The 115,343-nt window shown below is 59.0% G+C and carries 101 protein-coding genes (1 of these 101 running past the window's edge); 28 read left to right on the top strand and 73 right to left on the bottom strand.

Annotation, left to right across the window (positions count from 1 at the left end; genetic code table 11):
• From cysB to ACXR0M_RS17550, 5 genes are all read right to left on the bottom strand, one after another.
• A protein-coding gene (gene cysB / locus ACXR0M_RS17570; protein WP_007908591.1) for an HTH-type transcriptional regulator CysB crosses the window boundary here: on the bottom strand, positions 1-311 show its start. It extends 664 nt beyond the left edge of the window; 311 of the gene's 975 nt are visible here — the first part of the coding sequence; its start codon is at positions 309-311; the stop codon falls past the left edge of the window.
• Between the two features lie 113 nt (positions 312-424).
• The gene (locus tag ACXR0M_RS17565; protein ID WP_458833058.1) at positions 425-928 is read right to left on the bottom strand and encodes a universal stress protein; all 504 of its coding nucleotides are present in this window, start codon (positions 926-928) and stop codon (positions 425-427) included.
• A gap of 97 nt (positions 929-1,025) precedes the next feature.
• Positions 1,026-1,931, bottom strand: a complete 906-nt coding sequence (locus ACXR0M_RS17560) for a 5'-nucleotidase (RefSeq protein ID WP_458833057.1) — start codon at positions 1,929-1,931, stop codon at positions 1,026-1,028.
• A 30-nt stretch (positions 1,932-1,961) separates the two neighbouring features.
• The gene (locus ACXR0M_RS17555; RefSeq protein ID WP_458833056.1) at positions 1,962-2,918 is read right to left on the bottom strand and encodes a putative 2-dehydropantoate 2-reductase; all 957 of its coding nucleotides are present in this window, start codon (positions 2,916-2,918) and stop codon (positions 1,962-1,964) included.
• Positions 2,919-3,305, bottom strand: a complete 387-nt coding sequence (locus tag ACXR0M_RS17550) for a thioredoxin family protein (RefSeq protein ID WP_458833055.1) — start codon at positions 3,303-3,305, stop codon at positions 2,919-2,921.
• Between ACXR0M_RS17550 and ACXR0M_RS17545 the strand changes: the two genes are divergently transcribed.
• Positions 3,304-3,747 carry a PilZ domain-containing protein gene (locus tag ACXR0M_RS17545; protein ID WP_458833054.1) on the top strand — a complete coding sequence of 148 codons (444 nt, stop codon included), beginning with the start codon at positions 3,304-3,306 and terminating at the stop codon, positions 3,745-3,747. The genes ACXR0M_RS17550 and ACXR0M_RS17545 overlap by 2 nt on opposite strands.
• 129 nt (positions 3,748-3,876) lie before the next feature.
• Positions 3,877-4,953 (top strand): 3-deoxy-7-phosphoheptulonate synthase, encoded by a 1,077-nt coding sequence (locus ACXR0M_RS17540; RefSeq protein ID WP_458833053.1) that lies wholly within the window; start codon positions 3,877-3,879, stop codon positions 4,951-4,953.
• Between the two features lie 64 nt (positions 4,954-5,017).
• Here ACXR0M_RS17540 and ACXR0M_RS17535 read toward each other — a convergent pair whose 3' ends face one another.
• Entirely contained in the window at positions 5,018-5,299 is a 282-nt protein-coding gene (locus tag ACXR0M_RS17535; RefSeq protein ID WP_025113131.1) for a GNAT family N-acetyltransferase, read from the bottom strand.
• A 634-nt stretch (positions 5,300-5,933) separates the two neighbouring features.
• Between ACXR0M_RS17535 and oprI the strand changes: the two genes are divergently transcribed.
• Positions 5,934-6,185 carry an outer membrane lipoprotei OprI gene (gene oprI, locus ACXR0M_RS17530; RefSeq protein ID WP_003199355.1) on the top strand — a complete coding sequence of 84 codons (252 nt, stop codon included), beginning with the start codon at positions 5,934-5,936 and terminating at the stop codon, positions 6,183-6,185.
• Between the two features lie 123 nt (positions 6,186-6,308).
• Here the strand turns inward: oprI and ACXR0M_RS17525 are convergent, their stop codons facing one another.
• The 3 genes from ACXR0M_RS17525 to ACXR0M_RS17515 all read right to left on the bottom strand — a co-directional run bounded on the left by ACXR0M_RS17525 (position 6,309) and on the right by ACXR0M_RS17515 (position 8,372).
• On the bottom strand, positions 6,309-7,280 hold the full coding sequence (locus tag ACXR0M_RS17525; RefSeq protein ID WP_041069516.1) for a L,D-transpeptidase family protein: 972 nt from the start codon (positions 7,278-7,280) through the stop codon (positions 6,309-6,311).
• Positions 7,281-7,415: 135 nt separating this feature from the next.
• The gene (locus tag ACXR0M_RS17520; protein ID WP_003226812.1) at positions 7,416-7,709 is read right to left on the bottom strand and encodes a hypothetical protein; all 294 of its coding nucleotides are present in this window, start codon (positions 7,707-7,709) and stop codon (positions 7,416-7,418) included.
• A 57-nt stretch (positions 7,710-7,766) separates the two neighbouring features.
• On the bottom strand, positions 7,767-8,372 hold the full coding sequence (locus ACXR0M_RS17515; RefSeq protein ID WP_458833052.1) for an arylesterase: 606 nt from the start codon (positions 8,370-8,372) through the stop codon (positions 7,767-7,769).
• A gap of 10 nt (positions 8,373-8,382) precedes the next feature.
• Here ACXR0M_RS17515 and ACXR0M_RS17510 point away from each other — a divergent pair, with 10 nt between their 5' ends.
• From ACXR0M_RS17510 to greB, 3 genes are read left to right on the top strand one after another with little or no spacing between them, the layout of a single operon-like run.
• Positions 8,383-9,066 carry an ABC transporter ATP-binding protein gene (locus ACXR0M_RS17510; protein ID WP_007908572.1) on the top strand — a complete coding sequence of 228 codons (684 nt, stop codon included), beginning with the start codon at positions 8,383-8,385 and terminating at the stop codon, positions 9,064-9,066.
• On the top strand, positions 9,066-11,570 hold the full coding sequence (locus tag ACXR0M_RS17505) for an ABC transporter permease (RefSeq protein ID WP_458833051.1): 2,505 nt from the start codon (positions 9,066-9,068) through the stop codon (positions 11,568-11,570). Before ACXR0M_RS17510 ends, ACXR0M_RS17505 begins: the two co-directional genes overlap by 1 nt.
• 34 nt (positions 11,571-11,604) lie before the next feature.
• Positions 11,605-12,102 (top strand): transcription elongation factor GreB, encoded by a 498-nt coding sequence (greB, locus tag ACXR0M_RS17500; protein WP_016770885.1) that lies wholly within the window; start codon positions 11,605-11,607, stop codon positions 12,100-12,102.
• A 3-nt stretch (positions 12,103-12,105) separates the two neighbouring features.
• Here the strand turns inward: greB and ACXR0M_RS17495 are convergent, their stop codons facing one another.
• From ACXR0M_RS17495 to ACXR0M_RS17485, 3 genes are all read right to left on the bottom strand, one after another.
• Positions 12,106-12,414, bottom strand: a complete 309-nt coding sequence (locus ACXR0M_RS17495; protein ID WP_458833050.1) for a class I SAM-dependent methyltransferase — start codon at positions 12,412-12,414, stop codon at positions 12,106-12,108.
• 249 nt (positions 12,415-12,663) lie between these two features.
• Complete coding sequence (locus ACXR0M_RS17490) at positions 12,664-13,098, bottom strand: DoxX family protein (protein ID WP_458833049.1); 435 nt, start codon at positions 13,096-13,098, stop codon at positions 12,664-12,666.
• 108 nt (positions 13,099-13,206) lie between these two features.
• Entirely contained in the window at positions 13,207-14,628 is a 1,422-nt protein-coding gene (locus ACXR0M_RS17485; protein ID WP_458833048.1) for an MltF family protein, read from the bottom strand.
• A gap of 237 nt (positions 14,629-14,865) precedes the next feature.
• On the opposite strand from ACXR0M_RS17485, the gene ACXR0M_RS17480 reads away from it, so the two are divergent.
• From ACXR0M_RS17480 to ACXR0M_RS17470, 3 genes are all read left to right on the top strand, one after another.
• Positions 14,866-15,672 carry a TatD family hydrolase gene (locus ACXR0M_RS17480; protein ID WP_458833047.1) on the top strand — a complete coding sequence of 269 codons (807 nt, stop codon included), beginning with the start codon at positions 14,866-14,868 and terminating at the stop codon, positions 15,670-15,672.
• A gap of 176 nt (positions 15,673-15,848) precedes the next feature.
• Entirely contained in the window at positions 15,849-17,330 is a 1,482-nt protein-coding gene (locus tag ACXR0M_RS17475) for a methyl-accepting chemotaxis protein (protein WP_458833046.1), read from the top strand.
• A 213-nt stretch (positions 17,331-17,543) separates the two neighbouring features.
• Positions 17,544-17,909, top strand: a complete 366-nt coding sequence (locus ACXR0M_RS17470) for an Mpo1-like protein (RefSeq protein ID WP_458833045.1) — start codon at positions 17,544-17,546, stop codon at positions 17,907-17,909.
• 1 nt (position 17,910) lies between these two features.
• On the opposite strand, the gene ACXR0M_RS17465 is transcribed toward ACXR0M_RS17470, so the two are convergent.
• The 3 genes from ACXR0M_RS17465 to ACXR0M_RS17455 form a co-directional block, all read right to left on the bottom strand.
• Positions 17,911-18,705, bottom strand: a complete 795-nt coding sequence (locus tag ACXR0M_RS17465) for an acyl-CoA thioesterase (RefSeq protein WP_458833044.1) — start codon at positions 18,703-18,705, stop codon at positions 17,911-17,913.
• Positions 18,706-18,923: 218 nt separating this feature from the next.
• Complete coding sequence (locus tag ACXR0M_RS17460; protein ID WP_458833043.1) at positions 18,924-19,679, bottom strand: CHAD domain-containing protein; 756 nt, start codon at positions 19,677-19,679, stop codon at positions 18,924-18,926.
• A gap of 99 nt (positions 19,680-19,778) precedes the next feature.
• Positions 19,779-20,057, bottom strand: a complete 279-nt coding sequence (locus ACXR0M_RS17455; protein WP_007963692.1) for a hypothetical protein — start codon at positions 20,055-20,057, stop codon at positions 19,779-19,781.
• 216 nt (positions 20,058-20,273) lie between these two features.
• On the opposite strand from ACXR0M_RS17455, the gene ACXR0M_RS17450 reads away from it, so the two are divergent.
• Positions 20,274-21,311 (top strand): patatin-like phospholipase family protein, encoded by a 1,038-nt coding sequence (locus tag ACXR0M_RS17450; protein WP_458833042.1) that lies wholly within the window; start codon positions 20,274-20,276, stop codon positions 21,309-21,311.
• 140 nt (positions 21,312-21,451) lie between these two features.
• On the opposite strand, the gene ACXR0M_RS17445 is transcribed toward ACXR0M_RS17450, so the two are convergent.
• The 6 genes from ACXR0M_RS17445 to kdpF all read right to left on the bottom strand — a co-directional run bounded on the left by ACXR0M_RS17445 (position 21,452) and on the right by kdpF (position 29,736).
• A complete protein-coding gene (locus ACXR0M_RS17445) occupies positions 21,452-22,150 on the bottom strand; it encodes a response regulator (RefSeq protein ID WP_458833041.1) in 699 nt (232 codons plus the stop codon).
• 48 nt (positions 22,151-22,198) lie between these two features.
• Positions 22,199-24,850 carry a DUF4118 domain-containing protein gene (locus ACXR0M_RS17440; RefSeq protein ID WP_458833040.1) on the bottom strand — a complete coding sequence of 884 codons (2,652 nt, stop codon included), beginning with the start codon at positions 24,848-24,850 and terminating at the stop codon, positions 22,199-22,201.
• Positions 24,851-24,977: 127 nt separating this feature from the next.
• A complete protein-coding gene (gene kdpC / locus ACXR0M_RS17435) occupies positions 24,978-25,523 on the bottom strand; it encodes a potassium-transporting ATPase subunit KdpC (protein ID WP_458833039.1) in 546 nt (181 codons plus the stop codon).
• Between the two features lie 346 nt (positions 25,524-25,869).
• Positions 25,870-27,933 (bottom strand): potassium-transporting ATPase subunit KdpB, encoded by a 2,064-nt coding sequence (kdpB, locus tag ACXR0M_RS17430; protein WP_458833038.1) that lies wholly within the window; start codon positions 27,931-27,933, stop codon positions 25,870-25,872.
• Between the two features lie 10 nt (positions 27,934-27,943).
• A complete protein-coding gene (gene kdpA, locus ACXR0M_RS17425; protein ID WP_458833037.1) occupies positions 27,944-29,638 on the bottom strand; it encodes a potassium-transporting ATPase subunit KdpA in 1,695 nt (564 codons plus the stop codon).
• A gap of 8 nt (positions 29,639-29,646) precedes the next feature.
• Complete coding sequence (kdpF, locus tag ACXR0M_RS17420; protein ID WP_007963673.1) at positions 29,647-29,736, bottom strand: K(+)-transporting ATPase subunit F; 90 nt, start codon at positions 29,734-29,736, stop codon at positions 29,647-29,649.
• A 415-nt stretch (positions 29,737-30,151) separates the two neighbouring features.
• On the opposite strand from kdpF, the gene eat reads away from it, so the two are divergent.
• The 3 genes from eat (at position 30,152) to ACXR0M_RS17405 (ending at position 32,575) form a co-directional block, all read left to right on the top strand.
• Positions 30,152-31,516: an ethanolamine permease gene (gene eat, locus ACXR0M_RS17415; RefSeq protein ID WP_458833036.1), complete on the top strand. Its 1,365-nt coding sequence runs from the start codon at positions 30,152-30,154 to the stop codon at positions 31,514-31,516.
• Positions 31,517-31,678: 162 nt separating this feature from the next.
• Complete coding sequence (locus tag ACXR0M_RS17410; protein WP_003226857.1) at positions 31,679-31,846, top strand: DUF2897 family protein; 168 nt, start codon at positions 31,679-31,681, stop codon at positions 31,844-31,846.
• Between the two features lie 171 nt (positions 31,847-32,017).
• On the top strand, positions 32,018-32,575 hold the full coding sequence (locus tag ACXR0M_RS17405) for a TetR/AcrR family transcriptional regulator (RefSeq protein ID WP_458833035.1): 558 nt from the start codon (positions 32,018-32,020) through the stop codon (positions 32,573-32,575).
• On the opposite strand, the gene fabF is transcribed toward ACXR0M_RS17405, so the two are convergent.
• The 28 genes from fabF to mtnA form a co-directional block, all read right to left on the bottom strand.
• On the bottom strand, positions 32,572-33,846 hold the full coding sequence (gene fabF / locus ACXR0M_RS17400; RefSeq protein ID WP_458833034.1) for a beta-ketoacyl-ACP synthase II: 1,275 nt from the start codon (positions 33,844-33,846) through the stop codon (positions 32,572-32,574). The genes ACXR0M_RS17405 and fabF overlap by 4 nt on opposite strands.
• Before the next feature lie 17 nt (positions 33,847-33,863).
• Positions 33,864-34,661, bottom strand: coding sequence for an SDR family NAD(P)-dependent oxidoreductase (locus ACXR0M_RS17395; RefSeq protein WP_458833033.1), 798 nt, complete (start codon positions 34,659-34,661; stop codon positions 33,864-33,866).
• Between the two features lie 211 nt (positions 34,662-34,872).
• The gene (locus tag ACXR0M_RS17390; RefSeq protein ID WP_458833032.1) at positions 34,873-35,208 is read right to left on the bottom strand and encodes a ComEA family DNA-binding protein; all 336 of its coding nucleotides are present in this window, start codon (positions 35,206-35,208) and stop codon (positions 34,873-34,875) included.
• Positions 35,209-35,318: 110 nt separating this feature from the next.
• Positions 35,319-37,307, bottom strand: a complete 1,989-nt coding sequence (locus ACXR0M_RS17385) for a polysaccharide biosynthesis protein (RefSeq protein WP_458833031.1) — start codon at positions 37,305-37,307, stop codon at positions 35,319-35,321.
• Between the two features lie 117 nt (positions 37,308-37,424).
• Positions 37,425-38,438 carry an MraY family glycosyltransferase gene (locus ACXR0M_RS17380; protein ID WP_458833141.1) on the bottom strand — a complete coding sequence of 338 codons (1,014 nt, stop codon included), beginning with the start codon at positions 38,436-38,438 and terminating at the stop codon, positions 37,425-37,427.
• Entirely contained in the window at positions 38,438-39,421 is a 984-nt protein-coding gene (locus ACXR0M_RS17375; protein WP_458833030.1) for a UDP-glucose 4-epimerase family protein, read from the bottom strand. Before ACXR0M_RS17375 ends, ACXR0M_RS17380 begins: the two co-directional genes overlap by 1 nt.
• Complete coding sequence (locus tag ACXR0M_RS17370) at positions 39,421-40,584, bottom strand: glycosyltransferase family 4 protein (RefSeq protein WP_458833029.1); 1,164 nt, start codon at positions 40,582-40,584, stop codon at positions 39,421-39,423. Before ACXR0M_RS17370 ends, ACXR0M_RS17375 begins: the two co-directional genes overlap by 1 nt.
• A 141-nt stretch (positions 40,585-40,725) precedes the next feature.
• Positions 40,726-41,688, bottom strand: a complete 963-nt coding sequence (locus tag ACXR0M_RS17365; RefSeq protein WP_458833028.1) for an NAD-dependent epimerase/dehydratase family protein — start codon at positions 41,686-41,688, stop codon at positions 40,726-40,728.
• Between the two features lie 10 nt (positions 41,689-41,698).
• Positions 41,699-42,775 (bottom strand): EpsG family protein, encoded by a 1,077-nt coding sequence (locus ACXR0M_RS17360; protein WP_458833027.1) that lies wholly within the window; start codon positions 42,773-42,775, stop codon positions 41,699-41,701.
• A 33-nt stretch (positions 42,776-42,808) separates the two neighbouring features.
• Positions 42,809-43,717 carry a glycosyltransferase gene (locus tag ACXR0M_RS17355; protein WP_458833026.1) on the bottom strand — a complete coding sequence of 303 codons (909 nt, stop codon included), beginning with the start codon at positions 43,715-43,717 and terminating at the stop codon, positions 42,809-42,811.
• Complete coding sequence (locus ACXR0M_RS17350; protein WP_458833025.1) at positions 43,717-45,012, bottom strand: O-antigen translocase; 1,296 nt, start codon at positions 45,010-45,012, stop codon at positions 43,717-43,719. The genes ACXR0M_RS17355 and ACXR0M_RS17350 overlap by 1 nt, the downstream gene beginning before the upstream one ends.
• Positions 44,996-46,141 (bottom strand): dTDP-4-amino-4,6-dideoxygalactose transaminase, encoded by a 1,146-nt coding sequence (rffA, locus tag ACXR0M_RS17345; protein ID WP_458833024.1) that lies wholly within the window; start codon positions 46,139-46,141, stop codon positions 44,996-44,998. Before rffA ends, ACXR0M_RS17350 begins: the two co-directional genes overlap by 17 nt.
• Positions 46,138-46,698, bottom strand: a complete 561-nt coding sequence (locus ACXR0M_RS17340) for an acyltransferase (protein WP_458833023.1) — start codon at positions 46,696-46,698, stop codon at positions 46,138-46,140. Before ACXR0M_RS17340 ends, rffA begins: the two co-directional genes overlap by 4 nt.
• A gap of 37 nt (positions 46,699-46,735) precedes the next feature.
• Positions 46,736-47,614 carry a glucose-1-phosphate thymidylyltransferase RfbA gene (gene rfbA / locus ACXR0M_RS17335; protein ID WP_458833022.1) on the bottom strand — a complete coding sequence of 293 codons (879 nt, stop codon included), beginning with the start codon at positions 47,612-47,614 and terminating at the stop codon, positions 46,736-46,738.
• A 234-nt stretch (positions 47,615-47,848) separates the two neighbouring features.
• Entirely contained in the window at positions 47,849-48,901 is a 1,053-nt protein-coding gene (locus ACXR0M_RS17330; RefSeq protein ID WP_458833021.1) for an LPS O-antigen chain length determinant protein WzzB, read from the bottom strand.
• Between the two features lie 171 nt (positions 48,902-49,072).
• Positions 49,073-49,966 carry a dTDP-4-dehydrorhamnose reductase gene (gene rfbD, locus ACXR0M_RS17325; RefSeq protein WP_458833020.1) on the bottom strand — a complete coding sequence of 298 codons (894 nt, stop codon included), beginning with the start codon at positions 49,964-49,966 and terminating at the stop codon, positions 49,073-49,075.
• Positions 49,963-51,039: a dTDP-glucose 4,6-dehydratase gene (gene rfbB / locus ACXR0M_RS17320; protein WP_458833019.1), complete on the bottom strand. Its 1,077-nt coding sequence runs from the start codon at positions 51,037-51,039 to the stop codon at positions 49,963-49,965. Before rfbB ends, rfbD begins: the two co-directional genes overlap by 4 nt.
• A 225-nt stretch (positions 51,040-51,264) precedes the next feature.
• Positions 51,265-51,504, bottom strand: a complete 240-nt coding sequence (locus tag ACXR0M_RS17315) for a LapA family protein (RefSeq protein WP_458833018.1) — start codon at positions 51,502-51,504, stop codon at positions 51,265-51,267.
• 30 nt (positions 51,505-51,534) lie between these two features.
• Positions 51,535-51,831 carry an integration host factor subunit beta gene (ihfB, locus tag ACXR0M_RS17310; protein WP_003189779.1) on the bottom strand — a complete coding sequence of 99 codons (297 nt, stop codon included), beginning with the start codon at positions 51,829-51,831 and terminating at the stop codon, positions 51,535-51,537.
• A gap of 153 nt (positions 51,832-51,984) precedes the next feature.
• Positions 51,985-52,263: a hypothetical protein gene (locus tag ACXR0M_RS17305; protein WP_458833017.1), complete on the bottom strand. Its 279-nt coding sequence runs from the start codon at positions 52,261-52,263 to the stop codon at positions 51,985-51,987.
• 206 nt (positions 52,264-52,469) lie between these two features.
• Positions 52,470-54,152, bottom strand: coding sequence for a 30S ribosomal protein S1 (gene rpsA, locus ACXR0M_RS17300; RefSeq protein WP_095668626.1), 1,683 nt, complete (start codon positions 54,150-54,152; stop codon positions 52,470-52,472).
• A gap of 119 nt (positions 54,153-54,271) precedes the next feature.
• On the bottom strand, positions 54,272-54,961 hold the full coding sequence (gene cmk, locus ACXR0M_RS17295) for a (d)CMP kinase (RefSeq protein ID WP_015093983.1): 690 nt from the start codon (positions 54,959-54,961) through the stop codon (positions 54,272-54,274).
• Entirely contained in the window at positions 54,958-57,165 is a 2,208-nt protein-coding gene (locus ACXR0M_RS17290) for a bifunctional prephenate dehydrogenase/3-phosphoshikimate 1-carboxyvinyltransferase (protein WP_458833140.1), read from the bottom strand. Before ACXR0M_RS17290 ends, cmk begins: the two co-directional genes overlap by 4 nt.
• A 28-nt stretch (positions 57,166-57,193) precedes the next feature.
• Positions 57,194-58,306, bottom strand: coding sequence for a histidinol-phosphate transaminase (gene hisC / locus ACXR0M_RS17285; RefSeq protein ID WP_458833016.1), 1,113 nt, complete (start codon positions 58,304-58,306; stop codon positions 57,194-57,196).
• Positions 58,307-58,318: 12 nt separating this feature from the next.
• Entirely contained in the window at positions 58,319-59,413 is a 1,095-nt protein-coding gene (pheA, locus tag ACXR0M_RS17280) for a prephenate dehydratase (RefSeq protein ID WP_003226907.1), read from the bottom strand.
• Positions 59,413-60,498, bottom strand: coding sequence for a 3-phosphoserine/phosphohydroxythreonine transaminase (serC, locus tag ACXR0M_RS17275; protein WP_458833015.1), 1,086 nt, complete (start codon positions 60,496-60,498; stop codon positions 59,413-59,415). Before serC ends, pheA begins: the two co-directional genes overlap by 1 nt.
• A 223-nt stretch (positions 60,499-60,721) precedes the next feature.
• Entirely contained in the window at positions 60,722-63,496 is a 2,775-nt protein-coding gene (gene gyrA, locus ACXR0M_RS17270) for a DNA gyrase subunit A (protein WP_458833014.1), read from the bottom strand.
• 435 nt (positions 63,497-63,931) lie between these two features.
• Positions 63,932-65,008 (bottom strand): S-methyl-5-thioribose-1-phosphate isomerase, encoded by a 1,077-nt coding sequence (gene mtnA, locus ACXR0M_RS17265; RefSeq protein WP_458833013.1) that lies wholly within the window; start codon positions 65,006-65,008, stop codon positions 63,932-63,934.
• 108 nt (positions 65,009-65,116) lie between these two features.
• Here mtnA and ACXR0M_RS17260 point away from each other — a divergent pair, with 108 nt between their 5' ends.
• The 5 genes from ACXR0M_RS17260 (at position 65,117) to ACXR0M_RS17240 (ending at position 70,080) form a co-directional block, all read left to right on the top strand.
• Complete coding sequence (locus ACXR0M_RS17260) at positions 65,117-66,451, top strand: TRZ/ATZ family hydrolase (protein WP_458833012.1); 1,335 nt, start codon at positions 65,117-65,119, stop codon at positions 66,449-66,451.
• A 58-nt stretch (positions 66,452-66,509) separates the two neighbouring features.
• On the top strand, positions 66,510-67,208 hold the full coding sequence (gene ubiG, locus ACXR0M_RS17255; protein WP_047598712.1) for a bifunctional 2-polyprenyl-6-hydroxyphenol methylase/3-demethylubiquinol 3-O-methyltransferase UbiG: 699 nt from the start codon (positions 66,510-66,512) through the stop codon (positions 67,206-67,208).
• A gap of 4 nt (positions 67,209-67,212) precedes the next feature.
• The gene (gene mupP / locus ACXR0M_RS17250) at positions 67,213-67,884 is read left to right on the top strand and encodes an N-acetylmuramic acid 6-phosphate phosphatase MupP (protein ID WP_458833011.1); all 672 of its coding nucleotides are present in this window, start codon (positions 67,213-67,215) and stop codon (positions 67,882-67,884) included.
• A 167-nt stretch (positions 67,885-68,051) separates the two neighbouring features.
• Positions 68,052-68,792, top strand: coding sequence for a YciK family oxidoreductase (locus ACXR0M_RS17245; protein ID WP_027612414.1), 741 nt, complete (start codon positions 68,052-68,054; stop codon positions 68,790-68,792).
• A gap of 361 nt (positions 68,793-69,153) precedes the next feature.
• Complete coding sequence (locus ACXR0M_RS17240) at positions 69,154-70,080, top strand: GGDEF domain-containing protein (RefSeq protein ID WP_458833010.1); 927 nt, start codon at positions 69,154-69,156, stop codon at positions 70,078-70,080.
• Positions 70,081-70,204: 124 nt separating this feature from the next.
• Here ACXR0M_RS17240 and ACXR0M_RS17235 read toward each other — a convergent pair whose 3' ends face one another.
• A complete protein-coding gene (locus tag ACXR0M_RS17235) occupies positions 70,205-70,966 on the bottom strand; it encodes a TenA family transcriptional regulator (RefSeq protein ID WP_458833009.1) in 762 nt (253 codons plus the stop codon).
• A gap of 79 nt (positions 70,967-71,045) precedes the next feature.
• Entirely contained in the window at positions 71,046-73,502 is a 2,457-nt protein-coding gene (locus ACXR0M_RS17230; protein ID WP_458833008.1) for an EAL domain-containing protein, read from the bottom strand.
• A gap of 208 nt (positions 73,503-73,710) precedes the next feature.
• Between ACXR0M_RS17230 and ACXR0M_RS17225 the strand changes: the two genes are divergently transcribed.
• Complete coding sequence (locus ACXR0M_RS17225) at positions 73,711-78,369, top strand: hypothetical protein (RefSeq protein WP_458833007.1); 4,659 nt, start codon at positions 73,711-73,713, stop codon at positions 78,367-78,369.
• 25 nt (positions 78,370-78,394) lie between these two features.
• Here the strand turns inward: ACXR0M_RS17225 and ACXR0M_RS17220 are convergent, their stop codons facing one another.
• The 5 genes from ACXR0M_RS17220 to ACXR0M_RS17200 all read right to left on the bottom strand — a co-directional run bounded on the left by ACXR0M_RS17220 (position 78,395) and on the right by ACXR0M_RS17200 (position 82,788).
• Positions 78,395-80,212 (bottom strand): ABC transporter ATP-binding protein, encoded by a 1,818-nt coding sequence (locus ACXR0M_RS17220; RefSeq protein WP_458833006.1) that lies wholly within the window; start codon positions 80,210-80,212, stop codon positions 78,395-78,397.
• A complete protein-coding gene (locus ACXR0M_RS17215) occupies positions 80,205-80,807 on the bottom strand; it encodes a DsbA family protein (protein ID WP_458833139.1) in 603 nt (200 codons plus the stop codon). The genes ACXR0M_RS17220 and ACXR0M_RS17215 overlap by 8 nt, the downstream gene beginning before the upstream one ends.
• A 35-nt stretch (positions 80,808-80,842) precedes the next feature.
• Positions 80,843-81,784 carry an oxygen-dependent tRNA uridine(34) hydroxylase TrhO gene (gene trhO / locus ACXR0M_RS17210; RefSeq protein ID WP_458833005.1) on the bottom strand — a complete coding sequence of 314 codons (942 nt, stop codon included), beginning with the start codon at positions 81,782-81,784 and terminating at the stop codon, positions 80,843-80,845.
• Between the two features lie 173 nt (positions 81,785-81,957).
• A complete protein-coding gene (locus ACXR0M_RS17205) occupies positions 81,958-82,257 on the bottom strand; it encodes a BolA family protein (protein ID WP_458556389.1) in 300 nt (99 codons plus the stop codon).
• 12 nt (positions 82,258-82,269) lie between these two features.
• Positions 82,270-82,788, bottom strand: coding sequence for a DUF2059 domain-containing protein (locus ACXR0M_RS17200; protein ID WP_003226938.1), 519 nt, complete (start codon positions 82,786-82,788; stop codon positions 82,270-82,272).
• 193 nt (positions 82,789-82,981) lie between these two features.
• Here ACXR0M_RS17200 and ACXR0M_RS17195 point away from each other — a divergent pair, with 193 nt between their 5' ends.
• On the top strand, positions 82,982-84,376 hold the full coding sequence (locus tag ACXR0M_RS17195; RefSeq protein WP_458833004.1) for a class II fumarate hydratase: 1,395 nt from the start codon (positions 82,982-82,984) through the stop codon (positions 84,374-84,376).
• 88 nt (positions 84,377-84,464) lie between these two features.
• Here the strand turns inward: ACXR0M_RS17195 and ACXR0M_RS17190 are convergent, their stop codons facing one another.
• On the bottom strand, positions 84,465-85,418 hold the full coding sequence (locus ACXR0M_RS17190) for a DMT family transporter (RefSeq protein WP_458833003.1): 954 nt from the start codon (positions 85,416-85,418) through the stop codon (positions 84,465-84,467).
• Between the two features lie 210 nt (positions 85,419-85,628).
• Between ACXR0M_RS17190 and ACXR0M_RS17185 the strand changes: the two genes are divergently transcribed.
• Positions 85,629-85,832: a DUF6316 family protein gene (locus ACXR0M_RS17185; RefSeq protein ID WP_458833002.1), complete on the top strand. Its 204-nt coding sequence runs from the start codon at positions 85,629-85,631 to the stop codon at positions 85,830-85,832.
• A gap of 127 nt (positions 85,833-85,959) precedes the next feature.
• On the opposite strand, the gene ACXR0M_RS17180 is transcribed toward ACXR0M_RS17185, so the two are convergent.
• Both ACXR0M_RS17180 and pap read right to left on the bottom strand, forming a co-directional pair.
• Positions 85,960-87,144, bottom strand: coding sequence for a thiolase family protein (locus tag ACXR0M_RS17180; RefSeq protein WP_458833001.1), 1,185 nt, complete (start codon positions 87,142-87,144; stop codon positions 85,960-85,962).
• Between the two features lie 102 nt (positions 87,145-87,246).
• Entirely contained in the window at positions 87,247-88,761 is a 1,515-nt protein-coding gene (gene pap, locus ACXR0M_RS17175) for a polyphosphate:AMP phosphotransferase (protein WP_458833000.1), read from the bottom strand.
• Between the two features lie 331 nt (positions 88,762-89,092).
• On the opposite strand from pap, the gene mnmC reads away from it, so the two are divergent.
• Positions 89,093-91,072, top strand: a complete 1,980-nt coding sequence (gene mnmC / locus ACXR0M_RS17170; RefSeq protein WP_458832999.1) for a bifunctional tRNA (5-methylaminomethyl-2-thiouridine)(34)-methyltransferase MnmD/FAD-dependent 5-carboxymethylaminomethyl-2-thiouridine(34) oxidoreductase MnmC — start codon at positions 89,093-89,095, stop codon at positions 91,070-91,072.
• Positions 91,073-91,093: 21 nt separating this feature from the next.
• Here the strand turns inward: mnmC and ACXR0M_RS17165 are convergent, their stop codons facing one another.
• Entirely contained in the window at positions 91,094-95,920 is a 4,827-nt protein-coding gene (locus ACXR0M_RS17165) for an NEL-type E3 ubiquitin ligase domain-containing protein (RefSeq protein ID WP_458832998.1), read from the bottom strand.
• Between the two features lie 296 nt (positions 95,921-96,216).
• On the opposite strand from ACXR0M_RS17165, the gene ACXR0M_RS17160 reads away from it, so the two are divergent.
• The 4 genes from ACXR0M_RS17160 (at position 96,217) to ACXR0M_RS17145 (ending at position 101,497) form a co-directional block, all read left to right on the top strand.
• Positions 96,217-97,989: an N-acetylglutaminylglutamine amidotransferase gene (locus tag ACXR0M_RS17160; protein ID WP_458832997.1), complete on the top strand. Its 1,773-nt coding sequence runs from the start codon at positions 96,217-96,219 to the stop codon at positions 97,987-97,989.
• A 3-nt stretch (positions 97,990-97,992) separates the two neighbouring features.
• The gene (gene ngg, locus ACXR0M_RS17155; RefSeq protein ID WP_458832996.1) at positions 97,993-99,741 is read left to right on the top strand and encodes an N-acetylglutaminylglutamine synthetase; all 1,749 of its coding nucleotides are present in this window, start codon (positions 97,993-97,995) and stop codon (positions 99,739-99,741) included.
• A 166-nt stretch (positions 99,742-99,907) separates the two neighbouring features.
• Positions 99,908-101,098, top strand: a complete 1,191-nt coding sequence (locus tag ACXR0M_RS17150; protein WP_458832995.1) for an osmoprotectant NAGGN system M42 family peptidase — start codon at positions 99,908-99,910, stop codon at positions 101,096-101,098.
• A 171-nt stretch (positions 101,099-101,269) separates the two neighbouring features.
• Entirely contained in the window at positions 101,270-101,497 is a 228-nt protein-coding gene (locus tag ACXR0M_RS17145) for a YheU family protein (protein WP_003192759.1), read from the top strand.
• On the opposite strand, the gene csrA is transcribed toward ACXR0M_RS17145, so the two are convergent.
• The 3 genes from csrA to ACXR0M_RS17130 form a co-directional block, all read right to left on the bottom strand.
• Positions 101,494-101,679, bottom strand: a complete 186-nt coding sequence (gene csrA / locus ACXR0M_RS17140) for a carbon storage regulator CsrA (protein ID WP_458832994.1) — start codon at positions 101,677-101,679, stop codon at positions 101,494-101,496. The two genes, ACXR0M_RS17145 and csrA, sit on opposite strands and share 4 nt — an antisense overlap.
• Positions 101,680-101,825: 146 nt before the next feature.
• Positions 101,826-102,158 carry a YnfA family protein gene (locus ACXR0M_RS17135; protein WP_458832993.1) on the bottom strand — a complete coding sequence of 111 codons (333 nt, stop codon included), beginning with the start codon at positions 102,156-102,158 and terminating at the stop codon, positions 101,826-101,828.
• Positions 102,159-102,221: 63 nt separating this feature from the next.
• Positions 102,222-103,037, bottom strand: a complete 816-nt coding sequence (locus ACXR0M_RS17130; RefSeq protein WP_458832992.1) for an SDR family oxidoreductase — start codon at positions 103,035-103,037, stop codon at positions 102,222-102,224.
• Between the two features lie 314 nt (positions 103,038-103,351).
• Here ACXR0M_RS17130 and ACXR0M_RS17125 point away from each other — a divergent pair, with 314 nt between their 5' ends.
• On the top strand, positions 103,352-103,510 hold the full coding sequence (locus ACXR0M_RS17125) for a DUF3309 family protein (protein WP_169432680.1): 159 nt from the start codon (positions 103,352-103,354) through the stop codon (positions 103,508-103,510).
• A 41-nt stretch (positions 103,511-103,551) separates the two neighbouring features.
• On the opposite strand, the gene ACXR0M_RS17120 is transcribed toward ACXR0M_RS17125, so the two are convergent.
• The 10 genes from ACXR0M_RS17120 to ACXR0M_RS17075 form a co-directional block, all read right to left on the bottom strand.
• Positions 103,552-105,660 carry an LTA synthase family protein gene (locus tag ACXR0M_RS17120; RefSeq protein ID WP_458832991.1) on the bottom strand — a complete coding sequence of 703 codons (2,109 nt, stop codon included), beginning with the start codon at positions 105,658-105,660 and terminating at the stop codon, positions 103,552-103,554.
• Positions 105,661-105,970: 310 nt separating this feature from the next.
• A complete protein-coding gene (locus ACXR0M_RS17115; RefSeq protein ID WP_458832990.1) occupies positions 105,971-106,576 on the bottom strand; it encodes an START domain-containing protein in 606 nt (201 codons plus the stop codon).
• A 41-nt stretch (positions 106,577-106,617) separates the two neighbouring features.
• Positions 106,618-106,872, bottom strand: coding sequence for a YkgJ family cysteine cluster protein (locus ACXR0M_RS17110; protein WP_458832989.1), 255 nt, complete (start codon positions 106,870-106,872; stop codon positions 106,618-106,620).
• 164 nt (positions 106,873-107,036) lie between these two features.
• Positions 107,037-107,531, bottom strand: a complete 495-nt coding sequence (locus ACXR0M_RS17105) for a translation initiation factor 2 (protein ID WP_458832988.1) — start codon at positions 107,529-107,531, stop codon at positions 107,037-107,039.
• Between the two features lie 78 nt (positions 107,532-107,609).
• Positions 107,610-109,049 carry an aminotransferase-like domain-containing protein gene (locus ACXR0M_RS17100; RefSeq protein ID WP_458832987.1) on the bottom strand — a complete coding sequence of 480 codons (1,440 nt, stop codon included), beginning with the start codon at positions 109,047-109,049 and terminating at the stop codon, positions 107,610-107,612.
• Positions 109,050-109,338: 289 nt separating this feature from the next.
• Positions 109,339-110,151 carry an OmpA family protein gene (locus tag ACXR0M_RS17095; RefSeq protein ID WP_458832986.1) on the bottom strand — a complete coding sequence of 271 codons (813 nt, stop codon included), beginning with the start codon at positions 110,149-110,151 and terminating at the stop codon, positions 109,339-109,341.
• Entirely contained in the window at positions 110,148-110,504 is a 357-nt protein-coding gene (locus ACXR0M_RS17090; protein ID WP_458832985.1) for a DUF4398 domain-containing protein, read from the bottom strand. Before ACXR0M_RS17090 ends, ACXR0M_RS17095 begins: the two co-directional genes overlap by 4 nt.
• Positions 110,505-110,513: 9 nt before the next feature.
• Positions 110,514-111,335: a substrate-binding periplasmic protein gene (locus ACXR0M_RS17085; protein WP_458832984.1), complete on the bottom strand. Its 822-nt coding sequence runs from the start codon at positions 111,333-111,335 to the stop codon at positions 110,514-110,516.
• Positions 111,336-111,415: 80 nt separating this feature from the next.
• On the bottom strand, positions 111,416-112,345 hold the full coding sequence (locus tag ACXR0M_RS17080; protein ID WP_458832983.1) for an electron transfer flavoprotein subunit alpha/FixB family protein: 930 nt from the start codon (positions 112,343-112,345) through the stop codon (positions 111,416-111,418).
• Positions 112,346-113,095: an electron transfer flavoprotein subunit beta/FixA family protein gene (locus ACXR0M_RS17075; RefSeq protein WP_003226982.1), complete on the bottom strand. Its 750-nt coding sequence runs from the start codon at positions 113,093-113,095 to the stop codon at positions 112,346-112,348. It lies immediately after the preceding gene.
• Between the two features lie 525 nt (positions 113,096-113,620).
• Between ACXR0M_RS17075 and ACXR0M_RS17070 the strand changes: the two genes are divergently transcribed.
• Positions 113,621-115,285, top strand: a complete 1,665-nt coding sequence (locus ACXR0M_RS17070) for an electron transfer flavoprotein-ubiquinone oxidoreductase (RefSeq protein WP_458832982.1) — start codon at positions 113,621-113,623, stop codon at positions 115,283-115,285.
• Positions 115,286-115,343: the final 58 nt, after the last annotated feature.

The raw sequence follows: 115,343 nt of genomic DNA, 5'->3' as shown, positions 1-115,343 counted from the left end.
GCCTGGGTGTGGGTAGTGGCGATCGACAGGGTGCCTTTCTTCTCGTTGGAGAACTCCTGAGCGATCTGCTTGATGCTTTCGACCTTGCGCAGGATTTCGCCCGCGGTGGTGATGATGCGCTCGCCGGCCGGGGTGACGCGGGTCAGGTGCTTGCCGCTGCGGGCGAACACTTCAACACCGAGTTCGTCTTCCAGCAGGCGGATCTGTTTACTGATGCCCGGTTGCGAGGTGTACAGGCTTTGGGCCGTAGCGGAAACGTTGAGGTCGTGGTGCGCCACTTCCCAGATGTAGCGCAGTTGTTGAAGCTTCATATGTATCCCTCAAAGCAGGTAGACGCCACGGGCATCAGCGACGGTATATAACTATATTAATGGTTTGATGAATAAATCTAGAACTTTTTTATCAGAACGCCATTATTCCCGCTTCAGCGATCTCCCCGCCGCCGACGCTCCACCAACGGCACCAGATAGACCGGCACCTTGGCCAACTGCAGGACCCGCGCCGCCGTGCGCCCCAAAGGGGTTTCCGCCCCTACGCCGTGGCTATGCGTGCCGACGATCAGCAAGTCCACCGAGAGTTTCTGCACTTGCTCGAGAATCACCTGCGCCGGGTCGCCCTGCACCACCCGCACCGCGCGAATCCGCTGCAGGTCCTGCTCGCCCTCGGCGCCCAGCTCCTCGCGAAAACTGTCCTGCACCCGCTGCTCGATATTGGCGATGACAGTTTTCAGACCCTGACTGTGAAATTCGTTCAATGCCTGCTCGTCGAGATAGCTCTGCAGCACCGATTCGGCAAACAGCCCCATCGGCTCCACCGCATGCACCACATACAAGTCGGCATTGAAGGTTCGCGCCAACGCCAGGGCATGCTGCATCACTAAAGGTGCGTACAGACCGAGGTCAGTGGCATACAGCATCGAACGAATCATATGACCTCCTCGCGTGCCAACAGGGCGGAGATTTGATTCAGCTTAGCAGTGCCTTGGCGAGTCAGGCGTGCGGCGCAACGTCTTGCAGCACAGGGCTTCAGATCGATGGTTCGTTGCTGATGCCGTGCGGCACGTGGCCAGTGGCGACCACTTCTCGGGCGAGCTCGCAGTGACCGGCCTGATCGTCGAAAAACACATCGGCGGCAAACGCTTCGAGGAATGCCGACTTGGTCAGCCCGCCAAGAAACAGCGACTCGTCGAGACGGATATCCCATTCCCGCAAGGTGCGGATCACCCGTTCGTGGGCTGGTGCCGAGCGAGCGGTGACCAGCGCCGTGCGGATCGGGCAATCGTCCTCGGGGAATTCACGTTGCAGCGCATTCAGCGCTGCGAGGAAGCCTTTGAACGGCCCGCCGCGCAATGGCTCGCGTGCCGCTTCACGCTCCTTGGCCTGAAACGCCGCCAGCCCGCCGGACTGATAAATGCGCTCGGACTCATCGGAAAACAGCACCGCGTCACCGTCGAACGCGATGCGTAACTCATCACTGGCGGCTCGACTGGCGCCGCCGGAAAGAATCGTTGCCGCGGCAAAACCGGCGTCCAGCGCGGCGCGCACGTCTTCGGCGTGCGTCGACAGAAACAGATCACAGCCAAAGGCCTTGAGGTACGGATACGGACTACGCCCACCGACGAATGCCGCTCGGGAGATGTCCAGTCCATAGTGGTGAATCGAGTTGAACGCGCGCAGGCCGGTGTCGGCGCTGTTGCGCGAAACCAGAATCACCTCGACCCGGGCACGGTCGAGGCGGCTGTTGAGGTTGAGGAGTTTTTCCACCAGCGGGAAGGCGTCGCCGGGGGCGAGAATTTCGTCTTCGTGGTCGATCTGATATTGCCGGTAGGCTTCGACGCCGCTCGACAGGTAGACCTTGTGGCTCTCGCTCAGGTCGAACAGTGCGCGAGAGGAAATCGCCAGCACCAGTTTGTCATCGATGTTCTTCGCCATGCCTTGCCCCCACTCCTGCAAAAATCCGACTCAGCGGTTGCGCCGGTCGATGAAACCCAACGTGCGATACAGCGCTTCGATACGCGGCAGTTCACAACCTGCCGCTTTGGCCGCAGCCAACGGCCGGGCGTAAATCGCCTGCAGTTCCAGCGGCCGCTTGTGCAGAAAATCGTGGTACATGCTCGGCCAGTAGTCAGGCATCTTTTCGGTCATGGTGAACAGGTACTCGGCGTAACCGGGCGGCATGTCGTGACCACAGGCCTTGGCGCCCTGCACCACTTCGGCCATCAACGCCTGGATCAGCGCGCGACTGTCAGCGTCGGCCATCAGCGGCGCGGTGCCGGCGCCGAGCACCACCGAGAGACCGTTGTAGGGAATATTCCAGACCAGTTTCTGCCAGCGCGCCTGCTGCAGATTGGCCATCGCCTGCGAATCGATGCCGGCGACGCGGAACAATCCGGCGCCCTCCTCGACAATCGCCATGCGCGCGGCGTCATCCGCTGCCGGACCGCTGTGATAACCAACGTTCACCGCGCCCAGCGCCTGATGAGTGATGTGCCCCGGCCCTTCGCGATGCACGCAGATCAGACACAACCCGCCAAGCAGATGCAGGGACTCGGGCAACAACTCACGCAGGCTGTCTTCGACATCCAGACCGTTTTGCAGCACCAGCACTTTCGCATCGGGTTTGCCCGCGGCGATGATCGCCGGCGCCAGCCCGGCGCCGCTGGTGGTCTTGGCGCCGACCAGCAGCCAGTCGCAGGCCGGCATGTCTTCGGCTTTCGCATAGGCCTGCACCGGGTTGAGCGTCAGGCTGCCATGGACCGCGCTGTCGACCAGCAACCCGCGCTCGGCCACCGCGGCATATTCGCTGCGCAGTAAAAAGTGCACATCGAAACCTGCCCGCGCCAGCATCAGACCGTAGAACCCGCCGATTGCCCCGGTGCCGATAATCCCGATCACCGGCTTGTTGTCTGCTCCCGCCATCTATGGCAACTCCTCTGCGATTCGACCCAACGCCTGCGCCACCGCCGCGTTCAGCGCATCGGCGCTCAGGCGTGTGTGCAAGGCCCCCAAGAACTCGCCGTCGCGCACTAAAAACAGCGCTGGCAAATGAAACACCTGATAACGCTCCACCAATCCACCGTTGTTGCCGGCGTCGATCCAGCACAGGCGATCCACCGCCAGCTCGAAGCCGGGCAACACCTGCCGTGCATAACGGCAGCTGGAACAGCCGATACTGGTGAAAATCACCAGCGAAACGCCGGGTAGCGCCAGCAGCCGCTGGTCGGCGTCGAAATCGGTCAGCTCCGATTCGGCCACTATACTGGGGGAAACCATGTCAAATGGCCGACACAGGGAGTCTGTGCTCATGGGACGGTTCATTCCTCATCCGGACGAAGTGCCTGTCGAATTAACGTTACTCAAGCCTGAGTGCATGTCCAGGCAACAGCTGCACACTATCAGCCTCGGCGGCATCGCTTGCAATTACCACCGCGCCTGGCGCCATGGCACCGCGCTGCAAGTGCGCATGCCGACGCTCAACGCCGACATCTGTTACCCAGGCTATGTAGCGTGGTGCCTGCGGCGCAAAAAGGGCTATCTGCTGGGAATCGCGTTTACCGATGAGCAGACCCTGTTCAGCGCGCGGATGGGCGAACAGGTGTGCCAGATCGAACGTTTTTGCCGCATCAACGAAGCCCACGACGACTTGCAGGATATTCAGGCGCTTGCCCTGCAATGGGTCGAACAACACGCCGACGAGTTCTCCCAGGAGAGTGTGCACAAGGCTTTTGCCCCGCCAGCGCGGGATTAAAGCAGCGTTTGCCCATTGTCGAGCCGCGTCTGACGCGCTAAGGTTCGGCTCCCCGACGCGCTTAAATCTGCTGTGCTCCGCCGCGCGGGGATCGCTGGCGGCCGGCACCCGTGACCTGACGAGTAAACGATGGCTGATTTACCGATCAACGACCTAAACGTCGCCTCTAACGAGACCCTGATCACTCCCGATCAGCTCAAGCGTGATATCCCTCTGAGCGATGCTGCGCTGCGCACCGTCACCAAGGGCCGCGAAGTCATTCGCAACATTCTTGATGGCACTGACCACCGTCTGTTCGTCGTGATCGGCCCGTGCTCGATCCACGACATCAAGGCTGCCCACGAATACGCTGACCGCCTCAAGGAACTGGCGGCGGAAGTCTCCGATACCCTGTATCTGGTGATGCGCGTGTATTTCGAGAAGCCGCGGACCACCGTCGGCTGGAAAGGTCTGATCAACGATCCGTACCTGGACGACTCGTTCAAGATCCAGGACGGCCTGCACATCGGTCGCCAGTTGCTGCTGGATCTGGCCGAGAAAGGCCTGCCGACCGCAACCGAAGCGCTCGACCCGATCTCCCCGCAGTATCTGCAGGACTTGATCAGCTGGTCGGCCATCGGCGCGCGCACCACCGAATCGCAGACCCACCGGGAAATGGCGTCCGGCCTGTCCTCGGCGGTCGGCTTCAAGAACGGTACCGACGGCGGCCTGACCGTGGCGATCAACGCCCTGCAGTCGGTTTCCAGCCCGCACCGTTTCCTCGGCATCAACCAGGAAGGTGGCGTGTCGATCGTCACCACCAAAGGCAACGCCTACGGTCACGTGGTGCTGCGCGGTGGCAACGGCAAGCCGAACTACGATTCGGTCAGTGTCGCCCTGTGCGAGCAGGCGCTGAACAAGGCGAAGATCAAGCCGAACATCATGGTCGACTGCAGCCACGCCAATTCCAACAAGGACCCGGCCCTGCAACCGCTGGTGATGGAAAACGTCGCCAACCAGATCCTCGAAGGCAACCAGTCGATCATCGGCCTGATGGTCGAGAGTCATCTGAACTGGGGTTGCCAGGCCATCCCGAAAGACCTCGCCGACCTGCAATACGGCGTGTCGATCACCGATGCCTGCATCGACTGGGCCGCTACCGAGAACACCCTGCGCAGCATGCACGCCAAGCTCAAGGATGTTCTGCCCAAGCGCCAGCGCCGCTGATCGGCGTTTCGCGGGCATAAAAAAACGCCGGGCATTACCCGGCGTTTTTGTGTGTGCGCTGTTATCAGATCTTCGCGGCGCGCTTCTGATGGCGTTCCATGTAGCGCTCGACGTAGGAGCACGAGGGGATCACTGTGTAGCCCATTTCCTCGGCGTATTGCAGCGCGCTTTCGGTCAGTGCCGCCGCGATGCCTCGGCCACGCAGGGCGTTGGGCACGAACGTGCGGTAGATATCCAGGGTCTGTTTCCCCAGATCCATATAGGTCAGGTAGGCACGATGACCGTCCACATTGGTCTCGAACTGATGACCAGCCTGGTCATGGTGGATGGACAACGCCTCGCTCATCACTACTCCTCGCGGGTCTTGGATTCTGACCCCTACCTTACCGATGTTTTTCCGGCGAAGGAACATCTACGCCACCCCGTGCCTGATGGACACCGAGAAGAGCCACACCGATCTCGCGCAACCGAGCACCTGACAAATAGTAGGCACCATTGGCGAAAATGCTCAAGGTGCGCTGATCAGGCTCGTTGACCGGGTGACACCGGGTGGCGTAGCGGCAGGCGCGGGGAAGCTTTTCCCGGTGCGCTCACCTGAACATTGCCGGATGTCGAGACTTGAGACGCAGCGACTTGTTTAAAGTCACCTCAAGAGCGACAAAGAGCGGACGAGGCGTCATGCACAACCGGGACGAAAGTGTAGACAAATTCATCTAGACAGACTTGGTGCAAGACCGCAAAAAACTGTACGAACAATGGGAACTTTTTCTCATCAATCGGCTCAGGCCGTGGCTTGCAGCTGGATATTTTTTATACAGCTGCGTTAAAAGTTGCTCGAAAAAGAATCAACGCCTACAATTTTTTTTGCTTCTTGCGCTACGTCAGTTTACTTACTACAAGTAATGGGTAGTATGTACGCCGGCTATTTCCTCAATCGGAGGAGAAAGCCACTTAATTGAAAGTCCTTGAAGGGGAACACGATGAACAACGTTCTGAAATTCTCTGCTCTGGCTCTGGCCGCAGTTCTGGCTACCGGTTGCAGCAGCGCATCGAAAGAAACCGAAGCACGTCTGACCGCTACTGAAGACGCAGCTGCTCGCTCCCAGGCTCGTGCAGACGAAGCTTACCGTAAAGCTGATGAAGCTCTGGCTGCTGCTCAAAAAGCACAACAGACTGCTGACGAAGCTAACGAGCGTGCTCTGCGCATGCTGGACAAAGCTAGCCGCAAGTAATAATCCCTCGGGATTGTTATACAGCCGACCCAGTTTCTGGGTCGGCTTTTTTGTGCCTGGTGCTTTTGTCCCAGGCACAAAAAACCCGCCGACGCTTCACGCGTCGGCGGGTCCGGATCGAGTTTATTGCTGCAAGTCGATCGGGGCACTCGAGACAATAGGTGCCGAGGTGTTCGGCGTGCCGATTTCGGTGGGCAAGCCATCTTCGGCCGCCACGACATCGCGCACCACGTCCCAGTTGACGCGCAGGTTGTTGGTCACGTCTTCACGCTTGAGCATCGCGTTGATCACCGCCGTGTGCTTGTCGACTACCGACGGGTTGCCCTTGTCGTCGATCGGCGTGTGCGCTTCCAGGTAGACCTTGCCGCCACTGCTGCCAAACTTGTACGCGTCGTTGAGGATGCGTACCGAGGTGCCGACCGGCACCATCGCCGCCATCTCCAGCACGTTGTTGTTGAACATGCGGAAGCAACCGTGGCTGGTGCGCATGCCGATGCCGAACTTCTTGTTCGAACCGTGGATCAGGTAGCCGGGCGTGCCCAAGGTGAACTTGAACGGCCCCAGCGGGTTATCCGGACCGGCCGGCACCACGTTCGGCAACGGATCACCATCGGCGGCGTGTTCAGCCTTGATCGACGCCGGAGGCGTCCAGGTCGGGTTCGGCGTCTTGGCGGTGATCGAGGTGTGAGCGATTGGCGAGCCCCAGCCTTCACGACCGATACCCAGTGGGAAGGTGTACACCACGTTCCGGCCTTTCGGGTAGTAGTAGAGGCGGTATTCGGCGAGGTTGATCACGATGCCTTCGCGCGGACCCGGCGGCAGAATGAAACGCGTCGGCAGCACGATCTCGGTACCGGCGCCCGGCAGCCAGGCATCGACGCCCGGGTTGGCCGCAACCATTTCCGAATAGCCCAGATCGTATTTGGTGCCCAGGTCAGCGAAGGTGTCTTCGTACTTGGCCTTGATCACCTGCACCTGGCCGATGATGTCCTCACCGGGTGGTGGCAAGGGAAACTCCAATGCAGCAACGGGACCGGCCACACACAGGGCGGCAAGTGACAGGCAGCGGGTGACGGCAGGAAAGCGCGGCAACATCCGGAAAATCCTTCGCATGATCAACAAGGGTTTAGGAGCGCGATTGTACACCGCGCCCCGGGAATTCGGGGAGACAGCCCGATAGGCAGACCAAACTCTTCATGTAGGAGCTGCCGAGGCTGCGATCTTTTGACTTCAGAGCTCGAAACGCAATTCCGGCCAGATCGGCGAGGTGCCACGCTTCTGCGACTCGAGTATCGCCCGGCATAATGAACACAGGCGCTGATCCTGGAACACCCGGCGATCGACACTCGACCAGCGCGGTTGCGCCGGCAGCAGGCTGCCGCAGAGCGTGCGGTCGGCCGAACCACCGAGTTCGAGCTGACGGGTCACCAGATGCACCCGCACTTCCTGGCAGGCGAACAGATCCAGCTGTTCGTCAGGCTCGATCAGTTGGTAGGCAAACAGGGACCAGGCAGGGCGCGGCATCGGGGGCTCCAATTAAGGGGGCGCCACATTAGCCGAAAGCCTGCCGCTAGAAAAGCCTCATAACAGCGGTTTCAGCGTCGGCCAGACATTTTCCAGCAACTTGCCCTGAGCCCCGACGGCCGGGTGCAGACCATCGGCCTGCATCAAGTCCGGATGACCGCCGACACCGTCGAGGAAAAACGGCACCAGCGGCACTTTTTTCTCGTCAGCGAGTTTGCCATAGACCTCGGCGAAGGCATCGGTGTAACGCTTGCCGTAGTTGGGCGGCAGTTGCATGCCGAGCAACAGCACCCTGGCGCCGCTCTGCCGCGAGCTGTCGATCATCGCCGCAAGGTTTTGTTGCAATTGCGTTGGCGGCATTCCGCGCAGGCCGTCATTGCCCCCCAGCTCGAGGATCACCAGTTCCGGCTTGTGCTCTGCAAGCAGCGCCGGCAGGCGTGCCTGGCCTCCGGCACTGGTGTCGCCACTGATGGAGGCATTGACCACTTTGTCGTCAAAACCCTCCTTCTTGAGCCGCTGCTCGAGCAGCGACACCCACCCCAGACGGGTATCCAGTCCGAAACCGGCGCTGATACTATCGCCAACGATCAGGACAGTACCCGCCGCTGCGTTCTGGGCCATGCACATCAAGGCCAGGCCAGCACTCAAAAACCACACACGCATCGGATTCTCCATGGGCGCAAGCATTCTCACCGCGAAGAACCTTAGCAAAGTGGTTCCCAGCGCGGAAGGTGAACTGACCATCCTGCACGAACTCAGCCTGGAACTGAACAAGGGCGACAGCCTGGCCATCGTCGGCGCATCCGGTTCCGGCAAATCCACCCTGCTCGGCCTGCTCGCCGGCCTCGATTTGCCAAGCAGCGGCGAAGTGATTCTCGCCGGACAAGGCCTGAGCAATCTCGACGAAGATCAGCGCGCGCGGATCCGCGCCGAACACGTGGGCTTCGTCTTTCAGTCCTTCCAGTTGCTCGACAGCCTCAACGCGCTGGAAAACGTCATGCTGCCGCTGGAACTCGACGGCCGCAAAGACGCCCGCGAACGCGCCACCGAGCTGCTGCAACGGGTCGGCCTCGGCCAGCGCCTGACGCACTCGCCGCGCCAGCTCTCCGGTGGCGAACAACAGCGCGTGGCGATTGCCCGGGCGTTCGCGGCCGAGCCGGACGTACTGTTCGCCGACGAACCCACCGGCAACCTCGACAGTCACACCGGCGAGCGCATCAGCGATTTGCTGTTCGAACTGAACAAGGAACGCGGCACCACCCTGGTGCTGGTGACCCACGACGAACGCCTGGCTCATCGCTGCCGGCGCCTGATCCGCCTTGAAGCCGGGCTGCTGGTCGCCCCTCTGGAGCCTTGATGGCACGTCTGCCGCTGTTGCGTCTGTTCAGTCTCGCTGTCCGCCAGTTGCTGCGCGACGCCCGCGCCGGGGAATTGCGCGTGCTGTTTTTCGCCTTGGTGGTGGCCGTGGCGGCGAGCACCGCCATCGGCTATTTCGGCGCCCGCCTCAACGGCGCGATGATGCTGCGTGCCACCGAATTCCTTGGCGCTGATCTGGTACTGGAAGGCAGCTCGCCGGCCCGCGACGAACAGATCCGCAGCGGCACCGAACTGCGCTTGAGCCATGCGCAGGTGGTGGAGTTTTCCAGCGTCATCGCCACTGACAACGGCATTCAGTTATCGAGCATCAAAGCCGTCGACCGCGGCTACCCGCTGCGCGGCGAGTTGAAAAGTGCCCCCGCGCCATTTGCCACCGAAACCGCTGGCGGCGAACCGCAACCCGGTGAAGCCTGGGTCGAAGCGCGTCTGCTGACGGCACTGGATCTGAAGATCGGCGACAGCATCGACGTCGGTTCGAAGACGCTCAAAATGACCCGCGTGCTGACTTACGAACCGGATCGCGCCGGCAACTTCTACAGCCTGACGCCGCGGGTGATGATCAACCTCGACGACCTCGCCGCCACCGGCGTGGTGCAGCCCGGCAGCCGGGTCAGCTACCGCGAACTGTGGCGCGGCGAACCGCAGGCGCTGGAAACCTATCGGCAACTGCTGAAACCGGGATTGGCGGCGAACCAGCGGATTCAGGATGCCCGCGACGGCAACCGGCAGATCGGCGGCGCGCTGGGCAAGGCCGAGCGCTACCTGAACATGGCCAGTCTGGTCGCGGTGCTGCTGGCCGGTGTGGCCGTGGCGTTGTCGGCGAACCGCTTTGCCAGTCGCCGCTTCGATGCCAGTGCCTTGCTGCGCTGCCTCGGCTTGTCACGCCGGGAAACCCTGCTGCTGTTCAGTATTCAACTGACTGTGCTGGGGCTGTTCGCGGCCCTCAGCGGTGCAGTGATCGGCTGGTTGGCGCAGCTGGGTCTGTTTGCCCTGCTGCATGATCTGTTGCCGGCAGATGTGCCGCCGGGTGGGCTGTTTCCGGCGTTGGCCGGGATCGGTACGGGGCTGGTGGCGCTTGCCGGATTCGCCCTGCCACCACTGGCCGCGCTGGGTCGGGTGCCGCCGCTGCGCGTGCTGCGCCGCGACATGCTGCCGATCCCGTCGAGCACCTGGATGGTTTACGGCGCAGCGCTGGGCGCTCTCGGACTGATCATGTGGCGCCTGAGCCTCGACCTGCTGCTGACCTTCGCCCTGCTCGGCGGCGGTGTGGTGGCAGCGCTGATTCTCGGCGGGTTGCTGCTGTTGCTGCTGAACAGTTTGCGTCGCCTGTTGGCCCGGGCATCGCTGCCATGGCGCTTGGGACTGGGCCAGTTGTTGCGGCATCCGCTAGCTGCCGCCGGGCAGGCGCTGGCGTTCGGGCTGATCCTGCTGTCGATGGCGTTGATCGCCCTGCTGCGCGGTGAACTGCTCGACACCTGGCAAAACCAGCTGCCGAAAAACGCCCCGAACTATTTCGCCCTGAACATCCTGCCGGCGGACAAACAGGCGTTCACCGAGCACCTGATCAAAGTCTCTGCCCAAGCAGCGCCGCTGTACCCGGTGGTGCCGGGGCGGCTGATCAGCATCAATGGCGAACCGGTGCAGCAGATCGTCAGCAAGGATTCGGCCGGCGACCGCGCGGTGCAGCGCGATCTGAGCCTGACCTGGGCCGCGGATTTGCCGGCGGGCAACAAACTCACCTCCGGTTCGTGGTGGACCGCGCAGCCTTCGGACGACGTTCCGGGGGTGTCGGTGGAAGGCAAAGTCGCCGAAAGCCTCAAGCTCAAGCTTGGCGATCACATGGTGTTCAGCGTCGGCGGGGTCAATCGTGAAGCCAAGGTCACCAGTCTGCGCGAGATCAACTGGGACAACTTCCAGCCGAACTTCTTCATGATCTTCCAGCCCGGCACACTCAAGGATCTGCCAGCCACCTATCTGACCAGCTTCTATCTGGCGCCGGGGCATGATCAGCAGATCGTCGAGTTGTCGCGAGCCTTTCCGGCGGTGAGCATCCTTCAGGTAGAGGCGCTGCTGGAACAACTGCGCAGCATCCTCGCCCAGGTCACCCTGGCGGTGGAGTACGTGTTGTTGTTCGTGTTGGCGGCCGGCATGGCGGTGCTGTTCTCCGGGTTGCAGGCCACTCTGGATGAACGTATTCGCCAGGGCGCGCTGTTACGCGCACTCGGCGCGGAGCGGCAGTTGCTGATCAAGGCCCGGCGCATCGAGTTCGGCCTGCTCGGTGCGGTCAGCGGTTTGCTCGCGGCGCTGGGTTCGGAGGTGGTGAGTCTGGTGCTGTATCGCTTTGCCTTCGATCTGCCGTGGCATCCGCATCCGTGGCTGCTGGTACTGCCGCTGATCGGCGCGGCGCTGATTGGTGGCGCGGGCGTGTTCGGCACGCGCCGGGCGCTGAACGCCAGTCCGCTGACAGTCTTGCGCGAGGGTTGATAAACTCCAGCCTTCGCCATCACAAGAAGTTGCCATGAGCCGTTATCGCCCTCCCCGCACCGCCGGCACCGCGCTGATCACCCCTGAAGGTGAAGCGCGGATGCGCGCCGAATTCCATGAGCTGTGGCATGTGCGTCGCCCGCAGGTTACCCAGGCGGTGAGCGAAGCGGCGGCACAGGGCGATCGCTCGGAAAATGCCGAGTACACCTACGGCAAAAAGATGCTGCGCGAGATCGACAGCCGCGTGCGCTTTCTGACCAAGCGCCTGGAAGCGTTGAAGGTGGTCAGCGAAAAACCCAGCGATCCGAACAAGGTCTACTTCGGCGCCTGGGTGACCATCGAGGACGAAGACGGCAAGCAGTCGCGCTACCGCATCGTCGGCCCGGATGAACTGGATCTGAAACTGGGCCTGATCAGTATCGACTCACCGCTGGCCCGCGCCTTGATCGGCAAGGCGCTGGACGCGGAAGTCCGGGTGCAGACGCCCACCGGTGAACAGTTCGTGTATATCGTGGCGATCGAATACCCGTGAATCTCAGCGGCGGGTGATCAGGCCTTGCCGCGCCACGCGGGTCAGTTGCTTGATCATTTCCGGCGCGTCTTCAGCGCTCGGCGCCTGAATCACGGCCAGATCGAAACTGTCGCTGGCAAAGCGTGCCAGTGACTCACCGTCTTCAACGAACTGGATCAGGAACGCGGCAGGACCGCCGCTGCGACGGGGCCAGCCATCGAGATAACGCAACAGCGTCGGCTGATGTTTACCGCCAAGCAGGATTTTTGGGTTGCGCTGGGTGATATGTGCCGTGATCGGCGCGGGACGTGCTGGAGGGTGTAGTGCATTCATCGTGTCGTGTCTCTGCCTCAAAAGTCTGCATGGCAGGTGAGAGGCAACACCGAACCAGCGCTTTAGCGGTATTTCGAAGCCCTGTTCCGGCTTCTGACGGCAACTGTCTGAGTCACCTGGCGCCCCGCAAGTAGCTGTTTAAATCGGCGCATGAGCAACATCCTAGATAACGTGACCGACGAGTGTCAAGAATCGGCCACAACAAAAAAAGGCCCGCACAGTGCGGGCCTTTGCCTTGTTCCAGAGCGCTTAACCGGCGATGGCACGATCCACCGAAAGCTTGCCGGCGCCTTCGATCATCACCGCGAGGCTGCCACCGAGCAGTGCCAGGGCGAACTCGTAACCGTTGTTGGCCATGAACAGACCGTTGCTGATGTGCACGGTGAAGATCGCCACCAGCGACAGGAAGGTCAGACCCAGCGCTGCCGGACGCACCAGCAGACCGATGATCAGCGCCAGACCGGCGAAGAACTCGGTACCACCGGCCAGCGTCGCCATCAGGTAACCCGGGTGCAGGCCGACGCTTTCCATGTATTGCGCGGTACCCGCCAGCCCATAACCACCAAACAGACCGAAGAGCTTTTGCGAACCGTGGGCGGCGAAGATCACGCCGACCGCGATGCGCAGAATGGTCAGGCCGTAACCGGCGCGGGTGAACAGAACCTTGTTGATCAGAGAGCTCATGGGGCATTCCTTGTTGTGCGAGAAGTGTGTTGGGATTGGCCGCTATATTAATCAATTAAATTCATGTTAAAAGCGCAATTATTCCGCCATAACAATCAAATTATTAGATCATTTCCGTGAGGCGACTTTTTGGCCCCGGGGCTCCAGCGACTCTCGCTCCCGGTCGAACGCCAGGTAGTACTTGTTCACACTATTAACATAGCTGACAGGTCCCATCCCCACCTGCTCCATGGCGATACGCTCGACCTGGAAGAACCACTGGTTCGGGTTCAGCCCACGCCGCCGCGCCTCGGCACGCATGCCTTGCACGCGCTCCGGTCCGATGTTGTAAGCCGCCAGGGTGAACGCCATGCGCTCGCGCTCATTGAGTTTCGGACTGTTGAAAAACTTGCGGCGGATCATCGCCAGGTACTTGGCCCCGGCCTGCACGTTCGCATCAAGATTCTGGATATTGCTGACGCCAACCCGCTGCGCCGCGGACGGAGTGATCTGCATCAGCCCGGTCGGCCCGCCTCCCCCTCGGGCGCTGGGTTGCAGCGCCGATTCCTTGAACGCCAGCGCCGCCAGATTCAGCCAGTCCATGCTCTGCGCGTCAGCGTGTTTCTGCAGGGTCGGCCGCAGTTTTTCCAGACGCTGGCGGTCCGCCTTGGCCAATGGATAGTGCACTTGATACAGGCGCCGATAGATCCGCAGAAACTCGGCATCCTCGTTCGACGGCCGTTTGTAGTCGACCAGGAAACGATCGACGCTCGCCCGCAACATCGAGGCATCGCGCCGTACGAACCAGTATTCCTCACCCGGCTCGCTGAGCGTCAGTTGCCGATCGACGCGCAGCTTGGGGAGGATCTTGCCCCAGCGCTCGGCGATGGGTTGCTCGACGATGGTCAGGTGAAAGATCCCGCCCTGAACCATCTCCAGCACGTCTTCGACGGCCAGAGTGGGATCGACCCATTCGATCTTGATCGGCGCCAGTTTGTGCAGCGCGAGTTTCTGGTTCAGCTGGCTGACGACATCGCCAGCAGCGCTGCCGGTGGGCAGCGCCAGGGTTTTGCCGGACAACTGTTCAACCTTGCTGTAACGACGTTCGCCCTTGATCCCGACCAGCACCAGCGGCACATTGCGGGCGACCGGCTCACTGCTGGCGACCGCATGGCCCGGCTGCAGATCGAGCAGTTCGCCAGGCGCGACAAGGTCACCTTCGCCACGCTGCAAGGCGCCAAGCAATTGATCCTTGGCTTTGGGAATGATCTTGAGGGTGATTTCCTGGCCATCGCGGGCGTGACCATTGAGGTATTGCTCGAAGGCGCGCAGGCGATGGTATTCGACACCGATGGCCTGACCCTGCACTTCGCCGGAGCTGTTGCGGCTCTGATTGACCAGCACGCGCAACACGCGGCTGCTGCGGATCTCCGTCAGGTCGCGGACCTTGGCGGCCGGCACGGCTTGCAGTGGCCCGGGCAGGCGCGCAACCGCCGTTATCGGCAGCAGCAGCGACGCACACAACAGGAGCAAAACCGAGGGACGATGCATCCACTCTCCGGAAAGAATACGGGGTGTTGTCTGACCGCCAAACGGTCATCAACACCGACGAAAACAGAGCGCCTGGAGCGCTGGCAAAGTGCGTGAGACTGGCACGTTGATGGCAATCTGCCAACCCGGCCTGCGTCACGGCATCAAGAGACAGCTATAACTCTTTGTAGTTCTTGGCTTTTCTTATGAATCTACAGCTCTGATATGCTTTCCGGCCTTCGGCCAGAGGTAGCCACCATGCAACTCATCGATATCGGCGTCAACCTGACCAACCCCAGTTTCGCCGAAAAACATCAGGCGGTGCTCGACCGCGCCTATGCCGCCGGGGTCTGCCAACTGGTGTTGACCGGCACCAGTGTCGAGGGCAGCGAGCAGGCACTGGAGCTGTGCCGGCAACTGGATGACAGCGGGCAACGGCTGTTTGCCACCGCCGGCATTCACCCGCATTCCGCCAGCGACTGGAACGCTGACAGCGCACGGCGTTTACGCAGTCTGCTGCTGGAGAACAACGTGGTCGCCGTGGGTGAATGCGGGCTGGACTTCAACCGCGATTTCTCGCCGCGCGCGCAGCAGGAGAAAGTCCTCGAAGAACACCTGGCCCTGGCCGCTGAGCTGCAACTGCCGGTGTTCCTTCACGAACGTGACGCCAGCCAGCGTCTGCTGGAAATCCTCCGCGGCTTTCGCGATCAGTTGCCCGCCGCCGTGGTGCACTGCTTCACCGGCGAGCAGAAAGCCCTGTTCAGTTATCTGGACCTGGACCTGCACATCGGCATCACCGGCTGGATCTGCGACGAGCGCCGCGGCACGCACCTGCACCCGCTGGTCAAAGAGATCAAGCGCGGACGGTTGATGCTGGAAAGCGACGCGCCCTACCTGCTGCCACGCACCATGCGGCCAAAGCCGAAAAACGGCCGCAATGAACCGGCGTATCTGAGCGAAGTGTTGCGTGAGGTAGCGCTGCATCGCGGTGAAAGCGAAGATGATCTGGCGGCGCATACCACGGCTTGTGCCCGTGCGTTCTTTAGCCTATCGACATTGGCGTAAGCCGTAAAAAGATCGCAGCCTGCGGCAGCTCCTACAGGGGAATGCATTCCAAAATGTAGGAGCTGCCGCAGGCTGCGATCTTTTGATCTGTTGACCCACATCAACCCCAACCTCATCCATAGCGGCACAATAATGGCACCTTGCCAAAACTGTTGCCGCTATCAGAGAAGACCTCCATGGGTGCCTGGCTTAGCAATATCTCGCTGAAATACAAATTCTGGGCGGTCAATGCGGTCGCCTTTGTCACCACCCTGCTGCTGGTGCTGTACGCCGTGCACCTTGAGCAACAGGCGCGCAGCCACGCGGCGCAAGCCTCGGCTCAGGCGCAGGCGCAATTGCTCAAGGCCTGGCCGGCCGGGCAAGTTTTGCCCAAGGCCGAGCAGGTGCTGACCTTCAAACGCGGCGAAGCACCGCGCCTCAACGATCAACCGCTGCTGGAGCTCAGCGACAGCAACGGCTGGAACCCGATCAGTCACCTGCCGCTGTTCGGCGACAACCCGTTGCTCGGCGCCGAAGTGTTCAGCCGTGCCGATGGCCAGCAGGTCGCTGTGATTGCCTACGGCCCAAGCCTGGCGCAAGTGTTCAGCGAGCGTTTTGCCAACTACGCCGTGGCCGTATTCATCCTGATGCTGGCGATGCTCGGCGCTTCACAGTTGCTGATCCGCTTCCTGCTCAGCCAGCTCAATACGCTGAAAGACGTGATGCTGCATGTCGAGAAAAGCGGCGACCTCTCGGCTCGTGTGCCGCTGGCGTGCAAGGATGAAGTCGGGCAGATGGCCAACGCGTTCAATGCGATGCAGGCTGGGTATCAACGGGTGGTGACCACGGTCGCCAACACGGCGCGGCAACTCGATGTCGGCGCTGCTCGATTGGCCGCGAGCATGAACGAAGTGCGCCATGGCATGCTCGGCCAGCAAAGCGAGACCGATCAGGCGGCCACCGCGATCAACGAAATGACCGCCACCGTTTATCACATCGCCCAGCACGCCGGTGCGACCCGTGATCTGTCGAAGACTGCCGATGGCCTCGCGGGCAGCGGCCAGCAGGTAGTCAGCCGCGTGCAACAGTCGATTGCCGGACTGTCCAGCGGCGTGCAGCAGACCGCCGAGATGATCCAGCGCATGGCGGAGGACAGCCAGAAGATCAACGGCGTGGTCAGCGTGATTCACAGCATCGCCGAACAGACCAATCTGCTGGCGCTCAACGCCGCCATCGAAGCCGCTCGCGCTGGCGAGATGGGCCGTGGGTTTGCCGTGGTCGCTGACGAGGTGCGCAACCTGGCAAAACGCGTGCAGACCTCCACCGATGAAATCACCACCATGGTCTCGGCGCTGCAGGCCGGCACCCGCGATGCGGTGGACTTCATGCAGGAGAGTTCGTATAAGGCCGACGACTGCGTGCAACAGGCGCAAGAGGCTGGCGAGGCGCTGGCGGAAATCACCGGTGCCGTGGCGCAGATGCGTGAAAGCAATACGCAGATTGCCGTGGCGGCCGAGCAGCAGAGTCAGGTGGCGGAAGAGATGAATCGGGCGGTGGTGAGCATTCGTGATGTGACCGAAAACACTGTGCAGCAAACCGTGGATTCAGCGACCACCAGTAATGAGCTGGCGACGTTGGCCGGGGAGTTGAACAAGGCGATCGGGCAGTTGAAACTGTGACGGCCTCTTCGCGAGCAAGCCCGCTCCCACAGGAAATTGGCCAACGCCAAAGATCTCCTGTGGGAGCGGGCTTGCTCGCGAAGGCGTCAGCCAGGTCAACATCGAATCCAGCAGTGACACCTATCACCGCCATAGCCAACCTTGATTCGCCGCCCCACCCGCCCCAGCCTATTCTTCAGCCATGTGTTCAACATGGATCGAGGAGTAGTCAACATGGGCAAACGTCACCCCAACCTTCCCGCGTGGCAATGGCGCGCATACCCGGACAATCACCAGCACCCGACCAATCTGGTGTTGCACCTGATTGCCGTGCCACTGTTCATCGTCGCCTTTCTGTTGATCGTCTCCGGCGTGTTCAGCCTGAGCCTGGCGAGTGTCGCTATTGGCGTGATCGGGATTGTCGCGGCGCTGGGTCTGCAGCGCCACGGCCACAGCCTGGAGGCGCAAGCCTCCGAGCCGTTCAGTGATCGCAAGGATGCCGTGTCACGCTTGCTGGTCGAACAGTTTCTGACTTTTCCACGGTTTTTCCTCAGCGGCGGCTGGTGGCGCGCCTGGCATGAGCGCCACCGTCGGCATTGAGTCAGGCAAAAATCGTCACGGTCTGCCGGCTCATGGCGATCAATTGCCCTTCTGCACTCCACAGCTTCGCGGCGACATGGCCGTAGCCGTCGGCGGCGTATTCGATGTCCGCCAGGTATTGGCACCAGTCCAGCGTGCTCAAGTCGCGTAGCGGCTGTACGAATTCGATGGTCCAGGTCAGCGTGCTGCCGGGTGCCGGCTTCTTCAGGTACGGCAACAGTGCTGGCGGCCAGGCGTCCACCAGCGCCAGCAGATGCGCTTCGTTGACCGGCTCTTCCTTCACATCGCCGCGCAAGCGCACCCAGCCGCCCATCAGCCGCGATTGAGTGTTGGTAAACGGCATGCCACCGACATTCCAGCGCATCGCCAAATGCCGCATGAACTCTGGCGTCACGCCTTTGATATAAGGCAGCTCCGGGCATTCGTCCCAGTGTTTCATTGACGGCGCCGGATAGGCTTCGACGGCCACCTCCGAAGGCCGCGAAGCACCGAAGCTACCCTGCACGATGGTGACTACCTGACCGTTCTGCAGCGCCCGCCCCAATACTTGGCTGACCGCTTTACCCTCGCGTAATACATCGACTTCGAAACTTACCGGGACTTGCGGCTCGACCGGGCCGACAAAGGTGATCGCCAGCGAGCGCACCGGACGCTCCGCCGGGACTTTCGCGCGCATCACCTCAAATTGCAGCGCCGCTACCAGGCCACCAAAACTGGCCCGGCCCTGGCCCCACTCGGCGGGAATGCTCACTTCGGGTTGGCGACGAACCGCCTCGAGCAGATCGAAAAAGCGCATGACAACCTCGACAACCAAAAAAGGAATGCAGCGATCTTAACCAGCCCGGCACGGTGCCGCAGCGTCTATTCCGGTCAAATGGACGGACAGAAAGGCCTTACCCGATTTCCGGATCGATGAAAGCCCCTGTAGGAGCTGCCGCAGGCTGCGATCTTTGCTTTTATAAGATCAAAAGATCGCAGCCTTCGGCAGCTCCTACAGGGTTCAGGTGATTTCGATTATTTGAAGCAACTGGCGCTGAGTTTTTCCAGCACCCGGTCCGCCTTGGCTTCAGCCTTGATCAGACCGGCCTGCCAGGTTGCCACGCACGGTTGCAGATCGCTTTCCTGCTCGGCCCGCGCCAGCCATTGCCAGCAATCGTGCCAGTCACCCAGCGCGCCTTGCGCCGACTTCAGCCGCTGCAGCGCCGCTGACGGCAGGCGATCCAGTTCCGGATAGGCTTCGATGCCATAGCGCACGCGTTTGATCAGCAAGCGCAGGCGATGCCGGTCATGGGCCGGATCATGCAGCGCTTGGTCGAGTTTTTTCCATTGTTTGTGCAGGCGTTTTTCGATGCGTTTCCCCAGGCCTTTGAGCAGGCCCTGACGCTGGGAAGCACGCAGGAAACGCGGGAAAGCATCAAGGATGATCAGCAGCGAGGCGACTTCGGCGCTCGCCGCCAGTGCCGGATAGGCTTCGGCCATTTGCGCCATGCGCCGTTGCGCGGCGTGTGGCTGATCGTGCTTGAGCAGATACGCCGCCAACACCTCGCGATCGCGCCACGGTGTGGTCAACTGGCCCACCGCCGAGGCGGCGCTTTCCAGCTGCTCGACACCGGGCAAACCACGCAAGGGTCGCAGCAGACTGCGCAAACGCCGCACCGTGGTGCGCAAATCGTGCAACGCTTCGGGATCGGTCCGCGCGGTCATACGCGCCTGACAGGCCAGCAGCCGCACTTCCAGGCTCAGGACATGAGCCACCAACCGATCCACCATGGGTTTACTCCGTAAACAGTTAAAAGCGGCAAGCTTCAAGCTACAAGTTGCGCGCGTACCCTTGACTTGTAGCTTGCCGCTTCAATCTTGCAGCTGTTTCTATCGGCCGGCGCGGGATTCGCGAATGTAGAACCGGGCTTTCTCGGCCTTGTTGCTGCAGCCTTCGAAGCCTTCGAATTGCTGCTGGGTCTTGGCCGCGGTCAGCAGCGACAGCGCCTTGGAGTAACTGACCGTACCGGCAAAACCTTCGGCCTTGGCCAGATCCAGCTCATGCCACGCCGCGTCGAGCTGGCTGCCACAGCTGTCACGATAAGCAGTCTTGCCCGCGCAACCGGCCAATGCCAGCGCGATCAACGGCACACAGATCCAGGCTTTCATCACTTACACCTCAAATAGGTCAACAGTCGTGCAGGTAAGACGGTGCGCCGCGAAAAAAGTGCCTTGGCGCCCGATGATTCTGCGGTGTCGAAAGCATAGCGTCGAGCGCTCACGGCGTATCGAAAAAACGACGCCGCGACCCTCCTCAACGACCCTGACGATTGTCGCCCGCCCCCGGATGGGTGCATTGTGCAAACTTGTCGCGGAGGATGCTGGATGAAAAAACGTGTCGCACTGGTGCTGGGTTCCGGTGGCGCCCGGGGTTATGCGCATATCGGGGTTATCGAAGAGATCGAAAGACGCGGTTACGACATTGCCTGCATTGCCGGTTGTTCGATGGGCGCGGTAGTCGGTGGGATCTACGCGGCGGGCAAACTCGAGGAGTACCGCACCTGGATCGAAACCCTGGATTATCTGGATGTGTTGCGCCTAGTGGACGTGAGCTTTCGTCTGGGGGCGATCCGTGGCGAAAAGGTCTTCGGGCAGATCCGCAAGATTGTCGGCGAGATCAACATTGAAGAGCTGCGTATCCCCTACACTGCGGTCGCCGCCGACCTCACCAACCAGCAGGAAATCTGGTTCCAGGAAGGCTGCCTGCATCAGGCGATGCGCGCCTCGGCGGCGATTCCCAGCCTGTTCACGCCAGTGATGCAAGGCAACCGGATGCTGGTGGACGGCGGCATTCTCAACCCGCTGCCGATCGTGCCGGTGGTGTCCAGCCACTGCGATCTGATCATCGCGGTCAACCTTAACGCGACCAACCAGCGGCATTACAAATTGCCGGTAATCCCGCGTCCGCCAGCGTTTCGTTCGCGCTTCGACAGCTTGCTCAGCTCGCTCGGGTCGAAGATGCCGTTCCGCCGCAAACAGGCCGAACAGTTGCTGTTGCTCGAACAGGAAGCCCTGCGCGCGCAAGCGGCAGAGATCAACCCGTGGCTTGAAGGCAGCGAACCGGAAAGCCAGCAACCGGCAGCCGCCCCGGAGCGCGAAGGTGCGCCGAAATCTGCCACCGGTTCGTTCATCATCGACAACGTCGGGCCGGCTTCGCTGCTGGACCTGATCAACCAGAGTTTCGAGGTGATGCAGACCTCGCTGGCGCAGTACAAGATCGCCGGTTATCCGCCGGACGTGCTGATCAACGTGCCGAAGCGCGTGTGCCGGTTTTTCGAGTTCTACAAGGCACCGGAACTGATCGCGCTGGGGCGCGAGATTGCGCGCGATACGCTGGATCGGTATGAGAGTGAACAAGGCTGAAATCCCGGCAGTCTGGGCTGACCTCTTCGCGGGCAAGCCCGCTCCCACAGGGTTCTCGGTTGTACGTTAGATGTGCGTATCACACCGCCCACTGTGGGAGCGGGCTTGCTCGCGAAAGCGCCAGACCGGCCACTCCAGAACTACAGCCCCCCCTCACTCAACAACCGATACCCAACCCCCGCCTCGGTCACGATAAACCGCGGCCGGGTCGGATCATCCGCCAGTTTCTGCCGCAGATGCCCGACCACAATCCGCAAATAATGACTGTCCTCAGTGTGCGTCGGCCCCCAGATGTCCTTGAGCAATTGCTGCTGGGTGATCACCCGTCCCGGGTGCCGCGCCAGTTGCGCCAGCACTGCGTATTCCTTGCGGGTCAGCGCCACTTCGACGCCGTCGAGCAGTACCCGCCGATAGGCCAGATCCACCGTCAGCGGGCCAAAGGTCAGCGCTGCCTGCTGCGCCTCGCCGGCCGGGGCCTGACGCAACAAGGCGCGGACCCGGGCGAGAAATTCCTGAATGCCGAACGGTTTGGTCACGTAATCGTTGGCCCCGCCATCCAGCGCCTGGACTTTCTGCCCTTCGCTGGCCCGCACCGAGAGCACCAGCACCGGCGCGGTGGCCCATTCGCGAAACTCGCGCAGCACCTGCTGGCCGTCCATGTCCGGCAGGCCGAGGTCGAGCACCAGCAAGTCGGGTTTGTTCAGCGCGGCCTGCGCCAGGCCTTCGGCACCGGTGCCGGCCTCCAGCACTTTGTAGCCCTGTGAGGCGAGGCTGATGCGCAGGAATTTGCGGATCTGCGGTTCGTCGTCGATGACCAAAATGGTCGCGGTCTGGCTCATGAATTCACATCAACACAAAAGATTGGCAAGAGAGTAGCGCAGCCGGGCTCAGGCTTCATTGTCCATCCCCGGTTGCGCTTGCAACGGCAGGTGCAAGGTGATGCTGGTGCCGCGCCCGTCGATGCCGTCGGCGACGCTGATCCGCCCACCATGCGCACCGACCATGCCCTGACAGATCGCCAGCCCCAGACCGGTGCCCTGCCCGCCGCGATCGCCGCGTGCGGCGGTGTAGAACATATCGAAAATTTTCGCCCGCTCGTCCTCGGGAATCCCCGGACCTTCGTCGCTGACGGTGAAAAAAATCTCCTCGTCTTTGGCCCCGGCGCTCAGTTGCAAACGACCGTGAACCGGTGAGAAGCGCGCGGCGTTTTCCAGCACGTTGACCAGCGCCTGTTCGATCAGCGCCGCATGCACGAACAGCAGCGGCAGTTCGGCCGGCACATCGGTGCTGACCTGCAACGGCGCCAGCACTGCGCGCAGGCGATTGAGCGAACTGCCGACGATGTCCGCCGGCGCCACCCAGTCGCGCGCCAGTTTCAGCGCGCCGTGGCCGAGACGGGTCATGTCCAGCAGGTTCTGGATGTAGCGGTCGAGGCGTTCGGCTTCGTCGCGGGTGCCTTCGAGCAACTCGCGGCGATCCTCCAGCGGAATCGCTTCGCCGAGCGCCAGCAGGCTGTCGATGCTGCCGCGCATGGCGGTCAGCGGGGTGCGCAAATCGTGCGACACCGAGGCCAGCAGCGCACTGCGCAATTGCTCGGTTTCGCCGTGCAGGCGCGCAGCCTCCAGATCATCCGCCAGCTGTGCCCGGGCCAGCGCCTGAGCCAATGGCTGGCTTAACGCGGTGAGCAGGCGTCGACGCTGGCCGCTCAGGCTCTGGCCTTCTTTGGCGCAGACCCCGAGCAACGCCAGCGGCCCGTCCTCCACCGACAACGGCCACCACCACCAGCGCCCGAACGGCAGCGTGCCGGTGCCCATGCCCGCCGGTTGATCGTGCTGCCACGCCCAATCGGCAGCGGCACGCTCGGATTCACTAAATTCCAGCGGCCCGCCGGTCTCGACTTTCCAGCCGCCCTGCCCGTCGCGGTTGAGCAGGCACAACTGCAGATCGCTCCAGCCATTGAGGTGCTGCGCGGCGGCGCTGACCACGGCCTGGCGGTCGGTGGCAGCAGTGAGTTTGCGCGACAGATCGAGCAGTTCGCTGGTCTCCTCCTGAGTGTCACGCAGCGCCTGCAACTGGCGGCGCTGGCGTGCGGCAAGGTTGCCGGTCAGCGCCGCCATCAGCAGGAAAAACAGCAAGGTCAGCACATCTTCTTCGCGCTGGATGGCGAAGGAAAAATTCGGCGGAATGAACAGAAAATCGTAGGTCAGAAACGACAGCGCCGCGCAGGCCAGCGCCGGACCCAGACTGCTGCGCACCGCCACCAGCAACACCGCCGCGAGGAACACCAGCGAGATGTTCGGCAGCGGCAACACACTCGATACCGCCCACGCCAGCGCACTGGCGAGCACCGTGGCCAGCAGCGCCAGCGCGTAGTCGAACCAGACCAGCGCCGAGGTGGGCCGCAGGCGCGGTTGCGGGTGTTCATGCTCGTTGTCGAGGACGTTGATTTCCAGTCCGTGCGCCTGGCGCAGCAACCGCGCGGCGAGCCCGCCACCGAACAGGCGCCGACGCAGACTCGGCCGCGACTGGCCAACCAGCACCAGACTGGCGCGGCGCTCGGCGGCATGCTGGATCAGGGTTTTCGCCACTTCACCGGCGCGCAGCAGCACCACTTCGCCGCCGAGACGTTCAGCAAGTTGCTGAGCATTTTGCAGGCGCAGGCGCGACTGTTCATCGCGCGCCGTACCGTTGTCGACGTGCACCAGACTCCACGGCAAATGCCGACGCTGGGCGACGCGACTGGCGTGACGCACCAGGCGCTCGGCATGCGCATCGCCATCGACCCCGACCAGCAACCGCCCGCGTACTGCCGGCGCGGCCTGACCGAGTTGCCGATAGCCTTGGGCGAGATCGTTATCGACCTGCGCCGCCGCCGTTTGCATCGCCAGTTCGCGCAGCGCCGTGAGATTGGTCTGGGTGAAAAACGCATCGATCGCCGCGCGCGCCTGCTCCGGCACGTAGACCTTGCCTTCGCGTAGACGCTCCAGCAGTTCACGCGGTGGCAGGTCGATCAGTAGCAGTTCGTAGGCTTCCTGCAGCACCCAGTCCGGCAGGGTTTCGCGCACCTGCACACCGGTGATGCCGCGCACCTGATCGTTGAGGCTCTCCAGGTGCTGGACGTTGACCGTGGTGTAGACGTCGATGCCGGCGGCGAGTAGTTCCTGAATGTCCTGCCAGCGCTTGGCGTGACGGCTGCCGGGGGCGTTGGTGTGCGCCAGTTCGTCCACCAGCACCAGTTTCGGTCTGGCCGCGAGCAGGCCGTCGAGGTCCATTTCTTCGAGCATCACACCGCGGTATTCCGAGCGCACCAACGGCTGCTGCGGCAAACCGCCGAGCAGCGCTTCGGTTTCCGCGCGGCCGTGGGTTTCGACCACGCCGGCGATGACTTTCACGCCCTGGCGCAGTTGCGTGTGTGCAGCCTGGAGCATGGCGTAGGTCTTGCCGACACCGGGGGCGGCGCCGAGGAAGATTTTCAGCCGGCCACGGCCGTCGCGGGGCAGGTCTGCTAACAGCGCGTCGGCGCGGCCGGAGTCGCTCATGCTTGATCTCTTTAGTCAGGTGTATAGGTGTTGCCAGTAATGGCCTCTTCGCGAGCAAGCCCGCTCCCACAATGGAACGCGTTTTCCTGTGGGAACGAGCTTGCTCGCGAATGGCCGCGCCGCCGGTTCAGAGCTTTTCCAGCGCCCGGTTCAGCTCCAGCACATTCACCACCGGCGGGCCCACCAGCGGCTGTTCGATGTGCGCATCGAGCAGTTGCTGCAGGGTCGACACCGGCAGGTTGCGAGCCGCCGCGACACGCGCCAGTTGATAGGCAATTGCCGCCGGTGGCAAGTGTGGATCGAGGCCGCTGCCGGAGGTGGTCAGCAACGCCAGCGGCACCGGCCCCTGACCGGGCACCTGTAGTTTGTTGGCGTCGTCGATCACACGGGTGGCCAGTGCCGGGTTACTCGGCGCGAAGTTGCTGGCGCTGCTGGAAACGGTAGCGAAGGCGCCCGCCGATGGACGCGGATGGAACCACGCATCACCGACGAAATCCTGGGCGATCAGCGCCGAGCCGCGCACTTTGCCGTCGGCATCGCGCACCAGGCTGCCATTGGCCTGATCAGGGAAAGCGACCTGCGCGACGCCGGTCACCAGCAGTGGATAGGCCACGCCAGTGACCAGGGTCATCAGCACCAGCAGGCTCAGGGCCGGACGTATCATTGTGGACATTGCAAGATCCTCGAATTCGTTGGGCAAACTTTTGCGGGGTGTCAGGGAGATCTTTCCCCCCTCACCCCAGCCCTCTCCCCCAAGGGGGCGAGGGGGAAAGGGAGCCGATCTTTGTGCAGTTCAAAACTTGAGTTCGACTCGGTATCTCAGCTCGATACAACTCCCGTAATCACCTCGGTCAGTCCCTCTCTCCAATCAAATCACCAAAGGGGAGAAGGAGCCGATCTCTATGCTTTTCAAGAGCGGAGTTCAGCTCGGTATCTCAGGTCGATGTAGCTCTCGCAAACACCTCGGTCAGTCCCCTCTCCCTCCGGGAGAGGGTTAGGGTGAGGGGCTCTTTTCAGCCTTAAACCAGATGCAACGCCGTCAGCAGCATGTCGATCGCCTTGATCCCCACGAACGGCACCAGAATCCCGCCCAGTCCGTAGATCAGCAGGTTGCGCCGCAGCAATGCTGCGGCACTCGCCGCCTGCACGCGCACGCCGCGCAGGGCGAGCGGAATCAGCACCACGATGATCAGGGCGTTGAAGACAATGGCCGAGAGGATCGCGCTCTGCGGGCTGGTCAGGTGCATGATGTTCAGCACGCCCAGTTGCGGGTAAATCGCGGCGAACAGGGCCGGCAGAATCGCGAAGTATTTGGCGACGTCGTTGGCGATGGAGAAGGTTGTCAGCGCGCCACGGGTTACCAGCAATTCCTTGCCGATCTGCACCACGTCCAGCAGCTTGGTCGGGTCGCTGTCGAGGTCGACCATGTTCGCCGCTTCGCGTGCCGCCTGGGTGCCGTCGTTCATCGCCATGCCGACGTCCGCCTGAGCCAGCGCCGGGGCGTCGTTGGCGCCGTCGCCGCACATCGCGACCAGCCGACCGTCGTTCTGTTCGTGGCGGATACGCGCCAGTTTTTTCTCCGGGGTGGCTTCGGCGAGCACGTCATCGACGCCCGCTTCCGCGGCGATGGCCGCGGCGGTCAACGGGTTGTCGCCGGTGACCATCACGGTGCGAATCCCCAGCTTGCGCAGCTCGGCGAAACGCTCGCGAATGCCTGGTTTGACCACATCCTTGAGGTGGATCGCGCCGAGCAGTTTGCCGTCGGCGCAGACCAGCAACGGCGTACCACCGCTCTGGGCGATCTTGTCGATTTCCCGCGACAGCGCCGGCGGCAGATCGGCACGTTGCTGACCGAGGAACGCGAGCAGTGAATCCACCGCGCCCTTGCGGTAAACACGGCCCTGATAATCGACCCCGGACAAGCGGGTTTCGGCACTGAATGGCACAGCAGTCAAGGAGTCCAGCGCCGGCTCGGTTTGCGGGTGCAGACCGCGCAGGTATTCAACGATGGATTTACCTTCGGCGGTTTCGTCGGCCAGCGAGGCGAACAGCGCGCCCTCGGCCAGCTCGCGACCGCTCACGCCTGGCGCGGCATACACCGCGCTGCAACGACGGTTGCCGAAGGTGATGGTGCCGGTCTTGTCCAGCAGCAGTACATGCACATCACCCGCTGCTTCCACTGCACGTCCGGATTTGGCGATCACGTTGAGCCGCACCAGACGATCCATCCCGGCGATACCAATGGCCGACAGCAAGCCACCGATGGTGGTCGGAATCAGCGTGACCAGCAGCGCCACGAGGAACACCAGCGGCAGGCTGCCGTTGGCAAAGTGGGCGAACGGTTGCAGGGTCACCACCACCAGCAGGAAGATCAGGGTCAGGCCGATCAGCAGGATGTCGAGAGCGATTTCGTTCGGGGTTTTCTGGCGCTTGGCGCCTTCGACAAGTGCGATCATGCGGTCGAGGGTCGACTCACCGGGGTTGGCGGTGATTTTCACCAGCAGCCAGTCGGACACCAGGCGCGTATTGCCGGTGACCGCCGAGCGATCGCCGCCGGACTCGCGAATCACTGGCGCCGATTCACCGGTGATCGCCGCTTCGTTGACCGCCGCGATACCTTCGATAACTTCGCCGTCACCGGGGATCATCTCGCCCGCTTCGACGCGTACCACATCACCTTTGCGCAGGTTGGCGGCCGGCACGACCTGAAAGCTGCCGTTGGCCAGTTTGCGCCGCGCACTGAGGCCTTCGCTGCCGGCCTTGAGGCTGTCGGCGCGGGCCTTGCCGCGACCTTCGGCCAGGGCTTCGGCGAAGTTGGCAAACAGCACGGTGAACCACAACCACAGGGCAATCTGCGCAGCGACGAAGGTCGGCACGACGTTGTCCGGGATGAAGCACAGAATGGTGGTAAAGATCGCGGTCAATTCGACCACCAGCATCACCGGCGAGCGCACCAGCTGACGCGGGTCGAGCTTGACGAACGCTTGTACCAGCGCCGGGCGCCACAGGGCCGAGATCGCGGTTTTCGCTGCTTCTGTCGACTGGGTCGGCACCGCAGGTTTTGCAGGAACATGCATATTCATGATGAATTCCTTAGAAGCCCATACTCAGATGTTCAGCAATTGGGCCGAGCGCCAAGGTCGGCAAGAAGGTCAGGCCGCCCACCAGCAAAATGGTCACGGTCAACAGGGTCACGAACAGCGGACCGTGGGTCGGGAAGCTGTTCTGGCCGATCGGCGCGGTTTTCTTCATCGCCAGGCTGCCGGCCAGAGCCAGTACCGGCAGGATGTATCCGAAGCGACCGATCAACATGCCCAAGCCAAGCATCAGGTTGTGAAACGGTGTGTTGGCGCTCAGGCCACCGAACGCCGAACCGTTGTTGGCACTGGCCGAGGTGTAGGCGTAGAGCAACTGGCTGAAGCCGTGCGGACCAGGGTTGCTGATGGTCGCCGCCGGGCCTGGCAGCGCCGCCGCGATCGCGCCAAGGACCAGCACGCCCACCGGCATCACCAGCAAGGTCACCACCAGCAATTGCACTTCCCGCGCCTGCAGTTTCTTGCCGAGGTATTCCGGCGTGCGGCCGATCATCAGGCCGGCGAGGAACACCGCGATCAGCACGTTGAGCAACATGCCGTAGAGCCCGGCACCAACGCCGCCGAAGATCACTTCGCCGACCATCATGTTGACCAGCGCCACCATGCCACTGAGCGGGTTGAGACTGTCGTGCATGCCGTTGACCGAACCGTTCGACGCCGCCGTGGTGGTCACCGACCACAGCACCGTGCCAGTGGTACCGAAGCGCGCTTCCTTGCCTTCCAGCGGTGCGGTCTGCTCGACGGCGACGTTGTTCAGCGTCGGGTTAGGTTGATACTCGGCCCACAGCGAGGTCGCGCCGCCGATCAGAAACAGCGCGAGCATGCAGGCGATGATCGCGCGGCTCTGACGCTGATCCTTGACGTAGTGGCCGAAGGTGAACACCAGCGCCACCGGGATCAGAATGATCGAGACCAGTTCGAACAGGTTGGTCCACGCGGTCGGGTTTTCGAACGGGTGCGCCGAGTTGACCCCGAAGAAGCCACCGCCGTTGGTACCCAGTTGCTTGATCGCGATCTGGCTGGCGGCCGGGCCGAGCGGGATCACTTGATCGACGCCTTGCATCGTCACCGCGTTCACATACTGTGCAAAGGTCTGCGGCACGCCCTGCCACACCAGGTACAGCGCCAGCAGCAGGCACAGCGGCAGCAAGCCGTAGAGGGTGGCGCGGGTCATGTCGGCCCAGAAGTTGCCGAGAGTCTTGGTCGACTTGCGGCCGATGCCACGGCACAGCGCAACCAGCACCGCGAGGCCGGTGGCGGCGCTGACGAAGTTCTGCACGGTGAGGCCGACCATCTGACTCAGGTAGCTGAGGGTCGCTTCACCGCTGTAGGACTGCCAGTTGGTGTTGGTCATGAAACTGACCGCGGTGTTGAACGCCTGGGTCCATTCCTGGCCCGGCAGGTTTTGCGGGTTCAGCGGCAGGTGATCCTGGAACAGCAGGATCGCAAACAGCAGGAGGAAACCGGCGAGGTTGAACGCCAGCAGCGCCAGCGTGTATTTCTGCCAGCTCTGCTCCGCCTGCGGATCGACCCCGGCAATCCGATAGCAGACGCGCTCGACCGGGCCGAGAATCGGCGTCAGCCAGGTGCGCTGGCCTTCCATCACTTTGTAGTAAAAGCGCCCGAGGAACGGCGCCGGCAGCAAGACCAGCGCGAAAAACGCGAGGATCAGCCAATAGTCATAACTGTGCATAGCCGCTCCTAGTTCCGGTCTGCGCGCAACAGCGCAACCAACAGATAAATGAACAGCCCGGCTGCCAGCAGCAGGGACACCCCGTCCAGAACGCTCATGGAAGATCTCCGTGTTACGGCGTATTGCCGCGTGTGGAGGCATTGTCGGAAAGGAGCCTGTAAAGGAACGAGAGCGAGGGGCGCGGCGGGGCATAAAGAAAGCGTAAAGAGTGGGTTTATGCGGGCGTTACAGCTGGTTTTTGCACTGACCTGATCGCTGGCACGCCAGCTCCCACAGGTTTTCAGGGTGTACACAATATTTGTGGACGACCGAGATCACTGTGGGAGCGGGCTTGCCCGCGAAGACGGCAGCACAGACAACATCGCACCCAACTGGCGCACAAAAATGTGTCTATCGGCACAGAACATCCTGGATAACGACAGCTTTCAACTTATTACGACTTGTTTCACAGCAATGGCACGCCCACTGCACACGCCCTCCCCGAGCTATCCAAACCGTTCAGGGAGCATGCGCATGAACACACAACTCAAACCCACACTGGGCACCTTGCACCTGTGGGGCATCGCCGTCGGGCTGGTGATTTCCGGCGAGTATTTCGGCTGGAGTTACGGCTGGGGCGTGGCCGGCACGCTGGGCTTTCTGGTGACCTCGTTCATGGTCGCCACCATGTACACCTGCTTTATCTTCAGCTTCACCGAACTGACCACGGCGATTCCTCATGCGGGCGGACCATTTGCTTACAGTCGCCGCGCGTTCGGTGAAAAAGGCGGGCTGATCGCCGGGCTGGCGACGCTGATCGAATTCGTCTTCGCCCCACCGGCGATTGCCCTGGCGATTGGCGCGTATCTGAATGTGCAGTTTCCGGCGCTTGACCCGAAACACGCCGCCGTCGGTGCCTACATCGTGTTCATGACCCTGAACATCCTCGGGGTGAAACTGGCGGCCACGTTCGAGCTGGTTGTCTGCGTGCTGGCGGTGATCGAATTGCTGGTGTTCATGGGCGTGGTCGCGCCGGCGTTCAGCTTCAGCAGTTTTGCCTTGAATGGCTGGGCCGGTTCCGACGTGTTCGGTGCACCGGCGATTGCCGGGATGTTCGCCGCGATTCCGTTTGCGATCTGGTTCTTCCTCGCCATCGAAGGCGCAGCCATGGCTGCCGAAGAGGCCAAGGATCCCAAGCGCACCATCCCCAAGGCCTATATCAGCGGGATCCTGACCCTGGTGCTGCTGGCGATGGGCGTGATGTTCTTTGCCGGCGGCGTCGGTGACTGGCGCACCCTGGCCAACATCAACGACCCGCTGCCGCAGGCGATGAAAACCGTGGTCGGTGACAACTCCGGCTGGTTGCACATGCTGGTGTGGATCGGCCTGTTCGGCCTGGTGGCGAGTTTCCACGGGATCATCCTTGGCTACTCGCGGCAGTTCTTCGCCCTCGCCCGCGCCGGATACCTGCCGGCCTCGCTGGCGAAACTGTCACGCTTCCAGACCCCGCACCGGGCAATCATCGCCGGCGGCATCATCGGCATCGCCGCGATCTACAGCGACGGCCTGATCAACCTCGGCGGTATGACCCTCACCGCGGCGATGATCACCATGGCGGTGTTCGGCGCCATCGTCATGTACATCATGAGCATGCTCAGCCTGTTCAAACTGCGTAAATCGGAACCGAATCTGGAACGGACCTTCCGCGCGCCATGCTATCCGCTGGTGCCGATGATCGCGCTGGTGCTGGCGGTGGTGTGCCTGATCGCCATGGCCTGGTTCAACGCGTTGATCGGGCTGATTTTTCTTGGCTTCATGGCAGTCGGCTTCGGCTACTTTCTGCTCACCGGGCAGCTGCGCGCCGACGCCCCGGCCGATGCGATGCTGACCGGTCAATGATCTCCTGCAGGAGCTGCGGCACGCTGCTCCTACAGGGGAATTGAGGTGCGTCTGGCATAACCGGCCTAGAATGGAACCACTGCGAACTGAGTTCGCTCAAAGTGGAATGCAGCGTCGCTGGCGAAACCCTCGCCCGCCGAGCTGCCATTAAGGAGAGCCGTTATGCCCTGGTATGCCTGGTTGATTCTGGTCGTTGCAATCGGCTCGATCGTCGGCGGATTGATGATGTTGCGCGACACCGCCAACAAGGTTGAACTGACTGACGAGGAACGCAAACGCGTCGCCCAGCGCAACGCCGAAGCGGACATCAAGGACGCGCAGGATCGCTGAACGACAAACCCCGCCGAAATGGCGGGGTTTGTTTTTTCAGGCAGGGTTCGCAACTGTTACTCGTACATTAGGATCATGTTGGACTCAGCCGCGCGCTTTCAAGAAGTAGAAGTACAGTCACCATGTCATTTTCCTTGGGTAAGATGATGGTCCTGTTGCGGAGAGTTGCCCATGCGTTACTCGCAAGATCATAAAGCCCAGACCCACCAGCGAATCATCAAGGAAGCCTCGGCGCGATTTCGCAAGGACGGTATCGGTGCCACTGGCCTGCAACCCTTGATGAAAGCACTGGGGCTGACCCACGGCGGCTTTTACTCGCACTTCAAATCCAAGGACGAACTGGTCGAAAAGGCTTTGCAGGAAGCGGGCGATCAGGTTGACGGTTTGTGCGCCGAGATCTTTGCCCGGGACAATCCGCTCCAGGCGTTTATCGACACCTATCTGTCCGAATGGCACCAGACCTCGCCGCACGAAGGCTGCCCGCTGCCGACCCTCTCGTCAGAGCTGGGCCTGCGCGGGCATCCGAGCCCGACCAGTGATCAGGTACTCAGCAGTCGACTGGCGCAGATCGCCAATACACTGGAAGACGAAGACCGCGCCGATCAGGCCATCGTCATCATGTCGACGCTGGTCGGCGCGCTGTTGCTGTCACGCAGTGTCGCCGACGCCGAGCTGGCCCAACGCATCCTCAACGTCACTCGCGACCACTTCAAGCAACCGCAGGACTAAGCCTGCCAACGCTTGAACAGCACGCTGGCATTCACTCCGCCAAAACCGAAACCGTTGGACAGGGCAAATTCGATTGGCAGCGAACGCGCCTGGCCGTGGACGATGTCGACACCGTCACTGGCAGGATCCGGGTTTTCGAAGTTGAGGGTCGGCGGGACGACCTGATCGCGGATGGCCAACAAGGTGAAGATTGCCTCCAGTCCACCCGCCGCCCCCAGCAGATGCCCGGTGGCCGATTTGGTCGAGGTCACGGCGATTTTATGCTCGCTGCCGAACAACGCCTTGATCGCGGCCAGCTCGCCAAGATCGCCAACCGGCGTCGAGGTGGCATGCGCGTTGAGATGCTGCACCTGATCAGGCGCGATACCGCCCTGAGCCAAGGCCAATGTCATCGCTCGCCGCGCCCCGCTGCCATCTTCCGGGCCGGCCGTGAGGTGATAGGCATCGGCCGAAGTGCCATAACCTACCAGTTCAGCCAAAGGCTGCGCACCGCGTGCCAGCGCATGTTCCAGCGACTCGATCACCAGCAGACCGGCACCCTCGCCCATCACAAAGCCATCGCGCCCGCTGTCGAAGGGGCGTGAGGCCTGCTCGGGGGTGTCGTTGTAACCGCTGGACAACGCTCGGGCTGCGGCAAAACCGGCCAGACTGACCCGGTCGATACAAGCTTCCGCCCCGCCGCAAACCGCGATGTCCGCTTCGCCGGCACGGATCAGCCGTGCTGCGTCGCCAATCGCCTGCACCCCGGCGGCACAGGCTGTCACCGGTGCACCGAGCGGACCTTTCAATGCGTGCTGGATCGACACATGCCCGGCAGCAAGATTGACCAGGAACGACGGAATGGTGAACGGCGACAGGCGACGTGGACCGCGACTGTCAGTGGTGCGTACCGCATCGGCGATCGCGCCGAAGCCACCAACACCGGAGCCGATAATGGTCGCAGTGCGTACCTGCTCCTGCACATCAGAAGGCTGCCAACCGGCCTGCGCCAATGCCTGACGCGCCGCTTCCATGGCGAACTGGATGAAGCGGTCCATTTTCTTCTGCTCTTTCGGTGGCGTGGCGCGATCCGGGTCGAAACCGGCCTCGGCGTCCTCCGCCACGGTCTGCACCATACCGCCGACACGGGTCGGCAGATCGGCGCTCACCGAGTCCGGCAAATTGCGCAAACCCGAGCGCCCGGCCAGCAAACGCTGCCAGACAATCTCGACATCACTGCCCAAAGGCGACACCAGGCCCATGCCGGTAACAACAATTCGACGCTGACTCATACCACAGTTACCTCTGATCAGTTTTTGTAGCGTTGCGCTGCCGAACTGCGCGACAGATTCGGCGCCATGACATGCCGAGCACGTACAAATGCCTGCCACTCGCTTTCATCCGGGAGCGACGGGATAGTGATCAACTCGCCCTGATCCAGACCGGCCAGTGCCGCATCCACCATCTCGCCAGCCTCCATCACCATCTCCGCCGGAATGCCGCTGGCATCGATGCCGGAGCGTTCCCAGATTTCGGTGCGGGTTACGCCGGGCAGCACCGCTTGCACCTTGACGCCGGTGCCTTCGAGCTCGGCGTGGAGCGACTGGGTCAAGCTCAGCACGTAGGCTTTACTGGCGCTGTAGGTCGCATTGAAACGCTCTGGAAACAGCGCCACCACCGAAGCGATATTAATGATGGTGCCGCGACCGGCCTTGGTGAAACTGGCGGCAGCGGCCGAAGCCAGCAGCGTTACAGCAGTGACGTTCAACTGGATCAGCTGATCCAGCTGTTCGGCATCGGAATTGGCCAGCAGACCGTCGGCTGCCACCCCGGCGTTATTCACTAACAGACTGATGCTTGAATCGCTGCGCAGGCGCTGCTGGAGTTTCAGCAGATCGGCCTTTTGCGTCAGATCGGCCTTGAGCACTTCAACCTGAATGCCATGCACCTCACGCAACTGGCTCGCGGCGCTTTCCAGACGCTGCTGATCACGGGCGACCAACAGCAGATCAAAACCACGCGCCGCCAGCCGCTGTGCGTAGATGGCACCAATTCCGGACGATGCACCGGTGACGACGGCTGTACCTTGAGACTGATTGGAACTCATGAGGGCGCTCCTGAAACAGATGGCGAGATAGGCCTCCATCGTTAACTTGCCTGGAGGTGACGGGAATTATTATAGGCATAATCCAAAGGCAATATGATAGCCATAATTTTCAGCTCGTCAGGATTTGTGGCGAGCCTGCCCTGTTGAATCTCTGCCACCAGAAAGCAGAAAGGCCGGTCAATGACCGGCCCCTTGGCGTTGAATAATCAGCTTAGTTCACTTCCAGCTTGTCGCGATTGCGATCCAGAATCGCCTTGCCGATGCCCTTCACTTCCAGCAATTCATCCACCGAGGCGAATGGCCCGTTTGTTTCACGATAAGCAACAATCGCCTTGGCTTTTGCCTCACCGATTCCAGACAGCTGCTTTTGCAGGGTTGCCGCATCTGCACCGTTAAGGTCAACCTTTTCAATAGGAGACGCCGCGACGGTGTCGCTCACCATCGGTGCACGATCCGTGTCAGGAACAGCGGCAGGTGCCGCCACTACAGCGATTGAAGCACTGGTGAGCAGCGCAAAAACCAGAGAAGAGAAAAAACCGTTACGCATAAATGACGCTCCATCATCGTTTGAGAAAGCAGCTTTTCCGAAGCTGCTCTCCAAACTTAGGCGATGGTTGGCGGGTGTCAAAACTACGTCTATTACAGGATGTGAAACTATCAGGGTTCGAGACGACGTTGCTGGTAGATCCAGTCGACGATTTCGCCGTCGGGGGTGTAGCCGCTCACGGTTTCGCGCAGTAGCTGGCGGACTTTCGAGTAATCGTCTTTTTCCACCGCCCTCAGCAAGTCAGCCAATCGCGCTGTCAGAACGTCCCAGGACAAATGATCTTCATTAGCGGTCATGATCATCGGATGCCGCGTCGCCGAAACGTTGTCACCAATCAGCAACTCTTCATAGAGCTTTTCGCCAGGACGCAGCCCAGTGAACTCGATGGAAATATCGCCATGCGGATTTTTGTCGGAGCGCACACTGAGACCCGACAGGTGAATCATCTTTTCCGCCAGTTCGACGATTTTTACCGGGGCCCCCATATCAAGAACGAAAACATCTCCCCCCTGCCCCATGGATCCTGCCTGAATGACCAGTTGAGCAGCCTCGGGGATGGTCATGAAGTAGCGCGTGATTTTCGGATGGGTGACCGTTAACGGGCCGCCGAGCTGAATTTGTTTGTGAAACAGCGGGATCACCGACCCCGAAGATCCCAGAACGTTGCCGAAACGCACCATCGTGAAGCGTGTTTTGTTGACTCGTGAAACGTTCGCGGTATCACCGAACATCACCGGCGCCAGTTCACGGCTCAATGCCTGGAGAGTCATTTCAGCCAGACGCTTTGTGCTTCCCATGACATTGGTCGGCCTGACTGCCTTGTCCGTCGAAATGAGAACGAAGTTGGCAACACTGGCCTGCAATGCGGCCTGAGCGGTGTGAAGCGTGCCAATGACGTTGTTTAGAATGCCTTCGGCGATGTTGTGTTCGACCATTGGTACATGTTTATAAGCTGCCGCGTGATAAACGGTATCGACAAGCCAGGTCTTCATGATATCCAGCAGCTTTTCCTGGTTACGCACCGACCCAAGGATAGGCAGCAAAGTTACCGGCAAGGATTCACGAACAACACGCTGCTCCAGCTCGGACATGATGCTGTAGAGATTGAACTCGCTGTGTTCAAAAAGTAATAGCGTAGTGGGCTTGAGGGAAAGAATCTGCCGACACAGTTCTGAACCGATTGAGCCACCCGCGCCCGTCACCAGAACCACTTTCCCTTTGATGCAGTGATCGAGCAGTTCGCCTTGAGCAGGCACCGGGTCACGCCCCAGCAAATCGGCGATATCCACTTCCTGAATATCGTCAACCTTTACGCGACCGCTCGCCAGATCCATAAACCCGGGAACACTACGCACATGCAATGGGAACTCTTCAAGATAACCGAGAATTTCGCGGCGGCGTCCACGATTGGCCGATGGTATGGCCAATAGAATTTCCTGCGCCCCGGTCGTATCAATCATTTCCTGAATATGTTTGGGCTTGTAGACATGCAAACCGGAAATGACCCGACCCGCAATGCTGCTGTCATCATCGATAAAGGCGACAGGACGCATGGCGCGCCCCATGCGCAACGCCGCCACTAGTTGGTTGCCCGCCGCCCCGGCACCGTAGACGGCAACTTTTGGCAAACCGTTATCCCGATTGGTAAAAGGAACATGCTGAGCAGCAGTAAACCAGTCGCCCAGGAAATACTGACGTATCACCAGACGCAGACCGCCAATCATAAGTAGGCTTAGCCACCAATAGTTGAATATGATGGAGCGCGGTACGACGTTCTGATGATTGCTGTACCAGTAGACAATCACACCGAGTATGAGCGAAGACAGGCTGACAGCTTTCACGATTTCGATCAGGGCGTCATTACCGAAATATCGCAACACAGCGCGATACAAACCGAAGCGTATGAACAACGGAATAGCAACGACAGGAGCACACAAAAACAGCCATGTATGAACCCGGAGAGGATTTATGGTCTCATCAATCCCGAGGCGAACAACAAATGCCAGCCAAAGAGCCGCCCAGACCAGTACCACATCCGTTGCGACTTGCATCAGCCTTTTTTGCCGCCTGGGAAGCTGGAGTAGCCATTGGCGAAGCATTTCAATATCCTTTTCAAAAAAGCAGGCGAGAAGAATATAGTCCTCACCGGTTTATCTCAAATAACTTCAAAGGATTCTCACCTCCGCAAACCTGGATTTCCGGAGATGAGAACTCAATCATTGCTCGCGCTGGCCAGCCTTGAACCTCAGGGCCAGAATGATCAGCGGGATGTAAGCAGTCACCACGCCCGTGACGCCGTCAAGCGCCCCCATGGCGACCAGGGTTGCAATCGGTAACAGCCAGATCAGATTGATCCCGACAACGGCCAGCGTGATGGGCAAATGTCCGCCGTACTGACGGCTTGCATATTGATAGGCATGACTGCGATGGGCTTCGTAGACCTTGTCTCCCCGAACCAGCCTGACCATGAGCGTGCAGGTTGCATCGACGATAAAGACGCCCAAGAGGATCAGCCATCCCCACAACAGTGCGGGATTCACCCACGCAGCCTGCAAAGAAAGAAACCCCAGCACTATACCCAAAAAACCACTTCCGGCATCGCCCATGAAAATACGCGCCGGCGGGAAGTTCCAGTAGAGGAATCCCGCTACTGCCAACGCAAGCGCCAAGGGGCCCCAGACGAAGCTGGCTTGTCCGCATACTACATAAAGCAGCGCACCACCGAGACAGACAAAAATCGCCTCAAGACTCGCCAGACCGTCAATTCCGTCCATAAAGTTGTAGAGATTCAACAACCAGACCAAATAAAAACATCCGAATAGATAACCCGCCCAATCCAGGTCCAGCGTTAGCCCGTAGAAGTGCAGAGGCGCTAATCCGCCCAATAAAAACATGCCGGCAATAGCCGCAGAGAAGTGACCCAGCAGCCGCCATCTGGCGGGGATATGACCGTGATCGTCAAGAAAACCGATAACTGCAATCGCCGCACCCGGCACAGTAATGGCCCACATCAACGACTTATCAATCTGTCCGGTCAACGCAAGCAGAACCGCACACAAGATGAACGAGATAACAATGGCTACACCGCCACCCCGAGGGGTCGGCAGCACATGAGAACTGCGGGCATTTGGGATATCGATGAGGCTATTGGAGAGCGCGTACCGGCGCAAAACAGCAGTTCCTATTAGTGCCCCGATCAACGCAAGCGGCAAAATCCAATATATGCTCATCATTTCAGACATTCCAAAAATTCTTTCGCTGTTTTATCTAGGGCGTCAACTACCGAAACCGGAGGATTCCATTCCAGCAGGCTACGTGTTTTGCCAATATCAACCTGCAATGAACCACACAGCCGCTGTGAAAGCGCACGACGCCCCAGAGAAACTGCACAAAATGTCAGAAACTGCTCCGGGATCGGAATCAGTCGGCTCTTGACTTTTAAAGCCACCGCCGTCTTTTCCAATAGTTCTGTAGTAGAAAGATCGACTCCATCGCTGACCAAAAATGTCTCGCCAGCAGCATTGGGATGCTCAAGACAAACCAGGATCAAACTAACGAGATTGTCCAGAGAGACAAGGCTGCGCTTATTATGGATTGCGCCAAAAGGCAACGGAATACCCTTCTTGAGCCATGCCATCATGTTTCGAAAATTGGCTTTGACTCCCGGGCCATAGATCAAGGTGGGACGAATAATGACAATTTCCATCCCTGTTTCCGATCCGATCTGACGTAACAAATCTTCCGCCTCTTTTTTGGATACACCATAAGGATCGGAAGGCGCAGGAGTATCGTCCGCGGTAAAAGGATGACCGAGAACCGTACTCTCGCCATTCACCTTGATAGAACTGATGAAAATGAAACGCTTGACCTTGGCTTGCGCCGCTTGACGGGCAAGGTTAATCGTCCCCTCAACATTGACTTTGCGAAACTCGGCCAAAGCGTCGGTCGCAAGCTCTTGCATGACATGCACCCGCGCAGCCGCGTGCACAACGACAGACGCGCCTTTGAGGCCATCGTGCCAATCTGTAGTGGAGGTCAGATCCGAAATGCGAAACGATTCTGAATGGGCTATTTTGTCTGGCGACGCAGAGCGCATAACGGCAACGGGCGTGTAGTGCTGATCCGCGACCAATGCGTCAACCACTGCCGAGCCGACAAATCCGCTAGCACCAGTAACTACAACTCGCGGAGAATGGGAAATTGTGTCGGGCATCAATTGAAGAACCTCTTGTATTCATTGATCAACAGATCAGAGCATCTTTTTGCGCCGAACTCGTTGAGCGCTCGCTGTCGAGCGGCAACCCCCATTGCGGAAATTGATTGCAAGTCGCTCAAGGCAGACGAAATCGCAGTTTCCAATGCTACAGAGTCTTTCGGTGGTACCAGTACACCTGTAACACCATTCATTATCGCATCTGACAAACCATAAATATTTGTGCCTACAGTTGGCGTACCCATCGCTGCGGCTTCAATAACAACTGTGCCAAACCCTTCCCGATAACTGGGTAGGCACAACAGATCTGCCAGGGCCATATATTTTTCTGGTTCATCGGAGTAACCGATAATTTTTATATTGTTCTTGACGTTTGGATCTTCGACCTGCTTGACGATGGTTTCACCTACTGATTCAAATGGCCCAACCAGCACAAGGAATACATTCTCATCCTGGCGGACGATACTGCTGAAAGCAGCGACCAGTTCACGAATACCTTTATCCGGTGTAATCCTTCCAACGAACAACAGAATCTTGCCTGATTCGGGGATATCCAACTCTGTTCGCAATGCCGACAATGCTTGTGATGAATAACGAGCTGCATCGAATCGAGCAAGATCAATACCCGCCAGTGATCCACTGCCAATCACTGAGATTTTATCAGCCTTGATTATCCCACTTGAGACCAGGAAATCCCTTTGGCTGACACTGTCTGCGTAACAATGTGTATTTAGCAGGCCGATCACTTTGTCGCAAAACTTTAAAATTGTTCTTTTGGCACCGCTCATGGTGACCCACGGCTGCCCGGTAAATGTATGCAGGCGAACTTTGGTACCAGAAAAAAGGCCTGCTATAGCACATAACAAACCGGCTTTTGGTGTCGTTGAGTGCACGACATCGAATTTGTTATGTTTAAAAGTCCGCACCAACGTAACCAGACTGGCTAAATCCCTTAACGGATTTATCTCCCGTTCAATATTTACGGGAACGTAAGTAAAATCTTTGTGCCCTGCCAACACATCGCTCATTTCATCCCGACTGGCAATCACTGTCACGGCCATACCGGAGGCACTCAGCGCTTCGATTTGCGCCCTGAGTTGCGTGACTACAAAGAACGGAACAGTCGAAACCCGAGCAATTTTCAATACATCAGTTCGCAACACAAATCTCCCTTTCAATCATTGGCGGCGAGGTCGCCTCGTCCAACGCCGCCAGAATCCTCTGGCTTTGGCCGACAAACGATCCGGATACATCACTGAAATTCTGAGGCAATCAAATGTATAAAACAATTGATAACCCACTGATCAGACTGACGGCTCAGGAGTAAACAATTCGCCGATCGCAACAGGTACCTGCCGTTGTGGGATGAAGCCCAAAACGTCTTGCAGCTTGGTGGTCGGATAAGTAGTTCGGGCGACAAGCGCGTCTATTCGTCCCTGCGTAATGGGCAATCGGAGAAAACGGCTGGCAATCTCAACCAAAAAGCGCAAAGGCGCTTCCGGCACACTCCTCTTGGGCCTGTTGACTCGTAAAGCGTCCGCCATCCCATCGATCAACTCAGACAATGAACAATCATTGGACAGATTGAATATATGCCCCTTGGCTCTGGAGTCAAAACCACACAACATCAAAGCACTGACAACATCATCGACATGAATATAAGTCGCAACGGCTTCTCTCTTGGCATTGCCGATATAGACAAATACGCCCTTTCCGACAATTCGACCGAGTTGTCGAAGCGAGTTGTTCGTCATACTTTGACCAAACACGTTGGACGGCCGCAAAATCGAATAGCTGAAATAATCGTTATTTCGACTTTGTAACACTAAAGCGTCGCCCTGAGTCTTGGTAACTTCATATGTACCTTGCGGATTAACCGCTGTTTGCTCAGTTACCACACGAGAGGTGCCTTTCGCAGGCCCATAAGCGCCTACACTGCTAAGCTGAACAAAATGAATCGGCTGTTTTTCACTCGCGGTGCGATTGGCAGCCTGCACCAAACGCCCCGTAGCTTCAACATGAAGTGCGTGCATTAAAACTTCATTATGGATTTCGCCGGCACAATTCAATACGACACTACAGCCTGCCAGCAATGAGTCAAAATTGGTATCAGCGCTCGTCAAATCGGCTTGAACGACTTCTACATTGTCGAAATCAGTTTCAAAGATGGAACGTGTAATTACCCTGACACTGTGCCCATCGGCACAAAGACGGGACAGTACCTGCTTACCGATAAACCCCTTGGCGCCTGTCAACAATACCAACATATTCTCACCTCTAAACAGCAGCAGCGTGGTCTCGCGAATCTTTGCGGCGCTTACCGTTAATAAAATTAGCCATCACTGCCCGTATAACATACGCCAACTCAAGCGGATAGAAAATCCAGGCATAGATGCCAAACCGGTCATTATAGGCCACGTCGAACATTGCAATATGCAAAATCGCTAGAAAAGCCCCTACATAAAATAGATAGGTCTCGCGTTTGTTCAACTCGCCGCCAATAACTTTCAGGACAACCAGAAAAAAAACAGCCAAGGAAGAGAAAATCCAAAAATCCCAGCGAAATCCAACCACGTAATCAATGTTGTCCACATCGCTGTAGTTGACAACCAAGCCGTAACCGGACAAAAAATCAAACAATACGTCTACCAACAAACCAAAAAAACGCAAATAGGAAGCCAGCGAGACTGCCAGCCACAAAGCAACTACACCGTAGACGCCAGTTTTTAGAATCCATCGCCGGAAGGCAAAAAACGGAAAATAAACAATCGACGACTTATGAAACAAGGTCGCTATAACAGTGAACAGCACCCCCTTCTTCCAATGATTTTTGACCCCATAAAGCAACGCGAGATTAATAAAGGACAACGCAAAACCTTGCCGAATAATATTTGCCGTCAGGGAAAGAAAGAACGGATAAAAAATCATGACAGCAAATACATAAAGAATCCAAGCCGAGTCTCGCCCCATTACAGCTCTGATCAGCAGATAATATGACCCTAGAAATGAAAACGTGATGACATAAAAAAGACTGTGATAATCAAGCGAAAAATAGCCGAACAAGCGCACCAGTCCAACAAACCCAGGCTCGAAAGTCTGAAAAGGATTGTCGAATCCGGCATTCAGATCATTAAAAAAATTAATATAAACCGCTGTATCGCCCTCCATATCATAGGGCCGCAAGGAGATATCGAACGAAGCTATAGCAATCGCGAGAAAAACTACAAACACCTCTATAGCTCGATAAACATCTGTGACACGATGATCCGGCACAACGGCCCTCACAGACGCAAACAAGAGTAAAAACGCGCTTACGGTGTAAAGCAGTACACCGTATAGATCAAAATTCGACATCTAAGCCTCGATCGCTGTTAAGTACAGCGTATATCAACGCACTTTAGTTGCTGGGCCAACGCGCTGGCGAACGCGTGCTGCGTCAAGGAATTTGGAAATCCGAAAATAATAAAAATTAGTGATCAAAAACATGAAACTCTTAAGTGTACACTTGCGTGTAGATTTCGCCATTGCCAAAAAGGTGACCAGGAAATTTGAATAAAGATCAGTTCTTAGCTGAGGTTCGGCGTGAAAATAACCATACAAGTCATTCAAGAATATTGAATATGACTTGATCTTCCCCGCTGTCGTCGACAGATAGGAACCCGCCGAAGGATTACATCTGTACTTGACCAAGGGCTGATTGATGTAAGCTGCGCGCCCCTGGGGTGTTAGAGAGTCAATAACAAAAAACCATTCCATGAACTCTCTGTCGATGACCGCTTTACGCGATGTTTTTCGGTAAGCATAGGAACTGTGAACCGCAATAGCCCCCCACCGCGCCATCTGTTCGAGCGAAATAAAGGAAATATTCTCGGACCCGGGCGCCGGATATTGAGTTTCAGAACAATAGGAATTGTCATCCGAAAAATAAATGGCTTTATGAAATACAACATTGACATCAGTGTTATTCTTGAAAACATCGTACTGTTGTTGCAACTTCCCCGGCAACATAATGTCATCACCGTCAAAGTGATAAACAATATCTCCTCCGGCCATTTTGTGAACACCATGGTAGTTCAGCGCCGCCCCGACGTTTTTGTCTCGGAGCAGCAGAGTGATGCGCCCGGGGTGCTTATCAGCGTAGGCCTTGAGCAACTCAGGAGTACGATCAGTAGAGCAGTCGTCTGACACTATGATTTCACAATCAAAATCAATCTTTTGTGAAAGTATGCTGTCCAGACACTCCACAATGTAGTGTTCTTGATTATAACAGGATACTACTACGCTCCCGGACAACATCAGACGCTCCTCCTTCTGTAGATCATGAATCCGGTTACGGACACCAGGAAATACAAGATATTCATTATCAAATTAGCAAAAAATACGCCTTTGACACCCAGGCCGCTGTTCAACAGCAGAAGACTGGCCCCACAAAAAATCAAACCTTGAGTGAGCTCGCTGATCAGATAAATGCGCAGAGCCGCTTTCGCCACGATGATAAAGCTTATTACATAGGTCGTAACGCGAAAAAAATCAGCCAGTAGTTGATATTTAATTAAGTTTTCAAGTTCGGAAAACTCATTGGAAAGCAATAACGGAATCAAGTACTGCCGTAGCAAGTAGAACAAAGATGCACCTAACACAAAAATAGCCATTACCAGCTTCATGAACTTGATGACCAAAGGTGTAATCTGCTCTACCTTAGCTTTCTCAGAAACCATAGGCATGAAATAGACGGCCAAAAATATGGTAAAAAATCCCATATAGGCACTGGATAGCTTGATCGACGCCTGCCAGATCCCTGCTGCAACAAAACCTACGTGTTCAATGATCTGTTCTCGAATCACGATTTCTATCAATGGGACACTAATGGCTCCGACAGTGGCCATCAGCGTAAACGCCATTAACCTTTTGAATCCTTCAGACTCATACTTGAAACCAGCGACAAGCTTGTAAAAAATGGATTTACGATAGAAATACAGAGCCGGCAATGCGTAAAATGAAAAAAACAGTACCATGGAGACGGCTGCCCCAACAAAATGGAAGTGTTTGATCAACACCCAGCTGACGGGCAGTACAATTAAATTCCCCACAATCTGAATGATCGCGTAAGTCTTGGTATCTCTTAGACCGTTGGCAACGCCAGTCACTAGATTCGTGAACGCAAATCCAAACTGGGCGATGGATAGAAAAATAATAATCCAATAGTATTCGGATGTTTTGAAAATATAATCCGATAGAAAACTGGAAAAACCACACCCAAGCACCGCGACGACGGTACAGAAAAGTACAGAATAAGCTTTGGAAACCGCAATGGTGTGCAGCAAGTTCCTGGGCTGCTGCTTATATTGAGCAATGTATTTGATCAAACCATTTACGATCCCGCCTCCGGCAAGGAGCGATAGAATCGTTACAGCACTCATAAAGTGCCCTAGCTGCCCCATCCCTTCAGCGCCAAGATAGACGGCGACCAGCTTTATAAAAGCGAACCCCACTCCAATTTTGGAAACCTGTGCAGCCGTGGTCAAAGCGGCGCTCAGGAGCGCTCGCTTTTTATCAGACAAGCCGACTTTTTCCTTACTGATTTGCGGCATTAACTGCACCAATGACCGCAGTAGCAACCTGTTCCATTTCTGACCGTTGCATCCCGTACCAGATTGGCAGACGGATCAGACGCTCACTCTCGACTGTGGTGTGAACGTCGGTGCCGTGAAAGCGGCCCAAGCGCACTCCAGCCGGTGCAGAATGCAGTGGAATATAATGAAATACGGCGCCGATACCTTGTTCTCTGAGCGCCGCTAGCACTTCCGTACGCACGTTTATATCTTTGAGCTTGATATAAAACATGTGCGCATTTATTACACACCCTTCAGGAATAAAAGGGAGTTCGACAAGATTGGCATCACAAAGCCCTTGCAGTGCCTTTTTGTAATAATCCCAAACCTCGTGGCGCGACTTATTAATCTGATCAGCATGCTCCAGCTGACCAAAAAGGTAGGCGGCTTGTAGTTCGCCAGGCAAGTAGCTGCTGCCTACATCAACCCAGGTATATTTATCAATCATGCCACGGAAGAAAAGACTACGATTGGTGCCTTTTTCACGGATAATTTCAGCTCTGACAACAAACTTGTCATCGTTGATCAGTAGTAGTCCGCCCTCACCACCACTCGTATAGTTTTTTGTTTCATGAAAACTATAGGCCGCCATGTGGCCGATCGTTCCCAATGCCCTTCCCTTATAGGTCGACATCATGCCTTGGGCGGCGTCTTCAATTACAAAAAGATTATGCCGCTTGGCAATAGACATAATGGTGTCCATCTCGCACGCAACACCGGCGTAATGAACGGGCACAATGGCTTTTGTCTTGTCAGTAATCGCATCTTCAATCAGCGACTCATCGATGTTCATGGTATCCGCACGAACGTCAACGAAAACAATTTTTGCTCCCCGCAAGACAAAAGCATTAGCCGTGCTGACAAATGTATAGCTAGGCATGATGACCTCATCACCTGGCTGTATATCGATCAACAACGCCGCCATCTCGAGGGCCTGAGTGCAGGAAGGTGTCAGCAGTGCTTTCCTGCAACCCAATTGTGCCTCAAACCATGCCTGGCAACGAAGCGTGAAATCACCGTCGCCAGACATTTTCCCACTGCGCATAGCGGTGATGACATGTTGGTCTTCGTTACCGGTATAAGGTGGCTTGTTGAATGGTACTGTCATTTTGATTCATCCAAAAACTGTTGTTCCAGGTCCAAAAGATCCCGCTTGCGCTCTTTTACGCGAACGGCCGGAATACCTGTATAAATGCCCCATGACTCGGTACTTTTGGTCAAAAGGGCCATCGCACCTACAGAGCAGCCTTCTCTGATAGTCACTCCGGGCATGACTACGGCGCCGGCTCCCACTATCACGTGCCGCTCGAGAACGACCTTTGCAAATTTCTCGTTCTTGAACTTTTTGGGAATGAGCGAGTTGGTCAAGGTTGCGCCGCTGTAATCATCAGATTGCGAGAATATTTTTACACCATAGGCCAACGTGCAAAAATCCGAAAACTCGATTCCGAGTTCCCCGCCTGCCACTAAACACATCGGAGTAATATGATTGTATTTACCGAATATAACTCGACCTGATACAACACAAAAATCATCGATTCGAGTGTAATCGCCTAGTTCTATCAACTCAGGATTGTAGATACTGGCCTTATCACTGATTTTGACGTCCTTACCAAGCCTCTTGAAACCCATTATTTTTAACTGCGCTGCATTCAAGTACGCCATGACTCACCTGCGATAGAAAGCGTCAACACCCGAAAAATCACTGTTCATCATGTTCTTTGATGAGTCCGAGCAAGTACTGCCCGTAATTATTTTTCTTCAGTTCATTTGCTGTTTCGGTAAGTTCGGCAGTACTTAACCACCCATTTTTAAACGCGATCTCTTCTAAACAAGCGATTTTGAAACCCTGACGTTTCTCAATGGTTTCGACGAAATGAGAGGCCTCCAGCAGGCTCTCGTGAGTTCCTGTATCCAACCAGGCAAATCCTCGTCCAAGAAGCTCTACCTGCAAATCACCACGATCCAGATAGGCTTGGTTAATCGAGGTGATTTCCAACTCGCCTCGGTCTGAAGGCTTTACTTTTTTAGCGATTTCAATAACATCGTTGTCGTAAAAATAGAGCCCGGTTACAGCGTAACTGGACTTCGGCTTCAGGGGCTTTTCTTCAATCGAAATTGCCTTTCGACTTTCGTCAAATTGCACTACGCCAAATCGCTCGGGATCTTTCACCTGATAGCCAAATACGGTCGCGCCACTCTTGCGCGTAGCAACGTCCTGAAGCATTGTCGTAAAACCCTGGCCATAGAAAATATTATCGCCAAGAACCAGGCACACTGAATCGTCGCCGATGAACTCTTCACCGATAAGAAACGCCTGGGCCAAGCCATCTGGACTTGGCTGTACCGCATAACTCAAATTCACGCCGAATTGTGCACCGTCAGCCAGTAATCGCTGAAAGCCAGCGAGATCCTCAGGCGTAGTAATAACAAGGATTTCGCGAATACCAGCGAGCATTAGCACAGAAAGCGGATAAAAAATCATCGGCTTGTCGTAGATCGGCAACAGCTGCTTGGATACGCCTTTGGTCAGCGGATACAAACGTGTACCTGAACCACCCGCCAGAATGATGCCTTTCATTTTAAATCCTCTCGCCTGATCCTAGGCTTTCACTAACATTGGTACATTGATCATCTGACCGGCCACAATTGTACATTTGTTTCAACGATGGATGTCCGGAAGCAGATGCCGAGCATGTTGTTCAATGGTTTCTGAGCCGACGCCAGTCGGCTCAGAGACTGATGCTTGATAGATAAACAAACCGATCAAGGAATCCTGATAGAGTTTACCTATCGATAGTTGCGAGCCAGGTGTTCAACCTGCCATATTTTTCCTGTTGGTCAGAAGCGCATTGCGAAGCAGCGCGAAAACGACTCCCAACATGGTGCCAAGAATCAAACCGCCCAGGATGATCAGGACAGTTCTCGGCTTTACCGGCTCACCAGAAACTTCCACATCGCCGTCCATCCGGCAGGTATTCACCTTCCTGAACTGTTGAGACAGCTGTTTGTAAAATTTGTAATTCGCCTCGAAAGTGCGCAGATCTTTAATAAATGGATCGTCAGACTTTCTTCCCTGCAAATTCTCTATCTCGGCTTCGATGGCCTTCGTCCCGCGCATGTAAGTAAGTTCACCGTCCATGTTACCCGCGATATTGAGTGACTGGTTCGAACTTCCGCTCACGATAGGAGGCTTTTCAAGGCCAATGGCTTTAGCGACGATCAGTGCCTCACGAAGCTTCGCCAGCGAATCCTGTCTGGCTCTCTCGCCCTCGTCTCGAAGCACACTTATTTTCTGATTGAAATCCTGCGAGGCAACATCAAACTCACTGGCAAGGTTCTTATTGATTTCTTGCAGGGACAGTTCCTGCGCCCTGGCGATGTATTGATCAACCCATTGCTTCGCGCGCTGCGCGTCGGGATCCTGAATGACAACCTTGAAACGATCATTCGCTTCTTTGCTGACCGGTGTGATCGTCAGATCCTTGCTCAACCGTTCGTAAAACTTGCCCTTGGGATCATCGCTCCGTCCTTGGGCCGGCAGGTAAGTCGTGTCAAAGAACTCGCGACGCAACGATTCGGCCTGCAGATTTTTCAAAAATACCGAATAAACATCCTTCACCGTCAATGGCTGGAGGTTGAGCGCAGTTCGACCTCTGTTCAGACTTTGAATGTCGTTCTGTGTAGGCGGCGTAACGAAGGATCTTGCCTCATAAATTGGCTGTGCAATAAATGCATAGGTAGCCGCCACGGCGGTCCCCAATGCAGCAAAACACAAAATCAAGATTTTTTGACGCCAAATGGTAGAGATGAGGGCATAGACATCAAGCCCCTCATTAGCAACTTCGTTTCCGGAATTGACTTGCATATCCTGATGCCCTTGAATAGAAATTTTCGTGATTTTTATATCGTAGCCAAAGAGCTCAGATGATCGGTTTACTTAAAATCAAACTTGGCTACATCGACGATCAGTAGTGGATTAACTCTTTGCAACAACCACCCAAACCGATAAAAAATCATTTTTTCATTGTTAAATTACTCACTTCCCCAGAATCTCTGCGAGCACTCGGTCCAAACCTGCCTGCCACGATGGCAGGTGTATGGAAAAGCTCTTCCTGAGCTTGCGGGTATCCAGACGGGAGTTCATCGGACGGCGCGCAGGTGTAGGATAAGAACTGGAGGCAACGGGATTGACCATTGAAACAGCCAGTTCTTCACCACACTCCCGAGCAAAATCGAATATGTAATTGGCATAGGAATACCAAGTGGTCTCCCCGTCTGCCGCCAAATGATAAATACCCTTCAAGTCAGGATTTACCAAGGCTTTCTGGACCGCCAACACGGTAACATCAGCAATCAAATCGGCTGCCGTGGGCGCGCCCACCTGGTCGGATACGACATTCAGCTCTTCGCGCTCTCGGGCAAGTCGTAGCATTGTTTTCGCGAAATTATTGCCTCGCTGGGCATAGACCCAGCTCGTGCGAAGAATCAAATATTGGCATCCCGACTGAACAATTGCCTGCTCACCTGCCGCTTTGCTCAATCCATACTGATTCAATGGCGCAACTGCGTCAGTCTCTTTCCAGGGGTCAGAACCTTGACCGCTGAATACGTAATCTGTCGAGTAATGGACAAGCCAGGCGCTCAGAGCCTTCGCCTCTTGCGCCATGACCTCGCACGATTGAGCGTTTACGCGATCAACCTGCTCCTTATCTGACTCTGCTTTATCGACGGCCGTGTATGCCGCAGCGTTGACAATCAGATTCGGTTCGACTGCCCTTATTACCGAACGCAGCGCTTCGGCATCGGCGAGGTCAACCGCCAGCCCTTGAGCTGGATTATGCCCGTAGGCGACCAACTCTCCCAGCGGAGCGAGGGCTCGCTGCAACTCCCAACCAATTTGGCCATTTTTTCCAAGAAGTAGGATTTTCATGCTTTGGGGCAGCGGTCTGTGTAGTTTTGATCAATCCACTGTTGATAACTGCCGCTTTTGACATGCTCTACCCAGTCGGCGTTGTTCAGATACCACTCTACGGTCTTGCGAATACCGGTTTCGAAAGTCTCCTCCGGTGCCCAACCCAACTCACGCTGGATCTTGCTCGCGTCGATCGCGTACCGCTGATCGTGGCCAGGACGATCTTGCACATAGGTGATCAAACTTGCATGTGGTCGGTGACCGGAATCCGGACGCAGCTCATCCAGAAGGGCGCACAGGGTATGCACCACTTCGATATTCTGTTTCTCGTTGTGTCCGCCAATATTGTAGGTCTCACCGATGCTGCCTTCGGTTACAACCTTGTAGAGTGCGCGGGCATGATCTTCGACATACAACCAGTCGCGAACCTGGTCACCCTTGCCATAAACCGGCAGCGGCTTGCCTTCCAATGCGTTGAGGATGATTAGCGGGATCAGCTTTTCCGGGAAATGGCACGGGCCGTAGTTGTTGGAACAGTTGGTAACCAGTGTCGGCAGACCATAAGTGCGCGCCCAGGCCCGAACCAGATGATCGGAACTGGCTTTGCTGGCCGAATATGGCGAGCTTGGCTGATACGGCGTGGTTTCAGTAAACAGATCTTCAGGACCTTCCAGATCACCATAGACTTCGTCGGTGGAGATGTGATGGAAGCGGAAGGCGGCCTTGCGTGAGCCATCGAGGTGCATCCAATAATGGCGCGCCGCTTCCAGCAAGGTGTAGGTTCCAATGATATTGGTCTGGATGAATTCAGACGGACCGGAGATCGAACGGTCTACGTGCGATTCAGCGGCCAGGTGCATGACGGCGTCAGGCTGGTGTTCATTCAGAACGCGATCGATCTCGGCACGATCACAAATATCGACACGCTCGAACGCATAACGCGGGTTCTGACTGACTTCAGCCAGCGACTCAAGGTTACCGGCATATGTCAGCTTATCGACATTAACGACTGCATCAGTCGTATTGGAGATGATGTGACGAATGACTGCGGAGCCAATAAACCCGGCGCCGCCGGTGACGAGAATTTTCACGCGAAACCTTACCCTTGAGCTGCAGACAACGCCTAAGACGTGCGTTGTCGTAATCCATGAATTCAAGAGCCCATATGATGCGGCTCTTGTCAGAGTCAACCAGAGCGACCGGGGAAAAGGCCACTATCGAACAAGGGCAGTATTTTACAGCTTAATGAACGTTTTACTAATGGATATGAACAAGCAGCCATGCAAATTCGATGGACGCCCTGCGCAGAGAACGCCTCAAACCAGACGCTTACGCGAGACCCGGGACCATCGCCCCAGAAGCCAGCTCAAAAGCGGGCCAATCAGCATGCCGGCCAACAGGGCAAGAACCGTTATCACCGATACTGGCAACTGCGGCCCCGTCCAACCAAGAAACAACAACGATACCGTTTGCTGATTCTCGAGGACGAAAGCAAGTATCGCCAAGGTCAGCAGAAGAATGAAAATGCCAACCAACACGCGCTTGAGATTACGCATCAGCGGTTCCTTGATAATCAGCGATGAGGATCAAACCCCCTCCTCCTCTTCCTCATTCACCCGGTCACGCAATTCCTTGCCCGGCTTGAAATGCGGAACGAATTTACCGTCAAGGCTGACCGACTGACCGGTCTTCGGATTACGCCCTACGCGCGGCGCACGATAGTGCAGGGAAAAGCTGCCAAACCCACGGATCTCGATGCGATCACCAGTGGCCAGGCATTGGGACATTTGTTCAAGCATGGTCTTGATGGCCAGCTCCACATCCTTGGATGAGAGTAGCCCTTGATGGGTGACAATTCGTTCGATCAACTCCGACTTCGTCATATTTTTCCCTTCTTTTTCAAGCAGCTAGATCAGCGCTTGAAAGGTTTTAGCACGCCCGGAAGATTTTGAACAGCCCAGGGATTGACATATCTCTCTCGGCGCCAAAACGCCCGTTTTCAGGACACGAAAGCACCAAACCGGACCGGCGCGCACTTAACGACACATCACCAACATGGTTCGAGTGACGTAGCCCGCAGGATTGAAGCCAAACGGAAATTCATCCTCGTCCTTTGCGTCATCAGAGCGCGTAATCACCCTGTAACCGGCCCCCTTGCACTCCTTCGCCGCGCGCTTTTGGCACTTTTCCCAGCCGGATCCCAAGCCGGAGCAGTCGATCTCGATACCGCTGACGCCACGCACTGCATGCGTCTTCGCGCTTGTGGTACAGCCGGTCAACACCAACACCGCGATCAAAACTATAAATCTGTTCATCCACTTCCTTATGCCAGGCAACGCCCGACTACCGCACGACTAATACCCAGCTTAGTCGCGAATAGGCGATTGATCCGATTAAAGAAACAGACAACCCGGCACAGGGATTGGTTTCACCAGAAGCCCCATACACCCAAACCGTCGAGCTCAAATCGCAGGCACAAAAAAGGGCGACCGAAGTCGCCCTTTTCATGATCAAGCAGAACTTAGTTCTGTTTGGCCATTGCTTGCTTCAGCAGAGCAGCCATGGTGGTATCGGCTGGAGCTTCCTGAACGGAGTTCAGGCTCTGGATAGCTTCTTTCTCTTCAGCGTCGTCTTTCGACTTGATCGAGAGCTGGATTACGCGGCTCTTGCGGTCAACGCTGATGATTTTGGCTTCAACTTCCTGGCCTTCTTTCAGAACGTTGCGCGCATCTTCAACGCGGTCACGGCTGATTTCGGAGGCTTTCAGGGTCGCTTCGATGTCGTCAGCCAGAACGATGATGGCGCCTTTGGCGTCAACTTCTTTCACGGTGCCTTTAACGATAGCGCCTTTGTCGTTAACCGAGACGTACTCGGAGAACGGATCGCTTTCCAGTTGCTTGATGCCCAGGGAGATGCGCTCGCGCTCTGGGTCAACCGACAGGATGACGGTGTCCAGCTCGTCGCCCTTCTTGAAACGACGTACGGCTTCTTCGCCCACTTCGTTCCAGGAGATGTCGGACAGGTGAACCAGACCGTCGATGCCGCCGTCCAGACCAATGAAGATACCGAAATCGGTGATCGACTTGATGGTGCCGGAGATCTTGTCGCCCTTGTTGAACTGGCCAGAGAAGTCTTCCCATGGGTTCGACTTGCACTGCTTGATGCCCAGGGAGATACGACGACGCTCTTCGTCGATGTCCAGAACCATGACTTCCACTTCGTCGCCGACTTGTACGACTTTCGAAGGGTGGATGTTCTTGTTGGTCCAGTCCATTTCCGAAACGTGTACCAGACCTTCAACGCCTTCTTCCAGCTCAGCGAAGCAGCCGTAGTCGGTCAGGTTGGTGACGCGTGCGGTAACGCGAGTGCCTTCTGGGTAACGGGCTTTGATAGCAACCCATGGATCTTCACCCAGTTGCTTCAGGCCCAGGGAAACACGATTGCGCTCGCGATCGTATTTCAGAACCTTGACGTCGATCTCGTCACCAACGTTGACGATTTCGGAAGGATGCTTGATACGCTTCCACGCCATGTCGGTGATGTGCAGCAGGCCGTCCACGCCACCCAGATCGACGAATGCGCCGTAATCGGTGAGGTTTTTGACGATACCTTTGACTTGCTGGCCTTCCTGCAGGGATTCCAGCAGAGCTTCACGCTCGGCGGAGTTCTCGGCTTCCAGGACGCTGCGACGGGAAACGACAACGTTGTTGCGCTTCTGGTCCAGCTTGATGACCTTGAATTCCAGCTCTTTGCCTTCCAGGTGCGTGGTGTCGCGCACTGGACGGACGTCAACCAGGGAACCTGGCAGGAACGCACGGATGCCGTTAACGTCGACAGTGAAGCCGCCTTTAACCTTACCGTTGATAACGCCCTTGACCACTTCCTCAGCTGCGAAGGCCGCTTCCAGAACGATCCAGCATTCAGCGCGCTTGGCTTTTTCACGGGACAGCTTGGTTTCACCGAAACCGTCTTCAACCGAGTCCAGAGCAACGTGAACTTCGTCACCGACATTGATAGTCAGATCGCCAGCGTCGTTGTAGAACTGTTCCAGCGGGATGAGTGCTTCAGACTTCAGGCCAGCGTGAACGGTTACCCAGCGAGCCTGGTAATCGATATCAACGATAACACCGGTGATGATGGAGCCTGCCTGAAGGTTCAGGGTCTTTAGGCTTTCTTCAAAGAGTTCCGCAAAGCTTTCGCTCATTTTAATTCCTGTAGATGAGGGCGAAGAATACGCCCATCGCCACACCCCAGACGGTGTGGGTTAGTTTCATTTAAAAGAAGCGCTGCAGGACTATGACTGGTCCCCTGCGGCCTTCTTGGTCACCCGGCGATATCGCGAATGGCGATCTCGCTCATGATGCGTTCAAGCACCTGATCGATGGACAACTCCGTGGAATCCAGCTGTATCGCGTCGGCCGCCGGTTTGAGCGGGGCCACTGCGCGCTGGGTATCACGCTCGTCGCGTGCACGGATCTCATCTAGCAGACTCGACAGACTAACACCCTCGACTTTGCCCTTCAACTGCAAATATCGACGGCGCGCTCGTTCCTCGGCGCTGGCGGTGAGGAAAATCTTCAGCGGCGCATCGGGAAATACCACCGTGCCCATGTCCCGGCCGTCAGCCACAAGGCCCGGCGCTTCCTGGAAAGCACGCTGGCGCTGCAGCAGCGCCTCGCGTACCGCCGGCAACGCCGCAACCTGCGAAGCGCCGGAGCCGACGCTTTCGGTACGGATGACGTCGCTGACTTCATCGCCTTCCAGAATGATGCGCTGCAGCTGACCGTCGGTCGCCGCAATGAACTGCACATCCAGATGAGCGGCGAGCTTCTTCAGCAACTCTTCATTGGTCAGGTCGACACCATGATTGTGCGCGGCGAACGCCAACAGGCGATACAGCGCACCGGAATCCAGCAGGTTCCAGCCCAGACGCTTGGCCAGAATCCCGGCGACCGTGCCCTTGCCCGAACCGCTTGGCCCATCGATGGTGATGACCGGTGCAATGTTTTTCACGACTGAGCCTCTTGAGCTACACGAATACCGACCTGCGCACACAGCGCAAGGAAGTTCGGGAACGACGTCGCAACGTTGGCGCAATCATGGATGCGGATCGGTGCAGTGGCGCGCAGCGAAGCGACGCTGAAAGCCATGGCGATCCGGTGATCACCGTGACCATGCACTTCACCGCCACCGATCTGCCCGCCATCGATGATGATGCCGTCCGGAGTCGGCTGGCACTTGACGCCCAGCGCCAGCAAGCCGTCCGCCATCACTTGAATACGATCCGATTCCTTCACTCGCAGCTCTTCGGCGCCGGTCAGCACGGTGCGCCCTTCGGCACACGCTGCCGCCACGAACAGCACCGGGAACTCGTCGATGGCCAGCGGCACCAGCGCTTCCGGAATCTCGATACCCTTGAGTTTAGCTGCACGCACGCGCAAGTCAGCTACTGGCTCGCCGCCGACTTCACGCTGGTTTTCCAGAGTGATATCGGCGCCCATCAGACGCAGGATGTCGATGACGCCGGTACGGGTCGGGTTGATGCCGACGTGTTCCAGCACCAGCTCCGAACCTTCGGCGATCGACGCCGCCACCAGGAAGAAAGCCGAGGACGAGATGTCGCCCGGCACCTCAATGTGGGTCGCGGTCAGCTTGCCGCCGGACTCGACCGAGGCCGTGGCACCATCGACGCTCACCGGGTAGCCGAAACCACGCAGCATGCGCTCGGTGTGGTCGCGGGTCGGTGCCGGCTCGGTGACGGTGGTTTTGCCTTCCGCGTACAGACCGGCCAACAGCAGGCAGGACTTCACCTGCGCGCTGGCCATTGGCATGGTGTAGGTCAGGCCCTTGAGCTTGTGTCCGCCACGGATGGTCATCGGCGGACGGCCTTCAGCGGCGGTTTCGATCACCGCGCCCATGTCCCGCAGCGGATTGGCCACGCGGTTCATCGGACGCTTGGACAGCGAAGCATCGCCGGTCAGGGTGCTGTCGAAGTTCTGCGCCGCCAGCAGGCCGGACAGCAGACGCATCGAGGTACCGGAGTTGCCCAGGTAGATCGGGCCCGGCGCCGGTTTCAGACCATGCAGGCCGACGCCGTGAATGGTCACGCGACCGTGGTGCGGGCCTTCAATGACCACGCCCATGTCACGAAACGCCTGCAAGGTTGCCAGGGCGTCTTCGCCTTCGAGGAAACCTTCAACTTCGGTCACGCCTTCGGCCAGCGAGCCGAGCATGATCGAACGGTGGGAAATCGATTTGTCACCTGGTACGCGAATCCGACCGGACAGGCGGCCACCAGGTTGAGCCAGGAAAATCAGATCGTTGGAATTCATAGCGTCCACATAGGCCCTGCGGGCCAGGATTTTACTGAAATGCTCGCGGGCAACCCGGGCGCGCGTGAAGACGCCCAACAATTGGTGCCCATCCCCTGCATCGACCGCGTCGCGCAAGGCGTCGAGGTCGCTGCGAAATGTATCGAGTGTGCGCAGGACAGCCTCGCGGTTGGCGAGAAAGATGTCGTGCCACATCACCGGGTCGCTTCCGGCGATTCTTGTGAAATCGCGAAAACCGCCCGCAGCGTAACGGAAGATCTCAAGGTTTTCATTGCGTTTGGCCAACGAGTCGACCAGACCGAAGGCCAGCAGGTGCGGCAAATGACTGGTTGCAGCCAGCACTTCATCGTGACGCTCGACCTGCATGTGCTCGACGTCGGCGCCCAATTCGCGCCACAGACGATCGACCACCGCCAGCGCCGCCGGATCGGTTTGCGCAAGCGGCGTCAGAATCACCTTGTGCCGACGGAACAGCTCGGCATTCGACGCTTCCACCCCACTCTGCTCGGAGCCGGCAATCGGATGGCCCGGCACGAAACGCGCCGGCATGCCGCCGAACGCCTCGGTCGCCGCACGCACCACATTGCCTTTGGCGCTGCCGACATCGGTCAGAATCGCCGAGCCCAGATCCATGCTCGCCAGACGCGCGAGCACTTTCTCCATGGCCAGAATCGGCACCGCCAGCTGAATCACGTCGGCGCCCTGACAGGCAGCGATCAGGTCATCCTCGCAACGATCCACCACCCCCAACTCGACCGCCAGCTTGCGCGACTGCGGATCGAGATCGACCCCGACCACTTCGCGGCAGACACCGCTTTCGCGCAAGCCTTTGGCAAACGAACCACCGATCAACCCCAGACCGACCACCACCAGGCGACCGATCATAGGTGCAGCAGATTGCAGCGCAGTGACATCACCCACGAGGCAGAACCTTGCGCAGCGCTTCGAGGAAGCGGCTGTTTTCCGCTGGCAGACCGATGGTCACCCGCAGGTGGTTCGGCATACCGTAGTTGGCCACTGGACGCACGATCACACCTTCACGCAGCAAGCCCTGGAAAATCGGTGCTGCCACCTGACCGAGATCGACACAGATGAAGTTGCCCTTGGACTCGATCCAGCTCAGGCCCAACTCACGAAAACCTGCCTGCAGCTGTTGCATGCCGGACTCGTTGAGCTGACGGCTTTGCGCCAGATACTCGTCGTCCTTCAAGGCCGCACAGGCTGCAGCCAGGGCCAGGCTGTTGACATTGAACGGCTGGCGCACGCGGTTCAGCACGTCTGCCACAACAGCAGTGGACAGGCCATAACCCACACGCAGCGCTGCCAGGCCGTAGGCCTTGGAAAAGGTGCGCGACACCAGCAGGTTCGGATACGCCGCGAGGAAATCCAGACCGTCCGGCAGATCGCTGCCTTCGGCGTATTCGATGTACGCCTCGTCCAGTACCACCAGCACGTGCTCCGGTACGTCCTGCAGGAATTCGTCCAGCGCCTCGGCGCCGAACCAGGTACCGGTCGGGTTGTTCGGGTTGGCGATGAACACCACGCGGGTGTTGGCATCGATGGCTGCGAGCATCGCTGGCAGGTCATGCCCCCATCCCTTGGCCGGAACGACTTTGGCTTCGGCACCGACCGCCTGAGTGGCAATCGGGTATACGGCGAAAGCGTGCTCACTGAACACCGCGTTCAGGCCCGGCGCCAGATAGGCACGCGCCACCAGCTCGAGAATGTCGTTGGAACCGTTGCCCAAGGTGACCTGGTTCAGTTCGACACGGCATTGCTCGGCCAGCAGGGATTTCAGCGCGAAGCCGTTGCCGTCCGGATAGCGGGTCAGCTCGGCCAGCTCCTCGCGGATCGCCGCCAGGGCTTTCGGGCTGGCGCCCAGCGGGTTTTCGTTGCTCGCCAGTTTGACGATTTTGGCCGGATCCAGGTCCAGCTCGCGCGCCAGTTCGTCCACAGGCTTGCCCGGAACGTACGGCGAAAGTTGTTGCACGCCCGGCTGCGCCAGGGCGAGGAAGTTGCCACTCATTTGCTACCGCCCTTAGAGAACTGCTTTCGGGTAGGAACCCAGCACTTTGAGTGCTACTGCTTCCTGACTGATCTTTTCCAGCACACCCTTGATCAACGGATCACGGTGGTGGCCGACGAAGTCGATGAAGAACACGTAGGTCCATTTGCCGCTGCGCGACGGACGGGTTTCGATCCGGGTCAGGTCGATCCCGTTGTCATGGAACGGCACCAGCAGCTCGTGCAGCGCACCGGGCTTGTTGCTCATCGAGACGATGATCGAGGTCTTGTCGTCGCCGGTCGGCGGCACTTCCTGGTTGCCGATCATCAGGAAGCGCGTCGAGTTGTCCGGACGGTCTTCGATCTTCTCCGCCAGTCGGGTCAGACCATACAAACCTGCAGCCATATCGCCGGCAATCGCTGCCGAATTCCACTCGCCCTTGACCCGTTTCGCCGCTTCGGCGTTGCTCGACACCGCCACGCGCTCGACATTCGGGTAATGCGCATCCAGCCACTTGCGGCACTGCGCCAGCGACTGCGCGTGCGAGTAGATGCGGCTGATGCTGTCGGTCTTGGTGTTTTCCCCGACCAGCAGGTGATGGTGAATGCGCAGCTCGACTTCGCCGCAGATCACCATGTCGTGTTCGAGGAAGCTGTCGAGAGTGTGGTTGACCGCGCCCTCGGTGGAGTTCTCCACCGGGACCACGCCAAAATTCACCGCACCCGCCGCCACTTCGCGGAACACTTCGTCAATCGCCGCCATCGGCTTACTGATCACCGCGTGACCGAAGTGCTTCATCGCCGCGGCCTGGGTGAAGGTGCCTTCCGGGCCGAGGTACGCCACTTTCAGCGGCTGCTCGAGGGCCAGGCACGAGGACATGATTTCGCGGAACAGCCGCGCCATCTCTTCGTTGCCCAGCGGCCCCTGATTGCGCTCCATCACCCGCTTGAGCACCTGAGCTTCACGCTCGGGACGATAGAACACCGGCACTTCGCCTTCGGCCAGCGAGGCCATCTTTACGCGCGCGACTTCCTGGGCGCAGCGCGCACGCTCACTGATCAGCTCGAGGACCTTGCTGTCCAGAGCGTCGATGCGAACGCGCAGTGCCTTGAGTTCTTGCTCGGACATCAGCCGTGTTCCTTCTCGAATTCAGCCATGTACGCCACCAGCGCGTTGACCGCGTTGATGTCCACGGCGTTATAGATGGAGGCGCGCATGCCGCCCACAGAGCGGTGGCCCTTGAGGTTGAGCAGACCGCGTTCGTCGGCACCGGCGAGGAACGGCTTGTCCAGACGATCGTCAGCCAGACGGAACGGCACGTTCATCCACGAGCGGTCCGACTTGTTGATCGGGTTGCTGTAGAGGCCGCTGGCGTCGATGAAGTCATACAGCGTGCGCTGCTTGACGTCGTTGAGCCGGGCGATCGCTTCGACGCCGCCCTGCTCTTTCAGCCACTGGAACACCAGACCGGACAGGTACCAGGCCAGGGTCGGCGGCGTGTTGTACATCGAGCCGTTATCGGCCGCGACCTTGTAGTCGAGCATGGTCGGGCACAACGCACGGGCCTTGCCCAGCAGGTCTTCGCGAATGATGTTGACCACAATGCCGCTCGGGCCGATGTTCTTCTGCGCGCCGGCGTAGATCATGCCGAAACGCGAGATGTCGACCGGGCGCGAGAGGATGTCCGAGGACATGTCGGCCACCAGCGGCACGTCACCGGTTTCCGGAATCCACTGGAATTCCAGACCACCAATGGTTTCGTTCGGCGCGTAGTGAACGTAAGCGGCGTCTTTCGACAGATTCCACTCGTTCTGACCCGGGATGGCGAAATAGTCATAAGGCTTGGCGGTGGCGGCAACGTTGACGTGGCCATAGCGCGAGGCTTCTTCGATGGCTTTCTGCGACCAGATACCGGTGTCGATATAGTCGGCGCTGCCGCCTTCTGGCAACAGGTTCAGCGGGATCTGCGCAAACTGCTGGCTGGCGCCACCCTGCAGAAACAGCACCTTGTAGTTCGACGGGATATTCAGCAGATCACGCAGATCCTGCTCGGCCTGGGTGGCAATGGACACGAACTCATCGCTGCGATGGCTCATTTCCATGACCGACAGCCCCTTGCCATGCCAATCAAGGAGTTCACCCTGGGCACGTTGCAGGACAGCTTCAGGAAGCGCCGCAGGACCGGCACAGAAGTTATAGGCTCGCTTGCTCACATCCAATCTCGCTCTGATTTGGTGGTATCACATATCAGTCGGCGCCAGTCACATGTGGGAGCGGGCTTGCTCGCGAAGGCCGACTGACATTCAACAACGATGTCGCCTGATACTCCGCCTTCGCGAGCAAGCCCGCTCCCACAGGTTTCGTCATGGGCGCCGATGTTTCATACCGGACAAATAACAAGGGGGCGAATTTTCATCCGCCCCCTCGCTTGTCCGCTTATTCCTGCGGCTCTTCGTCAGCTGCGGCGTCGAGTTGCTGGTCGTCGCCAGCATCGTCGAGCACGGCACCGCCGTCGAATTCCTCGCCCTCTTCACCCTCAAGCTCATCACCCTCGACTTCCGAAGGCTCCTGAACCCGCTCCAGACCAACCAGGGTTTCATCCTTGGCCAGCTTGATCAGGGTCACGCCCTGAGTGTTACGACCGAGGCTCGATACTTCGTCGACACGGGTACGGACCAGGGTGCCCTGATCGGAAATCAGCATGATTTCTTCGCCATCCTGCACCTGAACCGCACCGACCAGACGGCCGTTACGCTCGTTGCTGACCATGGCGATCACGCCCTGGCCGCCACGCTTGTATTCAGGGAATTCGGTGATGGCTGTACGCTTGCCATAACCGCGCTCGGAAGCGGTAAGGATCTGGCTGCCTTCTTCCGGGATCAGCATGGAAATCAGCTTCTGCCCTTCCGGCAGACGCATGCCACGCACACCGCGAGCGGTACGGCCCATGGCACGCACTTCGGACTCTTTGAAGCGAGTCACTTTGCCACCGTCGGAGAACAGCATGATTTCCTGCTCGCCATCAGTGATGGCCGCGGAGATCAGAATGTCGCCTTCGTCCAGCTCCAGCGCGATCAGACCCACGCTGCGCTGACGGCTGAAGGCCACCAGCGGAGTTTTCTTCACGGTACCGTTGGCGGTCGACATGAAGATGAACGGCGCTTTCTTGCGGTCGGCAGCCTTGATACGCGCACGACGCTCTTCGTCGGTCTCGTTGCTGTTTTCGATTTCCTCTACGTCAACCTCGGCGCCTTCAGCCTCTTCTTCGTCAGCCTGACGCTTCATGGCTTCGAGATCGACTGGCAACATCGTGGTGATGTATTCGCCTTCGCTCAGCGGCAGCAGGTTGACCAGCGGACGACCACGGGCCGCGCGCGACGCTTCCGGAATTTCGTAGGTCTTGAGCCAGTACACCTTGCCCTTGCTGGAGAACAGCAGCAGCGTGGTGTGGCTGTTGGCAACCAGCAGGTGAGCGATGTAGTCCTCATCCTTGACGCCGGTCGCCGACTTGCCTTTGCCGCCACGACGCTGAGCCTGGTAGGCAGCCAGCGGCTGGGTCTTGGCGTAGCCACCGTGGGAAATGGTCACCACGCGCTCTTCTTCCGGGATCATGTCACCCAGGGTCAGGTCGAGACGCGCATCGAGGATTTCGGTGCGGCGCACGTCGCCGTATTCGGCGCGGATCACTTCCAGCTCTTCGCGGATCACTTCCATCAGGCGCACGGCGCTGTTGAGGATGCGGATCAGCTCGCCAATCTGGTTGAGGATCTCTTGGTACTCGGCCAGCAGCTTTTCGTGTTCCAGACCGGTCAGACGGTGCAGACGCAGTTCCAGAATGGCTTGCGCCTGCTCTGGCGACAGGAAGTACTTGCCTTCGCGCAGACCGTATTGCGGATCGAGGTTTTCCGGGCGGCACGAGTCGGCACCGGCACGTTCCACCATCGCGACCACCGCCGAGGATTCCCACGGGGTGCTGACCAGCGCTTCTTTCGCTTCCGACGGAGTCGGCGAGGCCTTGATCAGGGCGATCACCGGGTCGATGTTCGACAGGGCAACAGCCTGGCCTTCGAGGATGTGCCCACGCTCGCGGGCCTTGCGCAGTTCGAACACGGTACGGCGGGTGACCACTTCGCGACGGTGACGGACGAAGGCCTCCAGCAGATCCTTGAGGTTGAGGATGCGTGGGCGGCCATCGATCAGCGCGACGATGTTGATACCGAATACCGACTGCAGCTGGGTCTGGGCGTAGAGGTTGTTGAGGATCACCTCAGGCACTTCGCCGCGACGCAGTTCGATCACGACGCGCATACCGTCCTTGTCGGACTCGTCGCGCAGCTCGGTGATGCCTTCCAGTTTTTTCTCTTTGACCAGCTCGGCGATCTTCTCGATCAGACGCGCCTTGTTCAGCTGGTACGGCAGCTCGGTGATGACGATCTGCTGACGGCCACCGACCTTGTCGATGTCTTCGATGATCGAGCGCGCACGCATGTAAATGCGCCCGCGACCGGTGCGGTAGGCTTCGATGATGCCGGCGCGACCGTTGATGATCGCGGCAGTCGGGAAGTCCGGACCGGGGATGTATTGCATCAGCTCATCGACGGTCAGCTCGGGGTTGTCGATGAGGGCCAGGCAACCGTCGATGACTTCACCGAGGTTGTGCGGCGGAATGTTGGTCGCCATGCCCACGGCGATACCGCTGGAACCGTTGACCAGCAGGTTCGGCACGCGGGTCGGCATGACCGCCGGGATCAGTTCGGTGCCGTCGTAGTTCGGCACCCAGTCCACGGTTTCCTTGTGCAGGTCGGCCAGCAGTTCGTGCGCCAGCTTGGTCATGCGCACTTCGGTGTATCGCATCGCCGCGGCGTTGTCGCCGTCGACCGAACCGAAGTTGCCCTGACCGTCGACCAGCAGGTAGCGCAGGGAGAAAGGCTGAGCCATGCGGACGATGGTGTCGTACACCGCAATATCACCGTGCGGGTGATACTTACCGATCACGTCACCGACGACACGGGCAGATTTCTTGTACGGCTTGTTGAAGTCGTTGCCCAGCTCGCTCATCGCGAACAGTACGCGACGGTGCACGGGCTTGAGGCCATCGCGCGCATCCGGCAGTGCACGGCCGACGATTACGCTCATCGCGTAGTCGAGGTAGGACTGTTTCAGCTCGTCTTCGATATTGACCGGGAGGATTTCTTTGGCCAGTTCGCCCATGAGAAGCCTGATTCCTTTTTCTGGTGAAACTTCGTCATATCCATATGGGATGAACGAAGCTCGTCGGGGCAGGCCGAGTGCCGTGCGCCGACTTACGACAAATCAACAGATCGGACCGTGATTTGCGCAGTGAAGACAGCTCCTTGAAGCCGCCTCGGAAAACGCCGGATGTTATCACAAGAGCCGCCACGCACCTATCCCCCAGATGCGCATGGAGCATAGTTAGTTGACCGATGACAGGCGTAACGGGGACGAGAGAAGCTCTGAGCCACTGCGAACGCAGAAATGAGGGCTGAATTACCGATGTTTATTGACTTTCAGGGAGACGAATACCTGTAGGAGCTGCCGAAGGCTGCGATCTTTTGCTCTTGTCTTTTAAAAAACAGAATCAAAAGATCGCAGCCTTCGGCAGCTCCTACAGGGGGCGAATCGGGATCAATGCAGGCGCTTGCGGCACATCAACTGAGCCATTTTCGCCGTATCCGGACGCTCGACGATGCCCTTTTCGGTAACGATCGCATCGATCAGATCCGCCGGGGTCACGTCGAACACCGGGTTGAACGCCTCAACGTCGGCACCGACCCGCTTGCCGCCGACCTCAAGCAACTCGGCGCCGTCACGCTCCTCGATCGGAATGTCATCGCCGCTGGCCAGATGCATGTCGATGGTCGAACTCGGCGCCACCACCATGAAACGCACGCCGTGGTGCATGGCGTTGACCGCCAGTTGATAGGTGCCGATCTTGTTCGCCACGTCGCCGTTGGCGGTGATGCGGTCAGCGCCGACGATCACCCAGGTCACGCCTTTGGTTTTCATGATGTGCGCGGCGGCGGAGTCGGCATTGAGGGTCACCGGAATGCCTTCGTTGGCCAGTTCCCAGGCAGTCAGGCGCGAACCCTGCAGCCACGGCCGGGTTTCATCGGCGTAGACGCGCTCGACCATCCCTTCAAGATACGCCGCACGAATCACTCCCAACGCAGTACCGAAACCGCCAGTGGCCAGCGCGCCGGTATTACAGTGTGTGAGGATCGCCTGGGCATTGCCCTGATGCTTGCGGATCAGATCGACGCCGAGCTGAGCCATGGTCAGGTTGGCTTCGCGGTCGCTTTCATGAATGGCGATCGCCTCGGCTTCCAGCGCCACCAGCGGATCGGCATTGTCCTTCAGACGATCGAGGCGATCGTGCATGCGGTTCAACGCCCAGAACAGGTTCACCGCAGTCGGTCGCGAGTCGGCCAGCAGGGCGAAATCCTCTTCCAGCGCCGCGTACCAGTCGCCACCTTCAGCCACCCGGGCCCGCGCCGCCAGGACAATGCCATAAGCCGCACTGATGCCGATGGCCGGCGCACCGCGCACCACCATCGAACGAATCGCCTCAGCCACGCCGGCGGCGCTGGTGTAGGCGATCCAGTTTTCCTCGAACGGCAAAATGCGCTGATCCAGCAGGTGGAGCGCGCCATCTCGCCAGTCGATGGCCTTTACTTTCTCCGCAGCCAACAGTCGATCGCGCATCCCTCACCCCGCACTCATGAACAAAAGCCGCCGATTATAGCGATCCCCCCGCGAAGACGCTCGGGTATACTTCGCCATCCTTTACAAAAGCACTGGAACCGACCCTCGATGCCGAAACCTGCCATTGCGCTCGACTTATTATTGCTGCCGACCTGGCTGGTACCCGTCGAACCCGCTGGCGTCGTGCTCAAGGAGCACGGCCTGGGCATTCGCGACGGGCGCATCGTGTTTATCGGCCCACGCGCCGAAGCGCTGAAGTGTAACGCCAGCGAAACCCGCGAACTGCCGGACGTGCTGCTGGCCCCGGGCCTGATCAACGCCCACGGTCACGCGGCGATGACCCTGTTCCGTGGTCTGGCCGACGATCTGCCGCTGATGACCTGGCTGGAAAACCACATCTGGCCGGCCGAGGCCAAGTGGGTCGATGAAGCGTTCGTCCGCGACGGCACTGATCTGGCCATCGCCGAACAGATCAAAGGTGGCATCACCTGTTTCTCTGACATGTATTTCTTCCCGAAGGTCGCCAGCGAGCGCGTGCACAACAGCGGTATCCGTGCGCAGATCGCGATTCCGATCCTCGACTTCCCGATTCCCGGCGCCGCCAGTGCCGATGAAGCCATTCGTCAGGGCGTCGAGCTATTCGGCGATCTCAAGCATCACGAGCGGATCAAAATCACTTTCGGCCCGCACGCGCCCTACACCGTGGGTGACGAGAATCTGGAAAAAATCCGCGTGATCGCCGAAGAGCTGGACGCGTCGATCCACATGCATGTGCATGAAACGGCGTTCGAAGTGCAGCAAGCCGTCGAACAGCGCGGCGAGCGGCCACTGGCGCGTCTCGGCCGGCTGGGCCTGCTCGGTCCACGCTTCCAGGCCGTGCACATGACCCAGATCAGCGATGACGACCTCGCGTTGCTGGTAGAAAGCAACACCAGCGTGATCCACTGCCCGGAATCCAACCTCAAGCTGGCCAGCGGTTTCTGCCCGGTAGAACGTCTGTGGCAAGCCGGGGTCAACGTGGCCGTTGGCACCGATGGCGCGGCGAGCAACAACGATCTCGACCTGCTCGGCGAAACCCGTACCGCCGCCCTGCTGGCCAAAGCCGTCGCCGGCTCGGCCACGGCGCTGGACGCTCACCGCGCGCTGCGCATGGCCACGCTCAATGGCGCGCGGGCACTGGGGATCGATGCGCAGGTCGGCTCGCTGGAGCTGGGCAAGGCGGCCGACATCGTCGCCTTCGACCTGTCCGGCCTGGCCCAGCAACCGGTCTACGACCCGGTTTCGCAGCTTATATATGCCACCGGCCGCGATTGCGTGAAACACCTGTGGGTCGCCGGCAAACAGTTACTCGACGACCGGCGCCTGACCCGTCTGGACGAACAACAGCTCGGGGCCACCGCCCGGGCCTGGGGCCAGCGTATCAGCGGCCACACCGAATCGTGAAAACCGCGGAGCAGACTCCGCGGCTACAGCCTTTTTCAAGTTTTTCGAGGATTAGATCATGAGCAACGTCGACCACGCCGAAATCGCCAAATTCGAAGCCCTGGCCCATCGCTGGTGGGACCGCGAAAGCGAGTTCAAACCGCTGCACGACATCAACCCGCTGCGCGTCAACTGGATTGACGAGCGGGTCAATCTGGCCGGCAAGAAAGTCCTCGACGTCGGTTGCGGCGGCGGCATCCTCAGCGAAGCCATGGCTCAACGCGGCGCTACCGTGATGGGCATCGACATGGGCGAAGCGCCACTGGCGGTCGCGCAACTGCATCAGCTGGAATCCGGCGTCAGCGTCGAATACCGGCAAATCACCGCCGAAGCCCTGGCCGAAGAAATGCCTGAGCAGTTCGACGTCGTCACTTGCCTGGAAATGCTTGAGCACGTGCCGGATCCATCCTCGGTGATCCGTGCCTGCTACCGCATGGTCAAGCCGGGCGGCCAGGTGTTCTTCTCGACCATCAACCGCAACCCGAAGGCCTACCTGTTCGCCATCATCGGCGCCGAATACATTATGAAGCTACTGCCGCGCGGCACCCACGACTTCAAGAAATTCATCCGCCCGTCCGAGCTGGGCGCCTGGAGCCGCATCGCCGGCCTGACCGTCAAGGACATCATCGGCCTGACCTACAACCCGCTGACCAAGCACTACAAGCTGGCCAACGACGTTGACGTCAACTACATGATCCAGACCCTGCGCGAGGAGTAAGCCGATGGCCATCAGAGCAGTCCTTTTCGACATGGACGGCACCCTGCTCGACACCGCGCCGGACTTCATCGCCATCTGTCAGGCGATGCGCGCGGATCGTGGCTTGCCGCCGATGAACGACCAGCACATCCGTGACGAGATTTCCGGCGGCGCGAAAGCCATGGTTGCCGTGACCTTTTCGATGGACCCGGAATCGCCGGGCTTCGAGGAACTGCGTCTGGAGTTTCTCGAGCGCTATCTGGTCGGTTGCGCGGTGCACAGCAAGCTGTTCGACGGCATGGGCGAACTGCTCGCCGACATCGAAAAGGCCAACCTGATCTGGGGCGTCGTGACCAACAAGCCGGTGCGCTTCGCCGAGCCGATCATGCAACAGCTGGGACTGGCCGAGCGCTCGGCGCTGCTGATCTGCCCGGATCACGTGAAAAACAGCAAGCCGGACCCGGAGCCATTAATCCTTGCATGCAAGATGCTTGATCTGGATCCGTCGACGGTTCTGTTTGTCGGCGATGATCTGCGCGATATCGAGTCGGGCCGCGATGCCGGGACCAAGACCTGCGCCGTGACCTATGGCTATATCCACCCCGACGACAACCCTAGGCACTGGGGCGCGGATGTGGTGGTGGATCATCCACTGGAATTGCGCAAGGTGCTCGACAGCGCGCTGTGCAGCTGCTGAAACGCACCTTGTAGCGAGGGGATTTATCCCCGATGGGTTGCGAAGCAACCCCCGCATTCTTTCAGGTCGATTCGACATGCAGGTTTTACGACTGCTTCGCAGCCGGTCGGGGATAAATCCCCTCACCACAGGGAAGCAGGTCTTCATGAATGGATTGTGAGGTTTTTATGTTTGATTACACCGCTCGTCCCGAATTGCTCAAGGATCGGGTCATTCTGGTCACCGGTGCCGGTCGTGGCATCGGCGCGGCTGCCGCGAAAACCTACGCCGCCCACGGCGCCACCGTGCTCCTGCTGGGCAAGACCGAGGCCAATCTGACCCAGGTCTACGACGAGATCGAAGCGGCGGGGCATCCGCAACCGGCGGTGATTCCGTTCAACCTCGAAACCGCCCTGCCCCATCAATACGATGAGCTGGCAGCGATGATCGAGAGCGAGTTCGGCCACCTCGACGGCCTGTTGCACAACGCCTCGATCATTGGTCCGCGCACGCCGATCGAACAACTGTCGGGCGAAAACTTCATGCGCGTCATGCAGGTCAACGTCAACGCCATGTTCATGCTGACCAGCACGCTGTTGCCGCTGCTCAAGTTGTCGCAGGATGCCTCGGTGGTGTTCACCTCCAGCAGCGTCGGGCGCAAGGGCCGGGCCTATTGGGGCGCCTACGGTGTATCGAAGTTCGCCACCGAAGGCCTGATGCAAACCCTGGCCGATGAAGTCGACGGCGTCGCGCCCGTTCGCTCCAACTCCATCAACCCCGGCGGCACCCGCACCAGCATGCGCGCCCAGGCCTATCCGGGGGAAAATCCGCTGAACAATCCGACCCCGGAAGAGATCATGCCGGTCTACCTGTACCTGATGGGCCCGGACAGCGCCGGCATCAACGGTCAGGCCTTCAACGCGCAATAACTGCCATACGTCGCTTTTGTTGCCGCGGCGGATTACCGTCGCGGCAGGCAATTGCCGCCCGCCGCCGTCACGTTTCAGTCAAATACCCGCCAATCGCCCCCAAAGCAAAAAGCCATGCCATTGATTCATAACGTGTTTATTTTGCATGAACCGAATGGCATGACTTTCGCTCTAACTTTCTTCAAAGCATGCCGTGTGAAAGCACTGGGGCCAGGCCGATTTCGATAGCTGACTCATCGTCATCAGGCAGACTAAACTTACGCCAAACGTCCTACGGGACTGATGGATCAGTATGACGCGCAGCCCATAGCCGCTCTCACCCAGCCTGTAAGACAGCTTACTGCTTAGGGGCTCACGCCATATGAAATCACCCTCCCAGACCAATGCAATTGACTTTGACAGTGCCAAATTGCAACGCCTGGGCTTTGGTCAGTTGCCTGCCCTGCTGGAACGCCCGGTCAGTCTGGCGCAACTGCGTCAGCAACTGAGCCTGCAGCTGCAAACCAGTCTCGAGCCACAACGAATCCTGGGTCTGTTTTTCCGCGAAGTGCAGCGTCTGGTGCCGCTGGATGCCCTGAACTACGTGCATTCGGCCAGCGACCTGCGCCTGGAGTTCGGCGCTCGCGGTCACCATTCGGTCAGCTACAGCCTCAGCCACGAAGGCGAGCACCTTGGCGAACTGGTGTTCCGCCGCAACCAGCGCTTCAGCGAACGGGATCTGGGCAACCTCGAGTCGTTGCTGTCGGCGCTGCTGTTCCCGATGCGCAATGCCCTGCTCTACCGAGCGGCGACACAGAGCGCGTTGCGCGACCCGTTGACCGGTACTGGTAACCGCGTTGCCATGGAACAGACCCTGCAACGCGAGATCGACATGTCCCGTCGGCACCTGCAACCGTTGTCGGTGCTGATGCTCGATATCGACCATTTCAAACGGGTCAATGACAGTCACGGCCACAGCGCCGGGGATGACGTACTCAAAGCGGTGGCGGCGTCGATCAAAGGCCAGCTGCGCAATGTCGACATGGTGTTTCGTTATGGTGGGGAAGAGTTTCTGATCCTGCTGTCGAACACCAGTCGCGAAGCGGCGGCGATGGTCGGCGAGCGTTTACGCCATGCCGCGCAAACCACGGAATATTTCGCTGACGGCCAGCTGATCGATCTGACGGTCAGCCTCGGCTGCTCGACCCTGTTGCCGGGGGAATCGGCCGACAGCTTGCTGCGCCGCGCCGACAGCGCGCTGTATGTGGCCAAGCGTGAGGGGCGTAATCGTCTGGCGATGGCGGGCTGATCCCTTTCAGGCAACAGAAACAAATGTGGGAGCGGGCTTGCTCGCGAATGCGATCTGACATTCAACAATGAGTTGACTGACACGCCGCTTTCGCGAGCAAGCCCGCTCCCACATCGATTTTTCCTTAGCTCTCGACGACTACCCTGCGCTCTCGATTAACCAGCAAGCGCTCCGAAGTCTCTAGCTGCATGCAGCGCTCAAGAAACAGATACATGTAGTCGTAGCTCTTGCACACCGCCTGACGCAGCTCGGCCTGCAGCGCCTGACTCGGGTTCATCCCCGCCAGCGTGCAGATGATTTCCAGCGCTTCCCACGGATGAGCATCGTCATATTGGGCGTGCATCTTCAGCCACTTCATCGCGCGCTTGCGCTCCTCTTCCGGGAACGCCGCGGCGTACACACCGGTAGAGCAGACCAGCGCCGACCACTCCCCGGTCGCACCCTCGATCGCATAGTTAGTGGCGGCAATCGCGACGATCAGTGAGTCCGCCGAACTGGTGTGCCAACACCAATGACTCAGCGCGTGCAACTCGGGTGGCACTTGCTGGGCCTGCAGATCCTCAAGGCTGACGCCATGCGCGCGGCTCCAGTTCAGCCAGTAGTCGGCATGGTTGAGTTCGACGCGAATGTTGCGCATCAGCCAGCGTCGCGCCATATCCTCCCCAGGATGGCGGGCAAACTTGGTCTTGGTCAGGTTCTGCGCCATATACAACGCAAACTGTTCAACGACCGGCCAGCCGCCGATCAAATACTGACGCATGGTTTTGGCGCTGAGCTTGTTATCGCGCATGCGCAGGTACAGTTCATGTTCGACAACCCGGCGCTTGCTCTCGCTGCAGTCCTGAATGAGCTGTTGTGCCCAGGCTGGATAACTTGCAGCTTCCATGAGTGGTCCGGTTCGGTTGAATGTGTCGATCACTGTTCGGCTCCTTTTGATTTGTGATTGTAAGGATCGGCAAGAGCTTTCAACGGAACGTGCCAGGCGCCTTGAACAACAACGGCTGCGGTCTGGCGGGCCGACTTTGCAAACTGTCACAGGTAAACAATTGTGGGCGCTCGATGACATAACCCTGAGCGTAATCCACGCCGATTTCAAGCAAGGCCTGCTCGATCTGCGGTGTTTCTACAAACTCGGCAATTGTCTGCTTACCCATGACATGTCCGATGTGATTGATCACTTCGACCATTGCACGGTTAATCGGGTCGTCCAGCATATCCTTTACGAAACTCCCGTCGATCTTCAGGAAGTCTACAGGCAAATGTTTCAAATAAGCGAATGAAGACATTCCGGCACAAAAGTCGTCCAGCGAGAAGTAACAACCTAAGCCTTTGAGTTCATTAATAAATCGTATTGCGCTACCGAGATTGGCAATGGCACTGGTCTCGGTAATTTCAAAACAAATCATTTCAGGTGGTATGGCGTAACTAACAAACTGCTCACGCAGGAAGTTCAAGAAAGCGTCATCTCCGATAGTAATGCCTGAAAGATTAATCGCACACATGGCTAAAGGTGTTTGATGTTCTTCGGCAATACATTGCGCAATAACTTTGAAAACGTTTTGCACGACCCAACGATCCAGCGATGACATCAACCCGTAACGTTCTGCCGCGGGAATGAAGCTGTCCGGCAAGATCATGCGTCCCGCCTCATCATGCAGACGCAGGAGGATTTCAATGTGCGCGCCGCTCTCGGCACGCCCCAGCGGGGCGATCTCCTGGGCGTACAGGACGAAACGGTTTTCCTCCAACGCCACGTGCAGACGCTGAACCCAGGCCATCTCGCCGAAGCGCATGGACAGTTCCGAGTCATCGGCGTGATAGACCTGAACCCGATTGCGCCCCTTCTCTTTGGCCATGTAGCAGGCCATGTCTGCCGCCCGCAGCGAGGCTTCGAGGGTGGCCGGGGTTTGCGTGACATGTACCAGGCCGATGCTGACCGTGGTCAGAAAGGGTCGCCCCTTCCACACAAAATGCAGGTTCTGCACAGTCTGCCGCAGGCTTTCGGCGATCTTCTCGGCAGCGTCCGGAGCGCAGTTCTCCAGAAGGATGCCGAATTCGTCGCCGCCCAGCCGCGCCAGGGTATCGCCCTCGCGCAGACCCGATTGCAACAGCGCACAGATATGCCGCAACAGCTCATCACCTGCGGCATGTCCACAGGTGTCATTGACCAGCTTGAACTGGTCCAGATCGAGGAACATCAACGCATGCCGACCCGGCTGCCGCGCCAGATTGTGCAGCGCCTGCTCAAGGCGATATTCGAACTCACGGCGGTTGGCCAGACCGGTCAGCGCATCGTGGGTGGCCTGCCAGGACAGGTTGGCAATGTATTGCCGCTCTTGCGTCATGTCGTGCAGCACCAATACCGCGCCACTGAGCTTGCCGGCATTGCGAATCGGCGCACCGACCAGTGTCACCGACACCGTGCTGCCATCCAGACGCTGGATCAGCTTGGAATGCTCGCTGCTGCCACTGAGCTTGCCGCTCAAGACATGTTCGATCAGGCTCGCGCCCTCGCCCGGCTCGTTGTCATCGAGCAGATTGAACAACGCCGCCAGCGGCAGACCGGCAGCCTGTTCGGCCTTCCAGTGGGTCAAGGCCTCGGCGGCGGGGTTCATGTAATCGATCGCGCCACTGACGTCTGTAGTGATCACCCCATCGCCGATCGAATGCAGGGTGATGTGCGCGCGATCCTTTTCCAGTTGCAGCGCCATGGCAAAGGCATGTCGCTGCCGGAGCAGTTTGTGGGTACGCAGCAGCGCCAGCACAATCAGCCCCAGCGCGGTAGCGAGGTTGGTCAGCAACAAGAAGCGCATCACCAACCGTGAACCTTCGCCCAAGGCATCACTGAAGGCTTTGGCGGCGGGCGTCACACTGTCGTTGATCTCGAAGATCTGTTTTTTCCAGCGCCGGATATCGGCGTCGCTGGCCGCGTTGCTGCTGATCAGTTGATGCATTTGCCGGGCGACGTCATCCAGCTCGACCAGATAGCTGTCCCCCAGCGTCCAGCGGTCGATGGCGGTTGCCAGATAGCTGACATGACGAAAATTGAGATACAGCCAGATCAGGCTGGGGACATCATCCGGATGATTGCCGCCCTTGAGAATGCCGGCGCGCGCGGCCGGCAGATCCGGAGGCTGGCGGTCAAGCGCCAGGCGCAGTTCGTGGCCACCCTGCGGCACGGCGATCGCCTGCTGATACTTGAGGAAAATCGTCTCATCGCGACTGTCCGCATACAGATTGAGGTAATAGATGGCGTCCTTCTGGCCCTTGGACCAAAGACTCTCGCCCGCCACATAGCCGCGTACGGCCGACAGCACATAAAGACTGACCCCGCCCAATAAGGCTTGAAACAGCACTACCGCAATAAAAGGCCAGACAATCCCCAGCAGTCGAGGCGTTCCGAGAGTTGGCGGTTGATTCATGAGTCTCCCTGCATGACAACAACGCGATTATCGTGCGGACTGATTCCTTAGCCTAGGGCGCGTTGCCAATCCCGGCAAGCCAGCAGCGAAAAACGCTTTTCTTGTGCAGCAATAGATATGCACCCCACATAACATCGTGCCGGTTGGTGTAATCGACCTCCAGTCCCTGCAAACGTGCCGGGGATCCGACAAGGTTACGGAAGCCACCATGCAAGAAATCGAAACGGACATTCCCCCCGCCACCACCGCCCCAGATACCGCTCAACTCCATCAGGCGCAGCTTGAGGATTACCAGCAACTGCTGTCGGCTTTGCGCGAGCAGTCTTTCACCCTTGCTCAACTGAAGCAAAAATTGCTACAACCAAAGCCTTTTTCACCTCTGCACCAAGAGCATCAAGTCGGGCTGAGCACATTGAAACGATTGCTCGACGACCCCGACTATCAGGCACTGTGCCGCAGTAAAAACATTGATCCAAACGTTCTGGTAGTCACTCTCAAGGACACCCGCCTTGTTTGCGAAGTTTCAGATATCGAAGGTGGCGGCGATAGTCAGTTAGTGCTGGACAGCATTGCCAAGTGGCAGGAATTACGCGCCGAGATCGAAAAAGCCGTAACTACCCTCGGCGGGCAGCTGCGTCTTGACGGTCAGGTTGCCGCACCGCGAATGGCCACTTTCTATGGGTTGTCGGCATGGGACCCGGCCGAATCGGCACAGCATCAAGCCGCAATCTCGGCTGTTGAGGAGAAGGTTGCAAACTTGCAACTGGGACTGGAAGACGATTTCGACTTGTTCGATCTCATGCCGGCGTTGACGGAGAATGATCGACAGGTTTCGGTTCAAGGCGGAGCGTTCTCGGATGAGTTGCAGAGGCAATTCATCACCGGTGAAATCAAGCGGGTGATTCAGACCTTTTTACCGGGTGGCGTCACCTCGCCCCTGACTCACCTGGCCAACGATATCCTTTCGTCCAATGCGCTTGAAGCGATTCGACCACTTCCGACGGTTTTCCTGCAAAAGATCCTCAACAGTCCGCAGGCACGAGCACTGGGCGACCTGTTACTGACCACCATGAAATGGTACGGCGGCGTCGCAGGAGAGCAATCCTCTGAGCGCGTTCGCATTCAGTTGACGGCACAGGCGCTGCGCATCTGGTACGCCACAAGAATCATCCAGACGCCGGGTATTGCCGGCTATTCGCTGCAATCCAGGGACAATTGGGGGAAAAGTTACCGCGCAATATGGCGAGCGTTTGAAGAGCATTTACGACGCTCGGGAAGAGCCGCATCGGACAAGGAAGCCATCGTCATGGCCAGACTGTTCCTCTGCGAGTTTCCGAGCGATTTTCGCGTCAAGGACATACCGCAGGAGTTGACCTACAAAGGATCCGTGGAATGGATCAATTTTGTCACCGGAGTAAATCTTGTTGGCTTCAGCGATCCGCAGGCGCTCGACAGAAAGTCCTTCCGCACCCTGAAGAATCTGCCTTTTGAAAGCCATGGGCGTACGGAGCAAGAGCAACTGTACGGGGTCAGTCTGGCAATGTTGCAGCCCACCCTGGACTGGGCAATCAGCCAGGCTCTTCTTCCCGAGCAGAGTGCCGACGAATACACCTATGCGCAAATTGAGCAGGCGCTGAGCAAAGTGGATGAGTACAGCAAATCCCTGGGCGAGGCGGTCAAGAAGCTTAACGAAGCGACGCCAACCCGCCTGTCGATTGCACAAGAGATCGTGACCCACGATTTAGCGGCGATCACGCGTCATGCTGCGAACAAGGACACTTTCTGGGACGACCATGAACTGGCGAGCTGGACTCGATACCTCAATTGGGCAAAAAGATACTCACCGGCGGAGGTGGTGGCTGACGATAACTTTGACAAGGCGGCGCCATGGGCCGTTATAGAAAAAAACACCAACAGGATAATGTTTTACATCTGGCTGGACGAGCAACGAAAGTTGCACATCGGCGACACGAACTCTTCGCGCGCATACAACACGGTATGCAACGCCAGGACGCTGTTTGAAACGCACTTCAGCAGGCATATCCGCTCATTGACCGAGGCCTATGAGTTATTGATAAAAAACCTGCTGACATCCCTTTCTTACACTGACCGTGAATCACTGGAATTCGGCAAGCTCACGATCCACTCCCTGCGCAAGGAAACCTACAACATCCAGGCCAAACATGAGACGCCGGAAAAAATACTGCCGCGACGCGCGCGTAACGGGCTGTTGTTAGTGTCTTCGCATAACGCCACAACCCGTACATTTGAATTGCTTCCGCGCGCCGGGATTATTCGGCGCATCGATAACCTCGACCCCGGCCTGTTCGGCGGTCAGCTCAAATCCGCAACCTGGAGTGCCGGCACCCAGCCCTATCAGGTCGAAGTCTTGAGCCACAAGACGCTACCGTTTGACTGGCAAGCCCACGCCACAGGCAGCCAGCCACGCCCGGGCAGCCATTGCGAGGCAATCATCGAGCCGTTGGGCAGTACCTTCCTCGCTCCAGACACGATCGAAACGCTGCAAGATCCGGCACTGACCATCGATTCAAAACGAACCCGGGACATCAGTCATTTCATTGCCAGCGAGCTACTGTTCGTTGATCCAAAAGCGCTGCGCAGCGCCGCGTATGGGGAAACCGCCTTTGACCGCGAAAAGACCTCTCGCGAGCGCGCCCAGAACATCGGCAAGTTATTCGTACCCTTCTGGAAATCCGTGGAAGACGTGCGCTCTGACGATATTGAACGCAACGTCAATGGCGCCTTTGGCATCGGGATGGAGTTGGCAGTCTTCAGCGTCCCTGTCGGCAAAATGGCTGGCGGCATGAGCAACCTGCTCTTCAATAGCAGAAGCCTGGGCACTTCCGCCCGGCTCGCGGCCCTGGCCACCCTGAGCAAAGAGGTGTCGACGCTCACCTTGCAAGCATTGAATCCGCTGGGCGGCATTGGACTGTTGCTCAAATCCCTGGGATCACGTGCGCTCAGGTACATCAAGTCCGGTTTGTTCACGCTGAAAGTCATGCGACGTTCAGCCGGACATTACGATGTGGCGCGAAGCTTGCCACAGGCGCGTGATGCAGGACGCTGGAAACCAGCCACGTCGGGGGATCGTCTGGGTACGGTGAGAGGCATTGAAGACGTCCCGATACGCCAGACCGGCACGGCTGCAATGCCGGCCTTCCATGCCGTCGATCCTCTCTCGGGCAGACCTTTCGGACCGCGACTGCTCAGCTCCGACGTCTCCGTAGGCCGCTCGTTTTATCGACGAATAGACACCACTCATCACGAAGAACTGTATGCGGTGGCCAAAGCCGCTCGCATCAAAAAAGCGCTGCAACAGGACGGAAGAACCGCAGTCTGGATAGACGACGTGGCCTACCGGGTGCAGAACCATGCCTTGCGGCGTGTCGACAGCCTGGATGCAAGTCAGACACTGAAACGCGTGCCATGCCGCACACGCCGGGTTCCCAATCAACCTTGTATAGAAAAATTCGCCAATAACGACTCCCCCGCCGTGCGGCCGGCGATGGGCAGCTTCTCGGAGCACGACAGCTGGGCGCCATGGTTCGGTGACGGTACATTCACGGCTTCTGCGGCCACGCCAACCCGGCCCTACCGACTGCTGAACTACGAAAACACAATCTATCGAGCCAGGGGCAATGAACTCCATCCTTACCGGGGACAGCCTGCCGCGATCGGGCTCAATTCCCTCAGGCCCATTGCCAGAACCACCCTCAACGCCCGCCTGCAGTTTCAGGAAGGAATATTTGCCGGTCTGAAGGTCAATGGCAGTGCCGTCGGCATCGACGATGTGCATGAAGTGGGAGCGCTGATTGTCTACAGCAAGGACGGCAATCATCGCTATGTATTTACCTGCTTGAACATGAATGACTACTACATGGCCAAGCTTGCCGCCACGGACGATCTTCAGCAGACGCTGCAAATGAGCAAGGTGTCCGCCCAGGAATTACTGGCTGATACCGCCGCCCGCGAGCTGCGGCGCATCTATATTGGCTCGTTGAATGCCAACAACATGGTGCGTATTCACGGGCGCGAGCAGGTTCATCGGGCCCTGGACACGATCAACGAGTACGCGGTGACGATTGGCGCGCCATCCAGGCCGTGGGAAGAACTCCATTGGGTACGGGTGACGGCTTACCCAGCCTCATCACTGCTGTTCGATGGTCCGACGCGAGCGACGGTGGTGACGCTGGCAGACGGCGCCAGAACATGGAGCAGAAGCACCGAGACCAGCACCCGGTTGCAACGTGCCATTGGCGACAGGTTCGATGCGTTGTTTGCAAGGTCGAGCCGCGCGTCATCCCGTGCGCAAGCGATAGATCAGGCGATGATCGATCTGCAAAGTCTGACCGGCGACTCACGGCAATCGCTGCGCAACATTGCCTATGCCGACGTGGTGACCGCCACAGGCGCAAAACAGGTCTACGTCAGCGTATCCGGCGCAGGCGACAACACGCGGCATTTACCGCTGTTCAGTTCCGGCCGGCGTAAAGTGGTCAACCAAGGCGACACGTCCTATTTCAACGTCGACGGACTCAGGCAACGCAGCGCCCCTGAAGCACTCAGCCTGGCGAATGATGAGGCGCTGCTGTCGATTCCCCATCCGGTGACTCATCCGGCGCGCACCGATATCCTCGAGCGCGCGACATCTGTCGACAGCGAAAGCAAGCTGGTGGCCTTCATCCGGGAAAAGTTTCCGAACCAGGGCGATCTACGTTCGGCCAATGTGGTCACCACCCTGCCGCCCTGTGACTCGTGCTCGATCATCATCAAAGGCTTCGGGCAGGATCGGCAGATTGCCGACCTGAACGTGATCTGGGGCCAGCGTCCCAGGCAGCCGAGATAACGTTCAGCCAGCGCTTCGCAGAGGCTCAGTGCTGCTGCAGATGTCCGTAGAGTCTGGCGTACAAGCCACCGTCGGCGATCAACTGCTGGTGATCGCCGTCTTCGGCCACTTGCCCGCCGTCGAACACCAGCACGCGATCTGCCTGTTTCACCGCCGACAGACGATGGGCAATGATCAACGTGGTGCGGCCATGGAGGAATTTCGCCATGGCCTGATGCAGGTTGTACTCGGTGGCGGCATCGAGGGCCGAGGTGGCTTCATCGAGGATCACCACTTTCGGCTCGGCGAGAATCATCCGCGCAATCGCCAGCCGCTGGCGCTGACCACCGGACAGGCGCACGCCGGAGCGGCCGACGATGCTGTCGAGGCCATCCGGCAAGGCACGGATGGTCGCCTCCAACTGGGCGATTTCCAGTGCCTGCCAGCAGGCTTCGTCGCTGCGGCTGCGGCCCATGGTCAGGTTGGCGCGCACGGTATCGTTGAACAAGGCCGGATGTTGCAGCACCACCGCGACGTTTTCGCGCACGGTTTCCAGACCGATTTCCTGCTGGGTCGAACCACCAAAGCGGATCGTCCCGGCCACTGGCGTGTACAGCCCCAGGAGCAACTGCACCAAGGTGCTTTTTCCACCGCCGCTGGCACCGACAATCGCGACTTTTTCACCGGGGGCGATCGACAGGTTCATCTGATCCACCACCAGTTCGTCGCCGTAACCAAAGCTCAGCCCCTGCACTTCGATGCCCACGGTTTCGCGGCCCTTGAACGGATCGACGCCACCCGGATACTGCGGCTCGTCAGCGCGGGCCAGCAGTTCGTTGATCCGCGCCAGCGCACCGCCCGCCGCGTAGTAGGCGTATTGCAGATTGAGCAGTTGTTCGACCGGACCGATCATGAACCACAGGTAACTGAACACCGCGAGCATCTGGCCGATCGACAGGTCGGAGAACAGCACCGTGAGCATGGCGGCGGCGCGGAAGATGTCGATGCCGAACTGGAACAGCAGACCGCTGGCGCGGTTCGAGGCATCGGTTTTCCACTGCGAGTTGACCGCGTAGTCGCGCACTTCCTGGGCGCGCTGCCCGAGTCGGCCGAGGAAGAAGCCCTGACGGTTGCCGGCACGCACTTCCTGGATCGCATCGAGGGTTTCACTCAGGGCCTGGGTGAAACGCGAGGTGCTGTCGTTCTCCAGTTTCTTCAGGTGCTTGACCCGCTTGCCCAACTGCACCGTGGCGTAGATCACCAGCGGGTTGAACAGCAGGATCAGCAGCGCCAGTTTCCAGTGCATCCACATCAGGATGCTGGCGGTGCCGACCAGGGTCAGCATCGCCACCAGAAAGCGGCTGAGGGTTTCGCCGACGAACTTGTCGAGGGTGTCCAGATCGGTGACCAGGTGCGTGGTCACCGTGCCGCTGCCAAGGCTTTCGTACTCACCGAGAGAAATACGCTTGAGGCGTTCGATCAGGCGCACGCGAATGCGGTAGACGATGTCTTTCGCCAGCCGCGCAAACAGCCGCGCCTGCAACACGCCAAAACACAGGGCGCTACAACGCAGGGTCAGAGTCACCAGCAGCATCAGGCCAATGTAGCCCGCAGCCTGCTGCCACATCGATGGCAGCACCTGGTTCATGACTTTCAGCGCGGCGTCGCCGTGGCCGAGCAGGACTTCGTCCACCAGCAACGGCAGCAGCAACGGAATCGGCACGCTGCACAGCGTCGCCAGAACGGCCACGCCGTTGGCGATCCACAGGGATTTCTTGTGATGCAGTGCCAGACGCCGGACTTCTGCCCAGCTCAGCCGGTCGACACGCTCTACGGCTGGCGTGTCAGCGGCCCGGTCAGGCACAGGCCAGACGCTCCAGCCAGCGGCCGAGCAATGGCGAAAGCTCACTGAGCGGTTGATAGCCGTTGGTCAGCAACGCCAGTTGGCCATTGCGTTCGGCGAGCAAGGTGGGAAATCCGGCGATGCCCAGATCCTGCACCCAAGTGAAATCGGCCTGCGTAGCCTTGTGTTGATCGGCATGATCGAACAGGCCGGCAAATTCGATGCGCGGCACACCGGCCTGCTCGGCCAGCTCCACCAGCACACTGGCCTGGGTGACGTCGCGCCCTTCAACGTAAAACGCCTTCTGGATCAGCCCCACCAGCGTCCACGCGCAATCCGGTGCCAGGCTGCGCGCGGTGACGATCGCCCGACAGGCCGGTTCGGTGTCGTAGACGAAGCCGTCGGGCAGCGCGCCGTCGAACTTGAAGTGCTGGCCCGTGGCCTCGGTGACCGCCTGCCAGTGCTCAAGAATGTAGCGCCGCGTGGTCGGTTCCAGCGCCGCACCGCTGCCGGTGCGCAAGCCGCCGACCACCAGATGCAGTTCCACCCCGGCTGCCTGCGCCTGCTCGACCAGTGCCTTGGCGACCGGAGCGAAGCCCCAGCACCAGGAACACATCGGATCCATCACATAGAGCAGGCGCGCAGACATGATTAAGCCTCGGTGGATGCTTGTTTATAGTTGTAGCCGATCGGGTGCGGCATGTTGCGTGCCTTGGCCAGTTCGATCTGCTTCTGCCGGTCGATGGCACTGCGGCGGGTCTTCTCGCTCAGCGTATCCCAGCAGTGCGGGCAGCTGATGCCGGCCACGTAATGCTCGGAGGCGCGATCTTCAACGCTGACCGGCGTGCGGCAGGCATGACATTGATCGTAGTCGCCTTCGCTGAGGTCGTGACGCACGGTCACGCGGTTGTCGAACACGAAGCAGTCGCCCTGCCACTTGGTTTGTTCCTGCGGCACCTCTTCGAGGTACTTCAGGATACCGCCCTTGAGGTGGTAAACCTCTTCGAAACCCTCGCCCAGCATGTAGCTCGAGGCTTTCTCGCAGCGAATGCCGCCGGTGCAGAACATCGCGACTTTCTTGTGCACGGCCGGGTCGAAGTGTTCTTTGATGTAGTCGGGGAATTCGCGAAAACTGGTGGTTTTCGGATCGATGGCGCCTTCGAAGGTGCCGATCGACACTTCATAATCATTGCGGGTGTCGATCAGCAGCACTTCCGGGTCGCTGATCAGCGCATTCCAGTCGCGCGGCTCGACATAGGTGCCGACCTTTTTATTCGGGTCCACGCCTTCCACGCCGAGGGTGACGATTTCTTTCTTCAGTTTGACCTTGGTGCGGTAGAACGGCTGCTCGTCGCAGTACGACTCTTTGTGGTCGATGTCGACCATGCGCGGATCGTTCTTCAGCCAGGCGAGCAGGCCATCGATGCCTTCGCGAGTGCCGGACACGGTGCCGTTGATGCCTTCTTCAGCGATCAGCAGGGTACCTTTGATACCGTTGTCGACCATCGCTTGCAGCAGCGGCTCGCGCAGGTTGACGTAATTTTCGAGGGTGACGAACTTATACAGTGCCGCCACGACAATCGGTTGTGTCATGGGTATTTCTCCAGGTGGCTACCCTCGCAAAGGGTGAACCGGATTCAAAAAAAACGCGCCGGCTAAGCGGCGCGTTGCGGATTCTAGCAAAAAAGCAGCTGCAAGCTCCAAGCTTCAAGCGGCAAGCAGTACGTCGCTGCTTTTGATTCTGCTTGCAGCTTGCCGCTTGAAGCTTATCGCTGCTTTCCTCCTGCACAAGTCGGCGACGCCGGAGCGGCGCCCACTTCTGCCCATTCCTGCGGGGTGTAGGTGTGCAGCGCCAACGCATGAAACTCGCCCATCAGCTCGCCGAGCGTGCCGTAGACTTTCTGGTGGCGCTTGACCCGGTTCAGGCCTTCGAACTGCGCGCTGACCACCACGGCCTTGAAGTGGGTCTGTAACCCGCGACTGTGCATGTGGCTTTCGTCCAGCACCTGCAGATGCTCAGGCTGAAGCAGGCCCAGCGTCGATTCGATGCGTTGTTGCATGGTCATCACGAACTCCGCTTACTTCTTCTTGGCCGGTGCAGCGCCTTTCGGTGCCAGCTCGTTGGTCATATCGTCGAGCAGCTTGTTGACCACAGGCACCGCGCTTTCCAGTTTGGCCTGAGTCATCTGGGCCGATTGCTGAGTCAGCTGCGGCATTTTTTCCAGGACTTTCTTGCCCAGTGGCGACTGGTAGAACGCGACCAGGTCTTTCAGCTCGGATTCGCTGAAGTTGCTGGTGTAGAGCTTGACCATGTCAGGCTTGAGCTTGTTCCAGCCGATGGCCTGATCCAGCGCGGCGTTGGCCTTGGCCTGGTAGGTTTCCAGTACGGCTTTCTTGGATTCCGGCGCTTTGGTTTGCTCAAAACGCTGCGCGAACATTTGCTGCACTTGCATGTACACCGGAGTGCCCAGCTTGTCAGCGTGCGCCAGGGTCAGGAATGCTTCGGCACTGGCGTTGTGGCTGGCGGTATCGGCAAGCACCTGGCCGCTGGCGCAAACCAGTGCAACCGCGGTGCAGATGGCACGAAGACGAGTCATCGAGTTTCCTTTTCAGCTAGGCGAGGTAAAACCCCAAGGGCGACCATTCTGCGCCTAAAAAACCCCGTGGCTCAACCCCCGGCCCTTGCCGTGCTTGCCTGGCCGGGTTTTACCGGTCAACAATCAGCTCGACGGAACCACCCGGGCCTGACCGGGCCTAAACAGCGCAAACAGACCAACAGGAGTGTGCACGATGAGCCGTATCGAAACCGACAGCCTGGGCCAGATCGAGGTCCCGGAAGACGCTTACTGGGGTGCTCAGACGCAACGCTCGCTGATCAACTTCGCCATCGGTCAGGAACGCATGCCGCTACCGGTATTGCACGCCCTGGCCCTGATCAAGAAAGCCGCCGCGCGGGTCAATGACCGCAACGGCGACCTGCCCGCCGACATCGCCCGCCTGATCGAACAGGCTGCCGACGAAGTCCTCGACGGCCAGCACGACGATCAGTTCCCGCTGGTGGTCTGGCAGACCGGCAGCGGCACCCAGAGCAACATGAACGTCAACGAAGTGATTGCCGGCCGCGCCAACGAACTGGCCGGCAACCCGCGCGGCGGCAAGACGCCGGTGCATCCGAACGATCACGTCAACCGCTCGCAAAGCTCCAACGACTGCTTCCCCACCGCCATGAGCATCGCCACCGCCAAAGCCGTGCAGGAGCAATTGCTGCCGGCCATCGCCGAGCTGTCCGGCGGTCTGGCCGAACTGGCCGCGCGTCACATGAAACTGGTGAAGACCGGCCGCACGCACATGATGGACGCGACGCCGATCACCTTCGGTCAGGAACTGTCGGGGTTCATCGCGCAACTGGATTACGCCGAACGGGCGATCCGCGCGGCGCTGCCGGCGGTGTGTGAACTGGCGCAGGGCGGCACCGCGGTCGGTACCGGCCTGAATTCGCCGCACGGTTTTGGCGAAGCGATTGCCGCCGAACTTGCCGCGCTGTCCGGCCTGCCGTTTGTCACCGCACCGAACAAGTTTGCCGCACTGGCCGGGCATGAACCGCTGGCCAGTCTGTCCGGCGCGCTGAAGACCCTCGCCGTGGCGCTGATGAAAATCGCCAACGACCTGCGCCTGCTCGGCTCCGGCCCGCGCGCGGGCTTTGCCGAGGTCAAGCTGCCGGCCAACGAACCGGGCAGTTCGATCATGCCCGGCAAGGTCAACCCGACCCAGTGCGAAGCGTTGTCGATGCTCGCCTGCCAGGTGCTGGGCAACGACGTGACCATCGGCATCGCCGCCAGTCAGGGGCACCTGCAGCTGAACGTGTACAAACCGGTGATCATCCACAACCTGCTGCAATCGATCCGTCTGCTCGCCGACGGCTGCAGCAACTTCCAGCAGCACTGCATCGCCGGTCTCGAGCCGGACGCCGGAGTAATGGCCAGCCACCTGGAACGCGGGCTGATGCTGGTGACCGCGCTGAACCCGCACATCGGCTACGACAAGTCGGCGGAAATCGCCAAGAAGGCCTACAGCGAAGGCCTGACCTTGCGTGAGGCGGCGTTGCAGCTGGGCTATCTGACGGATGAAGAGTTCGATGCCTGGGTGCGGCCGGAGAACATGATCGAGGCTGGCGCCAAGGGTTAACAGCCAAAAGATCGCAGCCTGCGGCAGCTCCTACAGTTTGGAATGCGTTCCTCTGTAGGAGCTGCCGCAGGCTGCGATCTTTTGCTTTTCAGGCCATCCGCATCCGCCGCGCCTTCAACCCGGCCAGCAACGACGGCCCCAACGCCACCAGCGCCGACCCCAGCACCACCAGCACCGCCCCGCCATAACCCAGACCATTGATCTGCTCGGCATGCACGTAGTCCGGCCAGATCCACGCCGCCATCGCCACCGCACCGAAGGTCACCAACGGCGTGATCGCCAAGGTCGCACTGACCCGCGACGCCTCCCAATGCGCCAGCGCCTCGGCAAATGCGCCGTAGGCGATCAGCGTATTCATGCAGCAGGCCAGCAACAGCCAGCCCTGCAACGGGCTCAATTCCAGAGCCTTGAGCGGATGCACCCACGGCGTCAGCAACAAGGCGCAGAACAGGTAGATCACCATCATCACCTGCAACGAATTCCACACCGTGAGCAATTGCTTCTGCCCCAGAGCGTAGAACGTCCAGACCGTCGAGGCCAGCAACACCAGCAACACGCCGGCGGTGTAGTCCGACAGTGAGGTGAGCAATTCCGCCAGACGCTGATTGAAGAACAGCACAAAGCCGATCAGCAGCACCGCCAGGCCAATGCCCTGACCGATGCTGAAGCGCTCCTTGAACACAAACAGACTGGCAATCAGCAACATGATCGGCCCCATCTGCACCACCAGTTGTGCGGTGCCGGGGCTGAGCAGGTTGAGCCCCATCAGGTACAGCACGTAGTTGCCCACCAGCCCCAGCACCGCCATCAGCACCAGCCAGCCGCCTCTGGGACCGAGCGCCTTGCGACTCGGCAAGCGCCGGACCGACGCCAGATAAATGAACAGGCAGCCGCCGGACACCAGCAGGCGAAACCAGGTCACGGTGATCGGGTCCATCACCTGCAACACCTGTTTGAGCTTGATCGGCAGAATGCCCCAGAGCAACGCCGTCAGCAGCGCCAGGAACAGCCCGTAAACCCAGCGACCGGATGAAATGTGCATGCGAACCCCAATGCCTGCTGACAAGAGCGGTCATTCTAGGCCCGCCCGCCGGCGCAACACAGTGACAGTTCGGGCCAGGCCGCGAATGAAACTGTGCGGGTCGCAACGGTAATTTGACGGCTCACCGTTGATCAGCTCGACGGGCGCGGCAAGTGCTTCAGGCATAAGCTCAGGCAACGTCTTTCAACGCATTACTCAAGGAGGCCGATCATGTACGGAATGCGCGCTCAGGACAGCGCCCCCGCCACGCACTTTCGCAGCGACCGGCTGTGTCGGGTCAATGGCGAACTGTATTTCAGCACGCGGGAGAACACCCTTGAGGGGCCGTTCGATAGCCCGGAGAAAGCCGAGCGGGAAATACACGCGTATATCGCGCGGATGCAGCTTAAGGATTCCAACCGGGTAGCCGGTTGATGCCATCGCTGGCAAGCCAGCTCCCACAGGGTTCGAGGGTGTTCACAAAATACAGGCAACACCTCACAACCTGTGGGAGCTGGCTTGCCAGCGATGGCGGCTTTGAAGGCGATAACTATCTCCGGGCTTAACGCACCGCCTCAAACAACCCCGTCGCCCCCATCCCGCCACCCACGCACATGGTCACGATGCCGTAACGCAGATTGCGCCGCTGCAACTCGCGCACCAGATGCCCGACCTGCCGTGACCCGGTCATGCCGAACGGGTGGCCGATGGAAATCGAACCGCCGTTGACGTTGTATTTGTCGTTATCGATCTCCAGCCGATTACGCGCGTACAGGCACTGCGACGCAAACGCCTCGTTGAGTTCCCACAGATCGATATCCGCCACCTGCAGGCCTTTGGCCTTGAGCAGTTTCGGCACCGAGAACACCGGGCCGATGCCCATCTCGTCCGGCTCGCAGCCGGCGACGGTGAAACCACGAAAAAACGCCTTGGGCTTGAGTCCCAGTTGCAGGGCCTTTTCCAGGCTCATCACCAGTGTCATCGAGGCGCCGTCAGACAGCTGCGACGAGTTGCCGGCCGTCACCGAACCGTCGTCGGCAAATACCGGTTTCAAGCCAGCGAGGCTCTCGTAGGTGGTGTCCGGGCGGTTGCAGTCGTCGTGATCGACGACGCCATCGAGAATCTGTACCTCACCGCTGTTTTTATCCTCGACCCGGTACTTGACCGCCATCGGCACGATCTCGTCATTGAACACCCCGGCGGCCTGCGCCTGGGCGGTGCGCAACTGGCTTTGCAGCGCATAACGATCCTGCGCCTCGCGGCTGACTGCATACCGGCGCGCGACCACTTCGGCGGTCTGGCCCATCGTGTAATAGATGCCCGGCACCTGTTGCTTGAGCAACGGGTTGATCAGGTGATCGGTGTTGACGCTTTTCAGGGTCAGGCTGATCGATTCGACGCCGCCGGCGACGATGATGTCGCTGCACCCGGAGGCAATCTGGTTGGCGGCAATCGCGATCGCCTGCAGACCCGAGGAGCAGAACCGATTGAGGGTCATGCCAGCCACCTGGGTGCCCAGCCGCGACAGCACCGCGACGTTGCGGCCGATGTTGTAACCCTGCGCGCCTTCGTTGGAACCGGCGCCGACGATGCAGTCCTCGACGCTGGCCGGATCGATGTCGTTGCGCGACAGCAGCGCGTTGACGCAATGGGCCGCCATGTCGTCGGGACGGGTCTGGTTGAACTTGCCGCGGAAGGACTTGGCCAGGCCGGTCCGCACGCTGTCGACGATCACCACTTCACGCATGGCATACCTCAATTGTTGTTGTCGGAGAGAGTGGACCGAGAATAAGTCCACCCCACTGCCGACCGCGACAATCATTCACCCGGCGTATGCGTGCCCATCGGCTCAGTCCTTGTGCTTTTTCGCATGTTTGTCGGACTTCTCGAACGCCTCTTCGAGCGCGCGGTTGAGCGTGCGCAGCACCTTGACCCGGGCCCAGCGCTTGTCATTGGCCTCGACCAGCGTCCACGGGGCAATCTCGGTGCTGGTGCGGTCGACCATATCGCCCACTGCCGCGCGATAGTCGTCCCACTTGTCGCGGTTGCGCCAGTCGTCTTCGGTGATCTTGAAGCGCTTGAAGGGTATGTCTTCACGCTCCTTGAAACGCTCCATCTGCGTGTCCTTGTCGATCGCCAGCCAGAATTTGACCACGATGACTCCGGCATCGGTCAGTTGCTCTTCGAAGTCATTGATCTCGCTGTAGGCGCGCAGCCAGTCGGCCGTGCTGCAAAAGCCTTCGACCCGCTCCACCAGCACCCGGCCATACCAGGAGCGATCGAACACGGTGAACTTGCCGCGCGCCGGCAGGTGCCGCCAGAAACGCCACAGGTACGGTTGCGCGCGCTCTTCTTCAGTCGGCGCGGCAATCGGCACGATGTTGTACTGACGCGGATCGAGCGCTGCCGCCACCCGACGGATCGCCCCGCCCTTGCCTGCCGCGTCGTTGCCTTCGAACACCGCCACCAAGGCGTGGCGACGCATGCGCTTGTCACGCATCAGCCCGGACAGTCGCGCCTGCTCGGTGATCAGTTGTTCCTCGTAGTCTTTCTTGTCCAGCTGCTGAGTGAGGTCGAGGCTGTCGAGCAGGTTCAGTTGATCGACTGCCGTGCCCAGCGGTGCCGCACTGACCTGCTCGGGGTGCACCTGTGGCCGTTTGAGCGCGTTTTGCAAACCTTCGAGGAGGATCTTGCCGACCGCCAGACTGCGGTAATTGGCGTCCATGCCTTCGATGATGTGCCATGGCGCGTAGTCGCGGCTGGTGCGGCGCAACACACGCTCGCCGTATTTGACGAACTTGTCGTAGGTCTGCGATTGCTGCCAGTCCAGCGGGCTTATGCGCCAGCTGTGCAGCGGGTCGTCGGCCAGAGCCTTGAGCCGCGCCTTCATCTGTTTCTTGGACAGGTGGAACCAGAACTTGAAGATCAGCGCGCCTTCATCGCAGAGCATCTTTTCCAGACGCTCGGCCCCGGCAATCGCCTGATCCAGACGCGGATCCTTGAACAGCCCATGGACCCGACCCTGGAGCATCTGGCTGTACCAGTTGCCGAAGAAAATCCCCATCCGCCCTTTCGCCGGAAGCATCCGCCAATAGCGCCAGGCCGGTGGCCGCGCCAGTTCTTCATCGGTCTGCTGATCGAAGGTGCGCACCTCGATCAGGCGCGGATCCATCCACTCGTTGAGCAACTTGACGGTCTCGCCCTTGCCCGCGCCTTCAATACCGTTAATCAGAATGATCACCGGGAAACGCTTCTGCTGCTGCAACTCGAACTGCGCTTCCAGCAGTGCTTCACGCAGCGCAGGCACCGCCGCGTCGTAGGTTTCTTTGTCGATGGCGTGACCGATTTCAGCGGATTCAAACATGGGGACGGCTCCTTCCAGGATTGAGCAAGACTAGCGGATTGGGCATGGGCGCGGCAGAGAAATTCCGCTCCTTTTGGCTTCAAGAAAAACTCTGTGGTGAGGGGATTCATCCCCGATCGGCTGCGCAGCAGTCGCAATCCTGCATCTGAAAGGTGAATGGTTTTGGGGCCGCTTCGCAGCCCATCGGGGATCAATCCCCTCACCACAGGGGTTCTGTGTCAGTGCTTAAATTGTCGATTGTCTTCTAGACTGCCGCCGCCCGCCTTGCCACGGATCAAGCACCCTCCCCCCAATCGGCTAGAATGGCCGCCTTGTCGTTGCCGAGCCTGCCATGAAACCTGTATTGCCCCACGCCCAACTCGACTGGGATGACCAGGGACGCCCGCGTTCGCGGGTGTTCGATGATGTGTATTTTTCCGACCAGTCGGGGCTGGAGGAAACCCGCTACGTGTTCCTCGAACAGAACCGGCTGGCCGAACGTTTCGCTGCTTTGCCGGCGCACGGGCGACTGGTGATCGGCGAAACCGGGTTCGGCACCGGGCTGAATTTTCTCTGCGCCTGGCAGTTGTTCGAGCAACACGCGTTGGCCGGTGCGCGGCTGCATTTTGTCAGCGTCGAAAAGTACCCGTTGAGTCCGGCCGATCTGCAACGGGCCCTGGCCCTGTGGCCGCAACTCAAACCTTTGGCCGATCAGTTGCTGAAGCATTACGTGGCGATCCATCAGGGTTTTCAACGGATCGTTCTGGACCATGGCCGGGTGACGCTGACGCTGCTGATCGGCGATGCGCTGGAGCAACTGCCGCAACTCGATGCGCAGATCGACGCGTGGTTTCTCGACGGTTTCGCCCCGGCAAAAAACCCCGAGATGTGGACCGCCGAACTGTTCAGCGAACTCGCGCGCCTGGCCGCGCCGGGCTCGACCATCAGCACCTTCACCAGCACCGGCTGGGTGCGGCGCCTGCTGAATGCCGCCGGGTTCAAGATGAAGCGCACGCCAGGCATTGGCCACAAGTGGGAAATCCTCCGTGGCGAGTTCCTCGGCTGGCCACAGGACGTCGCGCCACCGCTGCCGGACAAACCGTGGTTCGCCCGCCCTGCCCCGCTGAACGCTGAGCGCCGGGCGCTGGTGATCGGCGCCGGACTGGCCGGTTGTGCCAGTGCTGCCAGTCTCGCCGCACGTGGTTGGCACGTGAGTTTGCTCGAGCGGCACGACGCCGTGGCGCAGGAAGCCTCGGGCAATCCGCAGGGCGTGCTCTACCTGAAATTGTCGGCCCACGGCACGGCGTTATCGCAACTGATCGTCAGCGGCTTCGGCTACACCCGCCGCCTGCTGGAAACCCTGCAACGCGGCACGGATTGGGACGCTTGCGGCGTGCTGCAAATGGCGTTCAATGCCAAGGAAGCCGAGCGTCACGCGCAACTGGCTGCGGCATTCCCCGAAGACCTGCTGCACTGGCTGGATCAGCCGCAAGCCGAAACCCGGGCCGGCATCGGTCTGGCCCATGGCGGCCTGTACTACCCCGAAGGTGGCTGGGTGCATCCGCCGGCGCTGTGTCGGGCACAAGCCGCGCAACCGAACATCGAACTGCTCAAACATCATGAAGCGCTGGAACTGCGTAAGGTCGACGGGCAGTGGCAAGCGCTCGACGGCGATCATCTGCTCGCCAGCGCGCCGGTGGTGGTGCTGGCCGGCGCCGCAGAGATCAAACGTTTTGCACAGAGTGCCAAGCTGCCGCTCAAGCGCATTCGCGGGCAGATCACCCGCCTGCCGCAAACCGCCGAGAGTCAGGCGCTGCGCACCGTGGTCTGCGCCGAAGGTTATGTCGCGCCCGCACGTCTTGGCGAACACACCCTCGGCGCCAGCTTCGACTTCAGTAGCGATGACCTGACCCCGACCACCGCCGAACACCTGGGCAATCTGGCGATGCTTGAGGAGATTTCCAGCGACCTGGTGCAGCGTCTGCACATGGCCGAACAGCCTGCAGAAACCCTCGAGGGCCGCGCCGCGTTCCGCTGCACCAGCCCCGATTACCTGCCGATCGTCGGTCCCCTTGCCGACCGCGAAGCCTTTGACCGCACCTATGCCGTCCTGGGAAAAGACGCACGGCAGGTACCGGATATCGCCTGCCCTTGGCTGGACGGTCTATACGTAAACAGCGGCCACGGTTCTCGAGGACTGATTACCGCGCCACTGTCCGGCGAATTGCTCGCAGGGTGGCTGAATGATGAACCGCTGCCCCTGCCCAGAAGCGTTGCAGAGGCGTGTCATCCGAATCGGTTTGCCTTGCGGCGACTGATCCGGGGCAAATGACCCGGTACCCCCGGATCGGGATCAACCACCGGGCAATAGACAGATATTGCCCTCAACCAGCCGTATCACTTGCTCGGTCAACCGTTCGAGCAAGGCACTTTCGGTCTGCTCCAGTCGGCTGGCGCACAGGTTCATTTCGCTCAGATAGTCTGCAGAGTTGAGCTCCTCAGCCTTCTCGAACAATGCCAGGGCCTCCTCGTGATGTGGTGCGCGAGCGTCTTCAAACTGCTGTGCGAAGCTGCTTTTCGCGTAATCGCTCCAAAAGGGCTGACGAACCAGAAACTTCAACCACTGTGAAGAAAGCTCGGCGGTCTGGACTCTGTTGATGGCTTCTACCAGATCGGCCCCTGTCACCTCGGCAATCGCCGCATATCGCATGTGCGAGGGCTGCCCGGGCAACTCGAGTGACTCCGCCAGCCCGGAGCGGTAAGCCAGAGCCACCTCCAGAGGATCGGGTGAGTTGTGTTTTACCGAGTACTCTGTGGCTATCCGATCGAGCTGCTCAAGCCGGAACAATCCCCTTGCCAACTTCATCAGCGACGCCGCCGAAGGCGGCCGACCACGGGAAGCCCGGGTCACATGGTGGACTTGCACGGCGACCTCCAGATGACTGAAATTCAGCGCCGCGTTATCCGTGCAATTGATCGGATTGGCTGCCAGATCGAAAATCTGCTGGCGCAATTCGACATCGGTCTGTGTTGCTTCCAGGACGTTCCAGACCCGACGCGACATGTCTTCGCGTACGTGTTCCGACTCGGCTGAGTTGCCCAGCTCTGCCAGCAACTGAAACAGACCTTCAGCGACCGGATCATCCTTGATTGCAGTCCAGGTCTGCAGATGCCGGGAGCCCACCGCCCCTCCGGTCTCGGTCAACCAGATTGAACGCGCCAGGTTTTCATCAAGTCGTGGGATGTCGTTTTCCAGGTATCCCATGCCGACACCCACTGTTTCGCGGTAGGTATCAAGTTGGATCCTGCTGGCGCCGGAAATCGGATTATTGCGCAGATTGATCGTTTCGCTGAAACGCCTGGAGGTTTCAAAGAGCCAGGCAGGCAGATCACGGATATCGTTGTCACGCAGATCCACCCGTTTCAGATTAGGCAGAAGCTGCAACCCCTTGGGCAGCTCAGTGGCACGGGTGTTACGCAGGTAAAGATGATTCAGCTCGAACAAACCGCCAACATCTACCGTGGCTCCAAGGCGGTTTCCGCTCAAATTCAGGCTTTCCAATCCACGCAATCGGGACAGCTTCACCAGTGTATGTTCTGTCAGTTGAATCCGGTTGTTTTCCAGACTCAAATGCTTGAGGTTCGGCATGTGCGAAATGACCTCAGGCAGCAGAGTCAGCTGGTTGCTGTCCAGCCCGAGGGACTCGACCTGCCTGAAGGCCTTGAGAAAGTAGGCGACATCGTTGTCCAGCTTCATGTTTTGCAGTGACAGATGCCTGACATGGTCGAAGGTCAAACCGACCGGCAGGGTCGGTAGCTTGCCGCAGCGCATGCCATCCAGGCTCAGGCCATAGACCGGGCGCTGAAATCCATCGCGCTGGAAAACCAGCCGACAAAAACTATATTGGATCTCATGAGCCACAATCTTTCGGCAATCGCGCAACTCACCCAGATCACCACCCAGTGCCTTCATGGATGCAACGTCTTCCATCCAGACATCCGTCACCTCACGCAGTCTTCGGAGTTCGTCCTGCAACGCCCTGACCCGAATGGCCCGAGTCAGATGATCATTGCCCAACTGATCAAGAAACTCGCCGGCCTGCTGATCGGTAAACGAGGGATACAGTTTTTTCACTTTGCGTATCAATCGACGCGAATGTGTTGCCGGCTCGACGGGCGAGTCGGCGAGCGTACATACAGGTTCGGAGATCTCCGCTTGCAACTGCCCTCCCGCCAGTAACCGGGACGAACCTTCACGCTCATCCGAGGCACAATCCAGAAGTTTTCGGCGCAGACGCCCACCATCGTCAGCCCTCGACTCCGCAAATCCGATGGCCTTGCGCTGGCGCAACGAAAGCCCCTTGAGAATCGCCAGATAGAGACTTTCCGACCCGTGAGCCACGCGCCCCAGCGATTTCCCGTCACTGCCAAACACTTCGTAACCATTGTCGAGTCTCACTAATGTGCATGAACTCGACGTGACCAGCGGTTTATCGCCTGATGCATCCAGCAACTCACCGCTCAGCTTTTGCGCTCGCAATTCCAGATAGAACTCAGGATCCCATCCATTGAGCTTCGGCAAAAACCGGACAGCCAGTTTGTCAGTGTCGGTGCTGGCGATATCGGCCAGGTAAAACCCCGTCAACGCTCGATCAACACGCACATCGCTCGTGGCCTGACGAGCTCTCTGTGCCAGCCCCATGGGGATCCGCCCGGTGCTGCGCAAGTGCATCCGTTCGACGCTCGGCGTGTGCCTGAGCAACTCCTTCGCGTATCGCACCGGCAGATCGGGACAGGCATCGCGCAATTTGAGCAACTCACCGGCGGCCGCTCGATCGTAGCGTCGATAGAGATGATCGAACGTCAATCTGCGATCAGCCTTGACCGCGGCCCCGATCACTTTCGCCAACTGTGCGCAGGCATCGTCCGGGGCAACGCTCGTGCCAATCAGCGCCTGCACTTCCCGGGGGTACAAGCCGTCGATGACCGTCTGCAACAACTCGCCCTTTTCCAGTTGTGCGTGACTCACAACGACGCTCACGGTGTCATCGTCAATCGAACCAGGAGGAAAGGTCGCGGTGACGTTGGCATTTTCATCAACGACCTTGATGTAGCGATCGGCAGGCCAGTTGGCGAGACGGGGCAGAGCCTGCAACTGCTCCTCGGAGTAGCGGGCGTCGCTCGTTTCGCCGGCTTCCATCGAGGTCACGAAATCACGCAGTCGGCGTTCGAGCCTGAAACGCTCGAGCGTGTCACGCAGACGTGCAGGTAACGGCAGTTTGCTGTCGAACAGACGCTGCAGATCGCTAAGATCGGTGTCCGTCAACTGTAGGATCATCTCAAGGCGACTGTCGTCGATGGCCGCCAGTCCCGAATCGATGCGTTTGAGCATGTAGGCACCACTCCAGCGTTCGGTCTCCTCGAAAGTGTGGCGCCAGCCTCCATGGTTGCTGTACTCCAGTGCCGGAGCGTAGGCATCGGGACGCCCGGGATGCCGGATGCGCCAGGTGTTGGTAGCGGGTTCCTGGACTACTTCGTAGAAAGGGTGATCGATGCGAACGAAGGTCTGGTCGTCGATCCGGTACCGTCCCTGCGCATCGGGCTCGACCGTCGCCGCTGTCGGCAACGACTGTTCATAACTGCGCAGGTCCGGCTTCCATAACCGAGCCTGGGCCTGGCGGTTGAGTATCGCGGTGAACGGCTGAAAAAAATCCGGATGTTTGCGAACCGTCGTGATCATCAGGGATTTCACGCCCTTGATCCCGGCGCCCACGGCAGTCATCAGCAAAATGTTTTCAGCGACACTGAGCAAATGGGTAAACGCTTCCTGGCGGTCACCTCGACTCCAATCCTCGACGCCTTCGTACACCTCCGCGAGCATTTGACCTATAGCGACCCCCATCATCAACTGCCCAAGTACCGGCACGAAGAGCCCCGCCACATTGGCGACAGTCATGCCAAGCTCCAGGTAATGGAGCAAGCGCTTCTTGCGCTCCTCCTCATCAATGTCGGCAGTCGGCACGACGAGCGAACGGGCATCGAGTTGCAGCTTGCCGACATGGCTCTTGAGCATGAAGTCAAACAGCGAGTCGGTTATTTCCAGCTGTTTGACGTGACCCAGACTACCGGTACTTGCAAGGGTGCTGAAAAAGTCAGCCTTGTCGACTTCACCGATACAGTGCGAAAAGTAGCTTTTGAAGCTGCCCACTCCCAGTCTGAATTCCAGATACGCGATGAATGCAGTGAAACTGGAGTACTCGTAGAGTGGGTGATCGGGATTGCCGGGCATGTAGACCAGGCACCATTGATCCGGCTCCAGCTCGACCGAACGCTCGGAAAACACCACGACGCCCCAGATGCAGCTGTCGAGCAGTTCGATCCCCTGCATGATCAACGGTCTGCCTCGGTACTGAAGGTTTTGCGCACTCGCCACACCTGCGGCATTCATCAGTTGCTGAATCGTCTGAAAACCGTCCCGGGACACGTGTTCCTTCATAAGTGCCAGATGCAGATCCACTTGCAGCAACTGCTTTTTCATCAAGGTGATGTTGCGAACCACAGTGCCGGTGGCGCCCCAAATGCCGTTGATCTCCCTGCCCCCGAAAACCTCCTGAAAATGCGCCTGGTATTGTTTTCCGAGATCAAGGTTTCGGCAGAATTCGGCGAACGCCCCCGGTGTCAGGCCGCTAATACCTCCGGGCACACTGGCAATGCGCACTACGCTGCCCTCGGGGAAATAATCGGCTCCGGCCTCATCTTCAGTAAAGTTCTGCATCGCGGCGTCCAGCAACGTCGGGGTGGCTGGCGGGATGACTGCCGCGCCACCTCCTGGCGGCGTCACGGGTTCGCAGCCGCAATAGCTTCCCGGCAACTCCAGATAGTCTTTCTCGACATCGAACGCTGCTGACCAGCGAGCGCTCAGGGCACGGTTCAACCGGTCAATGCAGAATCTCTTCAGCGGCTGAAGCCGGCTCATGTCCGTATCGACTTGCGTCTGGGTCGTGTGCAGGTTGCGCGCGGCCCTGTCCAGTGCCGCCAATGTGTCGGCACTGACTTTGAGCAGTGCGGGGGGCAGGTTTTTCTGCAATACGCGAGCGGACTCCAGGTCGCCCGTGGCATCGAGCAAAAAGCTCAGCTTTTGTTTGTCCGTAAGGGTGACCGGCTCTGGTGTGGTGCGCATGGGCAATATTCCTTTATTGCTGTTGGGTCCCTTTACCCTATCGATCCCGGCACTGAATAAAAAACACGGAAAACTGCCCGGTGGAGCGGGCAAACAAGCAGCAATCCACATGTTTTGAATATTTATCTACCGCCTACGGCCTCAGACAGAATGATATTGGCCCATTGGTCAGGCCGGCTTGCTTATAACCGATCGTTCTAAAACTCCCACCTCCACACCGGGTCAGTTTCTGGGTACCGACCATTTCGGCGCGGTTCAGCGACACCTTCCCCAACGGAAAAACCGGTAAGGACCTTATGTGCGGATTAGCTGGCGAGTTACGTTTTGATCATCAACCTGCAGACCTTGCAGCGGTAGAGCGCATCACCCATCACCTGGCCCCTCGCGGCCCTGACGCGTGGGGCTTCCATGCCCAAGGGCCGATTGCCCTGGGCCATCGTCGCCTGAAAATCATGGACCTGTCGGACGGCTCGGCGCAGCCGATGATCGACAGCCAACTGGGCCTGTCCCTGGCCTTCAACGGCGCGATCTACAACTTCCCGGAACTGCGTGCCGAACTCGAAGCGCTCGGTTACGCCTTCTATTCCGGTGGCGACACCGAAGTGTTGCTCAAGGGTTACCACGCCTGGGGCGAAGCGCTGCTGCCAAAACTCAACGGCATGTTTGCCTTTGCCATCTGGGAACGCGACGCCCAGCGTCTGTTCATCGCTCGCGACCGTCTCGGCGTGAAGCCTTTGTACCTGTCGCGTACCGGCCAGCGCTTGCGTTTCGCCTCGGCGCTGCCGGCGCTGCTCAAGGGTGGCGACATCAACCCGATCCTCGATCCGGTGGCGCTCAATCATTACCTGAACTTCCACGCCGTGGTGCCGGCGCCACGCACCCTGTTGGCGGGCATCGAAAAGCTGCCGCCAGCGACCTGGATGCGAGTTGAAGCCGATGGCCGCACCGAGCAGAAAACCTGGTGGACTCTGCCCTACGGCCCACACGACGACGAGAAAAATCTGACCCTCGAAGACTGGCGTGATCGCGTGCTCGACAGCACTCGCGAAGCGGTAGCGATCCGACAGCGGGCGGCGGTGGATGTCGGGGTGCTGCTTTCCGGCGGTGTCGATTCAAGCATGCTGGTCGGTCTGTTGCGGGAAGTCGGCGTGGAGAATCTGTCGACCTTCTCCATCGGTTTCCAGGATGCGGGCGGCGAGCGCGGTGACGAGTTTCAGTATTCGGACCTGATCGCCAAGCATTACGGCACCCAGCACCATCAATTGCGCATCGACGAAAAAGAGATCATCGAGCAACTGCCCGCCGCGTTCCGCGCAATGAGCGAGCCGATGGTCAGCCACGACTGCATCGCGTTTTATCTGTTGTCCCGCGAAGTGGCCAAGCACTGCAAAGTGGTGCAAAGCGGCCAAGGCGCTGACGAACTGTTCGCCGGTTACCACTGGTACCCGCAAGTCGATGGCGCGGCCGATCCGTACGCGGCCTATCGCGCGGCATTTTTCGACCGCAGCTACGACGACTACGCGGCCACCGTGCAGCCGAAGTGGCTGACCGCGAATGACGCAGCCGGCGACTTCGTCAAAGAACATTTCGCTCTGCCCGGCGCGGATGCCGCGGTAGACAAAGCCCTGCGTCTGGACAGCACGGTGATGCTGGTGGACGACCCGGTCAAACGCGTCGACAACATGACCATGGCCTGGGGCCTGGAAGCGCGTACGCCGTTTCTCGATTACCGTCTGGTGGAACTCTCGGCGCGGATTCCCGGCCAGTTCAAGCTGCCGGACGGTGGCAAGCAAGTGCTGAAAGAAGCCGCGCGCCTGGTGATTCCAAGCGAAGTGATCGACCGCAAGAAAGGCTATTTCCCGGTACCGGGTCTCAAGCATTTGCAGGGCGACACCTTGAACTGGGTGCGTGAGCTGCTGCTGGATCCGAGCCAGGATCGTGGCCTGTTCAACCCGGCCATGCTCGACCAACTGTTGACGGATCCGCAAGGCCAACTGACGCCGTTGCGCGGTTCGAAACTGTGGCAACTGGCGGCCCTGAACCTGTGGCTCAGTGAACAAGGAATCTGATTGATGAAACCTCACGCCACGGCTATCAACCAACGCCTGCTGCGCGGTCAGACACCGTCGTATGAACGTCTGCAGGCGCGTCTGGCCGAAGACGGCAGCGCAGTCGGCCCCGAGCCCATCGCCGTGCATTGCGGTTGGGGCCGGCTGCTGATCGGCCACACCTTTCCCGACCCGGCGACACTGGCGCAGGAACTGCTCAACGAGCAGCCGGGCGAGCGCGATATCGCCCTGTACGTCGCCGCGCCGCAACAGATCTTGGGGCTAGAGCCGACGCAACTGTTCCTCGATCCTTCCGACACCCTGCGCCTGTGGTTCAGCGATTATCGCCAGGCCACTCGAGTGTTTCGCGGCTTCCGCATTCGCCGCGCACAAAGCGAGGCGGACTGGCAAGCGATCAACCTGCTGTACCAGGCGCGCGGCATGCTGCCGATCGAAGCTTCGCGCCTGACCCCGCATCACCAGGGCGGCCCGGTGTACTGGTTGGCGGAAGATGAAGACAGCGGCGCAGTGATCGGCAGCGTCATGGGTTTGAATCATCAAAAAGCCTTCAACGATCCGGAACATGGCAGCAGCCTGTGGTGCCTGGCGGTCGATCCGCAGTGTTCACGCCCCGGTGTCGGCGAAGTGCTGGTGCGGCATTTGGTCGAACACTTCATGAGTCGCGGGCTGAGCTACCTCGACCTGTCGGTGCTGCACGACAACCGGCAAGCCAAGAATCTTTACGCCAAGCTCGGTTTTCGCAACCTCTCGACCTTCGCCATCAAGCGCAAGAACGGCATCAACCAGACGCTGTTCCTTGGTCCCGGACCGGAAGCCAACTTCAATCCGTATGCACGGATCATTGTCGAAGAAGCCCACCGGCGCGGCATCGATGTGCAGGTGGATGACGCCGAAGCCGGGCTGTTCACCCTCAGCCACGGCGGGCGCCGCGTGCGTTGTCGCGAATCGCTGAGCGACCTGACCAGCGCCATCAGCATGAGCCTGTGCCAGGACAAAAGCCTGACTCACAAAGTGCTGAAAGCCGCCGGCCTGAAGCTGCCCGCGCAACAATTGGCGGGCAATGCCGACGACAATCTGGCGTTCCTCGACGAGCATCAGCGGGTGGTGGTCAAGCCGCTCGACGGTGAACAGGGTCAGGGCGTAGCGGTGGATTTGCAGAGCATCGAAGAGGTGCAGAAAGCCATCGAATCCGCCAAGCGGTTTGACAGCCGCGTGCTGCTGGAAAGTTTCCATGAAGGGCTGGACCTGCGGATTCTGGTGATCGGCTTTGAAGTGGTCGCGGCGGCGATTCGTCGTCCGGCGGAAGTGGTTGGTGACGGCCACCACTCGATTGGTGCGCTGATCGAAGCCCAAAGCCGACGCCGACAAGCCGCGACCAGTGGCGAGAGCAAGATTCCACTGGATCACGAAACCCAACGCACCCTGCACGCAGCCGGTTATGACTACAGCAGCATCCTGCCGGCCGGCGAGCATCTGTTCGTGCGCCGCACGGCCAATCTGCACACCGGCGGCACGCTGGAGGATGTCACGGCGATTCTGCATCCGACCCTGGTCGATGCCGCCGTGCGTGCGGCGCGGGCGTTGGATATTCCAATGGTCGGCCTCGACCTGATGGTGCCGGCAGCGGATCAGCCGGAGTACGTGTTCATCGAAGCCAACGAACGCGCGGGACTGGCCAACCACGAACCGCAACCGACGGCGGAACGCTTTGTCGATTTGCTGTTTCCGCACAGTCAGCCGGCGGTTTCCTGATCATGTAGTGACTGACCTGGCCCCATCGCTGGCAAGCCAGCTCCCACAGGTTCGGCGGTGTACTCAATCACTGTGGGAGCTGGCTTGCCAGCGATGAGGCCCTGACAGGCAACACATATCCCCCTCATCGAAACCATCGATCCGCCTCAACTCATCAGGAGTTTCCATGACGACACAAATCCCTGAACCGGATCTGAACTACCTGCAAAAAGTCCTGCTGGAGATGCTCGCCATTCCCAGCCCCACCGGGTTCACCGACACCATCGTGCGCTACGTCGCCGAGCGTCTGGAAGAACTCGGCATCCCCTTCGAGATGACCCGCCGCGGCACGATTCGCGCGACCCTCAAGGGCAAAAAGAACAGTCCTGACCGCGCCGTCTCCGCACACCTCGACACCATTGGCGCTGCGGTACGTGCGGTGAAGGACAACGGGCGCCTGAGCCTCGCCCCGGTCGGCTGCTGGTCAAGCCGCTTTGCCGAGGGCAGCCGCGTCAGCCTGTTCACCGACAACGGCGTGATTCGCGGCAGCGTGCTGCCGTTGATGGCGTCCGGGCACGCGTTCAACACCGCAGTGGACGAGATGCCGATCAGCTGGGATCACGTCGAACTGCGCCTGGACGCCTACTGCGCCACCAAGGCCGATTGCGACTCGCTGGGCATCAGCGTCGGCGACGTGGTGGCCTTCGATCCGCTGCCGGAGTTCACCGAAAGCGGCCACATCAGCGCCCGTCACCTCGACGACAAGGCCGGGGTCGCAGCGTTGCTCGCGGCGCTCAAAGCCATCGTCGAGAGCGGTCAGGAACTGATGATCGACTGTCACCCGCTGTTCACCATCACCGAAGAAACCGGCAGTGGCGCGGCGGCGGCGTTGCCGTGGGACGTCAGCGAATTTGTCGGCATCGACATCGCGCCGGTCGCACCCGGCCAGCATTCCAGCGAGCACGCGGTGAGCGTGGCGATGCAGGATTCCGGTGGTCCTTACGACTATCACCTGTCCCGGCATTTGCTGCGCCTGGCCGGTGAAAACGAGCTGCCGGTGCGCCGCGACCTGTTCCGTTATTACTTCAGCGACGCGCATTCGGCGGTCACCGCCGGCCACGACATCCGCACCGCCCTGCTGGCCTTCGGCTGCGATGCCACCCACGGTTACGAACGCACGCACATCGACAGCCTGGCTGCGCTGAGTCGTCTGCTCGGCGCTTACATCCTCAGCCCACCGGTATTTGCCAGTGATGCGGCACCGGCCAATGCCTCGCTGGATCGCTTCAGTCATCAGATCGAACATGAGACGCAGATGGAGAGCGATACTCGGGTGCCGCCGGTGGACAGTCTGGTGGGGCAGCGTTCCGACAGTTGATTGTTGGCTGTCTGGATTATGGCTATCGCGAGCAGGCTCACTCCTACAGGGGTATGCATTCCCAACTGTAGGAGTGAGCCTGCTCGCGATGAGGCCGTCACTGCCCACACAAAACTGGCAGGCAACCCGCAATCGCCGTAGCATCGCGCCATTGATTTAGCCGAGGTGCCCATGCTGATTCCTTACGACGCTCTTGAAGTCGACACCCTCACCCGCCTGATCGAGGATTTCGTCACCCGCGACGGCACCGACAACGGTGACGACACACCGCTGGAAACCCGCGTACTGCGCGTGCGTCAGGCGCTGACCAAAGGCCAGGCGCTGATCGTGTTCGACCCGGAAAGCGAGCAGTGCCAACTGATGCTCAAGCACGACGTGCCCAAGCATCTGTTCGACTAGCGGACCTTTTGCGTGGTCTGTTTGCGCTGGATCCGTTCGTAGACTTCGGCGCGGTGCACATTGACCTTCTGCGGCGCCTCGACACCGAAGCGCACATTGCTTCCGTTGACGGACAAGACGCGCACGGAAATGTCATCACCGATGGAAATCAATTCGCCCACAACACGGCTGAGTACAAGCATGGAATTCGTCCTTCAGGGTTAACCAGCCCTGAAGATGCGCGGTGCGCGGGCGCTCGACAATGCGCGGCGAGCAATTCAGTCTTGCCCTACGCCCCTCAGCGCCGCGCCTGTCAGACCTTTCCTGCAAATCGTTAAACGGACTCGCCTCAAGCGGCGGAAAAGCGTGGGCCGAACAGAATCACGCTGGCCCCGATCACACACAACGCCACGCCGATCCAGTCCGAACCCAACGGGCGCACGCGCTCCACCACTGCCAGCCAGGCGATCGAGGTCACGATGTAGATGCCGCCATATGCGGCATAGGCGCGACCGGCATACGCTGCTTCGACCCGGGTCAATAACAGCGCGAACAGGGTCAGACTGAACAGCGCCGGAATCACCCACAGGGCACTTTTGCCCTGACGCAGCCACATGAAAAAAGCGAAACAGCCAGCGATTTCAAACAGCGCCGCGAGAAAGAACCACAGGTAATTGAGCATTGATGCGTCTCGACAGGGTGACCAATGCGGCCACCCTAACCACGCGAGATTCAGGGGGCAAGTTCAGCCGTTGGTTTGTCTGGCCTTGGCGCGCATTTTATCGGCCATGCTGGTCATTTCGTTGTAGAGCAATTGCGGATTCTTCTGCTTGAGCGCCCAGGCCATGCGGCCCTGTTCGTGCGGCAGGATCATGAACTCGCCGGCCGCTACGTGCTGATAGATGTAGTCGGCGATGTCCGCAGCGCTGATCGGCGAACTTTCCAGCAACTTACCCACCTGCGCTTTCATCGCCGGGGTCGGGCCACGGAACGAATCGAGCAAGTTGGTCTGGAAGAACGACGGGCAAACCACATGCACACCGACTTCCTGCTGCGCCAGTTCCACCAGCAGGCTCTCGGACAACGCCACTACCCCGGCCTTGGCCACGTTGTAGTTGCTCATGGCCGGGCCCTGCATCAATGCCGCCATCGAGGCAATGTTAATGATCTTGCCTTTGCTCTGTTCGAGCAGCGGCAGGAACGCCTTGCAGCCCTTGACCACGCCCATCAGGTTGATCGCGATCTGCCAGTCCCAGTCTTCCAGCGACAGTTCGCTGAAGAAGCCACCGGATGCCACTCCCGCATTGTTGACGATCACATCGATGCCACCGAACTTGACTTCGCAAGCCTGGGCCAAAGCGGTGAGCTGGCTGTAATCGCGCACATCGCAGCGTTGAGTGAACCCGTCGCCACCGGCTTCACGCACCAGTTTCAGGGTTTCCTGCAGGCCGGGCTCGCTGACATCGGACAACGCCAGTTGCCAGCCTTCACGCGCCCAGCGCAGCGCGATTTCCCGCCCCAAACCCGAACCCGCGCCAGTGATCATCATGCGATTTTGCATAGCCGACAGCCTTGTTGTTCCGTAGGAGATGCGCGGAGTGTAGCGAAGGATCTTTCGCGCCCCACGCTCCATCAGGGTGCTGAATACAGGGTCAAAAGATCGCAGCCTTCGGCAGCTCCTACAGGGAGCAGATGTAGGAGCTGCCGAAGGCTGCGATCTTTCGCTCCTGCGTTTTAAAGGAAATAAACCTGCGGACTAAAAAACATTGAATTTTCTTTCACGCGCACCGGTCGGTATTGGTAAGCCGGCTGGAATTAATCAAGTGCCAGTCGCCCGTTGAACATCAAGACTTCTCGAACACTATCAACAAGGAAATCGACATGGGCACAATTCTTATCATTATCCTGATCCTGTTGCTGATCGGTGGTCTGCCGGTCTTCCCGCACTCCAGAAGTTGGGGTTACGGCCCGTCGGGTATTATCGGCGTGGTATTGGTGGTGCTGTTGGTCTTGCTGTTGCTTGGCAGGATATAAAACCCCAGAACAAAAAAAGAGGCCCTCATGGGCCTCTTTTTTTATCCAGCGCTTGATAAGTCCGGCTTGCCGTTGATCACACCGGCGGTGTTGTCTATCAGACTCTTGGTCGCGGTTTGCAGGAACGCTTCCAGCTTGAGTTTCAGTTCAGCGGTACGCGGTGCGTCCGGAATGATCTCGGCCGAAGGGTTCGCGCCCAGTTGGTACTGATAGATCTTCGGCGCCATTTCCTTCTCTTTCGGCAGTACCAGGATCTGGTCGGCGGTGACGATCGCGGTCGTCTGCTCGCTACCCGACGGCTTGATCACGCCGAAACCGGTGTCGCCGGCCGGCAGGTTGAGCAAGTCACGGCCCCAGCACTGATGACGCACTTCGCCACCCAGACGGCCCATGATGGTCGGCACGATGTCGATCTGCGTGCCCACGGTGTGGTCACGGGTACCGAATTTCTCCTGGATGCCCGGGGCAATCATCAGCATCGGCACGTTGAAGCGACCCAGGTCCATTTCGGTGATCTGACGCTCGTTGCCGAAACCGTGGTCGCCGACGATCACGAACAGGGTTTCCTTGAAGTACGGCTCTTTGCGCGCTTTTTCGAAGAACTGACCGAGTGCCCAGTCGGCGTAACGCATGGCTGTCAGGTGTTCGTTGAGCGAACCACGATCCGTCACGCGCTCCACCGGCAACGGTGTCGGCAAGGCGTAAGGCGTGTGGTTGGACAGGGTTTGCAGCAGCGCGTAGAACGGCTTGCCGTTTTCCCGGGCCTTCAGCTCCTGCAGACCACGGTCGAACATGTCCTGGTCGGACACGCCCCAGGTCGGGTCGGAGAACACCGGGTTGACGAAGTCGTTACGGCCAACGAAGTTGGTCATGCCCTGGTTGCTGAAGAAGCCCGACTGGTTGTCCCAGGCGAAGTCACCGTTGTACACGTAGACGTCGTCATACTTGCGCGCGCTGAGCAGCTGCGGCAGGCCCGAGAGCTTGTGGCTGCCTTCCGGGGTCTGCATCAGGTATTCGAAACCCGGCAGGTTCGGGAAGCACGCCATGGTCGCAAACATGCCCTGGTGGGTGTGCGTGCCGTTGGAGAAGAAGCGGTCGAACAGCAGGCCTTCCTTCGACAGTTTGTCGAGGTACGGCGTGATGTTGCCCGGCGCGCCCAGGGCGCCTACCGAGTGACCGGCCATGCTTTCCATCAGGATCACGACCACGTTCTTGATTGGCAGGGTCTTGTCGGCCGGCGGCGTGTAGTCACGACGTACGGCAGCGATGTCGGCGTCGACCAGTTTGTCGTCCGGCATCACCAGCATCTCGCGCACCACTTTCTGCGCCTGGTCCTGCGGCAGAGTGGCTTTCCAGATGTTGTTGCGATCTTCACCCATGCGGTCCTTGGCGGCCGCGATCAGCGACAACGTACCGTTGAGGCCGAGCTGGTTGGCGAAGTTCGATTCGGTGGTGTACACGTCACCCCAACGCAGCGGCGGGCCCTGACGCAGGGTGCCACGGGCCGCGACCACGCAGATCAGCAGGCAGACCACGAACACCGCCAGACGGGTGTACCACGGCGCCACCTGACGGGTGCCGACGTTCCCGCCGCTGAACGGGCCGCGCGGACGGGTCGCACGGTCGGCGCCTTTGAACGCCAGGGTCAGGATTACCGTGCCGATGGCCCACGCCAACAGATAGCGCACCACCGGGAAACCGTACCAGAGCATGCTCATCACGGTTTTCGGGTCTTCCTTCACGTACTGGAACACCAGGCCGTTGAGACGCTGGTGGAACTCACGGTAGAAGTCCATCTCCATCAGGCCGAGGAACAGCGCGATGCTGGAAACCACGGTCAGCCACAAGCGGAAGAAGCCACGCGCCGCCATTGCCCGTGCACTGAACAGTGCCAGCAGCAGCGGAACGCAGACGTAGACCACCAGGCGCAGGTCGAAACGCAGGCCGTTGGCGAAGGCTTCGAGGAAGGTCGAAGCCGGGGTATCGAGGATCATCTCGCGGTTGTAGACCAGCAGCGCGAGGCGCAGCACGGAAAACATCACCATCATGACCAGGGCACACAACAGGGTGTAGGCCAGATGCGATTTGACGGTCGGTTGCAGCAGGCGAGTGGAAGATCGCTGCTGATTCAGGGCGTCCGGGTTTGCCATGTCGTTTTAGGACCCATTGGAAGTTGAAGTTGCAAAATACAGCGGCGCCATGCCCTCTATTGGCCATTCCAGACCCCGGGGCGTGCGCGGTGCGCAAATGTTGCACGATCAACGGCAGCAATGCCATTGATTACTGCCCCGCTACCGACTCTTTCATACAGGCAGCCGCAGAGGGACGCAGTAAAGTGCGCGGACGAATTGTCTGGAACACTTTGTGAAAATTTCGTGCAACGCATATCCGGAAACACAATATAAAGACCAAACAAAAACGCCCCGAATCAATCGGGGCGTTTTGCTGTAAGCGCGCAGATTACTTCTCTGCGCGTTCTTTCAGGGCTTTAAGGGTATTGAACGGTGCGTCGACGACAAACTTGTTGGCCACCATGGCCGGTACGCTGCCGCCTGGCTCGGTGTGCACCTGATAGGTCACTTCGACCTGATCGCCTTTGGGTACGAACTTCCAGAAGCCTTTGACTTGAGTCACGCGGACAAAGCCCTTTTCCTCAGGAATGTACTTTGGCACGCCTTCGAGGTTGCGGGTCAGGCTGCCATCAGCGCCTTCAACGGTGGTGATATGCAGCACCGAATCACGCGAAGTGACTGGCCATGGCGTGTTGAATTGGGAGTAGGTCCAGCTCTGATCGCCCTCGTGCTTGAGCAGCTTCTGCGCCTTGCACTCGTAGATCCAGGCGCAGGCACCGGAGACGTCTTCCTGCAAAGCACGCAGTTTGGCAACGGTGGTCTTCATCAGGGCAACGCCCTGATAGGACTTGTAATCGGAACCCGGCACTTCGGCCAGCGAGACCTTGATCCCGTCCTGCTCCTTGGCGACTTTCCAGTCCTCGGCCTGAGCAAGCGAAGTAGCCAGCACGGCCGTCAAACCACACAACACAGCGATACGATGCAGCGAACCCATAATTTTATTCCTTATTGTTGAAGTTCCGTTCGTTAGACACATCACGCCGCCGTCATCTGCTCCCACCAGCCGATCAATCTGATCGCTTCTTCCGAGCTGCTGCCACAGACTTCGACATCGGCAGCAAATCCCGAACAGACTGCTGGACGTTCCGGCTGACCGAAAATCTTGCACAGGTTTTCGACCGACAGCTGCACGCAACGTTCGCCGGCAGGTTTGCCCTCGGGCATGCCCGGAATGGCAGAACTGATGGAAGGGGCAATGCAGCAAGCGCCACAGCCTTCACGGCATTTCATGACGAGCGAGTCCTCGCGACGGGCAATGTGTTAAAGAGACACGGACAGAGTAACCGCTAAAACGGTTGTTTCAAATTCCCTGAACCGGGGTTTTTACCGATAACCGCATGTGACTGACCAGTCTCCGACAAAGCGTCTGGTCTGCGGGTTACGGATCGATCGATTTACTGCTTGAACTCGAAATCCAGCGCCGCGCCTTCAACTTCTCGACGTTCTTCGTTGCGCAGCTGCAACTGCATTTCGTTGCTGAGCAGACGACCATTGAGTTGAAAGCCGCTGTTCTTCTCGCCGAACATCTGCGGGAGGATCGCGTCGTGTTTGGGCATCGGCACGGTGCCGGCGGGCTTGAGTTGCTGGACCATGTCCTTGGGCAGACTCAGGTCCAGTTTGGCCGGCGGCAGCCTGGTTTTCACCACTTCACTGGCCGGTTTCGACTTGGAAGCAATCGGTGGGCGTTTCTTCACCGGGGCGGCTTTCTTTTGCGGGGCTTTTTTAGCCTGCGCCTTTTTATCGGCAGCGGCTTTTTTGCTGGCGCTCGCGGTGCTTGTCGAGGCGGACGCTGGCGGTTTTTCCTGAACGGCGGCGGCCATGACACCGGGCGCGAGGCCCATCGTCAACACACCCAGCAAAATCCATGTGGCAGGAAAAATCGCTTTCATGAACCCGACAACACTAACGGCAGAGAGCCATATGCTCGCTTGTTGAGCGTCACAAGACAAGCACGGCGCGCCGTCCGTTCAGAATCCGCCAGCGGTTTCCTGACACAGTTGCGTCGCCAGCAAACCGAGGGTCATCAGCGCCCTCTCCGCTTCGCGATTCCACGGCGTGCCGCAATTCAGGCGGATACAGTGGTTGAACTGCTCGGTATTACTGAAGATCAGCCCCGGGGCAATGCTGATGCCCTGCTGCAATGCGCGCACGTGCAAATCCTGGGTATTGACCCTGCCCGGCAGACTCACCCACAGGATGAAACCGCCCGTGGGCCGGGTCATTTGCGTGCCTTCGGGGAAGTGCTGCTGCACCGCCAGCTGGAACGCGCTGAGGTTTTTCCGGTATTCCTGGCGGATGTACCGTAAATGCCGGTCATAACCGCCATTTTCCAGATAAGCGGCAATCGCCATTTGCGTCACGCTGCACGCCGAATGCGTAGTGAACGTCTGCAGACGCTGGATTTCCTGCTGATATTTGCCGGCAATCATCCAGCCGACGCGCACGCCCGGCGACAAGGTCTTGGAGAAACTCGAGCAGTAGATCACCCGATCCAGCCGGTCGTAAGCCTTCAGGGCTTTGGTGCGGCCCTGCTCGAACATCAACTCGCCGTAGATGTCGTCCTCGACGATCTGGATATCGAAGTCCGAAGCCAGACGCAGCAATTGTTTCTGCCGCTCTTCGGGCATGGTGCCGCCCAGTGGATTGCTCAGGCGCGTGGTCAGGACCAAGGCCTTAATTGACCATTGATTGGCCGCCAGTTGCAGGGCTTCGAGGCTCATGCCAGTGGCCGGATCGCTGGGGATCTCGATGACTTTCAGGCCCAGCAGGTCGGCCAGTTGCAGCAGGCCGTAATAGGTCGGTGATTCGGCGGCGATCAGATCGCCCGGACGGGTGAGGACGCGCAGCGACATCTGCAAGGCATCGACGCAACCGTGGGTGATCACCACTTCGGAAGGATCGACCACCACCCCGGCGTCGCGCATGCGGATCGCCACTTGCCGGCGTAATGGCTCGAAACCCGGGCTGAACATGTAGCTGAACGCCCGTGGGCTGTGGAATCGAGTGACCTTGGCCAACTGCTGATGCAGGGCGCGCACCGGCAAATACTCGACGCTCGGCACCGCCGCGCCCAAGGGAAACACCCCTTCGCGACGGGATTCGACCAATACTTGCTGAATGATGCTGGCGCGGGTGACCAGGCCCGGCCGTTCGACCCGGGCGATATCCGGCGTCGGCGCGGTCAACGCCGGGGTCTGGTGCACGTAGTAACCGGACTGCGGCCGCGCGCGGATCAGGCCCTGATCTTCGAGATTGGCGTACGCCTGCAACACCGTCGCATGGCTGACATTGAGCTGCGAACTCATCTTGCGCACCGACGGCACGCGTTCCCCGGGCTGATAGACGCCACGGCGGATGTCTTCTGCCAATTGCTGAGCAATACGCTGGTAGAGCAAGAGATTGGTCATGACGCAGTACTCGATTTCACGGGCGTTTTATTCTTGTGTGAAACAATACCGGAACAGTTTAGAAGTGTACTGGGACAGTTGCCACTTTAGTCAACCATACAGTGCTGTGTCAGCTACAACTGTATGGATTTGCGCGCCAGTCGACAGACGTAAAAAGCCCGGCGCTGCATGGCAGCCCGGGCTTTTGTAGGAGCTGTCGAAGGCTCGGGCCGCGATCGGACGATCTTTTGATCTTAAAAGCAACATCAAAAGATCGTAGCCTTCGGCAGCTCCTACAGGGTTCGGGACATTAGCGGGCGGCGCCGAGCTGGCCTTTTTCGTCGGAGAACACAATTTCCACCCGACGGTTCTGTGCCCGCCCGCGCTCGGAAGCGTTGGCATCCACCGGGTACTCGTCGCCGTAACCTTCGACCTGAATCCGTTTGTCGTCGATGCCCAGATCCATCAGCACATCGGCCACCGCTTGGGCGCGATCGCGCGACAGCTTGAGGTTTTCCTGTTTGCCGCCGGTGCTGTCGGTGTAGCCCTCGATGCGCACCACACGTTTCGGGTTGAGCTGGAGGAACTGCACGATCTTTAGCACCACGCGGTTGGCCGAGTTTTTCAGCTCCGCCTCGCCGGTGTCGAACAGCACGTCGCCGAGGGTCATGACCAGACCGCGATCGGTCTGAGTCGTGGCCAATGCAACGATCTGTTCTTCCAGCCATTTGCCCTGCTGCTGCACGCTTAGCAGTTTGGACTCGCGCAGGGCCAGTTGCAGGCGTTGGCGTTCCAGTTCGAGCTTGGCCGCGCGCTCTTCGTTGAGCACCAGATTGGTGTGCTCACGGGCAATTTCGCTGTAGCGCTGACTCAGGTAGGCGTAATGCGCCACGTCCGAGCCGCTGCCCCAATAGGTCGACAGACGATCGGCACGGGCCAGCGATTCACCGGCGCGAATCACATCTTTCGGCGCGATACGCAGCACGTTGGAGTCTTCCTTGACCTTCTGAAAATCGCTGCTGGCTAGCGTCAGAGCGGCTTCGCTGTGTTGACCGGCGCAACCGTAGAGGCTCGCGCAACCGGCCAGAATCAAACCGCCAAGGGCTTTTGATTTAAGGCTCATTGGGCATCTCCCAGTTGCTTGCGCAAGCGGATGATGCGGGTGTTCAGCACATTCAATTGCTCTTCGCTCTTTTGCGTCAGCACTTTGGCTTCGGCCAGCCGCGCATCCAGTTCGGCCTGCTCGGAACGCATGCGCGCGTTCTTGTACGACTGGTCGGCCATGTTGCCCTTGGCGCGATTGAACTTGTCTTCAGCCAGTTTCATTTCCGGCATTTCATCGGCGGTGGCACCCACGGCCTTGGCCTGAGCGATGGCCTGCTCGGTCAGACGCATTTGTTCGTTGGGTGCCGGATCGTTGGCGCAGCCGGCCAGAGCCAGAACGGCCATGGCCGCGAAAAGAGGTCGAATACTCACTAAGAATCCCTACTGTTTTGGGGCACTGACCGTTGGCTGCGGTTGTTGCTGCTGCGCCTTCCAGCGCTCGATGTTGCGTTGCAGCGCGGCTTCGGTCAGTCCGGACGCGGGCAATTCTGTCATCTTTTTAGCGAGCTGTCCGCGCAACCACGGATCGTTGCAGGCCGAGTTGTGGGAAACCGCGAGGAACAGCCCCGGCCGGTCGATCGGTTGCTCGAACGCCAGCAGATCATTGGCCATGCCCAACGCCTGCGCGGCCGCCATGCCCGAATAGCGTCCGGCAAGTACATATTCCACTTCACCAAGAAGCAGTTTCTGAAAGGCCTGGGTAAGGTTTGCCGTGCGTGTCAGGGTCAGGTTCTGCTCGGCGAAAGTGCCGAATGCCTGGGTCATTCGAGACTTTTCCGACAGCCCGCCGCTGTGCCCGTGCAAATCCTTGGCCTCGCTGTAGAGCAGCGTCGAGCCTTTACGCGTCCACACCAGGTAGTCGTTTTCCAGCAATGGCGGATAGATGTAGTCGAGGTTTTCCAGTTCGTTGAACATCAGCGGCGTGTCGGCCAGCATGTCCATGCGCCCGCTGCGCACCTCATCCAGCGCCTGAGCGCGTTTGCCGGCGTACAGCAACTCGACCTTGATGCCGAGATCCTTGGCCACTTGTTGCAACAGATCGGCACTGGCGCCGATCAGCTGTTTGGGATTTTGCGGGTCCTGCCACAGGTACGGCGGCGCGTCCGGGCTGCCGGTGACGACCAGGCGCTCGCACTTGCCGGCGGCCGCGGCCAGTCCCGGCAAGAGGATCAATCCCAATAACAACCTGCGGCGCAGCTCCATGGCAACACACTCCCACTCAAATCCGAGACAAAAAAAAGCCCGACCAGAAGGCCGGGCTCTTTATAAGTGAAGCCGCCGGATTAGACCAGCTTCTCCAGCTCAGGGACTGCTTCGAACAGGTCCGCCACCAGACCGTAATCGGCCACCTGGAAGATCGGCGCTTCTTCGTCCTTGTTGATCGCAACGATCACTTTGGAGTCTTTCATGCCGGCCAGGTGCTGGATCGCGCCGGAGATACCGACGGCGATGTACAGCTGTGGCGCAACGATCTTGCCGGTCTGACCGACCTGCATGTCGTTCGGTACGAAACCGGCGTCGACTGCGGCGCGCGAAGCACCGACGGCGGCGCCCAGCTTGTCGGCCAGCGCGTACAGGTGTTTGAAGTTGTCGCCGTTCTGCATGCCGCGACCGCCGGAAACGACGATCTTGGCAGCGGTCAGTTCCGGACGATCGGACTTGGCCAGTTCTTCGCTGACGAAGCTGGACGTGCCGGCGTCGTGCGCAGCGGCAACCGCTTCAACAGCCGCCGAACCGCCTTCAGCGGCAACCGGATCGAAACCGGTGGCACGCACGGTGATCACTTTGATTGCGGCGGTCGATTGCACGGTAGCGATGGCGTTACCGGCATAGATCGGACGCTTGAAGGTGTCAGCGCTTTCCACCGAGATGATCTCGGAGATCTGGTCAACGTCCAGTGCAGCGGCAACGCGCGGCAGGATGTTTTTGCCGTTGGAGGTCGCGGCGGCCAGGATGTGGCTGTAGCCCTTGCCCAGCTCTGCGACCAGTGGCGCAATGTTTTCCGGCAGCTGATGCGCGTAAGCGGCGTTGTCAGCATTCAGGACTTTGCTCACGCCAGCGATTTTCGCAGCGGCTTCAGCCACGGCGCCAGCGCCTTGACCGGCCACCAGCACGTGGATGTCGCCGCCGATTTTGGCAGCAGCAGCCACGGTGTTCAGTGTGGCCGGGGCCAGCACTTTGTTGTCGTGTTCAGCAATAACCAAGATAGTCATTTAGATTACCTTCGCTTCGTTTTTCAGTTTCTCGACCAGTTCAGCCACCGACTTGACCTTGATGCCAGCGCTGCGTGCAGCCGGCGCTTCGACTTTCAGGGTCTTGTTGGTGGAGGCGGTGGAAACGCCCAAAGCGTCCGGAGTCAGCACTTCGAGAGGCTTCTTCTTGGCTTTCATGATGTTTGGCAGGGACGCGTAGCGCGGCTCGTTCAAACGCAGGTCGGTGGTGACGATGGCCGGCAGTTTCAGGGAAACGGTCTGCGCGCCGCCGTCGATTTCGCGGGTCACGGCAACGCTGTCGCCGGAGACTTCGACTTTCGAGGCGAAAGTACCCTGACCGTAGCCGCTCAGTGCAGCGAGCATCTGGCCGGTCTGGTTGTTGTCGCTGTCGATCGCCTGTTTACCGAGGATCACCAGCTGAGGCTGTTCCTTGTCGACCACAGCCTTGAGCAGCTTGGCCACGGCCAGCGAAGTCAGGTCTTCAGCGGATTCGACGAGGATGGCGCGGTCGGCACCCAGAGCCAGTGCGGTACGCAGCTGTTCCTGAGCGGTGGACGGGCCGATGGAGACGACGACGATTTCAGTCGCAACGCCTTTCTCTTTCAGGCGTACGGCTTCTTCCACTGCGATTTCGCAGAACGGGTTCATCGACATCTTGACGTTGGCGAGGTCGACGCCGGAATTGTCCGCCTTGACGCGGACCTTGACGTTGTAATCCACAACGCGTTTGACAGCTACAAGAACCTTCATGGATTCCTCGTTACTCTCCGGTGAAAAGAAAGTCGCCTAGGCGAACCTGGCGGTTGATGCTCATCGGGCACAAGGGCACCTCTAAAAACGCCGGCGAGGACGATGACCGTTCGTCAGTGGTGACCGAGAAGTCATGTGCAGTGGTGGTGTGTAAACTGCGCGCCGGACCTGCGCTGCGCATCACCTTCAACTGCCTGTGCCCTGTCTTTAGAGGTGCTCTTGAAACCGCCAGTCTGCCTACGACGAGCGCAAAACCGCCCGTATCTTGACCGGAACGCCTATTCCGGTCAATACAGCAAAATGGCCGTTCATAAGCCGCACTTCTTTGATTTCTGTGGTCTGGAGCCGATTCAAACAAACGTTTGTATTGGACGCTCAGAGTGGTGTAGATATAATGCGCCGCCTTAGAGAGAAAGGTGGTTTGTCCATTATTACCCTTGACGTTAACGTAAAGGCAATAACAGATACGACACCGAACCTCCAAATTAGAAAAAAAACTGTTGAGCCTTGAGTAGGAGATAGCCTGTGGAACGCGAATACATGGAATTCGACGTGGTCATCGTCGGTGCCGGCCCCGCTGGCCTGTCCGCCGCCTGCCGTCTGAAGCAGAAGGCCGCCGAAGCCGGTAAGGAAATCAGCGTCTGCGTGGTCGAAAAAGGCTCCGAAGTCGGCGCACACATCCTTTCCGGTGCCGTGTTCGAACCACGCGCTCTGAACGAACTGTTCCCGGACTGGAAAGATCTCGGCGCCCCGCTGAATACCCCGGTCACCCGCGACGATATCTTCGTCCTGAAAAACGCCGACAGTGCGCAGAAAATTCCTGACTTCTTTGTGCCCAAGACCATGCACAACGAAGGCAACTACATCATCTCCCTGGGCAACCTGTGCCGCTGGCTGGCACAGCAGGCGGAAAACCTCGGCGTGGAAATCTACCCGGGCTTCGCCGCTCAGGAAGCCTTGATCGACGAAAGCGGCATCGTGCGCGGGATCATCACCGGTGATCTGGGCGTCGACCGTGAAGGCAAGCCGAAAGAGGGCCTGTACACCCCGGGCATGGAACTGCGTGGCAAGTACACGCTGTTCGCCGAGGGCTGCCGTGGCCACATCGGCAAGCAACTGATCAAACGCTACAACCTCGACAGCGATGCCGACGCCCAGCACTACGGCATCGGTTTGAAAGAAATCTGGGAAATCGACCCGGCCAAGCATCAGCCAGGCCTGGTAGTACACACTGCCGGTTGGCCGCTGGACATCATGGGCACCGAGAACACCGGCGGCTCGTTCCTCTATCACCTGGAAAACAACCAGGTGGTGGTCGGTCTGATCGTTGATCTGTCCTACAGCAACACTTACCTGTCGCCGTTCGACGAGTTCCAGCGCCTCAAGCATCACCCAGTGCTGGCTCAGTACCTGGAAGGCGGCAAGCGCGTCAGCTACGGCGCCCGGGCGATCTGCAAAGGTGGCCTGAACTCGTTGCCGAAAATGGTGTTCAAGGGCGGCGCACTGATCGGTTGCGACCTCGGCACCCTGAACTTCGCCAAGATCAAGGGCAGCCACACCGCGATGAAATCCGGCATGCTCGCCGCTGAATCAGTGGCCGACGCACTGTTCGCCGAGAAGGATGGCACTGAAGAACTGACCACTTACGTGGACGCGTTCAAGAAGAGCTGGCTCTACGACGAACTGTTCGCCAGCCGCAACTTCGGCCCGGCGATCCACAAGTTCGGCGCCATCGTCGGCGGTGGTTTCAACTGGCTCGACCAGAACATCTTCGGCGGCAAACTGCCGTTCACCTTGCACGACACCAAGCCGGACTACGCTTGCCTGAAGCTGGCGGCCGACTGCAAGAAGATCGACTATCCGAAGCCGGACGGCAAACTCAGCTTCGACAAACTGAGTTCGGTGTTCATCTCCGGTACCAACCACGAAGAAGAGCAGCCGTGCCACCTGAAGCTGACCGACCCGAGCATCCCGATCAGCAAGAACCTGCCGCTGTACGACGAACCGGCGCAGCGCTACTGCCCGGCCGGCGTCTACGAAGTGATCACCAAGGAAGACGGCGAGAAGCGCTTCCAGATCAACGCCCAGAACTGCGTGCACTGCAAGACCTGTGACATCAAGGACCCTTCGCAGAACATCACCTGGGTCACGCCGGAAGGCGCTGGCGGCCCGACTTACCCGAACATGTAAGTCGTATCGCTGAACAACAAGGCTCCCGAATCGGGGGCCTTTTTGTTGCCCCATTACT

Source organism: Pseudomonas sp. Eth.TT006, assembly GCF_054456575.1.
The sequence above is the reverse complement of the archived record's forward strand: the minus strand, read 5'-3'. Positions and strand labels throughout refer to the sequence as shown.

Coding starts and splice junctions, on each gene's coding strand:
- ACXR0M_RS17565 (WP_458833058.1), bottom strand. CDS start 928: ATGATTCGTTCGATGCTGTATGCCACTGACCTCGGTCTGTACGCACCT.
- ACXR0M_RS17560 (WP_458833057.1), bottom strand. CDS start 1,931: ATGGCGAAGAACATCGATGACAAACTGGTGCTGGCGATTTCCTCTCGC.
- ACXR0M_RS17555 (WP_458833056.1), bottom strand. CDS start 2,918: ATGGCGGGAGCAGACAACAAGCCGGTGATCGGGATTATCGGCACCGGG.
- ACXR0M_RS17545 (WP_458833054.1), top strand. CDS start 3,304: ATGGGACGGTTCATTCCTCATCCGGACGAAGTGCCTGTCGAATTAACG.
- ACXR0M_RS17550 (WP_458833055.1), bottom strand. CDS start 3,305: ATGAGCACAGACTCCCTGTGTCGGCCATTTGACATGGTTTCCCCCAGT.
- ACXR0M_RS17540 (WP_458833053.1), top strand. CDS start 3,877: ATGGCTGATTTACCGATCAACGACCTAAACGTCGCCTCTAACGAGACC.
- ACXR0M_RS17535 (WP_025113131.1), bottom strand. CDS start 5,299: ATGAGCGAGGCGTTGTCCATCCACCATGACCAGGCTGGTCATCAGTTC.
- oprI (WP_003199355.1), top strand. CDS start 5,934: ATGAACAACGTTCTGAAATTCTCTGCTCTGGCTCTGGCCGCAGTTCTG.
- ACXR0M_RS17525 (WP_041069516.1), bottom strand. CDS start 7,280: ATGTTGCCGCGCTTTCCTGCCGTCACCCGCTGCCTGTCACTTGCCGCC.
- ACXR0M_RS17520 (WP_003226812.1), bottom strand. CDS start 7,709: ATGCCGCGCCCTGCCTGGTCCCTGTTTGCCTACCAACTGATCGAGCCT.
- ACXR0M_RS17515 (WP_458833052.1), bottom strand. CDS start 8,372: ATGCGTGTGTGGTTTTTGAGTGCTGGCCTGGCCTTGATGTGCATGGCC.
- ACXR0M_RS17510 (WP_007908572.1), top strand. CDS start 8,383: ATGGGCGCAAGCATTCTCACCGCGAAGAACCTTAGCAAAGTGGTTCCC.
- ACXR0M_RS17505 (WP_458833051.1), top strand. CDS start 9,066: ATGGCACGTCTGCCGCTGTTGCGTCTGTTCAGTCTCGCTGTCCGCCAG.
- greB (WP_016770885.1), top strand. CDS start 11,605: ATGAGCCGTTATCGCCCTCCCCGCACCGCCGGCACCGCGCTGATCACC.
- ACXR0M_RS17495 (WP_458833050.1), bottom strand. CDS start 12,414: ATGAATGCACTACACCCTCCAGCACGTCCCGCGCCGATCACGGCACAT.
- ACXR0M_RS17490 (WP_458833049.1), bottom strand. CDS start 13,098: ATGAGCTCTCTGATCAACAAGGTTCTGTTCACCCGCGCCGGTTACGGC.
- ACXR0M_RS17485 (WP_458833048.1), bottom strand. CDS start 14,628: ATGCATCGTCCCTCGGTTTTGCTCCTGTTGTGTGCGTCGCTGCTGCTG.
- ACXR0M_RS17480 (WP_458833047.1), top strand. CDS start 14,866: ATGCAACTCATCGATATCGGCGTCAACCTGACCAACCCCAGTTTCGCC.
- ACXR0M_RS17475 (WP_458833046.1), top strand. CDS start 15,849: ATGGGTGCCTGGCTTAGCAATATCTCGCTGAAATACAAATTCTGGGCG.
- ACXR0M_RS17470 (WP_458833045.1), top strand. CDS start 17,544: ATGGGCAAACGTCACCCCAACCTTCCCGCGTGGCAATGGCGCGCATAC.
- ACXR0M_RS17465 (WP_458833044.1), bottom strand. CDS start 18,705: ATGCGCTTTTTCGATCTGCTCGAGGCGGTTCGTCGCCAACCCGAAGTG.
- ACXR0M_RS17460 (WP_458833043.1), bottom strand. CDS start 19,679: ATGGTGGATCGGTTGGTGGCTCATGTCCTGAGCCTGGAAGTGCGGCTG.
- ACXR0M_RS17455 (WP_007963692.1), bottom strand. CDS start 20,057: ATGAAAGCCTGGATCTGTGTGCCGTTGATCGCGCTGGCATTGGCCGGT.
- ACXR0M_RS17450 (WP_458833042.1), top strand. CDS start 20,274: ATGAAAAAACGTGTCGCACTGGTGCTGGGTTCCGGTGGCGCCCGGGGT.
- ACXR0M_RS17445 (WP_458833041.1), bottom strand. CDS start 22,150: ATGAGCCAGACCGCGACCATTTTGGTCATCGACGACGAACCGCAGATC.
- ACXR0M_RS17440 (WP_458833040.1), bottom strand. CDS start 24,850: ATGAGCGACTCCGGCCGCGCCGACGCGCTGTTAGCAGACCTGCCCCGC.
- kdpC (WP_458833039.1), bottom strand. CDS start 25,523: ATGTCCACAATGATACGTCCGGCCCTGAGCCTGCTGGTGCTGATGACC.
- kdpB (WP_458833038.1), bottom strand. CDS start 27,933: ATGAATATGCATGTTCCTGCAAAACCTGCGGTGCCGACCCAGTCGACA.
- kdpA (WP_458833037.1), bottom strand. CDS start 29,638: ATGCACAGTTATGACTATTGGCTGATCCTCGCGTTTTTCGCGCTGGTC.
- kdpF (WP_007963673.1), bottom strand. CDS start 29,736: ATGAGCGTTCTGGACGGGGTGTCCCTGCTGCTGGCAGCCGGGCTGTTC.
- eat (WP_458833036.1), top strand. CDS start 30,152: ATGAACACACAACTCAAACCCACACTGGGCACCTTGCACCTGTGGGGC.
- ACXR0M_RS17410 (WP_003226857.1), top strand. CDS start 31,679: ATGCCCTGGTATGCCTGGTTGATTCTGGTCGTTGCAATCGGCTCGATC.
- ACXR0M_RS17405 (WP_458833035.1), top strand. CDS start 32,018: ATGCGTTACTCGCAAGATCATAAAGCCCAGACCCACCAGCGAATCATC.
- fabF (WP_458833034.1), bottom strand. CDS start 33,846: ATGAGTCAGCGTCGAATTGTTGTTACCGGCATGGGCCTGGTGTCGCCT.
- ACXR0M_RS17395 (WP_458833033.1), bottom strand. CDS start 34,661: ATGAGTTCCAATCAGTCTCAAGGTACAGCCGTCGTCACCGGTGCATCG.
- ACXR0M_RS17390 (WP_458833032.1), bottom strand. CDS start 35,208: ATGCGTAACGGTTTTTTCTCTTCTCTGGTTTTTGCGCTGCTCACCAGT.
- ACXR0M_RS17385 (WP_458833031.1), bottom strand. CDS start 37,307: ATGCTTCGCCAATGGCTACTCCAGCTTCCCAGGCGGCAAAAAAGGCTG.
- ACXR0M_RS17380 (WP_458833141.1), bottom strand. CDS start 38,438: ATGAGCATATATTGGATTTTGCCGCTTGCGTTGATCGGGGCACTAATA.
- ACXR0M_RS17375 (WP_458833030.1), bottom strand. CDS start 39,421: ATGCCCGACACAATTTCCCATTCTCCGCGAGTTGTAGTTACTGGTGCT.
- ACXR0M_RS17365 (WP_458833028.1), bottom strand. CDS start 41,688: ATGTTGGTATTGTTGACAGGCGCCAAGGGGTTTATCGGTAAGCAGGTA.
- ACXR0M_RS17360 (WP_458833027.1), bottom strand. CDS start 42,775: ATGTCGAATTTTGATCTATACGGTGTACTGCTTTACACCGTAAGCGCG.
- ACXR0M_RS17355 (WP_458833026.1), bottom strand. CDS start 43,717: ATGTTGTCCGGGAGCGTAGTAGTATCCTGTTATAATCAAGAACACTAC.
- ACXR0M_RS17350 (WP_458833025.1), bottom strand. CDS start 45,012: ATGCCGCAAATCAGTAAGGAAAAAGTCGGCTTGTCTGATAAAAAGCGA.
- rffA (WP_458833024.1), bottom strand. CDS start 46,141: ATGACAGTACCATTCAACAAGCCACCTTATACCGGTAACGAAGACCAA.
- ACXR0M_RS17340 (WP_458833023.1), bottom strand. CDS start 46,698: ATGGCGTACTTGAATGCAGCGCAGTTAAAAATAATGGGTTTCAAGAGG.
- rfbA (WP_458833022.1), bottom strand. CDS start 47,614: ATGAAAGGCATCATTCTGGCGGGTGGTTCAGGTACACGTTTGTATCCG.
- ACXR0M_RS17330 (WP_458833021.1), bottom strand. CDS start 48,901: ATGCAAGTCAATTCCGGAAACGAAGTTGCTAATGAGGGGCTTGATGTC.
- rfbD (WP_458833020.1), bottom strand. CDS start 49,966: ATGAAAATCCTACTTCTTGGAAAAAATGGCCAAATTGGTTGGGAGTTG.
- ACXR0M_RS17315 (WP_458833018.1), bottom strand. CDS start 51,504: ATGCGTAATCTCAAGCGCGTGTTGGTTGGCATTTTCATTCTTCTGCTG.
- ihfB (WP_003189779.1), bottom strand. CDS start 51,831: ATGACGAAGTCGGAGTTGATCGAACGAATTGTCACCCATCAAGGGCTA.
- ACXR0M_RS17305 (WP_458833017.1), bottom strand. CDS start 52,263: ATGAACAGATTTATAGTTTTGATCGCGGTGTTGGTGTTGACCGGCTGT.
- rpsA (WP_095668626.1), bottom strand. CDS start 54,152: ATGAGCGAAAGCTTTGCGGAACTCTTTGAAGAAAGCCTAAAGACCCTG.
- ACXR0M_RS17290 (WP_458833140.1), bottom strand. CDS start 57,165: ATGATCGGTCGCCTGGTGGTGGTCGGTCTGGGGTTGATCGGTGGTTCG.
- hisC (WP_458833016.1), bottom strand. CDS start 58,306: ATGAGTGGCAACTTCCTCGCCCTGGCGCAGCCGGGCGTGCAACAACTT.
- pheA (WP_003226907.1), bottom strand. CDS start 59,413: ATGTCCGAGCAAGAACTCAAGGCACTGCGCGTTCGCATCGACGCTCTG.
- gyrA (WP_458833014.1), bottom strand. CDS start 63,496: ATGGGCGAACTGGCCAAAGAAATCCTCCCGGTCAATATCGAAGACGAG.
- mtnA (WP_458833013.1), bottom strand. CDS start 65,008: ATGCGCGATCGACTGTTGGCTGCGGAGAAAGTAAAGGCCATCGACTGG.
- ACXR0M_RS17260 (WP_458833012.1), top strand. CDS start 65,117: ATGCCGAAACCTGCCATTGCGCTCGACTTATTATTGCTGCCGACCTGG.
- ubiG (WP_047598712.1), top strand. CDS start 66,510: ATGAGCAACGTCGACCACGCCGAAATCGCCAAATTCGAAGCCCTGGCC.
- mupP (WP_458833011.1), top strand. CDS start 67,213: ATGGCCATCAGAGCAGTCCTTTTCGACATGGACGGCACCCTGCTCGAC.
- ACXR0M_RS17245 (WP_027612414.1), top strand. CDS start 68,052: ATGTTTGATTACACCGCTCGTCCCGAATTGCTCAAGGATCGGGTCATT.
- ACXR0M_RS17240 (WP_458833010.1), top strand. CDS start 69,154: ATGAAATCACCCTCCCAGACCAATGCAATTGACTTTGACAGTGCCAAA.
- ACXR0M_RS17235 (WP_458833009.1), bottom strand. CDS start 70,966: ATGGAAGCTGCAAGTTATCCAGCCTGGGCACAACAGCTCATTCAGGAC.
- ACXR0M_RS17230 (WP_458833008.1), bottom strand. CDS start 73,502: ATGAATCAACCGCCAACTCTCGGAACGCCTCGACTGCTGGGGATTGTC.
- ACXR0M_RS17225 (WP_458833007.1), top strand. CDS start 73,711: ATGCAAGAAATCGAAACGGACATTCCCCCCGCCACCACCGCCCCAGAT.
- ACXR0M_RS17215 (WP_458833139.1), bottom strand. CDS start 80,807: ATGTGTTCCTGGTGCTGGGGCTTCGCTCCGGTCGCCAAGGCACTGGTC.
- trhO (WP_458833005.1), bottom strand. CDS start 81,784: ATGACACAACCGATTGTCGTGGCGGCACTGTATAAGTTCGTCACCCTC.
- ACXR0M_RS17205 (WP_458556389.1), bottom strand. CDS start 82,257: ATGACCATGCAACAACGCATCGAATCGACGCTGGGCCTGCTTCAGCCT.
- ACXR0M_RS17200 (WP_003226938.1), bottom strand. CDS start 82,788: ATGACTCGTCTTCGTGCCATCTGCACCGCGGTTGCACTGGTTTGCGCC.
- ACXR0M_RS17195 (WP_458833004.1), top strand. CDS start 82,982: ATGAGCCGTATCGAAACCGACAGCCTGGGCCAGATCGAGGTCCCGGAA.
- ACXR0M_RS17190 (WP_458833003.1), bottom strand. CDS start 85,418: ATGCACATTTCATCCGGTCGCTGGGTTTACGGGCTGTTCCTGGCGCTG.
- ACXR0M_RS17185 (WP_458833002.1), top strand. CDS start 85,629: ATGTACGGAATGCGCGCTCAGGACAGCGCCCCCGCCACGCACTTTCGC.
- ACXR0M_RS17180 (WP_458833001.1), bottom strand. CDS start 87,144: ATGCGTGAAGTGGTGATCGTCGACAGCGTGCGGACCGGCCTGGCCAAG.
- pap (WP_458833000.1), bottom strand. CDS start 88,761: ATGTTTGAATCCGCTGAAATCGGTCACGCCATCGACAAAGAAACCTAC.
- mnmC (WP_458832999.1), top strand. CDS start 89,093: ATGAAACCTGTATTGCCCCACGCCCAACTCGACTGGGATGACCAGGGA.
- ACXR0M_RS17165 (WP_458832998.1), bottom strand. CDS start 95,920: ATGCGCACCACACCAGAGCCGGTCACCCTTACGGACAAACAAAAGCTG.
- ACXR0M_RS17160 (WP_458832997.1), top strand. CDS start 96,217: ATGTGCGGATTAGCTGGCGAGTTACGTTTTGATCATCAACCTGCAGAC.
- ngg (WP_458832996.1), top strand. CDS start 97,993: ATGAAACCTCACGCCACGGCTATCAACCAACGCCTGCTGCGCGGTCAG.
- ACXR0M_RS17150 (WP_458832995.1), top strand. CDS start 99,908: ATGACGACACAAATCCCTGAACCGGATCTGAACTACCTGCAAAAAGTC.
- ACXR0M_RS17145 (WP_003192759.1), top strand. CDS start 101,270: ATGCTGATTCCTTACGACGCTCTTGAAGTCGACACCCTCACCCGCCTG.
- csrA (WP_458832994.1), bottom strand. CDS start 101,679: ATGCTTGTACTCAGCCGTGTTGTGGGCGAATTGATTTCCATCGGTGAT.
- ACXR0M_RS17135 (WP_458832993.1), bottom strand. CDS start 102,158: ATGCTCAATTACCTGTGGTTCTTTCTCGCGGCGCTGTTTGAAATCGCT.
- ACXR0M_RS17130 (WP_458832992.1), bottom strand. CDS start 103,037: ATGCAAAATCGCATGATGATCACTGGCGCGGGTTCGGGTTTGGGGCGG.
- ACXR0M_RS17120 (WP_458832991.1), bottom strand. CDS start 105,660: ATGGCAAACCCGGACGCCCTGAATCAGCAGCGATCTTCCACTCGCCTG.
- ACXR0M_RS17115 (WP_458832990.1), bottom strand. CDS start 106,576: ATGGGTTCGCTGCATCGTATCGCTGTGTTGTGTGGTTTGACGGCCGTG.
- ACXR0M_RS17110 (WP_458832989.1), bottom strand. CDS start 106,872: ATGAAATGCCGTGAAGGCTGTGGCGCTTGCTGCATTGCCCCTTCCATC.
- ACXR0M_RS17105 (WP_458832988.1), bottom strand. CDS start 107,531: ATGAAAGCGATTTTTCCTGCCACATGGATTTTGCTGGGTGTGTTGACG.
- ACXR0M_RS17100 (WP_458832987.1), bottom strand. CDS start 109,049: ATGACCAATCTCTTGCTCTACCAGCGTATTGCTCAGCAATTGGCAGAA.
- ACXR0M_RS17095 (WP_458832986.1), bottom strand. CDS start 110,151: ATGAGCCTTAAATCAAAAGCCCTTGGCGGTTTGATTCTGGCCGGTTGC.
- ACXR0M_RS17085 (WP_458832984.1), bottom strand. CDS start 111,335: ATGGAGCTGCGCCGCAGGTTGTTATTGGGATTGATCCTCTTGCCGGGA.
- ACXR0M_RS17080 (WP_458832983.1), bottom strand. CDS start 112,345: ATGACTATCTTGGTTATTGCTGAACACGACAACAAAGTGCTGGCCCCG.
- ACXR0M_RS17075 (WP_003226982.1), bottom strand. CDS start 113,095: ATGAAGGTTCTTGTAGCTGTCAAACGCGTTGTGGATTACAACGTCAAG.